Raw genomic sequence first — 89,959 nt, forward strand, 5'->3', positions numbered from 1 at the left:
GGGGCGTGCGACGTGAGGTCGTATGGGGGCGTGCGACGTGAGGTCGTATGAAGCGCTGTTCACCGCTTAATGTGTGAACCATCTGTATCACCAGATGAACCTAGGACTCTGAATAAAGTAGCGAGTCTGACAATGTAACGAAGACTGGTAGTCATGCACCAGTCGGGATCTAAATCGCGAGAGAACGATCCTCCTGATAACCACAATCGGGTGAGTGCTAGGTAGTCAGCATGATGAACATAAGTGAATCCGCATAAGGTGCGTTATATGATGAATCAGCGGAAGTGGTTAATACGCTGTGGCCAAAAGGCATGAGAGTCGGAAAGAGATTGCCCCATGCTCTTTCGTGATCGTTGAACTCTCCGCACTATAGCGGGCATCTACACTGACATTGCGCAACATACGGAACACGGTAAGCCTGTACCACTCCCTCTGGGAAAGCCTTTGTGGCCGATAGTGATGCAGGTAGAGGATGTTGGAAAAAGCGAAGGCTGCATTGTAACGATGCAGATACAGACTTGTGTCTGGTCACGAAAGTGAGCCCACTTCCGACTGGTCTCTCGTTGCGAGAGAATTTGAAGAACTTTATTCAAGGAGAAATGCAAATGATGATTTTAAAAGAGATTAGTGCCTCTCCTAACAGCGTTCAATGGCAGTCAATCGACTGGAAATCCGCAGAGTCGCATGTGTTAAAGCTTCAAATGCGTATCGCAAAGGCAACTAGAGAAGGTAGACACGGAAAGGCGAAAGCCTTGCAGTGGATACTCACTCATTCTCGCTCAGCAAAACTTCTTGCTGTTAAGCGAGTATCTCAAAATAAAGGCAGTAAAACGTCTGGAATAGATAGTGTTATCTGGAATACAGATACACGCCGTATGAAAGCAGTTGATCAATTGAGTCGAAAGGCATACAAAGCCCAGCCGCTCAAGCGTATCTACATCCCCAAAAAGAACGGCAAACTTAGGCCACTGGGCATTCCATGCATGATAGACAGAGCGCAACAAGCACTTCACCTATTAGCATTAGAGCCTGTGTCAGAAAGTATTGCTGACCCTAACAGCTACGGTTTTAGACCAAGGCGAAGCACCGCTGACGCAATCGGCCAGTGTTTTATCTGCTTGAGTCAGAAACGGTCATCACAATGGATTCTTGAAGGGGACATCAAAGCCTGTTTYGACAAAATCGGGCATCAATGGCTGATGGACAATGTTGCTGTTGATAAACGTATGTTGGAGCAATGGTTAAAGTCTGGTTTTGTAGACAAAGGGCTATTTTACGACACCGATGAAGGCACGCCTCAAGGTGGGATAATATCCCCAACCTTGATGTTAATGACGCTCTCAGGTCTCGAACAGCAAATTAAGTCTACCGCTCTCAAAAAGGGAGCAAGAGCCAACTTTATTGGATATGCTGACGATTTCGTCGTCACTTGCGCTTCAAAGGAAGTGCTTGAGAACGATATCAAACCGTTGATTGCTGACTTCTTAGCGGAAAGAGGCTTGACACTATCCGAAGAGAAAACGCATATCACCCACATCAACGATGGCTTTGACTTTCTTGGGTTCAACCATAGGAAGTACAAAGGGAAACTGCTCATTAAGCCGAGTAAATCCAATACGTTGATGTTTTTAAGTAATCTGCGTGACCTCATCAAAAAGCACGTAACCCTTCCTGTGAATGACCTTATCAAACTGATAAATCCAAAACTTAGGGGATGGTCGAACTATTATCGACACTGCGTGGCTAAACAGGTATTCGGATATGTCGGTCACAAACTATTCCATACGTTATGGCATTGGGCTAAAAGGCGTCACCCAACAAAGTCTAAAACTTGGATCGCCCTAAAATACTTCATCAACCGAAAAGGCCAGTGGCAGTTTCACGGTTGGCAGAAGATCATGGATATGGATTGCCAGTTCAATCTGTTCCAAATAGCCAAAGTGCCGATAGAAAGGCATGTGAAAATCCGAAGTGCAGCGACACCATTTGACCCTCAATACCAAGAATACTTGGCAAAGAGAAAGTCTAAAAGGCTAGCTCGTAACTCTTGGAACGAACCTGCTCCGACTGCTTTATAAGTTGCTGGGTATCATTTGATGCCTTTGTGGAGGCTTGAGCCTAGTGCAGTGAAAGTTGCACGCTGGGTTCTTAGGGAGGCGGCACTTGGTAACAAGTGAAGGCATGTGAAAATCCGAAGTGCAGCGGCATGTGAAAATCCGAAGTGCAGCGACACCATTTGACCCTCAATACCAAGAATACTTGGCAAAGAGAAAGTCTAAAAGGCTAGCTCGTAACTCTTGGAACGAACCTGCTCCGACTGCTTTATAAGTTGCTGGGTATCATTTGATGCCTTTGTGGAGGCTTGAGCCTAGTGCAGTGAAAGTTGCACGCTGGGTTCTTAGGGAGGCGGCACTTGGTAACAAGTGTCGTCCACCCGACAGAAGCGTGTTACGCCCCTTTGCCCCATTACACTTTGAGCGTGAGAGCGTGTTACTTGATTGGCGTCACAACTGAATTTTCATCTAATAATTCTTGCTGTAGGTCAAACACCCTAAAGCGGAGCCTGGCATTCTCAGCCTCTAACAGCTTTCTAGCTTTAACTGCATTGTCTCGTTGAGTTCTGTACTTATCTTTCAACTCATTGGCTTTTCTTAACTGGTGTTTTAGCCCATCAAGCTCAGACAAAGGGACATCTAGCTCAATATCTAAGCCTGTTGTCATCGCCCTATCGCGGTTGAGGTTGTAATCATCAATAACAGGTTTGGAGTAGGCCACGAACTCCTTAAATTTATGGACATAGCTATTGCCAAGTTGGGCTTCATTATTGATTCGGTTCAATGTCAGCTTGCCCGTCGCCTTAACATGAAGTGGCTTGCCATCTAATAAGCGCTGAAATGCATTGACCAGTAACCCTTCTGCCTTGCAGGTTGCCTTATACTCTACTTTCATGACCATACCGCCATTATATCATCATTGAAGCTATCAAATGGGATGCTGTGTTTAACCAATGTTGGCTCAATGGACTGAATCTTCTTTTTTCTGGCATCCAGAATCAACTCATTGCCATAATCACCCATATCATTGATTGCCCTGAAAGAAGCAATGAGGTTGTCCCGCTCCCTCGACAGCCTTTTTGCCGCTTTATCAGTGATAACCTTATGCTCACAGGGGGCTTCAACAATATCCATCAGGGAGCAGAGGCGCTCACAATTACGGTTGGTGCAATAACCACCCGTAGGAAGCAATACTATGGATTTGTCACCAGACCTTACCAAAGCGAGCAATTCACTTCGGGACATAACTATTTCTTCACCCTGCGCTAGCCGCTCTGCTTTATTCTGGGCTATGCGTTCACCTTCTGCACCACTTAAGGTATCGGATACATTGTAAATCTCATCCCACGCTTCCACCGCTGAACTTTCAATGGCTTCATCAAATTCACTCATTAACTTTGTATCCATCAACAGCTGGTTGGTACGCGCCAACTCGGAATAATTCGCATACCAGTTGGACATATTGATATTGCGGTGTTTAAGCTGGTATTTTACTGTGAGTGCGTTGCCCAGTCGGTTCTTCACCATAAAGACCACAAAACTCCGCCTTAAATCATGTGACGTAAGCCTTGGTAAACCGCCTCCAACTTTTAAGCTTCCTGCACGTTCTGGATTTAAATAGTCGAACTCCTCAACATCTTCCGCGGTCGCAGTGATGTTGAACTCTTTCATATTCAATGCGTCGCACTTTCCGGCACCATCAATCTTGTATTTTAGCGATGTTTTATTTAGTAGCACTTCACTGTCATAAGACATATCAGAAGAAATAAAGGCACTCTCAAGCTCTTGGCACTTAGCATTATATCGATCTTTTGTTAGCTGCCCGTTTTGATAACCGTCATTTAGTCGTTTTTGATAATACTTCCTCGCGGCTTGCGTGGCATCAAAAGCTAATTCCAATGCTAGTTTAGCGATAGGCGCAGTGTTCCACGTTGTATAAATCTTTTCTCCCTTATTCCCTTTTGTAGAAAATCCAGAGACTTTGGGGACAGTTGCAAGTATATCGTCATAGCTATCCTTATTCATGGAAAGCAACTCTTCCTTTCGGGCTGCGGAAAATAAACCCACACAGATAAAGCACATCCTAAGTAATTTACCTAACCAAATTCCCCTTCTATCAAATGAAAAATTAGGAATAGCTTTTCGTTCTGGCCATTCCCTTGTTCTGTTAGACATCCTTTTGAAGAATGTTTTCATTTGCCGATCATTTAGGGTGCTCACACCTAATGCTTTGAGTTCAGCATTGAACATTTCATCATGATACGTATAAAACTTCTCCATTGCCCCTGCTATTTGGTGGCGATATGGATGATAGATTTCCACAAACTGAACAACCGTTTTTAGAATACTGACATGAATAGCCTCTGGAAATGCGATTGCTTGACCGTTACCAGCATCAGGTTGAATCCACTGGTTCCACTCTCGTTTGTGTACGTAACGCTTTACAAGACCCGCTTTATTCAATGCATTAATCGTAGAGGCAAGGTGTATACACATACTTTTACCGCCATACCCTTCTAATTTTTTTGTGCACCTTTTCCATTCTCGTTCGCTTGAAAGTAAGCCAAAATCACTATCTCCCCAGCGTATTGCGAGAGCGTTTAACTTGTTCCTATTATTTTTCAAAGAACTAACAACTGCATGAGAACCAGAACTTGAGTTTTTCTTTTGCCATTGCATCAGCGAGTAAAGATAAGACTGAATATCTTGGCGATACTTTTCATCAATATGCCCAAAAGAGATTGTTTTTTGGTTATGGTTCAGAGCGTGAAAGTCCCATTCGTCATCATAAATACGGGATAGCCCTTCACCGTCAGAGTCAAACGTCACATAGGGATTTTCAGCAAGTTCTTGGCGAAGCTGTATAATCTTTTCAGACATAAAATTACCCCTTACCCTTAAAGAATTGGCTTGCGCTGGCTCTATCTTGGTAAAGCGGATGGTAATCTCCGTCATCCACTTTTTGTTTTGCTTGAGTGTAGTTTTTTGGTGCTTTTTGTTTCAGCCTGAGAAGGACTTTTTTCAATATGCCTTCCACCACGAAATACTCATTCTTTGGTGCGGAATTACTCGCGACCATCTCTTTGAGGTCTTCAATTTGCTCTAAAAATGACAGCATTAACCAGATATCATTTTCTGACGCCACCAATTTATGGCTGTCACAATCAAAGCAACCAACAAAATCCGTGCAACGCCCTGTATCTTTTGAAAAATCAATACCCAACTGCGTCATACGCCTCGCCTCAGCAACAAGCTTCTCTGATGTTGCTCCTGCGCACTTAATGCCACTGGGCGTTGTCATTAGTGGCTGCTCTTTGCTTTCACGGTTACGCAAATTTTTATAATCATAATCTGATAAAATATCGCTACGCATCGCCTTTGCATCCCCGATGGCTTTACCAATCTCCTCGCCCTTGCTAATTGCGCTCATCGCGCCAAACGTGGCGTTTAGGTTGTTATCATGGTCTGCCTGAACACCACTAGAGTACCGCTTGGCGACAACATTTACGGTATTATTCAGCCCCTGTGACACAAGGAATATATCTTCAGTTACTCGCATCAGTACATCAGATTTTGTTGCTCTGAATCGACTTGCAGTAACCTTTAACCCAGTTATTTTCTCAAGCTGTAAATTGATATAGCTAATATTTGTACCATGAGTATTGAAAGTCCAAACCTCACCTTTGGTACTAAAGAAAGGGCAAAGCACCAGCTCGTTTGAAAGCGAGATACCCAATGATTGGTACATCAATTTAGATGTTTTAAGCCATCGAGTAATCAGTTCTTTAGTTCGCTGACTAAAACCGCAGCTATTATCCAAGTCCTTATAGCCCGCCCTGAACTTTTCACCGTCGAAAACAAAACGACCACTACCAATACTTTTAAACAATACGTCTTTATGTCGTACATTCGCGAGCACCGATTTATTCATGCCTGTCAGCATTGAGAATACAAAAAACCAATTACGTGAGGCATGATTATAAAAAACCTGCCTATGAAGTCGCTCAAGTTTTAGCTGGCTAGTGTTTATTGTTGGAACCATAGGCTTCATGCAGCGCTTAAAGCCGTTTCGATTTACGCCAACTTTGTGGGCTGTCCATCCATTCCTTTTGGCTCTTGCACTAAACAAACTATCATCAAAGAAAGGGTGAATATCTAACATCTGATTATTTTCAATCGCTTCCTGAAAAGTCAGTGCGCCTTTAACCAACACCTTTGATAATGGTTTCAGCTCTGTTTCCACATGAAACGCTTTACTCGCTGAAGAAGGTTTCGCTGCAACTTCTGGCAGCGCCTTAAGGTCAGACTCTCGATTCCACTGCCTCAATAAAAAAGATAAGCTAGTTTTAATTTGTTCGACTTTCGCTACCTGCTCACCTTTGTCACGTAAATTATTGAAGTGCTTAATGCAACCTCCCATAATTTCATTACTAAAAAGATCACCTTGATAATTAATGCCATCAAGGTATCGGAAGTAACTAACGAGCCCACTAAAATATCCTTGGTTTGATTTTTTTTCAGGTAAGGTGGTTAGCCTTTGATGTATATCCCGAACGATATCATCTCGCTTAGCCAATACTCCATTTCCTGCTTTAATTTGTTTCACTGTCGGGATGTTACGGTAGCGCAAGCGGTAAGTGTAAGACTTAACCCCACAACCACAGTCTAAAAACATGTCTTCAAAGCGAAGTGGAGTAATAGATGCACTCGGTTTATTAATCACAATTTTGGTGCGTTTCCGTCCTTGAATCATAATGCAACCTCCAAATCATCAAAAGCGCCTATATAATCAAGTACGTCTTCGTAGATTTCATCGGCAGAGGGCATATCCTGTGCAATTTTCAGGTATTCTATCGTCGTCGCCCTATCTTCATGACCTAGCAACGCCGATACCCTATCCAATGCCTCATCAGGTGTCATTGACGGGTTGCCATAGTCATCCTTTTTATTTAAAAGGTGGCGGAAGATATTCACGGCAAACGTTGAGCGTAAATTATGTAGGGAGCCGACAATAGGCTGGTCAAGACCTTGGGTTAGGTTTGCAGTGTTACGTATTTCCACCCAACGCCCAGTAAAGTCTTGTAGCCGCGTAAACATGGGTTTACCGGATTGGGTAATAAACAGGTATTTAAGTTCGGGGTTAATGGCATCGTCACCCTCAAAGAAATGCGTATTACCTTCTTCCTTCTGCTCCTTGCACCATGCTTTGAATTTCTCAAGGCGCTTTTGATACCTGTCGGACTGCGAGTAATCGTAAAGTATCTTCATCAATGGGGCGGGGATAATGGTAACGCGGCTTTTATTCTTCTCTGCGAAGCCCTCAGCGGTCTTTGTGAGTGATTGGTACTTATCACCGACACCTAAATCCATCACAGGCTTTTTAAACACCTCTCTGCCGTCCTGAATCATGGTTTCGGGGTTCACTATCTGTCCCAAATGAAGGCTCGCTGCTTCCTCACGGCGCAACCCCGTATTACGGCAAATCATTGGATGCAGGCAAAACTCAATCGGCAGTGAGTGCAGTTTATTATTGTCACCATGACGAACCACCCTGCGGGATTTCATTAATATGGTTTGTAGGATGTTCCATTCATTATTGGTGAATGGTTTTAGGTCACGGCGTAGATTGCTGAGGTTTGTGCCACCACTGCGAGACGACTTAGCAAACTTAATCCGCATATCCGTCGTGTGCACCTGCTTACGTTGGTAAGCTTTCATACTGGATGCTGACGCCTCGAAGTGGATATTCACTGTCTCAAACTGGAAGGGAGGGTTATTGAAGCGAATGCCCTGGCGAAGACAATGCTTATAGAAACTAACAACACTGCTCATGTATTGCCTGGCCGTTGTTTTAGCCAATACACCCTCAATAGCGAGGTGCTTGATTCCGTCTCGATATTGGTAGGTTAAGCGCTCTTGTTTATTACGAGGAAAGACATTCCATTCTGGGCGGGGATCATTATAGAGAGGGTCAAAGTCCTCTACATCGCATTCAGCATCCCACTCAGCCTGTTTGTCCAAGACAAAACTGAAGTAATGGGCAAGCCCCTGCGCATCTGTACCAAGCTCAAGCACACCATCATCGATTGCTTTCGACAATAAGAACTCATTGACCATGTCTAATGGCTGGTAGCAAATTAGGTTGTCTTTGTTGTCATACCCGGCGATATTGAGTAAAGGAAGTTTCTTAATGGGGATCTTGTTGCCATTAGCACGGTAGGTAACCTGAGGTTCGCCATTCTCATCAATAGATACCAATGGTTTCTCGTAAACGAAATTAGAGATAGTCGAAATTTCTACTTCTTTTCGTATGATCTTTTTCTGATTTTCATCGCTATCTGACATACTAAACCTCATGCTGTGTATACAACCAGCATACACAGCATTCTCAACTTTGAAAGTTAATTATGAGGTTTTAGCCTATCAGGTAAGTTTTGGATGTGGTCTTCCCAATCCACGACATCAATTTCGTACACGACTTTGTTGCGAACGCTTTCACCCGCAGCATGCATCTCAGACTTAGAGCCTGTAATTAATGGGTGCCACTCTGGAAGCGGCTTAGATTCAGATAGAAGACGATAAGCACACGTATCTGGCAGCCAATGAAACTCGTCGATCTTGTCACGAGTTAGCTTCAAACACTCTTCACCTGAAGTGAAACGGTTTGGGTAGTCCTTACAAGAACATGTTTTGTCATTCAGCCAGCTACACGCGACATTGGTGTAGTAAACTTCATCGCTATCTTCATCCATAAGCTTATGTAGGCAACACTTACCACAACCATCGCACAGAGATTCCCACTCTTGCTCGGACATCTGCTCTAGTGTTTTTTCTTGCCAAAATGGATTCGTCATAGGATTACTTCTTACTCTTTTACTGGGGTGCGTGTTATACCGCTAGCCCATAAAAAGTTCAAGGATAATAATTGTTCATTCTTTGATCCAATCAATAGCTGTCACTGCGATTGTTTTTTGCTACTATCGCGCCCCCTGTTATTTAGTGAGTTTAATTTGATGGAATGTCGCCTAGGTTGTGGAGCATGCTGTATCGCTCCGAGTATTACATCTGCTATTCCTGGAATGCCAAATGGCAAACCTGCGGGTGTGCGCTGCATTCAGTTAAACGAACAGAATCTCTGTAAGCTGTTTGGTCAAGACTCACGTCCTAAAGTGTGTCACCAGTTTAAGGCTTGCCCTGTCGTTTGTGGTAAAACCGATCAAGAAGCACTCGATAACCTTATTGAGCTCGAAGCAATAACCTAGCAAAATTTTTCTTTTTATATATGCCCAAGATTTCACAACTTTGATAAATCTAAACTATCTTGTTGATACTGGTACAGATTAATAAGGATCGTTATGAATAGGTATATAGCAGAAATGTTTGGTACGTTTTGGTTGGTGTTAGGTGGTTGTGGTAGTGCCGTCTTAGCCGCCGTTTTTCCCGATGTAGGTATTGGCCTGCTTGGGGTCTCTCTTGCCTTTGGTTTAACCGTACTCACCATGGCTTTCGCTATTGGGCATATATCCGGTTGCCACCTCAACCCAGCTGTCACTATCGGCCTTTGGACTGGTGGCCGTTTTGATGCCAAAGATGTTGTCCCTTACATCATTGCTCAAGTACTCGGCGGTATTATTGCCGGCGGCGTATTATTTGTGATTGCCTCCGGCCAAGCTGGCTTTGATGCTGTTTCGTCTGGCTTCGCGTCAAATGGCTTTGGAGAGCACTCTCCCGGTGGTTACTCACTAACCGCAGCACTGGTTTGTGAGGTTGTGATGACCATGGTGTTCCTATTCGTGATCATGGGCGCGACCGACTCTAAAGCACCCGCGGGATTTGCACCCATCGCGATTGGTCTCTGTTTAACCCTAATTCACCTTATCAGTATTCCTGTAACCAATACCTCTGTGAACCCAGCTCGAAGTACGGGTGTAGCGGTATTTGTTGGTGACTGGGCCGTTTCTCAACTATGGCTATTCTGGGTTGCTCCAATTATTGGTGCGGTGATCGGTGCGGTGATATACAAAGCCGTTCGAGGATCGGATTAAGCTCAGAGAAGACTTGGATAAAAGAAGCTTTAAGTGATAAAAGAAAAAGCCGCTTAGTGATGATTCACCAAGCGGCTTTTTTAGATCTTATGACGACCGAGTAAGGAGTGCGAAAGCGTGGTGCCATCCACAAGCTCTAGCTCACCACCAACGGGAACACCATGAGCGATTCGGCTAGCGTTCACTTCATGGGCATTACAAAGCTCGGCAATGTAATGTGCTGTCGCTTCCCCTTCAACAGTCGGGTTAGTCGCTAGGATAACTTCAGAGATATCACCACGACGTAGGCGGTAGTCCAAAACATCGAGGCCGATGTCACTTGGACCAATACCATCGAGTGGTGAAAGGTGCCCCATAAGCACAAAGTAACGACCAGAGAATTGGCCAGTTGCTTCGATAGCTGCAATATCAGCTGGGCTTTCTACTACACAGATTTGACCATTTTCCTGACGTTTAGGATTGGTACAAATGTGGCAGGTATCTTCTTCAGTAAAAGTACGGCACTCATTGCAGTGACCGATTTCAGTCATTGCTTGGCTAAGAGCATCAGCCAACTGAAGGCCGCCTTTTCTATCGCGCTGTAACAAATGAAAGGCCATACGCTGCGCCGACTTGGGGCCAACCCCAGGTAGACAACGTAAGGCCTCCATCAAATGCTCCAGCATATGACTGGTACGCATATTTAACCGTTCTAATTTTCAAATAACGGTCCGCTCAAGTAAGGCAAGAACGAACCCTTAGAAATAAGTCGCTTAGAAAGGCATCTTCATGCCTGGTGGAAGTTGCATTCCGCCAGTGATGCTAGCCATTTTTTCTTTTTGAGTTTCTTCAACACGACGAGCCGCATCGTTGAAAGCAGCAGCGATAAGATCTTCAAGCATCTCTTTATCGTCTTCCATTAGGCTTTCATCGATATCAACACGGCGAACGCTGTGGCTACCAGTGATTGTTACTTTTACAAGGCCAGCACCAGATTCACCTGTTACTTCCATATTTGCGATTTCTTCTTGAAGCTTTTGCATGCGCTCTTGCATTTGCTGGGCTTGCTTCATCATGTTGCCCATACCGCCTTTACCAAACATGTTAATACTCTCTGGTTTAATTGGTTTATTAAAATTTATTAAGCTATAAGCGCTTAAATGGGGGTTAAAGCAGTGTGATTCAACCCCTCGGTGTTCAGTTCTTCGATCGGCGTATCTAAGATGATACGCCCATCACTAAATCAAAATTAACGTTAGATAGGACGAACACTATCTCTGTCGAGCTCTGCGGCGAAGCGTCTTTCGATAAACTGTACGTTGGCATCGTTTTCCAAACTGGTAAACGCGTCTTTCAACTTACCTTGGTACAGCCTTTCTCGTAATTCTAGTGGTGTTTCACCACCATCGCCGATTTCAACACTTAGATGACACTCTTCCCCGAGTACCGTATTCAGAGACTGTAACAGTTCACTCTGCGCTCGGTCCGTATTCAAGTGAGCCTGGCTCGATCTCAAGGTTAACGTTATCGATGTATCGTTTTTAGTAAATACAGAGTTCAACGCTAACTGTTCAACAAGCTTAGCTGTCTCTAACTTTTGAATCGTGGCAGACCACTCATCTTGAGCAATCGACTCATTCAGCAGTTTTTCAACCATTTCTGGCGTTTTGACGTGCTCTAACGCTCGCTTGATCTGAGTAGGTGTAAGCTCTTTGCTCGCCTCTTTTACAACAGGTTTAGACGGTTTCCAGCGATAAGGTTCATTATCATTGGTAACATTTTCTGTCGGAGAGGTCGGTAAAGAAGCTGGCGACACCCGCTCAGAACCACCGTGTTGCTGAGCAACTCGGTCAAGAACTGAAGTTTTAGCAGGTGTCGCTTTAGCCTTTTTTGGCGCTGAACCTTTGCCATCCTGTGCTGCACTACCTCTACGCTGAGAGCGCAATTGGTGGCGCAAACCACTGACAGGTGATGCCGGACGAGCAGGCTGCCCTTCTGGAGCAGACGGTGCAACGTTTTGTGGCTGAGCCGGAGCTTGATTCTGATAGCTCACTTGCTGCTGAGGCTGTGCTTGTTGAGCCATAGGACTCATCGACTGCTCTGAACCGTAGCTAGGACGTTCGTCATAAGCTGGCGGCGCATCATACTGGCTTTGCGGGTAATCCTGTTCTGGATAACCTTGATGACCAGAATGCTCAAGGTAGCCTTGTGAATTCGGATACTGAGCCGGGCTTTGCTGCGGAGCTTGTTGTGCAGATTGCTGCTGCATAGCTTGAGGAGCCTGCTGCATCTGCGGCTGTCTCGGAACGGCCGTTGGCGTTGGTTGACTAACCGGCTGAGCAACGCTCTGAGCTTGACTCTGAACCGGCGCAGCAACAGGGCTCGTTGACTGAGTAGAGATCGCCGTTGCGACATTTTGCTCTGCAGGCCTAAATGCCAACATGCGTAAAACCACCATCTCAATACCAACGCGTGCGGTTGGCGATAACGGTAAGTCTTCACGACCTTTTAGCACTATCTGGTAATAAAGCTGAATATCTTGTGGGCTTAACGCTTTGCTAAGCAGTTCAAGCTTCTCTGCGTCAGGCTGCGCTTTGTCTAAGGTAGACGGCAACGCTTGATACATGGCGAGACGATGAAGTTGCGCAGCAAGTTGATTCAGCAAACCATCCCACTCTACGCCATTCTCAGCAAGGTTTTGGATACAAGCCATCGCTTCTTGTGGCTGCTTACTGCTAACAGCCTCAAGTAGATGGATCGCTTGATCGGTATCTAATGTGCCAAGCATGTGCGCAACCGTGTCAGTCACGACATTGCCGTTGCCTAATGCGATAGCTTGGTCCGTTAAGCTCAAGGCATCACGCATACTACCGTCGGCGGCATGAGCAATCATTCCAAGGGCACGAGACTCAGACGTTACCTTCTCTTGTTCAAGAATATGGTCAAGCTGCTCGTGAATATTATCAACGCTGATCGGCTTAAGATGGAACTGCAAACAACGCGATAAGATGGTCACTGGCAGTTTTTGTGGATCGGTCGTTGCGAGCAAGAATTTCACATACTCAGGTGGCTCTTCTAACGTCTTTAGAAGCGCGTTGAAACTGTGCCTAGAAAGCATGTGTACTTCATCGATAAGGTAAACCTTAAAGCGACCACGCGCAGGCTTGTACTGAACATTGTCCAGAAGCTCACGGGTATCTTCTACCTTAGTACGTGATGCCGCATCGATCTCTAGCAGGTCAACAAAGCGACCTTCATCGATCTCTTTACAAGTTGCACATTCACCACAAGGGGTAGAAGTAATGCCGGTTTCACAGTTAAGTCCCTTAGCAAACAAGCGGCCGATGGTCGTTTTACCGACACCGCGAGTTCCGCTAAATAGGTACGCATGGTGCAACCTATTTTGGCTAAGGGCATTCTCTAATGCTGTTAAAACATGGGCTTGACCAACCACTTCTTTGAATTTGGTTGGTCGCCATTTTCGCGCTAACGCAAGATAGCTCATGAATAATTCCGAAAAGGATTAGTGGCCGTCGAATTCGCAGATGCTAAACACTTCTAGACCTAAGCCTTCTAAGCGCTTGTCACCACCGATTTCTGGAAGATTAATTACAAATGCAGCGTGCTCTACCACACCACCAAGCTGACGAATCAACTTTGTTGTCGCTTCAATCGTACCGCCAGTTGCTAGTAAGTCATCAACCATCAACACTTTATCGCCTTCAACGATAGCATCAGTATGAATTTCTAACGTGTCTGTGCCGTACTCAAGCTCATAAGATTGTGCCACAGTTTCACGAGGCAGTTTGCCCGGCTTACGCACAGGAATGAAGCCAACACCTAGCTCTAATGCTAAAGGCGCACCGAATAGGAAACCACGAGCTTCAGTACCAACGATCTTAGTAAAGCCCATGTCCTTGTATGTTTCCGCTAACAACTCGATAGTCGCTTTGTAAGCTGCTGGGTCTTCCATCAAGCTTGTTACGTCACGGAACAAAATACCCGCTTTAGGGTAATCAGGAATGCTTTTGATGCTTGCTTTGATCAGAGAGATTTTTTCTGTGTTCATAATCTTATGCACTTCATTAGGCCGCTTTCCAAACTCTGGTTAACGAATCAAACATCAACGCTTGAAATTAAGGAAAGGTACGATTGGTATTCATTGCAACGAGAGTCATAACTCTAATTGCTGAAATAATAAACGCCCGCTATACAAGCAGGCACACTGGCTTAATGGTAGTGATTTTCTTTGCTGTCAGCAACCAACTCATGGGTTGGAAGTCGTATAAACCATGTGAGAAGAATAACAAGTACACAAATTAGGAAAGCCTTGACCCAAATGAGTGGAGCAAAGTAGATAGATAACGCAAAACTCAACAAGATAAAGAATACGCCACGCGTTTTAACTTGCTTGGTGACAGCGCCGTGTTGGTACCAGTTTTCTAACAGAGGACCGAGCGTTTTATGCTCATGCATCCATTTGTGAACTTTAGGATTGCTTCGCATGAAACATGCGCTAGCAAGAAGAAGAAATGGAGTGGTTGGCAGAACGGGTAATACAATCCCTAGAACTGCAAGGAAGATACAAAGGCCACCAGCAATATTCAGGCTTAAAACTCGAACGCTAATTGTGGCCTCCTTGAGTTAGCTATCACCATTTGGCGACGACAGCTTAACTAAAATGTTGCGTAGCCATTAAATACACGGATCAACGTTAGTGTTGCTGGTAGTAATGGAATCATTAAAAATGCGGCTAGAAAGCCTAAAAAGTAGAATACATTAAACGGGTCTTTAAAGTCTTGATTATCTGCCATGATTGCTTCTTGTTTTTGTTAGTAAAGGTAAGTCCAGTGGCGAACCAAACCCGCTTTGCTAAATAGACATTTAACAAAAAAGGCATAGCCACACCATTTGCGCAACTATACCTTAATCAATTATTCACAAAAACCGAGGAAATATAGGGTTAATCGGTGGTCCCTTGATGGATATCCAAGCTGAAACTTGCCGCTCCAAGCAGGCTCAACGACAACTGACAGCCCTGCTCTATTGGTAAGTCTCTGGTGATAAAGTTCTTTTTACAGTTATCGCCTAAGCGTTCACCTGCTGCAATATGTTGATTCATTTCACCATTCGACCAACGCCCATCCAAACCCGCAGGCAAAATTGAGATGGTGCCCTCCGCGAGGTTAGCAACACCAAACAACGCGTTGACAGGTGTTGAACACGCCGAACAGCGAATCCCTTTCTCCAAAATTTCAGCGATATCTTTGAGGTCAGCACTAAAATCTTTTCTGTTTCTTAAGTAATCATGGAACAAAGCTCTCACTAACAAGGTAGTCGCAGAGCCGCCGTTTTCAGAAGACGCTGAATCGACAAGGTAGAAAGCAAACTGCCCATTCATCGTCCACGCATAATCGAATACAAGTGGCATCATCTCCGTTGATTGCAACAAACGGTAGCTACAACGCCATGAGCCTTGCCTTGTGTCTTTGTCGGGTAACAACGCGTGCAACAAATCTCTTGCTGCGCTTGGGTTGTCCTGCAAGTAATTCAGGTGCCAATGTAATTCTTGGTCTTCCGGGATCTCTCCTCCATCATCCACACAAAACCACTGGCTTGAGAAATCTCGTTGATCTGAAAGGTTGTCGAACGAATCTGTTAAAGTGTTGGCAATCGCACTGCTTAGATGACCGTGGTCTTCTAATGGCTTCGCTAAAAAGTCTTTAATACCAAATCGCAGTGCTTTTGCTACATCAGACATATCATCTGTCGCAGACACCACAATCATAGGCAGTGATGGGTACTCTAAACTGAGCTCTTCTACAAGCTCGATGCCGTCCAGGATCGGCATTGATAAGTCACACACAATTAAATCTGGCGCTGCATCTCTGAGCTTCTGCAAAGCGTCCAGTCCGTTTTCAGCCTCAACCACTTTATAACCAACCTTCTCAAGGTAAGCACCGGTTATACGGCGAAAAATAGGATCATCATCAACCAACATTACGCATTTCTGGTTAATCACTTCCTGTGCCGAGGTCATTACTGGCTGACTGTCAGTTTTGTACATAATTTCTAACCTCACAAAACTAAGTCGAATTATTATTGTTATCTGTTCTAAGAACTAATATAAAACTTAGTAATAAAATGCTAAATACACAAATGTTCACTCTTTACTGGTAATTCGTGACAAGGCTTGGAATACTTGTAAATAGTGCAACAAGTTGACATGACGCAAACATTGAGATCAATGTTACGTATAAATTAGAAGAGATTGTAAACAAATGTGTCTGGATTTATGAAATTAGATGATTTAAACCTCTTTCGACTCGTCGTTGAAAATGGGAGCTACACCGCAACATCGCGCAAGACTATGATTCCGGTTGCGACCATCACACGACGCATCCAAGCTCTAGAAGACTCGCTAAACCTGAGGCTTCTCAATAGACACGCGCGTAAACTCTCCTTAACCGAGGCTGGCGAACGTTTCTTCAATGAATGCTCTCCACTGCTGCAACGTCTCTCTTCGACAGCCGAAGAACTAACGGATGTTTGTAAAGGTGCTTCCGGTAAGATCCGTATTACGGCGCCTTCTAACCTGACTAAGCGCATGATGATGCCAATGTTCAGCGACTTCATGACTCAATACCCAGATATCAATATTGAGTTGATGATGAACAACCAAGCTGATCAACTCGACCCTACAGAGTGGGACGTGATTTTCAGAGTGGGTCCGCAACGTGACTCAAGCCTCATTGCTCGAAAAATCAGTGAAGTAAAAGATATTCTTATCGCGAGTCCTGAGTACTTAGCGAAGAACCCTGCACCGAGCCATGCCGAAGAACTAGCGAACCATTCATTGCTTAAAGGCTACCCACTGATTAAGTGGCAGCTAAGTAACTCGAATGATGAGACTGTAGTTAACAGTGAAAAAGGCCGCTTCAACGCAAACGCACTTAATGTTGTAAGACAAGCTTGCTCTGAAGGTCTAGGTATCACACTGATGCCAGACGTGATGATTCGCGAATACATTGAAGATGGCAGCTTAGTTCAAGTATTGGAAGACTGGAGCGCTAACCCGCGTGACATCTACATGCTTTATAACCACAAAGACCATCTACCTGAGAAAGTTAGATTGTTTATTGATTTTGTGATCGCGTACCACATTCACTAGGTTAATCCCCTACTTCAAAAACAAAAAAACCAGAGCCGATCGATGCTCTGGTTTTTAATATTCTAATCACTAAAGAAAACTAAGCGCCTTCGTTGTGTAACTCTAGGTTCGCTAAATCTTGTTGGATCTCACGCTGAATCTTAGAGTCATCATTACGTAGAGAGTCTAAGAAATCTAGATATGCTTGGTCGATATCACCCGTTACATACTCGCCATTAAACACAGAAGTATCGAAACGTGCGATGTCTTGGTTGCCCATACCTACCGCTGAAATCAAGTCTGGTAGCGTTTGGAAGATCAGAGCGTCTGCGCCAATCTGCTTACAAATCGTTTCATTGTCACGACCATGAGCAATTAGCTCTGTCGCGCTCGGCATATCAATACCGTAAACGTTAGGGAAGCGAACCTCAGGAGCCGCTGACACCATGAACACCTTGTTTGCGCCAGAGTCACGAGCCATCTCAATGATCTGCTCTGAAGTCGTACCGCGAACAATAGAGTCATCAACCAGTAGAACGTTCTTGCCTTTAAACTCAGAACGAATCGCATTAAGTTTACGGCGAACTGACTTCTTACGCTGTTGCTGCCCAGGCATGATAAACGTACGACCAACGTAACGGTTTTTCACGAAACCTTGGCGGTAAGGCTTGTCGATAGCTTGAGCGATGCGCAGTGCAATGTCGTTAGACGTTTCTGGAATTGGGATAACCACATCAATATCTAAGTCTGAGTACTCTTCTTTAATACGCTTACCTAGTAATTCACCCATCTCAACACGTGCGCTGTACACTGAGATTTTATCGATGAATGAATCAGGGCGTGCAAAGTATACAAACTCAAAGATACATGGGTTGAGCTGTGGGTTGTCTGCACATTGCTTAGTGAAAAGCTCATCGTCGAATGTTACGTAGATAGCTTCACCAGGTGCCACATCACGCATGAAATCAAAACCAACAGCATCCAGTGCTACCGATTCAGACGCCACCATGTATTCCGTTTTACCTTCAACTTCACGCTTACCTAGACACAGTGGACGAATACCGTGTGGGTCGCGGAATGCGATCATACCGTGGCCGATGATCATAGCAGTTACTGCGTATGCGCCACGAATTGTGCGATGTACGTTTGATACAGCACGGAAAACATCATCTGAAGTCACGTTACCTTTAACCGTATCGATCTCATGAGCCAATACGTTCAATAGCACTTCTGAATCCGAAGTAGTGTTCACATGACGACGGTCTTTTTCGAATAACTTTTCACGAACTTCATTTGCGTTCGTTAGGTTACCGTTGTGAGCCAACGTGATGCCAAAAGGCGAGTTTACGTAGAAAGGCTGAGCTTCCGACGCGCTTGAGCTACCTGCTGTCGGGTAACGAACATGGCCAATACCTACGTTACCTTGGAGGCGTTGCATGTGTTTTGCTTCAAAAACATCTTTTACTAAACCGTTCGCCTTACGCAGACGGAAACGATTGCTTTCTATAGTACAAATACCAGCGGCATCTTGGCCACGATGCTGCAATACCGTTAAAGCGTCATAAATAGACTGGTTTACAGGTGTTGAACCCACGATTCCAACAATACCACACATGTCCTAATCCTCGATTTTTCGACATTAACTGGCGCTATAGCGCGCCAGATAAGAAACTAGATGTTGCTTGTAAATGCTCGAAGAACGGCGCAATGATTCGACTAAATTCCGGAACCAACTGCGAATTCTTCCACCACTCAGAACTTGGGAATGCAGTAAACGCATCCATGAAAAACAACACTGCAGAAACAATCAAAACACCACGTAAGCCACCAAAGACGACACCGAGGATTCTGTCTGTACCTGACAGGCCTGTTTTCTGAACTAGCTGACCGATAACATAGTTAACTAACGCACCGACAACTAACGTTGCAACAAACAATGCTGCTATCGCCGTTCCGTTTCGAAACATCTCATCTTCGATATTGGTGAAGTACACCGCTAATTTTGCGTAGTACTGGCTAGCAATAAAAAATGCTCCAAACCAAATAACGAGTGACAACGCTTCTTTAGCGAAACCACGAACTAAACTGATCACGGCAGAGAAGCCGATCACGCCTAAAATGACAAAATCTAACCAATTCATGAATTCTTCATCTTAAGTTGGCGCGCATTTTAACAGAAAAAATGCTGACGCAAACGTTTTCTTATGGATTTAACGGTTTAAATTTGAGCAATTGGCCTTTTGAACCCGTAATTTTTTCTAATTCCTTAATTTGTCGCTCAAGTTTGGATTTAGATACATCTGGGCCAATAATTACTCGCGTAAAAGTTTTTTCTTGCTTGGTGTGAGCCTGGTAACCACGCTTTTGCAAATCCTTAACCACGCTTTTCGCGTTGTCAGCATTCTTCAAAGCCATCAATTGAATGATCCAAGCGCTGTCTTGATACTCATTTTTTTCAGGTACTGGCTTAACCACAACCGCCACTTTATCCGCTTCTTTTTCAGAAACCGATGCCGTTTGGGTTTCTGATGCCCCGCCGCTTTCAACCACTCGCTCTACCGGAGAGTCCGGCAGTGCAATCTGATCTTCGACTGGGTCAAGCACCTCAAACACTTCAACATTGCTATCAAGTTCCGGCTTAATAGGAATGCTTGCAAACTCTTCTTTATAGTGAAGCTTTTTACCATCGAGCACATCTGGCAATACAATCACGCCAATGGCCACTAAAATGATGGTGCCGACTAAGCGGCTCTGAAATTTACTTGCCATCTAGTTTCCTTTTTTCTGCCAATGCTCCAACACTTCCCCTACTGTATGGAAAGAACCGACCACCAACACAACGTCGTCTTCACCTTTCGCTGATGCTAACGCCGCCTCAAACGCCGCAACCGGGTTTGTATGCTGCTCAACACCTTGAGGAAGGCTTTGACAAAGTTCAGCTGCCGTTGCCGCGCGTGGCCCTTGCAAAGAAGCTGGGTACCAGTGTGTTGCGATTGGTGCTAACACTTCTAATGTCGCTGGAATGTCTTTGTCATGAAGCATAGCGACTACAACGTGCAAATTCTTGCCCGCATATTTTTTAGTAACTTGCTGTGCGAAGTATTCTGCTGAATGTGGATTATGAGCCACATCGAGAACAATCACAGGCTGGTCGCTAATTTGTTGCATGCGCCCAGGAAGTTGAGCGTTCTTCAAACCATTAACCACGTTCACATCACTAATATCTAACTCTGATGTGCCAAGTGCCATTAATGCCGTTGCCGCGTTCGGGAGCGGTAAGGTTGGAATAGGAAGTGATTCCAGTTGGAATGCACCGCTATGCCAGTTCCAAGTGTCGCCATCAACAGCGTAGGTATATTGAATACCAACCTGATAAAATTCAGCTTTGATATCATCTGCATGTGCAGCAACCGTCGCTGGCGGCTTAGGTTGACCACAGATAGCCGGCTTACCGCTACGATAGATTCCCGCTTTCTCGAAACCAATCACATTGATGTCATCGCCAAGCCAATCAACATGGTCGACCGCCAAGCTCGTGATGACAGACACATCGTGATCAACGATATTAGTAGCGTCTAAGCGGCCGCCGAGACCAACTTCTAACAACACAACATCGACTGCTTCCGTTTGAAAAGCACGCAACGCAGCCAAAGTACCGTATTCGAAGAAGCTAAGACTGATTTCACCACGTTCGTTCTCAATAAAATCAAAAGACTGAACCATCTTTTCATCAGATAGATCTTGGCCGTTGGTACGAACGCGCTCGTTGTAACGAATTAAGTGAGGAGAGCTGTAGACACCAACAGAGTATCCCGCATCTAATAGAATGGCTTCCATTAGCGCACACGTTGAACCTTTGCCATTGGTTCCGGCAACAGTAATGACGTGTTTAGCAGGTTTGGTAAGATTTGCCTTAGAGGCGACAGCCTGAACTCGGTCTAGCCCAAGATCAATAGCACTGGTGTGGATGTTTGATATATAATCAAGCCACATCTCCAAAGAGGATGTGGCTTGAGGAATAGGTTGTTGACTCATCTAACTCATAACCATAATAAAGTTGGTTTGTTAGAAGGTACTTTACCCTTTTTCTGGCGCTTCTGGTACTTCATAAGCAGCTTCATTCGGTGAATCGTTCACAGAAACTACTAATGGTGAAGGCTGATTGGTCATTTTTGCAACTAGGCTAGCTACGCGCTGACGCATTTCACGACGATCAACGATCATGTCGATAGCACCGTGGTCTAGTAAGAACTCACTACGTTGGAAACCTTCAGGTAGGTCTTCACGTACTGTTTGCTCGATTACACGACGACCAGCAAAACCGATAAGTGCTTTTGGCTCACCGATGTTGATATCACCTAGCATTGCCAAACTTGCAGAAACACCACCCATTGTTGGGTCAGTCATTACTGAAATGAACGGCAGCCCTTTCGCAGAAAGACGCTCAAGTGCAGCACTGGTTTTTGCCATTTGCATTAGAGACATTAGTGCCTCTTGCATACGCGCACCACCACTAGCAGAGAAACAAACTAAACCACAGTTGTTTTCAATAGCAGCATCTACAGCGCGAACAAAACGAGCACCTACTACAGAGCCCATTGAACCACCCATGAATGAGAATTCAAAAGCACACGCTACGATTGGTAGACCTAGTAGTTCACCTTTCATTGCTACAAGTGCGTCTGTTTCACCACTGTTCTTTTGAGCAGCAGAGATACGCTCTTTATAACGCTTAGAGTCTTTGAACTTCAGTTTGTCTTGCGGCTCAAGATCAGTACCAAGTTCAACACGCTCACCTTTGTCTAGGAATGTTTCTAGGCGGCGACGTGCTTTCATGCGCATGTGATGGTCACATTTTGGACATACTTCTAGGTTACGCTCTAGTTCAGCATGGTAAAGCACCTGCTCACAAGAAGTACATTTAGTCCAAACACCCTCAGGGATAGACGCTTTACGAGATGTTACGATGTTGCTTTTTTCTAAAATCTTTTCAAGCCAACTCATGGAAGACCTTTTGTTTCGATTCTTCCGCTTGATTGCGAAAGAAATAAATTTGGGAATTATGCGAGGAGATTAAAGCACATAAAACAGCAAGTGTAGATAAAAAACTGGTTGTACCTATTTTCTTGAGCTATTTTACGCACGATTTCGCAATATTTTTTGAACCTAAGTCCCACATTTAGTTCAAATTATCTGGAAGAAACAGAGGACCAATTGGCTCTCTTGGAAGACCAAATTCTTCTGGATAATCCACATCTACTAAATAGAGACCTTCGGCTTTGGCGGTCGCTCCAGCCAACTTACGGTCTTTCGCTTCAAGCAACCATTTAATCCACTCTGGCTTCTGTTCACCTTTACCGACAGCAATTAGGCTACCCGTAATGTTTCTCACCATGTGGTGTACAAATGCATTCGCTTTAATATCAATGACGATGTAATGACCATGTCGAGTCACGTTCAAGTGAATCATGTTTCGCCACGGGCTATGAGATTGACAATGTGTTGCTCTGAACGACGTGAAATCATTTTCACCCAGCAGGTACTGACCAGCCTCATGCATCTTTTTCTCATCAAGATGGCCATGATAGTGGCTCACGCCTGAATTCAAGATTCCAGGGCGCAGTGCATGATTGAAAATGATATAGCGGTAGCGACGTGCCGTTGCAGAGAAGCGAGCATGAAAATCTTCATTCACTTCAGTTGCCCAACGAACAGCGATATCTTTAGGCATGTTGGCATTTGCACCCATTGTCCATGCCACCATTTTGCGGTCGACATTGGTTTCAAAGTGAACGACTTGTCCCGTACCGTGAACACCGGCATCCGTTCGTCCTGCACATTGAACTTCTACTGGGTGATTTGCGACAACCGAAAGAGCCTTTTCCAATTCTTCTTGGACACTTTTCACGTCTCGTTGGCGCTGCCAACCAAAGTAGTGGGTACCGTTATATTCAATACCTAAAGCAATTTTCATGTTCTTGTTCTCTTTGAAAATGGGCGAGAAGTATATACGGAAATGAGTGCTATCCCAAATAGGAAGCGGCTAAATCTATAATACTAGAAGAACGACTCGCCAAAAAATAAAGGGTAGCCAATACTACCCTTTATATCTCGTCCAGTTTATCGTCCGTTTAACGTATCGATAAGATTCTTGGCTTCTCGGCGAATATCGTCGCTTCCGTCGACTATCGCCTCTTCTAACAGTTTGATCGCGCCTTGAGAATCACTCATCTCAATGTATATTTTAGCAAGATCAAGCTTCCCAGCCGCTTCAGCGTTACTATCAACATCATAGTTTCCAATATCGCCAATCACGTCAGGGAATTCGTTCAGACCAACATCCAGCTTCAGTTCTTCTTCGTCTGGGTTAATGGCATCTTCACCCTCTTGCTCAACTTGAGCCATCAATTCATCGATGGTCATGTACTGCTTGTCACGACTGTTCGATGATTCGGTCAGGTTATCTTGCTGCGCCCAGTTCTCTTCTTTGATCTTAGGTTCAGCTTGCTGCTCTGCAGACGCCCAAATCTCTTGCTGATCATCAGGGACATCATCTTGCATGCTCGATTGCTGTTCTGGCGCAAGATTAAAACCTTTCCAATCTTCACCGCCCACTTCAAGCATTGCGTCAATGTCTAACCCAGCACTATCAATAGATGTCGCATCTAATGGCTTCTCGAACATGTTGTCGACTGTGTCTTGAACATCTTCTGAAAGCAATTCAGCCAAATTAGTTTCATCAAAGTTATCGAAGCCCTCTAACGGCTCGTCTTCAACTTCACTGGCCTCAGCACTAGACACTGAAGTTGCACTTGTTGGTTCGTTCGCTTCTGGGAATCCGGCTAAATCCGCTTCATTGACATCCGAGAAGTCATCCGCACCAGCAAAACTTTGTGGGTTCGAGAACAGGTCATGCAGTGCATCTTGCTCTTCTCCCTGCGGGCTAAAGGCAGTTAATGGCGTAGGCTTTTCTGCAAATGCATCAGAGATCGCTTCATCTTCACCGTATTCAGGTAAATCGAACTCGTCAAACTGTACGCCTTGCTCCTCTGCAACAGGCTCTGCACTGCTCTGCTCAATATCATCTAAAACAGAGTCCGCTTTAGCACTTTCTTCATCGTATTCTGGAAGGTCAAGATCATCGAACTCAAACTTCTCACTGCCATCCGATAAATCTTGCTCTAGCTGAGCTTCATCAGGTTCACTCACAGCCTCAGCAAGTGCGTCTTCTTCACCAAACTCTGGTAGCTCAAAGTCGTCAAACGAGAACTCATCGTCACTCTGCTGCTCTGTAGCTTCTGCTTGTGGTGTCATTTCAGGTTGAGGCTCAACTAGCGGTTGAGTGCTAACTTCTGTTTCTGTTTCAGTTTCCGCTAACGCATCTTCTTCATTAAACTCCGGGAGTTCGAAGTCATCAAACGAGAATTCGTCTTCGCTCTGTTGCTCTGCCGCTTCTGGCTGTGATGCTGTTTCAGATTGACGCTCAGCTTGCGGTTCAATGGCAGTTTCAGCCTCAGCTTCCGCCAATGCATCTTCTTCATTAAACTCTGGAAGCTCGAAGTCATCAAACGAGAACTCACCTTCGCTCTGTTGTTCTTCAGCTTCTGGCTGTAGTGCTGTTTCAGGTTGAGACTCAGCTTGCGGTTCAATGGCAGTTTCAGCCTCGGCTTCCGCCAATGCATCTTCTTCATTAAATTCTGGAAGCTCGAAATCATCAAACGAGAATTCATCTTCGCTCTGTTGCTCTGCCGCTTCTGGCTGTAGTGCCGTTTCAGGTAGAGACTCTGGCGTTGGTTCTTCAGCAGTTTCAGCAACTACTTCAGTGGTGTCTTCGTCAATCAGCCAATCGTCATCTTGTGGCACACCGAATTCATTTGGAATGATCTCTGGCATGTTCGCAGCACGAACTGGCTCTGGCTCTGGCTCTGGCTCTGGCTCTGGCTCTGGCTCTGGCTCTGGCTCTGGCTCTGGCTCTGGCAAGGATTCAACAGCACTATCGAACTCTTCGCTACCTTGAATCTTAGGTTCAAAGTCAAAATCAGAGTCAACGTTCGATGGAGATTCTACATCGTTGATCGCTTCAGCTAGCCAGTCTTCAACTGTATCTTCATCATCGTCAGAAATGTCACCTAATGAAGCTGGAGACGCAGCCTCGTTATCAAATCTTGGCGCGCTTTCTTCTGAACTGCCTAGTTCCGGTGAAGGTTCAAGTTCAGGTTGCTCCTGCTCGAACTCCTCAACATTATTATTTTCAGAGAGTAACGAATCGATATCTAACTCATCGCTTTCTATCTCTGGTTTTGTATCTTCGACCACTGGTTCAATCACGTCAGATTGAGCGGGGTGCTCAGAAACTTCTTCAACGTGTGCGCCCAATTCTGGCGTCATCAACTCATCGATAAGCGCTTCATCAGTGGTGTCCAACGGGTCATTGAGTAGCGCATCTGTAGCAGGTGCAACACCAAACATATCATCGATAAAGTCATCACGATTAAATGCAGCTTCATCATTCTTGAGCTCTGGCTCTGTAGTATTTTCTGGCGCTTCTGTGCTTACTAGCTCGTCGTTAACTTCGATGTCGTCGACTTGTGGTTCTGGCTCTGCAACTACCGGCTCATCAAGTTCAGCTTCAGTAGGTTCAGGTACAGCAGAAGGCTCAGAAAGTAACGACTCGATATCAGCCTCTGCAAGGCTACTTACATCATCATTTGGTGTGTCGAAGTCGAATGCAGCTTCAAGCTCTTTATCAAAGGCTTGCTCTTCAGACTCAACCTCGTCTTCAATACCACTCGTCAGTAGCTCATCGAATGGATCCAGAGATTCAGTCGCTGACTGATCGTCTTCATCCGCCGACAGCTCGCTTCCTAGCAGCTCATCTAACGTTTCATCACTGTCTAGAGTAAGCTCAGTATCATTGATTTCATCGTCAAGGAATTCATCTAATAGGTTGGTGCTCTCAGCATCAATCTCAAAGTCATCGCCCGAGTCGCTAAGCAGCTCATCTAGCGTCTCTGTGCTGTCTTCAGAAATATTCAGTTCATCATCGGTTGATAAGCCTGACAGTTCTTCCAATTCAGACAGAGCGTCAAAACCTAGAGGTTCACCTTCAGAATCCTCATCAGAGTCGTTTTCCAACATCTCATCAAGTAGGTCTGTCGAGCTACTTAAATCGACATCATCACCGGCTAATTGCTCGTCAAGAAGGTCAACACTCTGCTGCTCTTCTTCGCTTTCCAGAGGTTGGTCAAACTGAGCCAAAATGTTTTCGATATCGTCATCAGAAGCCAAACTACTATTTAGGTCTTTGGCACTCTCATCGTCGCTATCTAGATTGAAAGGATCGTTCTGTTCATTCTGAGCAGCTACTTGCGCGAAGATGTCATCAATATCATCTTCAACACTTGTTGGCTCTGGCTGAGAATTTTGCTGTTCAGAAATAAGTACATCGATATCAAAATCATCGCTTGCAGTCGCGTCTGCGCTCGGCTTCGAATCACTTTGCTCTTCTGAGATCAGTGCATCAATATCGAAACTGTCATCGTCTTCATCATCCAGTGCAAACAGATCATCAAGCATAGACTGATCCAGTTCGTTGGAACCTAGGCCTTCTGTCTGCGACTCTTGAGATAACAACGCTTCAATGTCATCAGCAGACATTGAGTTGTCGTCCGACAGGTCAAAGTCACCATCATCAGAATCAAGCGCGCTTTCTGCCGTCTTATCAAGCGCACGCTCCATCTCTTCTAGACCAAGCGCTTTCTCTTCGCCATTAACACTGATGCCGTTGCTGCTGTCTAAATCTAGATCATCGAAGTTAGTGTCTAAATCGCCGTTCTCACCGATGCTGGCAAACGGATCATCCTCTTCACCATCAAGGTTGAAATCAAGGTCTGATTCATCTAAGCCAGCAAACACATCGTCTTCGTCAGCCAATGCTTGGTCATCAAATAGCTTATTCGCATCATCTTCTGTACCAAACAGCTCATCATCGAGAGACAATTCATTGTCGAGGTCATCGATCTCATCAGCCAGCATCATTGGCGCAGCGCTGCTTGGATCAGGCTGAATAGGCTGGTCTTGCGTTGGTTGCTGTTGCTCTTCATTTTTAGAGCGGCGACCCAACAAGATCACAATAATAAGACCAAGTAGAAGACCTGGAATGATCGCAAGTGCAGCGACTAGCCAACCATTTGACAACAGCTGGTCCATTGCACTTGGTGCCATTTTTTCAATTTCAGCGTTCTTTCTGCGCTCTTCAGCAAGTAACTTTTCAACTTCACTGCGAATACGGTCTTCGTCACTCAGCTCTGTCTTAAGCACATCCACTTCAGACTGAACATCCGATAACATCAAGCGAAGTTGATGGTTTTTTTCCTCGAGAGATAGAAGCTCGCTTTCAGATAGCTCTAGCTGCTTCTCAAGTTTGTTCATCTCTTTAACAGAAGAAGATGGCGCACCTGAAACCAATTTTTTCGCGGTTTCTACGGTCGGAGCTGGCTTGGCAGGCACCGATTTTGCCGGTCCTACATTCGATGGGTTTGAAGCTTGAACGGCTTTTGGCTTAGCTGCTGGTTCATCAAGCTTCGCCAAATGCGAGCTCATGATGTTAATAGCTTGCTGCGTAGAGCTCGCACGAGCTTGCTCTAAAGAAGGGACACGTAAATGGCTAGCAGGCAATAAGCTATGGATATTCTGGTTTTCAAACGCTTGTGGGTTCAGTCTGTAAATTGCCAACAAGGTTTGTTGGACGGAAACAGAGTTATCTGGGCGCAGTTTGGAGGCAATAGACCACAACGTTTCATTGCCACGCGTTGGACCGTAGAAACGAGAAGGCTCTGCGCTATTCGATTGAGCTCTTTTAAGAGGTTCTGAAAAAGTAGGCGCTGATTGTATCTGACCATTAGGCCCTACAACTCGAATGGAATCTGCACGAACAACGGAAATCTGAGTCGCAATGATAACGGCAAAAGGTATTAACCACTGCTTGAAAATTTGAAACATAAAAGGCTCAGCTAGGTGCTTAAATTCGGATAATGTGATGATCTATTAAATATATCGGATAAATGACGTAAAACTATAGAGATGAAAACAAAAAATGTGTTGCAGCGACAATATTCGCAGCAATTTCACACAATTTGACTAACAATATTTTTAATCGATTAAAAAAGCCCCACTAAAGAGTGAGGCTTGTTTATCAAAGCGGTGAGGCTTAGAAGTAATCGCGAATCAGAACTTCAGCGATTTGAACTGCGTTTGTCGCTGCGCCCTTACGAACGTTATCTGCAACTACCCACATGTTGATGCCGCTGTGGTGGCTGATGTCGTTACGAATACGACCTACCATTACGTGGTCTTTACCACCAGCGTCACGTACTTGTGTTGGGAATTCCATACCGTGGAAAACTTCAACACCTTCTGTGTTCTCTAGTAGTTGAACTACTTGCTCAGCACCAATTGGTGAGCGAGTTTCCACGTGTAGAGATTCTGCGTGGCCGTAGAACACCGGTACACGAACACATGTTGGGTTCACGGTGATTGAAAAATCGTTAAAGATTTTTTGTGTTTCCCAAACCATCTTCATCTCTTCGCGCGTGTAACCGTTTTCCGTAAACTCATCAATTTGAGGGATACAGTTGAACGCGATCTGCTGTGGGAATGCTGAGTTTTCAGCTGGCATGCCGTTAAGAAGCTTAGCGGTTTGACCAGCAAGCTCATCGATACCTGTTTTGCCTGCACCAGACACAGATTGGTAAGTCGACACGTTGATACGCTCTAGACCAACTTCATCGTGAATTGGCTTAAGCGCAACCAGCATTTGAATCGTTGAACAATTCGGGTTCGCAATGATGTTGCGGTTGCGGAACTCAGCAATTGCTTCAGGGTTCACTTCAGGCACAACCAGTGGAACATCGTATTCGTAGCGGAACTTAGATGTGTTATCGATAACAACAACACCTTCATCCGCAGCAACTGGTGCCCATTGTTCAGAAAGGTCGCCACCAGCAGAGAAAAATGCGATATGAACTTGAGACCAATCGAAGTCTGCTACGCTCTGCACTTGTATCGTCTTACCATTAAAGCGGTAAGTTTTACCTTCACTACGTTCACTTGCTAGTAAGTGCAGTTCACCGATAGGGAATTTACGCTCTTTAAGTACTTCAAGAATGGTTTCACCAACCGCACCAGTCGCACCTAAAATAGCAATATTAAATTCTTGGCTCATTGTTTCTCTCTTTTATAAAGTTGGCTTTACCATAAAACCGAGTTTAGCTAACGGCGCTAGATTACAAGAATCATCACCTGTTAACTCGACTGCACTGTACTCTCTGCGGTCCCAATATTCTTTACGCATCTTGTCAAAAGAACCTGGCGTAGCGATATTGCGACGGAATAAGGCATCGTCTTTGCGCACATCATAGATCAACTGAGTCAAATTGTGCAGTGTTGCTTCGTCCCAAGCTCTATCTAATTTCATTTGAGGTACAGGAGCTGTCGGCAATAGATCGCTCGCATAAGCGCGTTGTTCACTATCCAAGAACTCACAATAGCTGTTAAAGATCATCGTAGTACCGCGTGCTTTGCCCTCTAGACCGTAGCCCGCTACGTGAGGTGTTGCAAAAGCAAGTAAAGGGAGCAGTTCCATATCCACTTCAGGTTCAAACTCAAATACATCAAGGACAGCCGTGAAGCCATCAGCTTTTTGCAGGCGAGCTTTGAGTGCTTGGTTATCAACCACAGGGCCACGAGCCGCATTAATTAGGATTTGGTCAGCACGTAAGTTATTCAGCACTTGCTCGTTGATCAAATGATGGGTTGGGAACTCGCCCGTTCTCGTGATCGGGGTATGCAGGGTGATCACATCTGATTGCTCAAGCAGAGTTTCTAATTCAGTGAATTCACGAGTGTCACCTTCTTGCTGCTTTAGGGGGTCGTTCAGTAGAACCTTAATACCAATACCTTCAAGGCATTTTGCTAAGTAGCTACCCACTTGACCACAGCCAATAATGCCGACTGTTTTATCAAACACAGAGAAGCCTTGTTGCTGCGCAAGAACCATCATCGCACTGAACGCATATTCAGCCACACCCACTTTGTTACAGCCCGGCGCCGCAGTAAAGAAAATGCCACGCTCTTTCATCAATTCTTGGTCGACGTGATCCATACCCGCCGTTGCAGTGCCGACAAACTTCAGTTTATTGGCTTTGCTGATTAATTCTTCGTTCACCTTAGTGACAGAGCGAATCATCAGTGCGTCTACGTCAACCAGATCGTCCGCAGTTAATGTGCGACCAGACTTCATTGTCACTTCACCTAGCTGGCTAAAAAGCGCTTCAGCATAAGGCATGTTTTCGTCAATTAAGATTTTCATTTGGCGAGTACTTTTGTTGGGGTCTATCGACCTAAATGTGAATTGAAATGATTGTGCAAAATTCCACACACGGTGTCGAGTAACAAATGGAATACATTATGAATAAAGGCTTGTTGAGATAAGGATTGATTGCCCTACTCAGCTTTTACTACTCAAGCCTAAAACGAAAAATGCCCGATTGAATTAACAATCGGGCAAACATCCAGAACAAAAGGATCCTATCTCGCTCTCCAGGAGACAGAGTCTGCGTCTGTTCGACCAGTACTGACTAAAACCACTACTGATCAAGCTCTGGAAACCTTTCCATTTCTAAACCTATTGTTTAGAAAGCTTTGTTCTGTGGGTCATGGTTAATGAGTTACCTGTGCGTGTTGAAACTGCACTTGCGTCACCCGTTAACGATTAACCTTTATCTATCTAACTCAAGCCTAATTAAGCTTGGTATTTTTTGATTACTAGCGTTGCGTTCGTACCGCCGAAACCAAAGCTGTTAGACATAACTGTTGTTAGCTCTTGTTCGCGAGCTTCAGTTACGATGTCTAGGCCAGCAGCTGCTTCGTCTAGGTTAGAAACGTTAATGCTTGGAGCAATGAAGCCGTTGTCTAGCATTAGCGTTGAGTAAATCGCTTCATGTACGCCAGCTGCTCCTAGAGCGTGACCTGTCATCGCTTTAGTTGCTGAGATTGCTGGGCTGTTGCCACCAAATACTTCTTGGATAGCACCTAGCTCTTTCACGTCACCAACTGGAGTTGAAGTACCGTGAGTGTTCACGTAGTCAACGCCATCAACGTTTTGCATTGCCATCTTCATACAACGAACCGCGCCTTCACCAGAAGGAGCAACCATGTCGTAGCCGTCTGAAGTTGCGCCGTAGCCTACGATCTCACCGTAGATTTTCGCGCCACGAGCTTTAGCGTGCTCTAGTTCTTCGATAACTAGCATGCCGCCGCCACCAGAGATAACAAAACCGTCACGGTCTGCATCGTAAGTACGAGAAGCTAGCTCTGGTGTATCATTGTACTTAGTAGAAAGTGCACCCATTGCGTCGAACATCATAGTCAGAGACCAATCTAGCTCTTCACCGCCACCAGCGAATACTACGTCTTGCTTACCGAGTTGGATAAGCTCCATTGCGTGACCAATACAGTGTGCAGATGTTGCACATGCAGAACTCATAGAGTAGTTCACACCACGGATTTTGAAAGGAGTTGCTAGACAAGCAGAAACCGTTGAAGCCATTGTACGTGGAACCATGTATGGACCAACACGCTTAACGCCTTTCTCGCGGATGATGTCTACTGCGTTTACTTGGTTAAGAGAAGAAGCACCACCTGAACCCGCAACGATACCCGTGCGGTCATTAGATACTTGCTCTTCTGTTAGGCCAGCGTCTGCAATTGCTTGCTCCATTGAAAGATAAGCGAATGCCGCTGCATCACCCATAAAGCGCATCTTTTTGCGGTCAATATGGTCAGCAGGGTTCATTTTAAGGTTACCCCAAACTTGAGAGCGTAAGCCGTTTTCCTTGAACTGCTCTGAAGCGGTAATACCAGATTTACCCTCTTTCAGTGATGCTAAAACTTCTTCGACGTTGTTACCGATACTTGAAACAATACCCATACCGGTGATTACGACTCGTTTCATGTGACATTCCTATAATTCTAAATTCAGCTAGATGATAACTAAGAAGCCTAACAAAAGTGGTCAGCTTTCCTAGAAATTCGTACAATCCCTACCAACATATCGCTTCAAATCACAAAATGATAGATTTTATGACTTCAATTACTAATGCTGAGCTGGAATGGAATGAGTCTGGCACGCCAGTTTCAGACCAATTTGACGATGTTTACTTCTCCAACGTGAATGGTTTGGAAGAGACTCGTTACGTTTTTTTAAAGCAAAACCACCTTCCAGAGCGTTGGCTTGAACATGATCAGCGCCGTTTTGTGATCGCTGAAACTGGCTTTGGTACAGGCCTCAACTTTCTTGCGGTTTGGCAATGGTTCGATGCTTTTCTTAAAGATAACCCTCAAGCTATTACCAAAGAGTTACATTTCATCAGTTTTGAGAAATATCCTTTAAACAAAGAGGATCTCATCAAAGCGCACCAAGCGTGGCCAGAATTAGCCGAGTATGCGACGCAACTCCAAGAACACTACCCTATCGCCCTGCCTGAATGTCACCGCATCGTATTAGGCGATGGTGCGATCGCATTGGATTTATGGTTCGGCGACATCAAAGACTGTATGCCAAGCGTGCCTACACCAAAGCAAGGTTTGGTAGATGCATGGTTCCTAGATGGATTCGCCCCAAGCAAAAACCCAGAGATGTGGAACCAAAACCTATTCAATGGCATGGCAAAGCTGGCCAAGCAAGATTGTAGCTGTGCGACTTTTACCGCGGCTGGTTTCGTGCGTCGTGGTTTGATTGAAGCTGGCTTTGAGATGAAGAAGGTCAAAGGCTTTGGTACGAAGCGTGAAATGATTGCAGGCCAACTTGGCGAAAAACGTGCTCATACCAATATCAAGCCTTGGTATGGCTTATCAGAGCACAGTAACTCACAAGATGTAGCGATCATTGGTGGTGGTGTTGCCAGTGCTGCGTTGGCTAAAACACTGAGCCGCCGTGGTAAGAACATCACGCTCTACTGTGAACATCAGCAAGCTGCTGGTAACGCCTCTGGTAATAACCAAGGTGCAATTTACCCGCTATTGAGTGAGGCGACCTCAAACGTTTCGCGTATATTCGGCCCTGGATTGTTGTTTGCGCGTCAGTTCATCAATCAAGCCGCAACATCGATTGAATTCGACCATAACTGGTGTGGTGTGAACATTTTGATGTGGGATGAAGGTTCCACTAAGAAGCTCAATCGCATGTTAGAAGGTAATTTCCACACCGATTTGATTCAGCGTTTATCGCCAGAGCAAGCAAACGAAAAGATCGGTTTACCCGTTGATAAAGAGAGCGTCTACTTTCCTCTAGGTGGATGGTTAAGCCCACTTCAGCTTACTCAAGGCCTTATTGGTCAATTGAAACAAACCAATAAAGTAAGTACACACTATCAACACCAAGTGACTCAGCTAGAGTGGCTAGAGACAGACCAGCAATGGCTACTGACGATTGATACACCACAAGGTGAAGTTCAAGCAAAACATGACCAAGTAGTTGTTGCGAACGGCCACAAATTCACTCAGTTTGAGCAGACTCAACCTGTACCTCTGACCCCAGTTAAAGGTCAAGTGAGCCACATTCCAACCACGGAAAACCTCAGCAAACTTAAAACCGTGTTGTGCTTTGATGGTTACTTAACACCACAAAACCCAAACAATGGACACCATTGCATTGGCGCGAACTACGACAAAACCAACATCGACCAAGAGTTTGATGCTGAAGTTCAACAGCACAATGGCGAGCGCCTTCATGGCTCACTGCCAGATCAAGCGTGGACAAAAGAAGTTGATACCAGTGGCAACCTAGCGCGCCAAGGTATCCGTAGTGTAAGCCGCGATCATCTTCCGTTTGTCGGTAACGTTGGTAACTTTGAAGCCATTAAAGAGCAGTACCAAAATCTGCATAACTTTAACCCACAGCGTGACTCGGTTGACGATGTTGAAACCGTCACTAGCTTCCCTAACCTATTCTGCTTTATCGGTTTAGGCTCTCGCGGGTTAAGCTCTGCTCCCCTACTCGCAGAGGTTTTAGCATCACAAATTTGTGGCGATCCACTTCCTCTTCCTGCTGATGTACTGGAAGCCATTCACCCAAGCAGAATGTGGGTACGCAGACTACGTAAGGGTAAGGCATTAACAGCGGGATGGGTCGCAGATAAACAGGCAAAAGCCAATCAATAACTGACGGATTACTCGATCGTTAATTCAGAGTATTTGTAATGAAAAAGCCCGAGTGACACTACGTCTCTCGGGCTTTTTGTATCTGATAACTTAAACTTTCAAACGACTTTACTGGGTTTAAGCACTAATAAGAGTTAAAGCTTAGCGACGGCTTCTTTAATCTGCTGTGCGATCTCTTCGTTGCTGATAGCGCCAGATTCAAAGTCGAAGTTATCGTAGAAGCTTGGTACTGAAACCGATGCTTTTACGTTACCGCCAAAGTACGGTGCAGAACCTGTTGCCGCGCCAAGTACTGTTTGTGCACCACCAGGACCAGGAGACGTCGCTAGGTATACCGCAGGCTTCTCACCAAATACTGAACGCTCAATACGTGTCGCCCAGTCAAACAGGTTTTTGTACGCTGCTGGATAGTGGCCATTGTGCTCTGCGAAAGAGATAACAAATGCGTCCGCTTCTGCTAAGTCACGCAAAAATGCTTGAGCACCTTCAGCTTGGCCAATCTCTTTTTCAGTATCTTCACTGAACATAGGAACGTTGTAATCATTGATGTCGAGAACTTTTACGTCAGCATCTTCAATCAAGTTAGCTGCGTAAGTTGCTAGTGTTTTGTTGATAGAGGTAGAGCTTGTGCTTGCGCCGAATGCGATAACTTTCATGATGTAACCCTTTCTGTAATCTCGTTAAGTAGGATTAGAATAACGTAGTCAGAAAATGGAACCATCACAAGGATTGAACAGACTCATTCAAAAATTTCGAATGAGTCTCAAACTTCACTGCTCAGCAAAATGGAAAGGAAGGGACTGAGCAGACAATGATAAATAACCCGCGATTAAGCTTGGTTTTGCAGCTCAACCCAAAGGTCATTAACAATAGTGCGATCGGCTGGTGTAAGTTCAGAGCGAGCATCATCTAGGCTCTTCTCAATACGCGCTTTCACTTCTGCCAAATCCTCAATGCCTTCTTCTTCACATGAAGCCACTGAAAGAGAGATATGACCACGTAAGTAACCACCCGCAAACAGTTCGTCGTCTGATGCGTTTTCAATACGAGCATCAATTACTTCAAGTAGTTTTTCTTCAAATTCGATAATCATAATATTCTCTTATTTCACAATAAACTGGCTAGCACACAGAGGTTCTACATCGTAGAAGTCGCGCAACGCTTCGGAAAGCATTTTGACTCTTGGTGGAAGACCAACTTCAAGGATACCCACCACTTCTTTGTGTACTTTATGCATAAAGGCCAAACGATCTGGCTCAAAATCGCCGTGTAGATTGTCACAGCTAACATTAAAAGGAAAGCCTGCACTGGTTGCAATGATCCATTCATACGCTTGCGGGCGGATTTCTACCTTTTCAAACTCAGCTTGAACCGCTTCTGTTCGGCCATCTGGCTCATACCAATAACCAAAATCTTCCAATAGACGGCGCTCAGGGCCCGCTACACACCAGTGCGCGATCTCGTGCAATGCAGAGGCATAGAACCCGCGAGCAAACACGATACGATGGTGAGGAACCTGTTCATCAGCTGGCAGATAAATAGGCTCATCTTCACCCAATTCCAGTTTAGTATTGAAGCTCTCGAAAAAGGTTTGGTTGAAGATATTGATGATGTCTGGGTATTGGTGCGTCATAGAATCAAATTAAAGTAAAAAGAACAGGCGCATTTTGCGTTTTTTTACGCGCTCGGTAAAGCCCTATTAGGGGTAATGACATTAGCAATATCGTTATCCTACAGGTGGACAATCGATTGCAGCATCCAGATTACACCACTTTTAGGTGAATGATTAGTTTAGCTAATCTGAAATGCTTATTCACGGTACAAATATTCATTCGTCAATCGCCAGTTTTACTACTACACTCGCGCTTCATTTTTATATCTCCAAGGCCTATAAGACTCCAATTTATAGACCTAAATAATAGAGCTACAGCAATGCTACTAAGTGTTTTGTATATCATTGGCATCACGGCAGAAGCCATGACCGGCGCTCTCAGTGCTGGTAAACAAAAAATGGATTGGTTTGGTGTAATGTTGGTTGCCAGCGCAACGGCTATTGGCGGTGGTACAGTGCGAGACATCTTGCTTGGTCACTACCCGTTAGGTTGGGTTGAGAACCCTGAGTTTCTCGCGATTACTTGTGTGGCTGGCGTTGTCACAACAGGCCTAGCTAAGTGGGTTATTAAACTTAAAGGCTTGTTCATTCGTCTAGATGCACTGGGTCTGATTGTATTCAGTATCATTGGTACTAAAGTGGCGATGAACATGGGCCTTCATCCAATGATCTGCATGGTATCAGCACTGGTTACTGGCGTATTTGGTGGTTTGCTGCGTGATCTTATCTGTCGCCAAACACCTCTGGTGCTGCATGAAGAGCTTTACGCTTCTATCGCACTGATTGCTTCAGGCTTATACCTAGGCTTACTTGAGTTTGGCATTAACGATGTAACCGCAACGATTGTTACGCTTGTAGTTGGCTACTTGCTGCGCATGGCAGCGGTAAGATTCAAGTGGCGCTTGCCTTCATTCCAGCTTGATCCTGAAAGCTCTGTGCATTAATAGCAAATACCACTAGAAAACAAAAAGGGTTGCTCCAACAGGAAGCAACCCTTTTTTTCATTCACTCAATCGTTAGATTTGAGGAGTATTCGTCGTTACGCCATGGTTCTGACCACGATGACGCAATAGGTGATCGAGTAGAACAATCGCTAGCATCGCTTCTGCAATTGGCACCGCACGAATACCAACACATGGATCGTGACGACCTTTAGTGATTAGCTGCGTCGCTTCACCATCTTTAGTGATAGTGTCACCCGGTACCGTAATGCTTGATGTTGGCTTAAGCGCAATGCTTGCCACAATATCTTGGCCAGTAGAGATACCACCTAAAATACCGCCAGCATGGTTGCTAGTGAAGCCTTCTGGCGTTAATGGATCACGGTGTTCGCTACCGCGTTGATTAACCACATCAAAGCCATCACCAATCTCAACACCTTTAACAGCGTTAATGCTCATCAGCGCGTGCGCGATATCGGCATCAAGACGATCAAAGATCGGCTCACCAAGGCCTACCGGCACTTTAGTCGCGACCACTTGAATCTTCGCACCGATCGAGTTGCCTTCTTTTAGTAGGTCGCGAATCAGTTGGTCAAATTCAGGCACTTTATCTGCATCAGGGCAGAAGAAAGCGTTGTTTTCAATCTCGTTCCAATCCACTTTATCAATTGAGATGTCACCCATTTGAGAAAGATAAGCTTGGATTTCAACACCAAATTCTTGTTTTAGGTATTTCTTCGCAATCGCACCAGCTGCAACACGCATTGCTGTTTCACGAGCTGAAGAGCGACCACCACCACGGTAATCACGCACACCGTACTTTTGATGGTACGTGTAATCAGCATGGCCTGGGCGGAATTTGTCTTTAATTTCGGAATAGTCTTTAGAGCGTTGGTCTGTATTTTCAATCAATAGACCAATAGAAGTACCCGTAGTTTGGCCTTCAAATACACCTGATAAAATCTTTACTTCATCCGCTTCACGGCGAGCCGTTGTATAACGAGAAGTACCAGGGCGACGACGATCCAAATCTTTTTGAAGGTCTGCTTCGGTAATTTCTAATCCTGGTGGGCACCCATCTACGATACATCCTAGTGCGATACCGTGACTTTCTCCGAACGTGGTCACGCGGAAATGTTGTCCGATACTGTTTCCTGCCATTACTTCCTCTAAATCAGCCATCAGCAGAAGGTTTGATTCTAAAACCCGCTGGTGAACAGCTTTACTTGTCTATTCTTCGTAAATTCATAGTGGCTTTATTACTAAATGATGTAAACCCCAAAAAAGGAACAATTTTAACTTTCTATTACATGAGCCGAACGAAATGAATAAGAGAAGGAAATAACTGGAGCTTTAAAAGAAGTGTTTTATGATGGATGAAATGCAAAAAACCCGACAACTCAGAGAGCTATCGGGTTTCTTTAAATAATGGCACGCCCTGAAGGATTCGAACCTTCGACCACATCCTTAGAAGGGACGTGCTCTATCCAGCTGAGCTAAGGGCGCGCTACAGGAAAGAATTATACGAATTCGAACCATGAAAGCAACGGCTTTATGTAACATTCTGATCTAAGTGAGTAAAAAAAGGGCAACAAACATATAAGTGTTGGAAAATAGAGCAAAGCAATCGTTTGCTTGATGGTAATCAAAAAGATTTTCTGGAATAATGCGCCAAAAACATCAGCCACTAACTTGAATATCAATACTAAGGAAATTCATGACTGCTCAAAATATTGATGGAAAGCTAATTTCTCAAACGGTTCGCTCCGAAGTTGCTGCGCGTGTAAAAGCTCGTACTGAAGCTGGATTACGCGCTCCGGGCCTAGCGGTTGTTTTAGTGGGTGAAGACCCTGCTTCTCAGGTTTACGTTGGTAGTAAGCGTAAAGCGTGTGAAGAAGTTGGCTTCGTATCTAAATCTTACGATTTGCCAGCCACTGCAACAGAAGATGAACTGTTAAACCTAGTAGACCAACTGAACCTAGATCCAGAGATCGACGGTATTCTGGTTCAACTGCCTCTACCTGCTGGCATCGATAGCACTCACGTTCTTGAGCGCATCACACCAGAAAAAGACGTTGATGGCTTCCACCCATACAATGTCGGCCGTTTGGCTCAGCGTATGCCTAAGCTTCGCTCTTGTACGCCAAAAGGTATCATCACCCTGCTTGACCGTTACAACATCGATTTACGTGGCAAACACGCAGTTGTTGTTGGTGCTTCAAACATCGTAGGTCGCCCAATGACCCTAGAACTGCTTCTAGCAGGTTGTACAACGACGACATGTCACCGTTTTACTAAAGACCTTGAAGGCCACGTACGTCAAGCAGACGTTGTTGTGGTTGCGGTAGGTAAGCCGAACTTCATTCCTGGTGCATGGATTAAGAAAGGTGCAGTTGTGGTCGATGTTGGTATCAACCGTTTAGATTCTGGCAAGCTAGTCGGTGACGTTGAATACGATGTCGCGAAAGAGAGCGCAAGCTTCATCACACCTGTACCGGGTGGTGTAGGTCCAATGACAGTAGCGAGCCTAATCGAGAACACAATGATCGCTTGTGAGCAATTTCACTCGAAGTAATCTGCGAACGACAAACCTGTCAACGACAGTATAAATAGAATTAGAAAGCCGCAGCGTGATATACGCTGCGGCTTTTTTAATAAAGAGCACTTACTACTTGTATGGAGTCTCGACTTTCTCGACCTGTTCTGAAGGTGGCAACAAACTGATGATCTCACACTCTGTCGATATCAGCTTTTCTAAATCAGCCCCTTGAGTAATTAAACGGAAGTCCCCGTCATTGATGACTCCAAGCAAAATCGCTTTAGGATAAAGCGCGTTAAACTCATTCAGATCAAATGCCTCTGTCAGCCCTGTACTCTTAATTTGGCTACCTTGTGCCATTAATGAGTTGAGCTTGGAGTAGGTCACGCCTTCCTCAAATAGACTTCGGTTGCCATCTCGACTCACTTGGTGTCTCTCGTGCTTGCTTTCTGGTGACTCAAGCTCAAAAACCTTATTGGCACCAAACTCGTCTTGATAATGCATGCTGACTAACGGGTTAGTTTGGCGATAAGGTGAGACAATCATCGCTCGACCTATCCCATCGAGCTCCAAATTGTTTTCCGCATGACTAGAAGCTGGGTTACCAAAGTAGACATTCAAGCTATCCATGCGCGCCAACCGAATGCTCTCCCAGTTGGTATCTGCAAGCACACTATTGATGTTATGAGTTGCGAGCACCTTGGCAAACTGTCTTGCGAAGTGGGTGGCACCGAAGAAGATAACCCCTTGCGCTTTCTCTTGAGTGACACCGAGCCTTCTCGCCCACCAGCTTGCAGTTAAACTCTGAATAACAACCGTGCCGATAATGACCAAGAACACCATAGGCACCAACAGGCCTGCGCCCTCGATCAATTGCTTCTCTTGAAGTTTGATCGCAAACAGAGAAGAAACCGCTGCCGCCACGATCCCGCGTGGTGCCATCCAACTTAAAAACCATTTATCTGCAGAACTAAGATCCGTGCCGATCCCGCTGATCCACACACTTAACGGGCGAGCAACCAGCATAACCACCGCTAATAACCCTATACCGCCCCAACCTATCGACAAAAACGCGCCTGAATCGAGCCGACTGGCTAACAAAATAAACAACGCCGAAATGAGCAGCACAGTCAGAGTTTCTTTGAATTCGATGATGTCTTCGATATCCAAGCCTTTCACATTGGCAAGCCAAATCCCCATGATGGTCACGGTTAACAAGCCCGACTCTTCACTCAGGTCATTAGAGAAGGAGAAGGCCGCCAACATTAATGTCAGCACTGCTACATTACGCAGATAGTGTGGCACCCAATGCCCTTGCAGCATCTTGGCAATCAAATGGCCACCGATGATCCCTAAGCCTAAACCAATAGCCAGAGTCAGCCCAAGCGCTGACAACACATGACCGGTAGGGTCAGCAGAAGAGACAATATATTCATAAACCAGAACGGCAAACAGAGCGCCAATGGGATCAATCACAATCCCTTCCCATCGTAAAATGCTGCCAAGAGAAGCTTTGGGCTGAATACTACGCAGCATGGGCACAATTACTGTCGGCCCCGTCACCACCACCAAGGCACCGAATAGCGCCGCTAATGGCCAACTAAAGTTAACAAAGTAGTAAGCACCGACCACAATACACGCCCATGTAATCAGCATGCCGACACTTACTAGATGAGTCACCATACGACCATGGCCTCTGATCTCCTTGAAGTTAAGAGTCAATGCGCCTTCAAACAGAATGATAGCAACACCTAGTGAAATTAGTGGGAATAGAACATCACCGAAAATAACATCTGGGTTAAGGACATTTAAGCCGGGACCCAATAACAGGCCGACGATAAGAAGAGGGAGAATAGCGGGAAGGCGCAAACGCCAGCCAAGCAACTGACAAGCTAAAGACAAGAGTCCAATTAACGCCAAAGAAGAAGTAATCGACAAATCCATTTATGCCCCTAAATAATTGGTGCCACACCCTGTGGTCCAAATCTGTTTACTGAAACAAGAAAGCCTACGTCATTAAACTATAGGCTCTCTTTTTCATACTAACCGAATATTATTGTGATTAATCAGTCACTTTACTATAGGGGAAATAAAGTGACTGACTCGTTCACTCGGTACTTATCATCTAGCTAGAGTGAAAGTACCACGCCAGCGATCGCTGCACTCATTAGGTTAGCAAACACACCTGCACAAATCGCTTTAAAGCCGTATTGTGAGATGAAAGAGCGACGCTCTGGTACCAAGCTACCTAGACCACCAATCAAAATCGCCATTGTTGAAATGTTAGCAAAGCCACACAGTGCGAAGGTAACGATCGCTTGTGAGTGCTCGCTTAGTACCTCTTTAGCATCCATTAACTGGATGAAAGCGACAAATTCGTTCACAACAATCTTGTTACCGATCAGTGAACCTGCCACAACAGCTTCAGACCACGGCACACCGATCAGCCATGCAACGGGTGCGAACACATAACCTAGGAGAAGTTCGAAGCTTAGGTTTACGCCAAACCAACCACCAACAATACCTAGCAAGCCATTCAGCATTGCAATCACACTGATAAAGGCAAGAAGTGTCGCACCCACCGCAACGGCAATACGAAGTCCAGACATAGCCCCATCTGCCATTGCCTCAACTACGTTTGTTGCTCGTGGAATTTCAACATCAGACTCAATGTTTTCTTGAACATCGTCAGCACTGCCAGGCACTAGGATTTTAGCCATTAACAGACCTGCCGGTGCAGACATAAATGCCGCGGCAATCAGGTAGTTTAGGTCTACACCTAGCGATGCATAACCAACAAGCGTGCCACCCGCTACAGACGCCAAACCACACACCATCACTGCGAACAGTTGCGAGTCCGTCATATGTTTCAAGTAAGGCTTAACCACCAATGGTGCTTCAATCATGCCAACGAAGATATTTGCAGTTGCAGACAGTGATTCAGCACGGCCTGTGCCCAAGAACTTCTGCAGCGCACCACCGATAAGGTTGATCACTTTTGGCATAAAGCCGATGTGGTACAAACCAGAGATAAGCGCCGAGAAAAAGATAATGATGCCCAGAACATTAATCGCGAAAACGAAACCGTTGTTCGTAAGGCCACCAAATAGGAAGTTAATCCCTTCTTGACCGTAGTTGATCAAGCTAGATACCGCACCTGTGGCTGCATTCAACGCTTCTTTACCCATTGGTACATACAGAACCAATAGCGCGAATGAGATTTGTAGTAAGAAAGCCAAAGAGACTGTTCTTAGTGGAATATTTTTTCTGTCCGTAGATAGTAACCAAGCGGCAACTAAAATAGTAATAATTCCAAGTAGCGAAGCCATGTGCGTCAACCTAAAAGTTGTAGTTAGGAAAGGCGACGCATTCTATAGAGGAAATCGTTTGCGGCAAGCGGCGGTTGTTAATGTGATGTTGGGGTAATCACCTTTGAGTAATGGTTTTAATTAAGTCATTGAATTTTAATAATTAACTTTGATTAAAAAGCACACTTTTTCCATATGGAAATTATATTTATAGATTTGGAAACAGTTAACGATGCAGTTCAACGCACGTTTTTAGGTTTTCATCCCAGTACGTCGGCGATCCAATATGATCTTTGATGAACTCAATCACCGCAGAAAGCTTCTTCGGCATGTTCTTTCGACTCGGATATACAGCATAGAACGGCATCAGCTGACTCGCTCTCCATTCCGGCAAAACTTGGATTAACTTGCCCGTTCTGAACTCTTCCTTCACTAAGTAAGTGGCTAAGTAAGCCACGCCCCACCCTGATACCGCAGCGTCTCGAACGGCCTCAGCTAAATCCACCGAGTAATCCCCAGCTACTTTTACACTGAGGTTCTCTTGCCCATTATCGAACGCCCACGACGTGTAGTCTCGCTCTCGGCTACGATAGATAAGGCAGTTGTGGTCAATCAGATCCGACGGTACGTGCGGTGTCCCGGCTTTAATCAGGTAATCAGGCGATGCGGCTACCACAAACTGACTATCTGCTAATCGCTGCGCAATGTACCCTTCAGGTAAGTCTTCGTTATTGGTGATCCAAAGATCCAGACGCTCTTCAATCATGTCCACTTTGTAATCGAACAGGTGGACTTCGATTCTCAACTGAGGATACAACTGCCTGAGCTCATCTATCGCAGGAATAATATGTAAGGTGCCAAATGACTGCGACAGCCCAACACGCAGTATTCCAGAGATATCGTCACGCTGGCTATCCATATCCATTTGAGCCGCTTTTACCGTGTTAAACAGTTGCTCACAGTGCTGATAGAAGACTTCCCCTGCTTCCGTTAGCGTGAGGCTACGTGTGGTGCGTTGTACCAATTTGATACCAATAGAGTCTTCAAGCAAAGCAACTTGTTTACTGATATGAGACACCGAGACGTTCAAGCTTTTCGCAGCACTAGTAAAGCCATCGTGCTTAATTAATGCATGGAATATCACCATCTGTGCAGCTCTATCTGTTAGCACAAGACCACCTTCTTAAAACTCTAAAATATAAAATCAAAAAGGACTCCGAAGAGTCCTTTAGTTCGTTCTGCCTATGGTAGGCCAAATGCCATCAAAGCAAGCTCTACCAATGAATATAATTAGGTCTACTAATCAAACTTGATTCTGTCTGCTAGATGACTAACAGCCAAAGCAAAGTAGTAAGAACGATTCCACTTCATTAACACATTGTAGTTATTGTAAACGAGGTAAGAACGGCCCGCTTCGTCATCTGGCATGATTAACCAAGCTTTAATGTCTTCATCAAGGTTTGGCAGTGGACGGTCGTCATAACGCTTAATACCCAGTTCAGACCACTCTTTTAGGTATTTCGCTTTGTCTTCAGAGCGTCCTTGTAAATCAATAGACACCGTTGACGGTACGTGAACCTGGCGGCCCCAAGTGTACTTATCATCCCAACCGGATTGGCTCAGATAATTCGCCGCCGAGGCAAATACATCTTCTTCCGTACCCCAGATATCTTTCTTACCATCGCCATTGCCATCAGCGGCATACGCTAAGAATGAGCTAGGCATAAACTGAGGTTGGCCCATAGCACCAGCCCAAGAGCCTTTCATCTCTTTCGGGGTGATATGTCCTTGGTCAAGAATAGTCAACGCCGCCATCGCTTCACTGCGGAAAAACGCTTCTCTGCGCCCTTCGTAAGCCATCGTAGTTAAAGCATCGATAACGCTGTAATTACCGGTGAATTTACCGAAATTACTCTCAACGCCCCATAAAGCGACAATGAATCGAGGCTGAACGCCATATTCATCACCAATGCGCTTTAAGGCTTTGTAATGCTTCTTATACAGTGATCTTGCTTGCTTCACTTTCCAATCTGGCACTGCTCGTGGAATGTACTCATCCAGAGTCAGTTTCTTTTCAGGTTGGTTTTTATCCGCTTTGACCGCTCTTGGCTTAAACGTCACACCATCAAAGGCTTCATCAATGATCGCTTCAGAAATGCCTTCTTCACGGCCTTGTTGCTTTAGTTTTTCTACATATTGCTCGAAACTCAGTTCTTGAGCCTGTACTGAACCAATGGTCAGGCTATTACCTAAAAGTAATGCCGACACCGCCAATATGCTTTTCGAAAATTTACTCAACGATCACTCCTCCCTGAATTGAGATAGTTATCACTCTTCGTCTTGATTGTTTTGCTGAGCTTTGCGCTCTTTGTACAGCTCAAGTTCGTTTACTGGTGGAGGCGGAACCTGCAAAAAGAAACCATCGGTGTTCAGTGATTCTCTCACTTTATCGATGTTCACTTGAGCCAGTTTGCGACCATCCATTTTAATTACCATTACAAAACTAGGTTTACCAAACATTTGCATCAATGCGTCAGGAACTTGTGAAAAATCATCCTTCTTAGGGATATAAAGGTATGTTCCTTCTTTCTTTGAGCTTTTATATATAGAACACAGCATGACAAACCTTTTTAATTGATTATGACTACAAAACTCTCACTTGCGAGATCAATAGTTTATGTTAGGGAAATATTGGGAACAAAACGTTCATTTGACAACAAGATTACTTGCTGTGCTTGGTCTGGGAATATAACATGATAAACCTAGTTTCAGGCAATGCCCTTTATTTTATTAATAAAGAAATTGTACCAATTCGCTATTGAGGTCCTGTAGTTTTTCGATGTCTAGTAATCCAGATCTAAAAGGTAGCAGCTTTACGCTATCTGTTTTGCACTTATCCGATGAGCAAGTCGAAAATGCAGTCTCTTTTCTTCAAGAGAAGGTAGACCAAGCACCCACTTTTTTTGCTGCCGCACCTGTGGTTATCAACATCAGCAAAGTGGCTGGCGATATCGACTTCGTAAAGCTAAAAGATGGTATCTCTCAAGCGGGGATGATTCCGGTTGGCGTCGCTGGCTGTTCTGACAAACGCATGCAGAACCTTGCTAGAGAGGCAGGCTTTGCGGTCATGACGGCAAGTAAATCACCATCGCAAGCACCTGCAAAAATAGCACCGATTAAAGTAATTAGAACCCCGATTCGTTCTGGGCAACAGGTATACGCAAAAGATGGCGACCTATTAATCCTAAGCCACGTAAGTGCAGGTGCGGAAGTAATTGCCGACGGCAGCATCCATATTCATGGTACATTGCGCGGCCGTGCGATTGCCGGTGCAAGTGGTCAAACTGAAGCAAAAATAATTTGTAATGATTTACAAGCCGAGCTGGTTTCTATTGCAGGAAATTACTGGCTCAGCGATCAAATTGAAAGCGAGTACTGGCAGAAGAAAACCATGTTCAGTATGGCAAACGATGTATTACACGTTGACGTCCTCGCAATATAAGAGAAATAAAAGGAAAAAATAATGGCACGCATTATCGTTGTAACGTCAGGTAAAGGCGGGGTAGGCAAAACGACCTCTAGTGCAGCTATTGCCTCAGGTCTGGCTTTAAAAGGGAAGAAAACCGCAGTTATCGACTTTGATATCGGTCTGCGTAACCTTGATTTAATTATGGGTTGTGAGCGTCGTGTTGTTTACGATTTCGTTAACGTTATCAATGGTGAAGCAACGCTTAACCAAGCGATGATCAAAGACAAGCGCACAGACAACCTATTTATTCTTCCAGCTTCTCAAACACGTGATAAAGATGCACTGACTAAAGATGGTGTTCGTCGCGTATTTGATGAACTGGATGAGATGGGCTTTGACTTCATCATCTGTGATTCACCTGCGGGTATCGAACAAGGCGCTCTAATGGCGTTGTACTTTGCTGATGAAGCGATTGTAACAACTAACCCAGAAGTCTCTTCTGTACGCGACTCAGACCGTATTCTAGGCATTCTTGACTCTAAATCTCGTCGTTCAGAAGAGGGCTTAGAGCCAGTGAAAACTCACCTTCTACTGACTCGCTACAACCCTGCTCGTGTAAATCAAGGCGAGATGCTAAGCGTACAAGATGTAGAAGAGATTCTGCACATTTCGCTGCTGGGTGTAATCCCAGAAAGCCAAGCGGTACTGAACGCATCGAACAAGGGTGTTCCAGTGATCTTTGACGAAGCAACCGATGCAGGTATGGCTTACAATGATACTGTAGAGCGACTGCTAGGTAGCCAAGTTGACTTCCGCTTCTTAACGGAACAGAAGAAAGGCATCTTCAAACGACTGTTCGGGGGCTAATACACAATGTCATTACTAGAGTTTTTCAGACCACAGAAGAAGACCACTGCAAACCTAGCCAAAGAGCGTTTGCAAATCATTGTTGCAGAACGACGCAGCCATGACGACCCAGCGCCGTCTTACCTGCCGCAACTAAAAGAAGACATCTTGAAGTGTATTGCTAAGTACGTAGAAGTAGACCCATCAATGGTTGACCTTACGTTCGAACACAAAGATGACGATATCTCAGTATTAGAGCTGAACGTTAAGCTGCCTGAAGACGATAAGTAATCATTACTATCTCGTCAGCAGATTAAATAAAAAAGAGAGCCTAGGCTCTCTTTTTTGTGTCTGCGTTTTGTTCTTAAACAATCTGGCTACTTGATTTCTTTATTCAGCCTCTCGCCAACCAGATCTAAACGCCAACCTTGCATCACATCCGGAAGTTTTTCTGGATTACGATCGTGTTTCCAAACCCAGCTCAACATTTGGTTTAGCTGTTTCTTCGATGCCAAAAATTCAGTTGTTAGGCCACTGTGTTGCGAAGCGGTTTTCACTTCATCTTTCAACACTTTAAATACTTGTTTATAGCCCGGGTAGTCCATTAGACGTTCAACTGGTGCTGGGTACTCTTCTTCTGGCGTGTGTTCCGCCAACTTAACGATTGAGCTGATCTTAGCGCCATGACGACGTACAGAGCGGAAATCAAAACCTTCTTCTTCCATACGCTTCGGATTCTTAATCGCAAAACGCGCGACAGCCCAAAGATCTTGTTCTTTAAAGATAAAGTTCAGTGCCAGATCGCGCTTAATCGCTTCTTTCAAACGCCATGTTGCAAGTGGTCTCAAGATAGCAAGTTGCTGTGGCTTAAGTTGCCATGCACCTTTGATATCAAGGTAAGCCGTATCTGGGTTTACTTTACGGATACGCTTCGCCACCTGTAGCTCAGACTCTTGTTGCGCCGCTTCCCACCAGCCCGCTTCCATCACTTTCTCAAGAAGCTTATTGTACATAGGCATTAAGTAATGAACGTCTGCTGCCGCGTAGTCGAGCTGCTTTTGAGAAAGCGGACGCGCCAGCCAATCAGTGCGAGATTCACTCTTATCCAAATCCACACCAACAAACTCTGAAACCAAAGCAGCAAAGCCCGTTGATAAGCCATGCCCTAAGAACGCCGCCATGATTTGAGTATCGACCATTGGGGTTGGTGTACAATCAAATGCGTTCTGGAATACTTCTAAATCTTCACCGCATGCGTGTAGCACTTTCAGTACTGAAGCGTCTTTCAATAGCCCAACGAACGGTGTCATTTCATCAAGAGCAATAGGGTCAATCAGAGACAGCGTTTCGCCGTCAAATAACTGAATCAAGCCTAATTGAGGGTAATAGGTTCTTGTACGAACAAACTCCGTATCAAGCATAACGACATCGGCTTCACGTGCTTGTTGGCAAACTCGCTCAAGGTCTTTCAATTGGGTAATGATTTGATAATCCACAAAAACTCTCACTGGTTTCTATTTGATCGCCGGATACAAAAATGCCGACATTAACTGTCGGCATTCTAACACCATTTTACCATGCCCGCTTAGATTAAGCGTTTCAATGATTTCAGGCGAAACTGTGCTTGTTACTCACTTGCGCGTTTAGCAAGCTCAGCATCGTTCTCTTCACGTAGTACGCGACGTAAGATCTTACCTACGTTGGTCTTTGGAAGATCTTCTCTAAACTCAACCAGTTTAGGCACTTTGTAACCTGTTAGGTGTTCACGACAGTGCGCGATAATGTCTTCTTTGGTTAGGCTAGGATCACGCTTAACCACGTAGATCTTAACCAGTTCACCAGACACTTCGTGAGGTTGGCCAATCGCTGCTACTTCTAGCACTTGGCCATGCAGTGCAACGACATCTTCAATCTCATTCGGATAAACGTTAAAGCCAGACACTAGAATCATGTCTTTCTTACGGTCAACGATGTGCAGTAAGCCTTCGTCATCAAACTTAACGATGTCACCCGTCGATAACCAACCGTCTTGGTCAATCACTTCTTTGGTCGCTTCTGGACGTTGCCAGTAACCTTGCATCACTTGAGGACCACGAACTTGCAGCTCACCTACTTGGTCATTCGCAACCACGTTACCTTCATCGTCAATGATACGAACATCGGTTGACGGTACCGGTAAACCGATAGCACCCGTGTAATCTTTTAGGTCATATGGGTTACCTGTTACCAGCGGTGAACACTCGGTTAAACCATAACCTTCTAACAGGTGGATACCTGTCACTTTCTTCCATTGTTCAGCAACAGCGCGTTGAACCGCCATACCACCACCAACAGATAGGCGTAGGTTACTGAAGTCTAATTCATGGAAGTCTTCGTTATTTACTAACGCATTAAACAGTGTGTTTACACCGGTAATTGCGGTAAACGGAACCTTTTGCAGCTCTTTGATGAAGCCAGGAATATCACGAGGGTTAGTGATAAGAAGGTTACGACCACCCATTTCTACGAACAGCAAGCAGTTTACTGTCAGTGCAAATACGTGATATAGCGGCAATGCTGTTACCACTAACTCTCGGCCTTCATGCAGAACCGGACCATACGCCCCTTTCGCTTGAAGTACGTTCGCGATCATATTGCGATGCGTTAGGATTGCACCCTTCGCAACACCCGTAGTACCACCAGTGTACTGAAGGAATGCAATATCATCCCCAGTCATAAATGGTTTTACATACTGAAGGCGACGACCTTTATGCAGCGCTTTTCTGAACGAGATAGCACCCGGTAGATCATACTTAGGCACCATACCTTTCACGTATTTCACGACGAAATCGACAATAGTACCTTTTGCACGAGGTAGCATTTGACCAAGACTAGTCAGTACTACGTGCTTCACAGGAGTGTTGTCGACCACTTTCTCAAGCGTACTCGCGAAATTCGAAACGATAACAATCGCCTTTGCACCTGAATCGTTCAGTTGGTGCTCTAGCTCACGAGGTGTGTACAGTGGGTTGACGTTCACTGCAATCATACCAGCGCGCAATACACCAAAGAGTGCAATTGGGTATTGCAGCAAGTTTGGCATCATCAGTGCAACGCGATCGCCCTTCTTGAGCTTCAAATCATTCTGCAGGTAAGCAGCAAAAGCACGGCTGCGCTCTTCAAGCTTACGGAATGTCATGACTGAGCCCATGTTCTCAAAAGCAGGTTGGTCTGCGTATTTCTGTACAGACTGCTCGAACATTTCGATAAGAGATGGGTATTGATCTGGGTTGATCGTTTCTGGTACGTCACTTGGATAACGTGAAAGCCAAGGTTTATCCACTATGTTACTCCTCGTTTATCAGCTGACGACTGCTTCGCCGCTTTTATCATTACGGTATTACAGCACAGCTTTAGTGCATGAGCACTAAAAGGCTCAAACACTTGTTTAAATTTTGTTAACTAAACCAAGAATTAGCTCTGAAACTAGCTCTGGGCTCTCTAAATGACAGTGATGTCCGCCGGGAACAGTCTCGATTTTTAGAGGACTATGGGCTGATTTGTAGCGATTATGCTGCAAATGTCTAAATCCATCATTGCCTAATATTATGAGTTGAGGGCATTCAATAGCCGCCATAATCGCTTCTGCGTGCGCCTGTGACATTCGGTATAACGAGTCACATTTTAGATTAGGGTCGCATCGCCATTGCCAGGAGTCGTCTAACTCGGCAATCCCTCGCTCTACAATAGGAGCAATGAGTTCTGCATTGATTTGATTGGCGTGTGCTCTCAGCTTAATAGCATCCTCTAGGCTTGCTAGAGGGCGTGAAGGCTTTCTCCGCTGTCGAAGACGACTGAGTACCCCATCTCTTAGACGAGAGACCGTTTCTTGGGGAGCTTCAGAAAGAGGTCCGTGACCTTCAATTTGAATTAATCCTGACACCTTTTCAGGAAAGGCGGCACTATAGCAACTTGCTATCAATGCACCAAGTGAATGTCCTACTAGTACCAGTCTGTTTGACGATAATTTAGTCACAAGTTGATGTAAATCATCTATATAGTCATGAAATGGGTAATAACTTCCCGGCTTGTGCGAGGACAAACCGTGACCAAAGAGGTCAATCGCAATCAGATGACAGTCAGGGAGTCTGGTTTGTAGGTTGGTAATCACAGAAGAAAAACTCGCAGAGTTATCTAACCACCCATGAATAAAAACGACCGTCGTGACGGTCGTTTCTGGGTTACCTATCTGTTGTGTGGCAAGCGTCCCGCTCGCAAGGGAATATGATTTATCAATCATCAAGCTTTAGTAACCTCTAATCCTTGCTTGGTGTAGCAATCAACATCTAATAACTAGCGTTAATTACTCGACATCCTGTATAACTCTGCCTTGTCTTGGCATTGTTTGAAAACTGCGGCAATGTAAGCTTCTGCACGAATAGTAGGTTGGTCCGAAATCGTTAACAACGACACGCTCCGTAATGTTCCACAGACGTTGGTTATCTACCTTCATCACCGGGAAGGTGTAAGGGTACTCACCGATTTTGCCATCTTCACTACCGTCTGATTGACCAACTAGCGTAATCAAACGACCTTCAGCAAAGCTTAACGGCTCAACGTATCCTTCAATATAACCAACAAAGCGCCCACTCGGCTCTGCATCGAGATCTGGCTTACCATTGCTTGAAATTGGCATGTTAGCAACTTCAATTCGAGTTCTGTCTTTTTGGTTGGTCACTTTAGAAATCACGCCACCTAACCGAACACTTTTAGCGTCTGGTAATTGGTCAACCCATTGTTGGTAGTCGCTGATAACAGGCTCTGATTTTGCTTCGAGTTCACTAGGTAATGATGAACACCCTGCTAGCACCAAGATACCAAGAGAAAAGGCAATTAAGCGTATTTTAGATAAGTAATTAGACATGGTTCTGGTCCTTAAACAGGCATTAATAAATCGCTTCAGATGTAAATATCGACACCGATAAGCTTTGCAAGTTCTTCTTTTTTCGCCTGGTTCATTACATCCATGTATTCTTCCATAGCCTTACGTCCTCGGCCTTCTGGAAGATCATACTGGATTTGAGCCTTGTGTAGCTCAGACTCTTTGACTTGACGAATAGAATGAGAGACAGCATTGGCTACTTTGGTTGGTTGCCCAACCGCAGTGCTAGCATCAGATTTTTTTGCCTGCTCCTTCTTTTTAACTCGATTCGGCTTAGACGTATTGCCTATCGATGAAGGAGGTAAGTTATTAATTGATACCATGACTAAATATCTGCCCTCTCAAATCTAAATAATACGCATTTAGATCTAATTTGCATCAGAACCTTGTAAAAAATTACTCGCGACCTGGTAGCTTCTTCCACGTCACTTTATCACGCAGATATACTGGCTCAGATTCTTCAGCTGGCACGGCTTTGCCTTCTGCATAAGCAAATTGAGCCAGGAACGCCATATCTTGAGCTTCTGGGAATAGCACTTCACACGCTTTGGTGTTGATCGCTAGTGTATCCATATGCTCTGCGTAAGCTTCCCAACCGGTACCCACTTTTGCCCATGTTTCTGAGTCTGCTTCAAGCTGCGCAGCCAATTCACTTGGCGGTGTTACACATTCAGCATCAACCGCAGTCCAACGACCGTCTTGTTCACGGCTGTAGCGAGCCCAGTACACTTCACTCATACGCGCATCAATCGCTGTCGCAACATGAGTTTCACCAAATTTACGGTAGCTGCCTTGCGCCATTGCAGCCAGTGTAGAGACACCGATCATTGGTAAATCCGCACCAAAAGCCAAGCCTTGAGCAATACCAATACCAATACGTACACCCGTGAAACTGCCTGGACCTTGACCAAACGCGATAGCATCAATATCGGTTAAAGCGACATTCGCTTCTTTCAGTACTTCATCAACCATAGGTAGAATTTTTTTCGTATGGTCTCGAGGTGCCTCTTCGCTGCGAGCGAACACCTGGTCACCAATTACTAATGCAACTGAACAGTTTTCAGTTGCGGTATCTACTGCAAGAATTTTCGCGCTCATTTGTGTCTCAAATATTCGTTATCTAATCTAAAAATAATGGCTAAACTCAACAATGCCAGTTACTCGGCAGCGGTTGAATGGTCTTTAGCTAAGAATTCTTTAATGACCCCTAAGTCACGAGTACGAGGGATAGGCGGTAAACTCGCCAAAAAGATGCCACCGTAATCGCGAGTCACCAATCGGTTATCGCAAATAATCAAAGCACCATTGTCACGCTTATCACGTATCAATCGGCCCACACCTTGTTTCAAGGTAATCACGGCATCTGGCAATTGTACCTGTGCAAAAGGGTCGCCCCCTTTTAACTTACAGTCCTCAATGCGAGCCTTAAGTAAAGGGTCATCAGGGGCTGTAAAGGGCAATTTATCGATGATAACACAGCTTAATGCATCGCCCCTAACATCTATACCCTCCCAGAAAGCGCCTGTTGCCACCAGCAAGGCATTGCCCAACTCCATAAACTCGGCCAAGGTTTTTTGCTTGCTTGTCTCACCTTGCAATAGCACCGGCACAGTCAAGGTTTCACGGAATCGCTCCCCTAACTCTTTCATCATGCTGTGTGAAGTGCACAAGAAGAAACAACGACCTTGGTTTTGCTCAATCACAGGAGTCAGCATACGAACCAGCTTATCGGCTAAGCCCGGGCTGTTCGGTTCTGGAAGATAACGAGGCACACACAAACGCGCTTGATTCGGATAATCGAATGGGCTCGGCAGTGAAAACTGAGCCGAGGGCTTTAAACCTAGTCGTGAAGTGAAGTGGTCGAAGTCGTCCGATACCGCCAAGGTTGCTGAGGTAAACACCCAAGCGCCCGGCTTCAGCTCAATCTGCTCGTGAAATTTGTCAGCCACTGAAAGCGGCGTAATGTGCAAAGCAAAGTGGCGCGGTGTTGTGTCATACCAATAGGAGTAACCCGTAATCGACACATCGCATACACGCTCAATACGTGACTTAATCATGTTGGCACGATCGAAAGCGGTATCCAATAGTTGGCTTCGCCCGAGTGCTAATTTCAATACATCTACAGCCAGTTGCAATGCGTCTTGCAAGCGAACTAACTCTCTAGCGATCGACTCTGATTTTAGCGCCTCGCGCCAGTTGCCACGAAAACCGGTATCGCCCAGCACGATTCTTAAATCAGATGAGGACTGAACGAGCCTGTCACCGACCTTTTGCAGTTGGCGCATATCTTTCGCTTCGGTGCGATAGCCAATTTCAATGTCTTTGGCAAGTTCGTGCATTTGTCGACTTGATACAGACTGGCCAAAATATTGGCTAGCAATGTCGGGAAGTTGATGCGCCTCATCGAAGATAAATACATCTGCCTCTGGGATGAGCTCACCGAATCCGGTCTCTTTAATCGCGAGATCGGCTAGGAAAAGGTGATGGTTCACTACGACCACATCGGAATCCATCGCTTTTTTACGCGCTTTCAATACAAAGCAATCGGTATAACTTGGACACTCTTTGCCCAAGCAATTGTCGTTGGTCGAGGTAATCGTTGGGATTACAGGGCTATCTTCCGCAATATCATCGCAATCACCCAAATCACCGGTTTGCGTGGATGACGACCAGCTACGAACTTTGACTAACTGAGCAAGCAGCGTTGGATCCGTATGAGTGCCATGACTTTCGATCATTTGGCGGCTCAACCTATCCAAACACAAATAGTTTGAACGCCCCTTGAGCAGCGCAACTTGACCATGAAAACCAAGGGCATCAGTCATTAAAGGCAGATCACGGTGGAACAGCTGTTCTTGAAGGTTTTTAGACCCCGTACTAATGATGGTTTTCTTACCACTAAGCAGTGCCGGCACCAGATAAGCAAATGTCTTACCGGTACCCGTCCCTCCTTCAACTACCAATTGGCTCTGTTGCTGAATGGCCTGTGAAACTGCTTCAGCCATGTCTAACTGAGCTTGTCTTGGTTGAAAGCCCGGGATTGCTTTACCCAATGCGCCATCAGCAGAAAACGTTTTAGATATCATAGAGTACGAAGTTTAGAAAAAGTGAAGGCGAATTATGGCAGGTTTAGTGAGCCGGCGCGAATCAAGAATGACTTCGCACCGGAGGTGTCTGGGTTATTTCAAACTACCAAGAGAACAGAAATGAAAATCGAGATTGCTGTTTTAGCTTAAAGGTTAATTGCTTATTTTCGATTGAGATAACGAGATAGCCAAGGAGCGCCTTCAAATTCATTATCATTTGGCTGTATAGCTTTTACTACATCGCTTAGCGAGGTTTTGCTTTCCCACATTTCATCGAGAACATTTCCATCTAGCTCTGCGCTGCCAGCCAATGAACTCACGCGTTTGCAGTACAGTTTTTTTGCTAGTAACTCTTTATCCATAAGTATCACCTCTATTTTTGGCCAAGGCGAAAATGCCTCGGTTGAAGTTCAAATGCGTACTACGGTCAAAACTTTAAAAATGAAGCTTCTGCCTGTTTTTCTATCTGAAAACTGATATTTCGATATCAAACAATTTATCAAAGCGATAAATGAGCAGCAGAATTTGTTGAAACCAACTTGATAATAGATTAATTATAACGGTGATATTGCGGCTCAGTTCACCGTTCGACGGCCTGTATTTAATTTGAAGAATAAAAAATATTTCATGGAAGTAAGATGCAAATGGAAAGAAAAACATTACTAACACATTGTACTGATGCCCCAGGCCTCATCTCAAAAATCACCAACATTTGTTACAAACACCAACTCAATATTGTTCACAACAACGAGTTTGTGGATAACACTAGTGGTCACTTCTTTATGCGCACTGAGCTTGAAGGGTATTTCAATGATGAAACCTTTCTAGCAGACCTAGATCAAGCCCTGCCAGAAAACGCGAAACGCAAGCTAGTCGACTCTTCTCGCAAGCGTATTGTTATTCTCGTTACAAAAGAAGCACACTGTCTTGGCGATATTCTGATGAAGAACTTCGATGGCAGTTTAGACGTGGAAATCGCGGCGGTTGTCGGTAACTACGACATTCTACAGAGCCTAACCGAGCGTTTTGATATCCCTTATCATCATGTTTCACACGAAGGTCTGAACCGTGAAGAGCATGAGCAAAAAATGCTAGAAGTGATTGACCAATACGAGGCTGATTACCTTGTTTTGGCTAAATACATGCGAGTGCTTACTCCGGGATTTGTTGAAAAGTACAACCACAAGATCATCAATATTCACCACAGCTTCTTGCCAGCATTCATCGGAGCGAAACCCTATCAACAAGCGTACGAGCGCGGTGTAAAGATCATTGGTGCAACGGCGCACTTCGTGACGAACGATTTGGATGAAGGGCCAATCATTAAGCAAGACGTCATCCCTGTCGATCACAACTTCAATGCGAAAGACATGGCGCAAGCGGGTCGTGACGTAGAGAAGAATGTTCTAAGTAAAGCGCTAAACAAAGTCATCAACGACCATGTTTTTGTTTACGGCAACAAGACTGTGATTCTGTAGGTTCGACACCTTTTAGAACCCAATAAAAAACGCGTAAGAGGATTTCCCCATTACGCGTTTTTTGTATCTGGTTATCGAGTCCGTTGTTAGAGGTTCCCGACTACGCTCCTTCGTCGCTATCGGGAATGACGGTGTTCTCTTGCTAGTAAAAACGATGACTCAGAAGAGATACAGTCAAACCGAATGATAGTAAGGCACAACCACTGCACACATCCGCGCTCTATCTGAAAATTTTAATATCAAATCAAGCGTTCACTACAATTGGTAGACCAACACATTCACTAACCGACAGCCTCGTCATTCCGGCGAGCCAATTCGAGCTCTGGCACTCTTTCTTGTTAACTCAGACTAAACCTGCTCTGACTCAACAATCTTCTTCAACGAATGTGGGTGCAGCTTGATACAGATCCCTTGATGCTTGAATGCAACGGTTGGGTTGTTTAAACGCTCACCCTCACCTTTCGGGCTAGACAGTTTGATCTTAACACCTTGCTCAGTCAGCGTTTCAAAGTTAGCAGCGAATTGCGGGTAAGTATCTTTCAGATCCGCTAAGTACTCATCAGCCGTTTGAGCGTGAGACGGAATTACGAACTCAACGTGTTCCCAATCTTGGCTCGGATAAATCTTACCTTCTGCGGGGTATGGCAACTCTAAACACTCAATGCTCCAGCCACGGCTTTGTAGAGGTTCATCAAAAGCGAACACAACAATTGGACGACCATTGATCATCGCTTGTGAAATGGTTGAGCCGTATTCAGACCATGCTTGATGCGCAGCTTTCGCCAATTCCGTTTCATTGATTCTTAGCGCGATATGATCCGCCTGAGCAAAACTCAAATCTAAACCCAGTACGTTACCTAGGTTCTCAATCTTCGCCATAAACGTATCAAGGCGGGCGATCATCTGTTGTGGTTCTAATTCGGCTTGCTTGAGGCTCATCGTCATTGTCTGTGTTCTCCAAATATTGGCTGCATGGTATCAGTTTTGCCTTGTTCAACAAGCGCTGCGTATACAAAAAGACAGCCGATAAGCACGTTGGCTCACATTCCTAAATACACAAACGCTGCATGGCGAAAATTGATTGTCAAAAACCCCTCAGGAAATGTTAATTTTCTATCAATTCGACCTATAAGAAACCGCACAAAATTGGTATGATTGCTGCCATTTTTGTGAACTTAAACAGTGTCTGTTGTTCATTTCGGCATTAAATCGTTAACTAGACGCATAATTAACCAAATTTGATGACCTCGAGATAACGGCCACTCTTATCATCCTTGAATTGAAGGAAACGCGTGTGAATATCCAAGCACTTATTAATGACAAAGTATCTCAGGCTCTAGAAGCCGCTGGCGCACCTGCAGGCTCTCCTGCTGCTGTTCGCCAATCTGCAAAACCACAATTTGGTGACTACCAAGCAAACGGCGTAATGGGCGTTGCTAAGCGACTAGGCACTAACCCGCGAGAATTTGCTCAGAAAGTATTGGACGTTCTAAACCTAGACGGTATCGCTTCTAAAGTTGAGATCGCAGGTCCAGGTTTCCTTAACATCTTCCTAGATGAAGCTTTCCTAGCAAAACAAGCGGACGCAGCACTTGCTGACTCTCGCCTTGGTGTTGCGGCAGCTGAAGCACAAACCATTGTTGCTGACTACTCAGCGCCAAACGTTGCAAAAGAAATGCACGTTGGTCACCTGCGTTCAACCATCATCGGTGATGCCGTTGTTCGTACACTGGAATTCCTAGGCCACAAAGTTATCCGTGCTAACCACATCGGTGACTGGGGTACTCAATTCGGTATGCTTATCGCAAACCTTGAGCGCGTTCAGGCTGAATCAGGTGAAGTTTCAATGGAACTTGCTGACCTTGAAGGCTTCTACCGTGAATCTAAAAAGCTATACGACGAAGACGAAGAGTTCGCAGTTAAGGCACGTGGCTACGTAGTGAAACTGCAAAGCGGCGACGAGTTCTGTGCAGAGATGTGGAAGAAGCTTGTTGACGTAACAATGATTCAAAACCAACGCAACTACGATCGTCTAAACGTATCACTAACGCGTGATGACGTAATGGGCGAAAGCATGTACAACCACATGCTTCCAGGCATCGTTGCTGATCTTAAAGAGCAAGGCCTTGCTAAAGAAGACGACGGCGCACAAGTTGTGTTCCTAGACGAATACAAAAACAAAGATGGCGACCCAATGGGTGTTATCATCCAGAAGCGCGATGGCGGTTTCCTTTACACTACAACTGATATTGCTTGTGCAAAATACCGTTTTGAAGAGCTAGGCGCAGACCGCGTTCTTTACTTCATCGACTCTCGTCAGCACCAACACCTAATGCAAGCTTGGACTATCGTTCGCAAAGCAGGTTACATCCCAGAATCTGTTTCTCTTGAGCACCACGCGTTCGGCATGATGCTAGGTAAAGACGGTAAGCCATTCAAGACTCGTGCAGGCGGTACGGTTCGTCTAGCTGACCTTCTTGATGAAGCAGAAGTTCGTGCAGCACAACTGATCGAATCTAAGAACCCAGAACTAGCAGAAGACGAGAAGAAAGCGATCGCTAACACAGTTGCAATGGCAGCGGTTAAGTACGCAGACCTTTCTAAGCACCGTACGACTGACTACGTGTTCGATTGGGATAACATGCTTGCGTTCGAAGGTAATACAGCACCTTACATGCAATACGCATACACTCGTGTAGCTTCTGTATTTGCGAAAGCTGGCGTTTCTATGGACTCTCTTGAAGGTGAAATCAAAATCACTGAAGAGAAAGAGAAAGCACTTATCGCGAAACTTCTACAGTTTGAAGAAGCGGTTCAATCTGTTGCTCGTGAAGGTCAACCACACATCATGTGTAGCTACCTATTCGAACTAGCAGGTCAGTTCTCTAGCTTCTACGAAGCATGCCCTATCCTAGTAGCAGAAGACGAAGCTGTTAAACAGAGCCGTCTGAAGCTTGCTGCACTAACAGCGAAGACAATCAAACAAGGTCTGTCGCTTCTAGGCATCGAGACTCTAGAACGCATGTAAGCGATTCGAGATTCGAGATTCGAGATTCGAGATTCGAGATAATTAGAAAGGTTGACGTGAAAGCGTCAACCTTTTGTTTTATTGGGAGGTTATATTTACCTAGCTATCGAGCTGCCCGCTACCCTTCTCCTCCACCGTCATTCCCTACAGCGAGGTACGAACGTGATAGGGAATCTGCTTATTGAGGTCGTAAGCGCTAGCCACATTCTCTTTCCAACCTTATACTCAACTAAAACAATTAATTGGAAAGATCATGAGCTTCGAACTTCATCCTCAATTGGCAAAAGACACCACAGTTATTGGCGAATTCCCGCTTAGCCTTGCACTGCTGCACAAAGACAACGCTGTGCCTTGGGTTATCCTGGTCCCAAAACGTGCCAACCTAAAAGAGCTGCATCACTTACCAATGAAAGAGCAACAGCAGTTCTTACATGAATCTCAAGCAGTAAGCCAAGCACTAGAAGCTACGTTCCAACCGGATAAGCTCAACCTAGGCGCACTAGGTAACATGGTGCCACAACTACACATCCACCATATCGCACGTTTCAAAGATGATGTGGCGTGGCCTGGCCCAGTGTGGGGCAACACCACAGGTGAACAGCGTAGTGAAGAAGAGCAAGCCGCTATCCTAACTCGTATTCAAAATGTGCTGTCACTAAGCTCTATCTTTAAGAAAGCTTAACGTTCTGACATAGGTGATACCTAACCTCTTGGTATCACCATTATTACCAATGTGTAATAATAATTCACAAAAACACCCCATTGTCACAACACAGACTCCCACGTATACTCTCTTGCACACAACATAGAGAGAGCATCATGAAACAAACCTTCAACTTATTTCGTCATATCAGCTGGATCGCCATCATCTGTTCTATGCTTGCTTCCCTACTCTTATTCTTCATGGGAGCAACCAAGACTTACTCTGCTTTTGCGATCTTCATGCTCAATCAGGTACCACCAGAATCGCTCGCACACTTAGACACAACAGATATCGCGATCTCGTACTTGATTAAGTCTCTGGATACATTCTTGATTGCTTTTGTACTCTTCATCTTTTCTCACGGTGTATTCACTTTATTCATCTCGGATAAAAGTAATGCCGCGAAAAGTGACCAACAAATCAATAAAAGCAAAGTACTGAGTTGGATAAAAACACCCAACATTGGCCACCTGAAAAACATTTTGGCTGAAGTAATTATCATCATTCTCTTCGTGAAGTTTTTGGAACTTGTACTTGTCAATTTTGACAGCATTGGATGGGATATATTGGTTCTTCCAGTATCCATACTGTTGCTGAGTATCGGCCTTAAAGTTCTTGGGTTAGGTGAAACCAAAGAGTCTTAAGTCGACAAACACAAACAAAAAACCGCAGCTCATAAGCTGCGGTTTTTTATTAGATATTGACCAAACTACATCATCACATTCAGCGACAGACCATCTTGTTTGCTGATGGTGTAGCGAACACGTGTTGTATGACCATGTTTGTTGGTGTCGACCAAGCGAGATACTTTGCCTTTCTTGACCCACACGCTCAACATCGCATCCACGCCGTCTTCACTCATACCAAATTTCGCTGCAATCTCTTTACGCGCTGCGACACGTTGGCTGTCAATGTACTGATGAAGTTCAGTTAAAATCATACGACTTGCACCTCTAATGCTTTTTGCTTGCTGCCAACTTTCTTAAATACACGGTAGGTAATCACAAAGCCACCAGCAATCGCGACCATCCACACAGCACTAGTCACAGGGTGTGCTGCAAAGTTTGCCGCTTGGTAGTAGAAAGTTGCACCAAAGTAGCCAAGCGCCATTGTCCAAACTGCAATAAAGCGTGCAAACATTTGACCAAATTCACGAACGTAAGCACCCATTGCAGCCACACAAGGTGTGTACAGCAAGATAAGGATTAAGTAAGCAAACGCAGCGTGACCAGAAACAAATTTGTCTTTCAGGTTACCAAAGATAGACGAGTCAACCTCTTGCTCTTCGGCAACTGCACCGGAATCGCTTAAGTCACCCACTTCAATACCTAGAGGATCCGAGTAGCTCAGACCAGCTAGATTCTCAGGGATCGTCATCACCGCTTCTTCTAAGCTCGCCGCTAAGTCAAACTGAGCCGCTTCTTCATCAGAAGGCGTTGTATAAAGGCTGTTCAACGTACCAACTACCGCTTCTTTTGCGAAAATACCAGTAATGATACCTACCGTTGCTGGCCAATTTTCTTCTGTAATACCAATTGGTTGGAACACAGGAGTCACAACTTGCGCTGCCTTAGAAAGTACTGAATTTTCGCTGTCTTCGTTGCCGAAACTGCCGTCCATACCCAGAGAGTTCAAGAAGCTTAAGATTGCTACCACAACCACAATCGTTTTACCTGCACCAAGCACGAAACGCTTCAGTTTCTGCCACGTTTTCAGCATCACGTTTTGTACAGTTGGCAGCTCGTAGTCTGGCATTTCCATTACTAAACTGTCGCTGCTACCTGGGTAGATAGTGTTTTTAAGGAACAGGCCAGTAAATACAGAAGCTAGAATACCCATGATGTACAGAGCAAATACTACGTTTTGGCCCGCACCAGGGAAGAACGCCGCAGCAAATAGTGCGTATACCGGTAGACGAGCACCACATGACATAAATGGCGCCATGGATGCAGCCAGTTTACGCTCACGCTCTTGGTCAAGTGTACGAGTTGCCATGATTGACGGTACGTTACAGCCAAAACCAAGAACTAACGGTACAAACGCCTTACCAGGTAGACCAATCTTTTGCATCACTTTATCAAGTACAAACGCAGCACGAGCCATGTAGCCTGAACTTTCAAGTACGGCTAAGAACAAGTAAAGCGCCGCGATAACAGGAATAAAGGTTGCAACAGTTTGAATACCACCACCGATACCATCTGCAAGAATAGTAACCAGCCAAACTGGTAGGTGTCCGTCTAATAAATGGTGTCCACCATCGACCAATATTGCACCAACACCAATATCAAAGAAGTCGATGAACGCACTACCGATATTGATAGAGAACATGAACATTAGGTACATAATGACGAAGAAGAAAGGGATACCGACCCATTTATTCAGAATGAATTGGTCAGCTTTCTCTGTGAAGTTACGACTTAGTTTGCCTTCACTGCGGCGAACACGCTTACACAGGTCATGTAAGAAGGTGTACTTCGCGTCTGCTACCGCAAGGTCGATATCAAACTCGGCGCCAAGACGCACACTGTCAATTTGAGTACGTGTTTGAGGAGATAAACCGTTTAGCACCAAGTAATCATTTTCTAGAGCACGAATCGCAAGCGCTCGGTGAGAAACATCAGCATCATCAAAATGTGATTCAACAGAAGGAATAAGTGCTTCTAATGCTTCGTCATAGTTAATAGAGATAGGATCAAGGCTAACACCTTGAACAAGAAGCTTATGTAGGCGCTCTTTGAAACGAGCCACTTGACCTTTATCGTTCGCAGACAAGCTAAGAACCGGGCAACCTAGCTCTTTCTCTAGCGCTTTCAGGTTAATCACCTGACGCTCACGCTTTAATACATCCATTTTGTTCAATACAACGATCATTGGGCGACCCAACTCTCGCAATTGCAATGTCATGTATAAGCTTCTTTCTAAGCAACTTGCATCAACAACATTAATGATCACGTCAGCAGGGTGAGTCAGAACAGCTCGCGACGCGATAGACTCATCAATACTATTTGCATCATTACCACTATCTAGTGCGTAGATACCAGGTAAGTCAGTTAGCTGAAATTGGTCACCCGCATGTGAATAGACACCCGTTTTCTTTTCTACGGTTACGCCTACCCAGTTACCAACATGCTGCTTCGCACCGGTTAGTGCATTGAATAACGTTGTTTTACCACTATTCGGGTTACCAACGGTAAGAACTTGATAATCCATTTAGATAACCTCGATTTGTTCTGCGATGCTTTCACGAATGGCGATAGAGACTCCTCTCACCTCCACTTGAAGCGGATCCCCCATCGGCGCGCGACGGATTAGTGTAACTTCAGTGTTTGGCAACATACCCATGACCATTAGCTTTTTTCTAACTTCTGGTGTTAAGCCGGTTAAGGCAACTATAGAAGCCGCTTTTCCTTGCTCTAGTTGTGAGAGTTTCATAAATACCCAATTCGTGATTGATAATGAGAAAGATTGTTATTAACAACATAATACACATACATGACCACAATTCTATTGTGTGAAATCAATGTTTTCGAAAATATATACTCGTAAGTTTCGTTAAAAACGTTTACGTCAAAACCGTCACTTTCAACAACTAGTGAGAACCACCTCACTAGTACACCACAAGCAAAAACATACAAAACCATTAAATATCAACAACTTATGAAAATGTCGCTTTTCTCATAGCCTTCTGTCGTTAATTTTATAAGTAAAATAAGTCACTAATCGTATAGTTACTCCATCGAAGAGAAACTCCTTCTCTTTAATTTAATTCCAGAGGTGATGTGGCTTGCCATATCACTCCGGCAGCAAGCGAAGGTGTCATTGGCACCCGTGGTATAGTCCCCCCGGCTATACCACGATATTTTTTTTCTTATCTTGTTTAATCCCTGCAAAACAATCTTCAAAAATCTACCCTAAATATCTCGTATCTCGTATCTCGTATCTCGTATCTCGTATCTCGTATCTCGTATCTCGTAGAAACATAAAAAAAGCCCCAACACGAACGTCGAGGCTTCAATAAAACTATCTGTCATTAGCGTAAGACTGGCTGGTTCAAATTGTTCGCTCTAGTCTTCACTATTTTCAGCGAACTTAGATGGAGACATACCAAAGTGATGTTTGAACCTTTGGCTGAAATAAGACGGGTCATTAAAGCCAGAGTCAAAAGCAACGTCTGATATCTTCTCTCCGGCAAGTAACCGCTCACACGCATGCTCCAAGCGAACTTCATTCAGGTGCTCTTTAAAGGTCTTGTCATAAGCCATCTTAAATCGCCTTTGTAAGCTTCTCTCTGACATGAATAGATACTTAGCAGCAGTCGCAGTACCAAACTCAGCATCAGCGTAGTGTTCACTAACAAGCTGAGACACTCGGTTCTTCCATTCTTGCTCTGCACTGAGCTTTAACTGTTCAGGTGAGGTATTAGCGAGCTTGATAGTCTCAATCTGCTCTATTGTATTGGTTTCGAGATTATCTAATACCTGATAGTCAATTGGCCAAGTAAGCTGCACCTTATTCTGAGATTCCGACACAAAAGCATTGAGCTCTCCTCCACTCTGATTCACTAGCAGTGGTAACTTTTCTATATTTAAGTCGGTCGACTTCCCACTATTGTCACTAATGCTAGAGGTTAATTTAGGGAAAGGCATACCATGGTCTAAAATCGTCACGACTAGGTGCTCTTTTAGCTCTTCGACCGTAACCATCATGCTCTGCGACTTAAAGTTGCGCTTGATGATGCTCGCGATCAGGCTATTGAAGATAATATCGAGATTAAAATACAGTAAAGATACATGTCTGTGTTTCGTCTCTACTTTTATTTCTAGCTCAATACCGGCTTTAGCTAAGTCTTCTTGCCACGCCTTAAGCACCGACTCCAAGATTAAGATCATATCGTAACCAACCGCACCACCATCCTGTCGGCTATTACTCAATTGTGCCAAACCATTCTTTAACGCAAGAATCGGTGATTTACCTTGTTCATCATTCCAATTAGGGAGCATGGCTGCAACTTGGTTAACCTCTGAGGACAGTTCATCGGCGGTATGAGACACGAGCGCATTCTTAACCGATAACTGCTTCTTAAGCTGCTGATTAGTCGCCAGTAATATCCGGCTTTGGTGTCTCAACTGATCGGTTTTTAAAGCAACTTGCGCCTTTAGGTGTCGGTTGGCAAAGGTGACATAACGCGAACGCCAAAAAACCAAGATAGTGACAACACAGATGAGCAAAATCAGAGAACTTGCTGCCGCCCAGTTACTGAGGTACCAAGGTTCGGCTATTGAGAAGCTTTGATTGGTGGACACAAAACGGTAGTGAGAATCCTTAACGGGCTTAACCTCAAGAGTGTAATCGCCGGGCAACAAGTGATCGAGGGTTAACAAGCCCCCTTCAAATTCGCTCCAAGATTCATCACCATTGAGCCTATATTCCATCGCAGGTGCAAACGTAGCAGGCAAAATACCGAGCTTGAACCCAATCGACGAGCCATAAGGTATCTCAGCTAAGTCAGCTGCCTTGCCACCAAGAGACACGGTCTTTTGATTTACACTTATTTTGCTCAGTAAGGCGCGGCTATGCGGCGTAGTCGACACCAATAACTCATTAGCTAACGCGCTCACAACCCCATACTTAGAACCCAATACTAGCCTTGAGGATTGGCTCTGCTCACTGTAGAAGAGCTCACATGCGCCCGCCGCGAGTTCATTGGTGATCAAACCAAAAGGTGAACCGATATGCTTATGAAGCTGTCCGTCTAACCCATAATAGCTAAGCCCTTTTGAAGAGCCTAACCAAACACCATTTTCATCGCTGATTAAACAGCTAGGGCTGATGTTCTCTTCAACAAGAGGAATCTCATCAATGACTAGACGATCGTAAGGGATCCGATAGACACCATAGCTGCTCGCAAACCATTGAGAACCATCGCTGGCTTTTTCTATATCAACGACCTTGCCAAATCGCTCACTGGAACGACTAAAGCTAATTCGCTTATCAACAAAGGAATAAAAACCATGGTCTGTACCGATATAGACACTACCTTGTAAGCCTATATTTAGGTCAGTGATTTTTGCGGGTAGAAATTTGTCTACGAGCCAATCCATTCCATAACTTGTCAGCGCCATGTTATCTATCGACATGGAATAGAGACTCTGCCCAGAGGTCATCCAAAGTGTGTTGTCACCTTGAAGTGCCATGTTCTCAATATGAACACCTTCAATAGCTCTTGGTAGATTCAGAGCTTCGCGCTCCAATGTCTTGGTGTTGAAGCTAACGATACCCTCTTCAGTCGCTAACCAAATAGATGAACCAAAAACTTGAAAGTCTCGGACCGGTTTAGGATATACACGATTAGGCCGCTCTTCAGCCTCAGAATCAACAAGATAGAGACCCATCGAAGAAGCTACCCAAGAAAGGTGGTCACTGATTGGCTTAACTTTATTGATCACAACACTGCTAGAGTGCATGCCCATACCGGTTAAAGGCGTTCTTGAGAATGTCTTACTAAACAAAGAGAAATACCGGATACCATTGTTGGTCGCGACCCACATACCACCAGCATGGTCGTTAATTAATGAGTAAATCTTCTCACCCGGTAATGAAAAGTCTTGGTTGGAGGCTTGTTCAAAACGAATGGTTTCTCCAGTAATAAAGTTATAGCTAATCAGGCCATGTTCAGTGCCAACCCAATATTGATCGGTTGTTTCAGCAAGAGAGAGAACATGCGAACCACTGATCTTGGTCTCTTTCTCTGAATTTGCCAAATCGACAATCACCACACCATTTAGTGTACCAATCAGTAATTCGCGTCTGGCCTTTGAAAAGTAGATCGTCTCTATATAGTGTTTATCTGATGCGGCCACATGGGTAAATTCTTGATTCTCAGAAAGGTAGGCACCCGAGCTGGTTGCCAGTACCCATTTGGATAGCACCCACTCCGCATCATTGATCGTAATGTCGCTGCTGTTGTTGTATCGATACAGCTTGAGGAGCGAGTAAGTATTAAACTCCAATGACTGGGTGTTGTAGGTGTAGAAGTTGTTGCCGTCCGTCACCCAGATATAGTCAGCCGATGCACCAATATTCGTGATCTCTGCACCAGGGCTCAAACTAAAGGCTAACTCGTTACCTATCCCTGGAGTATGTCGATACACCTCATTATCAAAGAACGTCCAAAACTCATCGTCCAAAAAGGCGACGCGCTCCGATGAAAACTGCAATAGGCTGCCTTTGCGTGGCAGTAGAGCTCGCCCATCATAAAAAAGAACTTTCCCATGCACATCATGAATCCAAAGCCCACCACCGGCGCCTAGATAGAGATTTTTAGCTGCAAGAAAGTTCCCTTGCGCTTGGACAGGCAAAGGATAAAAAACAGACGGTGATGTATTTACCGCGATAGCGCTAAATGAAATGCTCATTAATATGAACATTCGGAAGACAATTCGATACAACTTCTAATCCTGAACAGCAACAACGTATGAAGTTTCAGTCGTCACAATGTCTTGTCATTGCTCAACCAGAAACTGAGTTTTTTTGTGCTTATTATTATCTTTCCATTTTAGCGGAAATTAACCAAGGAGAAAGAAGGTTTGCTATTTGTTGAGAGGTTTTATCTTAGCGGTCACGAAAATGCCGCAAAAAGCGGCATTATTCATAAAATATCGAGAGCAAAGTGAAGTGAAAGATACTTTCTATGAATTACTTTGCGTTTAAGCAGCTTGTGTAACTATCGGTAAGTTGCTGAAGAAAATCGAAATAACTTCCGCTCTTCACTTCAACACTAGAACCAACAGGGTCTAGTTGACCTTGCTTAGCGTTACTTCCACGAGTCACAGATTCAATCACTGCAGGCGTAAACTGAGGCTCAGAAAATACACACTGAACATTCTCGCGCACGATCGTTTTCTTAATCGCGATCAGGCTTTTTGCACCCGGTTTACGATCCGGGCTTACGGTGAAATGACCTAAGTTATTCAAGCCAAACTCTTCTTCGTAATAGCCATATGCGTCATGGAAAACGTAGTAGCCTTTGTCTTTTACTGGCGCCAGTTGCTCACGAATCGACTGTTTTTTCTCTTCCAATGCAATCAAGAATGAATCTAGGTTCTCTTGATACGCCATTGCGTTGTCTGGGTCAGTTTCAATTAGCTTGTCTGAAATGTATTTCGCAGCAACTTCAACCTGATCAATCCCCAACCAAAAATGCGGGTCGTGGCTGCCGTGGTGATGGCCTTCGTGCGCGTCATGGTCATGCTCATCGTGTCCATAAGCGCGTAAGTTGATGCCAGGGATTTTAGCGATTTCGATAACGTTATCGTTCGACTCAATCACCTTGGTCAGAAACGCTTCTAAGTCAGGACCAAACCAAACAACCATATCTGCACTATGAACTTTTTTGACATCTGATGGTTTGAGCGCATAATCGTGCGGCGAAGCATTGCTGTTCATCAACACATCCGGTTCACTAACACCTTGCGTTAGTTCTGTCACAATCATTTGAATTGGTTTGAAGCTTGTTAGAATAGTATTGGCACTTGCAACACTTGGCGCTAAAAGCAAAGTAGCAAGTATAAAAGATGAACGTGACATAATTCCTCGATAATAGAAAAGTAGCTTAGGCTTGAGGTAAATGTTACATTATAACATTGGCGAATTGCAAATGAGTTCTATTCATGGATAACTTAATCCAACTCGATTCCGTGAGCGTCGAGTTTGACGGTCGAAAAGTACTAGACAATATCTCCCTAAATCTAGAACGCGGCAGAATCACGACCCTAATTGGGCCTAATGGTGCAGGTAAATCGACCTTAGTTAAGGTTCTACTTGGCCTTCAGCACAAATATTCAGGGAAGATCACCAAATCAAAAAAATTAAAAATTGGTTATGTTCCCCAGAAACTAAAGCTGAACGACTCTCTACCACTTAATGTAGAACGTTTTCTTAAGCTCACCGGTAAATTCAGCAAACAAGAGATCTTAGAAGCATTAAAACTCGTTGGTGCTGAGCATCTAATTAAGAGCAACATGCATCAATTGTCTGGTGGTGAAAACCAACGCGTACTGATTGCTCGCTCTTTGTTGAAGAGACCCGATCTACTTGTTCTTGACGAACCTGCACAAGGCGTTGATGTACAAGGTCAAATTGATCTATACGAACTGATTGACTCTATTCGCCATCGCTTTGGTTGCGCTGTATTTATGGTGTCACATGACTTACATTTGGTGATGGCAAAAACAGATGACGTGATCTGTCTACACCACCACATCTGTTGTTCAGGTGCGCCTGCAGATATCAAACATCATCCTTCTTACATCGCCCTATTCGGTACCGCGGTGCAAGAGAGCTTGGCGTTCTACCATCACCAACATGACCACCATCACCATGACTTAGCAGGTCAGCCTGTATCTGGAGATGTACATGACTGCTCTAACCATAAACACGGACATCACCACTAATGCTTGAGTTTCTTTTACCTTCTATTCTCGCTGGCCTAGGCATTGCGCTTATTGCAGGTCCACTCGGGTCGTTCGTGGTGTGGCGTAAGATGGCGTACTTTGGTGACACATTGGCTCACGCATCGTTAATGGGTTTAGCGCTTGGTTTCCTATTCAATATTAATCTTTATTTCGCGCTGCTGATCTGCTGCTTGATGTTGGCAGTACTCCTAGTAACACTCCAAAAACAAAAGCTTGTGGCCACCGACACCCTACTCGGCATTCTTGCACACAGTGCGCTATCACTAGGCTTAGTCGCAGTTAGCTTTCTCGATAATGTTCGTGTCGACCTGATGAGCTACCTATTTGGTGATCTGCTTGCCGTTTCACCGACAGATTTAATGTTCATTTATGCAGGTGCGGCTGTCATTGGACTGGTGTTAACTATCTTTTGGCGACCGCTGTTATCGACAACGGTGAACGAAGATCTTGCAGCAGTTGATGGTATCAACATTGATTTAATGCGTCTGATTCTAATGCTACTGGTCGGCATCGTGATTGCAGTTGGTATGAAGTTTGTTGGTGCGTTAATCATGACATCATTATTGATTATCCCTGCAGCAACAGCAAGAAAGTACTCAAGTACACCTGAGCAGATGGCATTATTTGCTTCAATTATTGGCTCAATCGCAGTATGTGGCGGGCTGAGCCTATCTTGGTTCTACGACACACCAGCAGGCCCATCTGTTGTGATTAGTGCTGCTGCGATGTTTATGTTGTCTCAGATGGTTAAGAGCCGAGCTTAACGTTACGATCTCGCATCTACAAAACAATACAAAAAAGGCTTGGTCATCGACCAAGCCTTTCTATTATTTATCGCTTAAAGCGCTGATTACCAACCAGTAATCTCGCGTAGGCCTTTACCGATGTCAGCAAGAGACTTAACTGTCTTAACGCCTGCTGCTTCTAGTGCTGCAAATTTGTCTTCAGCAGTACCTTTACCGCCAGAGATGATTGCACCAGCGTGGCCCATACGTTTACCTGGAGGAGCAGTAACACCTGCGATGTAAGAAACAACCGGCTTAGTTACGTTCTCTTTGATGAACGCTGCCGCTTCTTCTTCCGCAGTACCACCGATCTCACCAATCATTACGATTGCTTCTGTCTGAGGGTCTTCTTGGAACAGTTTTAGGATATCGATGAAGTTTGAACCAGGGATTGGGTCACCACCGATACCAACACATGTAGACTGACCGAAGCCTTCGTCTGTTGTTTGTTTAACTGCTTCGTAAGTAAGAGTACCTGAACGAGATACGATACCTACTTTACCTTTCTTGTGGATATGACCAGGCATGATACCAATCTTACACTCGTCTGGAGTGATAAGACCTGGACAGTTAGGACCGATCATGCGAACGCCAGTTTCTTCTAGCTTCACTTTAACGTCGATCATATCTGTCGTTGGGATACCTTCAGTGATCGTTACGATCAGTTCGATACCTGCGTCGATCGCTTCAAGAATTGCATCTTTACAGAAAGGTGCTGGTACGTAGATAACCGTTGCTGTTGCGCCAGTTACTTCTACTGCTTCACGTACTGTGTTGAATACTGGAAGACCAAGGTGAGTTTGACCACCTTTACCAGGAGATACACCACCAACCATTTGCGTACCGTATGCGATAGCTTGCTCTGAGTGGAATGTACCTTGACCGCCAGTGAAACCCTGACAGATTACTTTAGTGTCTTTGTTAATTAATACAGACATTATTTCGCCTCCGCAGCAGCAACAACTTTCTGAGCAGCATCTGTTAGAGATTCAGCTGCAATGATATCAACATCAGAATTAGCAAGTACTTCGCGACCTAGGTCTGCGTTTGTACCTTCTAGACGAACAACAACAGGTACTGTTACGCCTACTTCTTTAACCGCACCGATAATACCTTCAGCGATCATGTCACAACGAACGATGCCACCGAAGATGTTTACTAGTACTGCGCTAACATTGTCATCAGAAAGGATAATCTTGAATGCTTCAGCTACACGCTCTTTAGTTGCGCCGCCACCTACATCAAGGAAGTTTGCTGGTTTGCCGCCGTGTAGGTTAACGATATCCATCGTACCCATTGCTAGACCCGCACCGTTAACCATACAGCCAACGTTACCATCTAGTGCTACGTAGTTTAGTTCCCACTGTGCTGCGTGTGCTTCGCGCTCATCTTCTTGAGATGGATCGTGCATTTCACGTAGCTTAGGCTGACGGTACATCGCGTTTGAGTCGATGTTGATCTTGCCATCTAGACAAAGAAGGTTGCCTTCGCCAGTAATTACTAGTGGGTTGATTTCCAGTAGAGCTAGGTCGTACTGAGCGAACATTTCACCAAGACCCATGAAGATCTTAACGAACTGTTTGATTTGATCGCCAACTAGACCAAGTTTGAACGCCAGTTCACGGCCTTGGTAAGCTTGAGGACCTACTAGAGGATCGATCGCAGATTGGTGAATCAACTCTGGAGTTTCTTCAGCGATTTTCTCGATGTCCACACCGCCTTCAGTTGACGCCATGAATACAATTTTACGAGTTGCGCGGTCAACAACAGCGCCTAGGTAAAGTTCGTTAGCGATGTTAGACGCTTCTTCAACTAGGATCTTCGTTACAGGCTGACCATTTGCGTCTGTTTGGTAAGTCACTAGGTTTTTACCTAGCCACTTTTGTGCAAACTCTTTAACGCCTTCTTTTGTGTCGTGTAGCTCTACGCCGCCCGCTTTACCACGGCCACCAGCGTGTACTTGACACTTAACAACTTTTTTCTCAGTTGAGATACGACCAGCAGCCTCGAAAGCTTCTTGTGCTGTATCACATGCGAAGCCTTCTGGTACAGGCAAACCGAATTCTGCAAACAGCTGTTTGGCTTGGTATTCATGCAAATTCATTTTGATATTCCGTTTATTTTCCCTTAAGGGATTATTATTTCCATAACGACACAGTTACCTGTGTTACGTCTGTAGGGTCTTCTCAAATCAACTGCCGTCCATTTTGTAATGGCTTAACAGCTCAAGTGAAGGCCAGGTGTTGAGCAGCCTAGCCTTTGAAACTTTTAACGTCTAGCTAACTGGAGTAACTAGACGTTTTAGCGATACTAAACGTCTAATAGCAGACGCGCAGGATCTTCTAGAAGCTCTTTGATGGTCACTAGGAAGCCAACTGATTCACGGCCATCGATTAGACGGTGGTCGTAAGAAAGCGCTAGGTACATCATTGGTAGAATTTCTACTTTGCCGTCAACAGCCATTGGACGCTCTTGGATTTTGTGCATACCCAGGATTGCCGCTTGAGGCGGGTTGATGATTGGCGTAGACATTAGAGAGCCAAATACACCACCGTTTGTGATAGTGAAGTTACCACCCATTAGCTCATCAACAGTTAGCTTGCCGTCACGGCCTTTGATCGCTAGCTCTTTGATGCCTTTTTCGATGTCAGCAAAACCTAGTGTGTCACAGTCTTTTAGTACTGGAGTCACTAGACCACGTGGCGTAGATACCGCCATGCTGATGTCGAAGTAGTTGTGGTAAACGATATCATCACCGTCGATAGATGCGTTTACTTCTGGGTAACGCTTAAGCGCTTCAGTTACCGCTTTCACGTAGAAAGACATGAAACCAAGACGCGTGTCGTGACGCTTCTCGAATTGGTCTTTGTACTGCTTACGAAGGTCCATGATTGGCTTCATGTTTACTTCGTTGAAAGTCGTCAGCATTGCTGTGCTGTTCTTCGCTTCTAGAAGACGGTTTGCAACTGTCTTACGTAGGCGAGTCATAGGCACGCGCTTCTGGCTACGAGCCGCCGCTGGCGCTTCAACCGCTGGTGCAGCTGCTGCCGGTGCCGCTTTCGCTGCCGCTAGGTGTGCGTCGATGTCTTCACGAGTAATACGACCACCAACACCAGTGCCTTTAACGTCAGCTGGTTGTAGGTTGTGCTCAGCTAGTAGGCGGCGTACAGCTGGGCTTAGTGCGTCGTTGCTCTCTTCTGTTAGCGCCGCTTTGTGACGCTTATCAGGAGATGCTTCTGTTTCTTCTGTTGTATCAGTCGTTGGCTCACCTGCAACCGCGCCAGGCTTCAACTTAGCAATAAGCTGCTTAGAAAGTACCGTAGCACCTTCGTCTTCAATAATCGCTTCCAGAACACCCGCTTCAGGAGCTGGTACTTCTAGAACTACTTTGTCTGTTTCGATATCTACAATGACTTCATCACGTGCAACCGCTTCGCCTGGTTTTTTGTGCCAAGTAGCAACTGTTGCATCAGCCACAGATTCAGGTAAATCTGGAACCAGAATTTCAATTGTCATGTCTGTATTTTCCTTTTACTTCTAGTTCTTTGGTAGGGTCAGAGCGTCATCTACTAACGCTTTTTGTTGTTTCAAGTGTACCGACATATAGCCTACAGCTGGTGATGCTGATGCAGGACGACCTGCGTATTGAATATCAGCGCCTACTGGGATAGCAGCTCGGAAGTTATGTTGGCTGCTGTACCAAGCACCTTGGTTCTGAGGCTCTTCTTGACACCAAACGTAATCAACGACATTTGTGTATTGTGCAATTGCAGCGCGAACATCCTCGTAAGGGAATGGGTATAGCTGCTCAATACGAACAATAGCAACGTCGTCTTGCTCGTTCTTACGTCTTTGGTCAAGTAGGTCGAAGTAAACCTTACCTGAGCAGAATACGACGCGTTTTACGTTCTCAGGAGCGATATCGTCAATCTCTGCGATAGCTGGTTGGAACGTACCGTCTGCTAGGTCTTCTAGAGAAGACGTACACAGCGGGTGACGAAGCAATGACTTAGGTGACATTACAATCAGTGGACGACGCATTGGTCGAACAACCTGACGGCGAATCATGTGGTAAACCTGTGCTGGTGTTGAAGGAACAACAACCTGCATATTTTGTTCAGCACATAATTGAAGGTAACGCTCAAGACGTGCAGAAGAGTGCTCTGGACCTTGCCCTTCATAACCGTGAGGAAGCAGCATAGTTAGGCCACATAGACGTGCCCACTTTTGCTCACCTGACGAAATAAATTGGTCAATAACAACTTGTGCACCGTTTGCGAAGTCACCAAATTGTGCTTCCCAAAGGGTTAGACCGCTTGGCTCTGCTGTTGCATAGCCATACTCGAACGCTAGCACTGCTTCTTCAGACAATACCGAGTCAAATACTTGGAATGGGCCCTGCTTATCATGAATATTCGCAAGAGGAACATACGTGCTTGCGTCTGATTGGTTGTGTAGTACTGAGTGACGGTGGAAGAAAGTACCACGGCCTGAATCTTGGCCAGAGATACGAATACGCTTGCCATCGTCAACAAGTGTTGCGTAAGCCAGAGTTTCAGCCATACCCCAATCGACTTGTTTCTCACCATTCACCATGGCAGTACGATCGTTGTACAGTTTATTGACTCGGCTTTGTAGCTTGTGGCTTTCTGGATATTGACAGATCTTAGTACCAAGCTCTTTTAGACGCTCGATATCAACTTTGTTATCCCAGTCGATATTCCAGTCGTGACCTAGGTAAGGAGACCAGTCTACTGAGTGAAGTGCCATTGGGCGCCACTCTTTAACCACAACTTCACCGTGATCAAGTGCATCACGATATTCGTTAACCAGTTGAGTTGCTGTATCAATACCAAACTCACCGCGCTCCATTAGCACATCAGCATACAGCTTACGTGGTGTTGGGTGCTTCTTGATTTTTTGGTACATCAAAGGCTGTGTTGCATTCGGCTCATCGGCTTCGTTGTGACCGTGGCGACGGTAACAAACTAGGTCGATAACGACATCACGTTTGAAGGTATTACGGTAATCCAGCGCTAAGCGAGCAACAAAAGCAACCGCTTCAGGATCATCAGCATTAACGTGGAAAATCGGAGCCTGTACCATCTTAGCGATATCAGTACAGTACATCGTAGAACGCGTGTCGCGAGGGTTAGATGTTGTAAAACCAACTTGGTTGTTTACAACGATGCGAACCGTACCACCTACACAGAAACCACGAGCTTGAGACATGTTAAACGTCTCTTGCACAACACCTTGACCAGCAATTGCTGAGTCACCGTGAATCGTGATTGGCAGTACACGGCTACCATCAGTATCGCCTAGGCGATCTTGACGTGCACGTACTGAACCGATAACCACTGGGTTTACGATTTCTAAGTGTGATGGGTTAAATGCTAGTGCTAAGTGAACGTTACCGCCCGGTGTCGCGAAATCCGCAGAGAAACCTTGGTGGTATTTCACATCACCAGTACCCCACGTTTCATCGTGTTTACCCGCGAATTCGTCAAACAGGTCTTGCGGCTTTTTACCAAGCACGTTAACCAGCATGTTTAGACGACCACGGTGAGCCATACCAACAACGACTTCACGCATACCTTGTCCACCAGCATGACGAATGATCTCTTTCGTCATTGGGATAAGCGCATCACCACCTTCCAACGAGAAGCGTTTCGCGCCTGGGAATTTCGCACCAAGGTAGCGCTCAAGACCTTCAGCAGCCGTTAGCTCTTCTAGGAAAGCTTGCTTTTCTTCTTTGTTGAAAGAGGGTTGACCAGACACAGACTCTAAACGTTGTTGAATCCAACGTTTTTGCTCTGTATTAGTCATGTGCATGTATTCAGCACCAATCGAACCACAGTACGTTTGCTTTAGAGATTTGTGTAAATCTTTAAGCACCATCGTCTCTTGGCCAATCGCGTAAGAGCCGACGTTAAACGTCTCATTGAGGTCTTCTTCGGTAAGAGTGTGGAAAGAAGGGTCCAGTTCATCAACTGTCGCTCTCTTCCATAAACCTAGGGGGTCTAGATTTGCTGCTTGATGCCCTCGGAATCGATAAGCATTAATCAGTTGCAGAACTTTTACTTGTTTCGCATCGACATCTGGATCACTAACTTGGACACTGTAATGCTTTGTTTCTTGAGCGAGTCGACGGAAGTATTCACGAACACGAGAGTGTGGTTGTTCCACCGCTTCTGAAGCTTGCACAGGCAATTCTTCAAAAACACTTCTCCATTCGTCACTTACCGAATCGGGGTCACTTAGATACAGTTCATAGAGTTCTTCTACGTACGTTGCATTGGCGCCAGCCAAGTGTGAAGACTCGAGCCATGCCTTCATCACGCCGTTGTGCATATTTTCCCTTAACCAGTAGTTTTCACGTTTGCTGCGGTCTATGCCGAGCTATTAAAAGGCCGCCCCAAAACTTCTAGGGCGGCAATTTTTTTTATAACTTAAACCGAACGATTCACTAACATGGTCTTGATGTGACCAATCGCTTTCGTCGGATTTAATCCCTTAGGACAAACACTTACACAATTCATGATGCCATGGCAACGAAAAACGCTAAATGCATCATCAAGATCAGACAAACGTTCATCTGTCGCAGTATCTCGGCTATCAATTAGCCAACGGTACGCGGCAAGTAGGCCTGCTGGTCCGATGAACTTGTCAGGGTTCCACCAGAACGATGGGCATGACGTTGTACAACATGCACACATGATACATTCGTACAGTCCATCTAAATGAGCACGCTCATCAGGGCTTTGTAAGTTTTCACGTGCCGGTGGTGGTGTATTGCCATCAGACACTAAGAATGGTTTTACTTTTTCGTAGTTATCGTAGAACTGAGTCATGTCGACAATCAGGTCACGAACAACTGGTAAGCCAGGCAGCGGGCGAATCACGATCTTATCGCCTTTCAAAGCAGATAGAGGCGTGATACACGCTAGACCGTTTTTACCATTCATGTTCAGACCATCCGAACCACATACACCTTCACGGCATGAGCGGCGGAAAGCGATCGTTGGATCTTGTTCTTTCAATAGAATAAGCGCATCCAGAAGCATCATGTCTGAACCTTCATCCACCTCTAGGGTGTATTCCTTCATGTAAGGCTTTTGGTCGACATCTGGATTGTAACGGTATAAAGAGAAATTCAGTTTCATGGTCATGTCTCCTTAGTACGTACGTGCTTTTGGCGGGAACGCTTCACGATGGATAGGTTCCATGTTTACGTTACGCTTAGTCATGCTTTCTGACTCAGGATTGTAAAGCGTGTGGCATAGCCATTGCTCATCATCACGATCAGGGAAGTCAAAACGAGCATGTGCACCACGGCTTTCTGTGCGGTAGTTTGCCGCCACAGCTGTCGCGTAAGCTGTTTCCATTAGGTTTTCAAGCTCTAGACACTCAATACGCTGCGTGTTGAACTCAGTAGACTTATCTGAAAGGTGTGCATTCTTCAGACGCTCACGAATCGCTTTAAGCTCTTCTAGGCCGTCAGCCATTGCTTGACCTTCACGGAATACAGAGAAGTTGTTCTGCATACATTGCTGTAGATCTTTACGGATTTGCGCTGGATCTTCGCCGTCTGTGCTGTTTTCCCAACGGTTGTAGCGCTCTAGAGAACGAGCGATATCTTCTTCCGTTGCCGGTTTCGCATCAGCTTGCTTCTTCAGAGTCTCACCTAGGTGCAGACCTGTCGCACGACCGAATACAACCAAATCAAGCAGTGAGTTACCACCTAGACGGTTAGCACCGTGTACTGATACTGAAGCAATCTCACCACAAGCAAATAGACCTTGTACTTCTACATCGCTACCATCTGCACCCTGCTTAATCGCTTGGCCAGAAACTTGTGTTGGTACACCACCCATCATGTAGTGACATGTTGGGATTACTGGGATTGGCTCTTTTACTGGATCAACGTGTGCGAATGTACGAGACAGTTCACATACACCAGGTAGACGAGACTCAAGTGTTTCTTTACCTAGGTGGTCCAGTTTCAGTTTGATATGTGGACCCCAAGGGCCGTCACAACCACGACCTTCACGGATTTCAACCATCATTGAACGAGCAACAACGTCACGACCCGCTAAGTCTTTCGCGTTTGGAGCGTAACGTTCCATGAAACGTTCGCCGTCTTTATTTAGAAGGTAACCACCTTCACCACGACAGCCTTCTGTTACAAGAACACCTGCGCCAGCAATACCCGTTGGGTGGAACTGCCACATTTCGATATCTTGCATTGGAACGCCAGCACGAATCGCCATGCCAACACCATCACCAGTATTGATGTGTGCGTTAGTTGTCGATGCGTAGATACGACCAGCACCGCCAGTCGCTAAGATCGTTGCTTTCGCTTTGAAGTAGCATACTTCACCTGTTTCCATGCAAAGTGCTGTTGTACCAAGAATGGCACCATCTTCGTTCTTCACAAGATCAAGCGCGTACCACTCAGAGAACACGGTTGTTTTGTGTTTGATGTTTTGTTGGTAAAGCGTGTGTAGCAATGCGTGACCAGTACGGTCAGCTGCTGCAGCGGTACGAGCCGCTTGCTCACCACCAAAGTTTTTCGATTGGCCACCAAAAGGACGTTGGTAAATGGTGCCGTTGTCGAAACGAGAAAATGGAAGACCCATCTTTTCTAGTTCGATAACTGATTCTGGGCCATTTTTACACATGTATTCGATAGCATCTTGGTCACCGATGTAATCAGAACCTTTTACTGTGTCGTACATGTGTTGTTCCCAGTGATCTTCGTGCGCATTACCTAGCGCAACCGTAATACCACCTTGAGCAGATACGGTATGAGAACGAGTTGGGAAAACTTTAGAAAGCAATGCACATGATAGGCCTTGCTCTGAAATTTGCAGTGCGGCACGCATACCAGCACCACCAGCGCCGATAACTACGGCATCAAACTCACGAACAGGAATAGTCACTTACGCACCCCACAAAATAAACAGACCAGAGAATAAATATCCAAGAAGAACCGCAACTACACCTACTTGAAGACCAACACGCAGTTTAGCGCACTTGATGTAGTCGGTTAGCACTTGCCATAGGCCGATCCAAGCGTGAACAAGAACCGAAGTAAGCGCTAACATGGTAAATACTTTAGTGAAGGTTCCACCAAAGAACTGAGTCCATGATACGTAAGAGATATCGGTGAAGGCACAAAAGCTCACCAAATAAATTGTATATAGCGTCATAATGATTGCAGTTGCACGAATCAATAAGAAATCGTGAACGCCATTACGGCCAAATGTCGAAACGTTGTTTACCATACTAAGATCCCCGCTAGTAGAGACAATACCGCTGTCGCTGCGAATGCAACCTTAGCGCTCTTCGCGCCAGATTCCAGCTCTTCAAAGTGACCTAAGTCCATAAGAAGGTGACGAATACCACCAGCAATGTGGTAAGCCAAAGCGGTTAAAATGCCCCACAGAATAAACTTCACTAAGAAACCATCGACAATGTCGCTAGCTTCCATAAAGCCTACTGGGGATGAGAGGGAAATGGATAGTAACCAAAGCAAAATTCCAATCGCAACAAAAGTAATCACCCCAGACACACGGTGTAGGATGGAAGCTATTGCAGTGATCGGAAAGTGGATGGTCTGTAAATCTAAATTAACAGGTCTTGTCTTTCTTTCTTTCACGGGCTTGCTCACTCAGCTCCATTGAGCATTATGGTCATTAAATAACCTTATGATATTGTTATGGACAAAATTTGATCGCAAACCTTCAAAATTTAACATTAACTTAACAAATAACTGAAGTTGAGCCTTAGATAATTGTAAAATAATTGTTAACAACAAGATTAAGATAGACACCTCACATTTCTTCTTAGCCTTGCATTTATAAGGTTTTAACCAAATTTTTCATCGCCACTATACGGTCGGCAACATTCTAATACAATTGATGTAACAAATAATGCTACACAGACCAGATTTTTAACGAATTTAATGTAAAAAACACTAACAAGTGCACACAAAGCTGCAGAAAAATTGACTTTCCCACGTAAGACCAGTAAAAAAATGGCACATAAACATCCTGGACGGATTAAATAATAAACAAAGGAGATTGTTATGGCGGATAAGAAAGCTACCCTTCACATTGAAGGTCAAGCGCCAATCGAGCTGCCGATTACAGAAGGTGTACTAGGTACTCCAGTGATCGATGTTCGTACACTAGGTTCTAATGGTTTTTTCACTTTTGACCCTGGTTTTCTTGCCACTGCATCTTGTGAGTCTCAAATCACTTTTATTGACGGTGGTAAAGGTATCCTTTTACACCGTGGTTATCCAATTGACCAACTTGCCAATAACGCTGATTACTTAGAAGTATGTTACATACTTCTTTACGGTGAAGCCCCATCTCGAGCTGAATACGAAAAGTTCAAGACTACCGTGACACGTCACACTATGGTACACGAGCAAATTGCTAGTTTCTTCCACGGCTTCCGTCGTGATGCTCACCCTATGGCTGTAATGTGTGGTGTAGTAGGCGCTCTAGCAGCGTTCTACCACGACTCACTTGATATCAACAACGATACACACCGTGAAATTGCGGCTTACCGTCTAATTTCAAAAATGCCAACACTGGCAGCAATGTGTTACAAATATTCTATTGGTCAGCCGTTTATCTACCCACGCAACGACCTAAGCTATGCAGAAAACTTCCTACACATGATGTTCGCAAACCCATGTGAAGAGTACGAAGTAAACCCTATCGTAGCTCGTGCAATGGATAAGATTTTCACCCTACACGCAGACCACGAACAAAACGCTTCGACATCTACAGTACGTCTATCCGGTTCATCTGGTGCTAACCCGTTTGCATGTATCGCAGCAGGTATCGCATCACTTTGGGGCCCAGCTCACGGTGGTGCAAACGAAGCATGTCTACGTATGCTTGAAGAGATCGGTAGCGTAGATAACATCGAAGAGTATGTTGCAAAAGCGAAAGACAAAGATGACCCATTCCGTTTGATGGGCTTCGGTCACCGCGTTTACAAGAACTACGATCCACGTGCAACAGTAATGCGCGAAGCGTGTCACGAAGTACTTAAAGAGCTAAACATCCAAGATCCATTACTTGACGTAGCAATGGAACTTGAGCGTATCGCTCTTTCTGATGAATACTTTGTGTCTAAGAAGCTATACCCGAACGTAGACTTCTACTCAGGTATCATTCTGAAAGCTATCGGTATTCCAGTATCTATGTTTACAGTAATCTTCGCGATGTCTCGTACTATCGGTTGGATTGCACACTGGAACGAAATGCACAGCGACCCAACAAACCGTATCGGTCGTCCTCGTCAGCTATACACTGGTGAAGAGCAACGTGACTTTAAAGCACTTCACGAACGTGAATAATTGCGATTAAAGTATGATTGTTAAAAAGGGTTGATGCGAAAGCATCAACCCTTTTCTTTTATATGCTCGTAACTCTGTCATCCTCAAGAACGAGGAACGAGTGAGTTGGGGATCTCATTCAAAGAGTAGATAGCCCAAAGAGATTCCCTACTCCCTCCTTCGTCAGTCTAGGGAATGACTGATTCGGATATCCCCCTTTAGCGTTCTGACTAGCGCGTCACATAGGCGGATACAAATTTATAGTTGCTCGTCATCCCCAAGAGCGAGGGACGAGTGAGTTGGGAATCTCACGAAGCGTATATAGAAACTTACGAAGCTCCTCAAAGGTTTAAGGGACACTCTCTACTCGCATCCCTAATCCCACACCTATTCTTAAACAGGGTTGTCGATATCGATAAACTCAACATCCAAGCCGTGCTCTTTTGCTAACCACTCACCTAGTGCCTTCACGCCGTAGCGTTCTGTCGCATGGTGACCCGCAGCAAAATAATGGATATCTTGCTCACGAGCCGAGTAAGTTGTTCGTTCGGAAATTTCGCCAGAGATAAATGCATCAATACCTTGAGAAGCAGCAAGCTCAATGTAGTCTTGACCACCGCCAGTACACCAACCTACTGTTTCAATCATTTTATCGGCGTTCTCTGGAGCAATATGTAACGGCTTACGATTCAGCACTTGATCAATTTTTGCTGCAAACTCAGCACCTGTCATTGGTGTCTTCAATCTACCAAACATTGCGACTGACTGAGGGTGCCCTTCCAAACCACCTTCAACATCAATCTCAAGTAACTCTGCCAATTTTGCGTTATTACCAAGCTCGGGGTGAATATCAAGAGGAAGATGGTAGCCTATTAGGTTGATATCGTTTTTAATCAAGGTACGAATACGCTTACCTTTCATGCCGCGAATCGCTTCCGGCTCACCTTTCCAAAAGAAACCATGGTGAACTAACAAAGCGTCAACCTTTAGCTCAACCGCTTTATTGATCAAAGCTTGTGAAGCCGTGACACCAGTAACGATACGTTTTACCTCAGCAGTACCTTCTACTTGAAGACCGTTTGGGCAGTAATCTTTAATCTGCTGTGGCTGCAGTTTTTCGTTAAGTAGCTTTTCTAATTGTAAGTTATTCATTTTTATTTCCAGCTTACCTTTATAATAACGTCGTTATATCAATTTACGGGTAGAATGTCGAAAGCCCTTCCACTCTGTTTCTAGAGAACAGATGACTGAAGTTTACGAGGAACCGATGACCGAACTGCAACGCTTTTATCAATGGGTGATTAGCTCACCACCGCTACTAGAAATCAAGCCGCACATTTCTGGTCTCACTGTGTTCTCAAACCACCAAAAGCTCGACGATACACATACTTATGATGGAAACCCTAGATTAGGCTTCCTCTACCAACACCTATGTGAACAAGTCATCATCACTTCGGATAATTATTCAATCAAGCACGATGAAATTCAGATTAATGTTGAGGGAAGAACACTCGGCGCAATCGACTTTATCCTGGAAGACACAAGTAGCCAAAAATTAGAACACTGGGAAGTGGCAATTAAGTTTTACCTACTTCACGAGCAAACATGGTTCGGCCCAAACTCTCATGACCAATTAGATAAGAAGCTCGATAGAATGCTCAGCCACCAGCTTGGTATGTCATCTTCAGCCGCCTTTATTGAGCAGTACCCAGAGATCGATGTCGACTCAAAACATCTTTTGATGCAAGGTCGCCTCTATACCAATCCATTTCTAGAACAAAACGTACCTACAGAGTGTTTGGGCTACGACATTAACCCAAGCCAAGTAAACGGATTTTGGTGCTATCAAAATCAGGCACACCAGATTACCGAAACACTCTACCCTCTAACCAAAGAGCAATGGGCCGCAGGAACGGATGATTTCAGTGGTGAACCTATCACAGAATTTGGTGACCGCTTCGTTCATGGGCAAACTAAGTCTGGTCAATTCTGGTTTGTGATGCCACAAAGTTGGCCACATGGTTAGACGCTCTCGTTTACCCTTCCTTTGTTATTCACAATCCGACCAACTAAAAAGGGCTGATGCTTACACATCAACCCTTCCATTATTTGCTTTATAACGCTATGAATCGTATTCGATTATAGACCTGCAGCAGCAAAGACTTGGTTAACAATCTCTTGAGCTTCTGCTTCGATCGCTTTTAGGTGTTCTTCACCTTTAAAGCTCTCACAGTAGATTTTGTAGATGTCTTCCGTGCCCGATGGACGAGCAGCAAACCAACCATTTTCAGTTGTCACTTTAAGACCACCGATTGCTGCACCATTACCAGGAGCATGCGTCAAGCGAGCAGTAATCGCATCACCAGCAAGTGTTTCAGCAGATACCATCTCTGGAGATAGCTTCTTAAGCACGTCTTTTTGCGCACCATTTGCTACCGCTTGAATACGGTTGTACTTAGATTCGCCGTGTTTAGCAGCTAGCTCTTCATAGTACTCTTGTGGATTCTTACCAGTCACCGCAGTGATCTCAGCCGCCAATAGGCAAAGAATTAGGCCGTCTTTATCTGTTGACCAAGGTGTACCGTCTTTACGTAAGAAAGAAGCACCCGCACTCTCTTCACCGCCGAAGCCAAACTGACCGTTGTATAGGCCATCAACGAACCATTTGAAACCAACTGGTACTTCGCAAAGTTCGCGACCTAAATCAGCTACTACGCGGTCGATCAATGCACTTGATACCAAAGTTTTACCAACAGCCACTTCTTTGCCCCAACCTTCACGGTTACGGTATAGGTAGTCGATACAAACCGCTAGGAAGTGGTTAGGGTTCATTAGGCCTTTAGGCGTAACAATACCGTGACGATCGTAATCTGGGTCGTTACCAAACGCTAGTGCGTACTCATCTTTAAGCGCAAGTAAGCCTGCCATTGCATATGGTGAAGAACAATCCATACGAACCACGCCATCTTTATCTAGAGACATGAATTGGAAAGAAGGGTCAACCGCTTCACTTACCAAAGTAAGATCTAAGTTGTACGCTTTACCAATTTGACGCCAGTAATCGATGCCGCTTCCGCCCAGTGGATCAACACCAATTTTGATGTTCGCTTTCTGGATAGCTTCCATATCAACCACGTTAACTAAATCAGCAACGTATGGAGCAACTAGGTCGACTTCTTTCACTAACTCAGACTGTTTAGCCTGTGAGATAGGCGTGCGTTTAACACCTTGCATTTGCTCAGAAATAATAACGTTCGCACGATCTTCAATAGCTTGCGTTAGTTCCGCTTCAGCAGGACCACCATGTGTCGGGTTGTATTTGATACCGCCGTCTTGAGGTGGGTTGTGTGAAGGTGTAATAACAATGCCATCGGCTTTTTTGTCATTCACTAGGTTGTGCGTAAGAATCGCGTGCGAGATACCAGGTGTTGGAGTAAAGCCATTGTTTTCTTGAATAATAACTTCAACATCGTTCGCTACAAGTACTTCGATTACCGTAGAAAACGCAGGTTCAGATAGCGCGTGCGTATCTTTACCTAAGAAAAGTGGACCTGTTGTACCTTGCTCAGCACGCACTTCAGCCACTGCTTGTGCAATCGCTAGAATGTGGTTTTCGTTAAATGTTGATTTGTCTGCAGTACCACGGTGACCTGAAGTACCAAACAGTACTTTGTGATCTGGGTTAGTCGCATCCGGTTGCTGTAAGAAATAGTTAGCCACTAAAGCCGGAATATTATGAAGATCTTCCTGCTGAGCTTTTTGCCCAGCACGAGGGTGCATAGCCATTTTTCGACATCCTTATATATAAAATTTAAAAACAAAAAAACCTCATAATATCTTCTTATCCATGGATATTATGAGGTTTAAATCAGATTTCGTTAAATTGAACCTGTTACTTTTTCGATCAATTCTGCTTGGAAATTCATGCGGCTCATAAGCTGTTCAACCATCTGTCTCTTACGGCTAGTATTATTATTTGTAATAACCCAAAAAGGACTTTGTGGGATGGCTTTAGGCTTAGTCGTGTTGCCGTTTGCTAACAACGTCGCTTCGTTATCGGCAAAGTAAACACGCTTACGGCCTTTTACTTGAGTTGCTTCTGAAAAGCTTTCAGGGTCGATTTTATGCAGTGTTGATAACACCAACATGAAACGATCAATGGCTTTCTTTAGTGACGCAAACTCATCTGATATTAGTAGTGAGCGCATTTCTTTAACGCCATCGAACTTCTCTGGAGTAAAGCCTACCTCTTTGCTAACAACGATACCTTTCGGCTCTACGATCTCTTCGATCGGAGCCATGCCTTGGCTATCAACCTGTAACAAGCGGCGCAGAATATCTGAAGCGCTTTCGCCAATACGTTCTGTCTGACCCGCAATAAAACGGTATAGGTCCTCATCAACCTCAATTGTTTTCATTCGCTTTTCACAATCTCAATGTTTAAACTCAGGGGGATTATAGCGAGATCCGCGCGGATACTCTACGTCAAACCCACCATGAATAAGATAAAAATGTCAGTACAGCTCAACTATAAAATCGAAGGTGAGGGTCACACCATAGTTTTGATCCATGGATTATTCGGTAATCTGGACAACCTAGGCTTGCTGGCCAGGGATCTAAAAGTCGATCATCAGGTACTAAGTATCGATCTTCGTAACCACGGACAATCCTTCCACAGCGATACTCATAATTACCAAGCGATGGCACAAGATGTCGCTCAACTGTTGAAAGATCTCGAGCTGAATGATGTTACTGTCATTGGTCATTCGATGGGCGGCAAAGTTGCTATGGCGCTTACCCAACATCTAGAACTGCGCAAACTGATTGTATTGGACATGGCACCGGTCGCTTACACCCAAAGCCGTCACGACAACGTATTCGCTGGCCTACAGGCAGTAATGGAAGAAAAGCCAGTATCTCGTGCCGAAGCTCTTAAAGTGCTAGCCAAACATATCGAAATAGACGGTGTTCGCCAATTCTTAACGAAGTCACTGTTTAAGTCAGAACAAGGCATTATGGAGTGGCGCTTTAACGTCGCATCTCTGCTCGCCAACTATGCACACATCATTGGTTGGGAACCGATCGACAAAACCTCAGTCAAAACCTTACTAATAAAAGGTGGGGATTCTGACTACCTCACGGCTGAGCACCAAACTGCGGTACAACAGCAATTTTCTAACGCAAAGGCGCACGTTATTGCGAATACAGGCCACTGGCTACACGCAGAAAAGCCAGCTGAAGTGCTGAGAGCAATTCGAAAATTCATCGCTTAAGCGCGCTTTTTCATGCAGATAAATGAGAGCTGAGTAATCACTGCACATTAACTTTATCTCGCAACAGTGATATAGTGCGCCCAAGCAAAATTGGTATATAAGGTTCCCATGCTTTACGACTACATGAACATCATTGAATCTGTTGGTTTAGATCTCCTATTTGCCGCGATTTTCTTTTTGATCGGTATGGCAATTAAGGACGTTCTCAAGCAAGGAAATGTTCCTCCATTTGGTCGTCGCATTGTGTGGTTAGTACTTTTCCTTGGCTGTGCAGGTTTTATCGCCAAAGGGATAATCCAACTAAGCTGGGAAGGAACCGGGATCTAACGATTCCCCTCCGAACTTTATTACACCGACAACAGACAAAATGAAAGGTAATGATTCTATGGCAAGTGTAGGTCTCTTCTTTGGTAGCGATACAGGTAACACTGAAGCTGTTGCTAAGATGATTCAAAAGCAATTGAGCAAACAGCTCGTTCACGTTCAAGACATTGCAAAAAGCAGCAAAGAAGATATCGATAACTTCGATCTACTGCTGCTTGGTATCCCTACGTGGTACTACGGTGAAGCACAATGTGATTGGGATGATTTCTTCCCAGAGCTAGAAGCTATTGATTTCTCAACTAAGCTTGTTGCTATCTTTGGTTGTGGTGACCAAGAAGATTACGCAGAATACTTCTGTGATGCTATGGGTACTATCCGTGACATCGTTGAAGCGAAAGGCGGTACTATCCTAGGTTACACTTCTACTGAAGGCTACGAGTTCGAAGCATCGAAAGGTCTAGTTGAAGGCGATGACAGCCAATTCGTTGGTCTATGTATCGATGAAGACCGTCAACCAGAGCTAACTGATGAGCGTGTATCTAACTGGGTTAAACAAATCCACGAAGAGATGTGCCTAGCAGAGCTTGAAGACTAATTCTCTGGCAGTTGTCCATTGTTACAATTAGTGACAACTCTCTAGATATGAAAAAACCTCCTAATTGGAGGTTTTTTTCTATTTATCTATATAGGATCTGTTTGTCTAAATTAGCACTCTGCTTCTAATGCTTCGTCATCATCTCTGAATTGTGGCTTCTTTCTGACATAAAGCGTACGCTGAATTTCTGAGACCACATTGCCCTGTTTATCTTTGACATAAATAATAAACTCAGGAAAACACTTCTCACCAAGTTGAGTCTGACGGTAGATCTCATCAAGCTGACCTTGGCTTATTTCAAAGTCTGCATACAGATCTGACTGACCAGGCTTAATGAAGTTAATGCTCGCCTCTTTATCCCACACATAATACCTTTCACCTAAAATTCCCATTAACATCAATGAGTAAACAGGATCCGTGAGAGAAAATATGCTACCGCCATACTGAGTACGATTGGCATTTTTGTTCCACCAGCGCAACTTAAGCACTGTTTTTACTACCCTAAAATCCGAACTAATATGGGCTATCTTTATCCCTGCTCCCCAAAATGGAGGCCAGATATTAAGAGCGAATTTTACGATGTTTGGTTTGTATATTTTTGCAAGTTGCTTATTCATAACAACATTCCGTGTTCATATTAGAATGACCGCCACCTTGACTGGTCGTACCTCCACTATAAGTGAGATACTTCCAATTTACAAAACAGATTGTGATGTTGATTAGTAACCCTTTGAAGTTCGTGGTTTATTGTTATGCCTGACTAAACTATAATGGTATTAATATTGAATTCTGTTAATTGCTGCAGATCATCAACAGGAAAGTATATGTCAGACAATAATCAAGCGCTAAAAGATGCTGGTCTTAAAGTGACCCTCCCAAGGCTCAAAATTTTAGAAGTATTACAACAACCAGACTGCCAACATATTAGTGCTGAAGATTTATATAAAAAGCTGATCGACTTAGGTGAAGAGATCGGGCTCGCGACCGTTTATCGAGTATTAAACCAATTCGATGACGCTGGCATTGTAACTCGCCACCATTTTGAAGGCGGTAAGTCTGTATTCGAACTTTCAACACAGCACCACCACGATCACCTAGTATGTTTAGATTGTGGCGAAGTTATCGAGTTCTCTGATGACATCATCGAAGAGAGACAAAAAGAGATAGCGAAGCGTTACAACGTTCAGCTAACGAACCACAGTTTATACCTTTACGGTAAAAGCATGACGGGTGATTGCAAAGGTAACCCAGACGCGCACAAACCGAAAAATTAAAAAAAACGCTGACTTCGGTCAGCGTTTTTTATTTTCAGCCCTAAACCACCTACTTCAGTAGGTGGTTATCATTCAGTTTGGCTTTGCCTGTAGTTCTACCCATGTTAAATGCTCCCTTGATTTTTAGCGAAGTCAAAGAGGACAAATAACATGAGCAGATATAATCAAGCTTCCCACATATTTTGGAGATGTCAATATCACATAGTGTGGACACCAAAGTATCGATTTAGGATTTTGAAAAACAATGTAGGTAAAGAAGTTTATCGATGTATGATCCGCCCCAGCAGTTTTGGACACTGAGTTAAGTGAGTACAATCACTAACGAGGTGAACAATGACAACTAAGAAAACTAGAATTAAACATTCCCCTGAATTTAAAGCAGAAGCCCTGAAGTTAGCAGATAAAGTGGGAGTAGCTGCGACAGCAAGACAGCTTTCTTTACATGAATCTCAAATCTACGGGTGGCGAAAGAACTCGAAGAAAGACACCAGTAC

80 protein-coding genes, 1 tRNA gene and 1 pseudogene are annotated in these 89,959 nt (G+C 44.8%); 24 read left to right on the forward strand and 58 right to left on the reverse strand.

Translation table 11 applies throughout. The annotated features are described in order from the left end of the window. Positions 1-605 precede the first annotated feature (605 nt). Positions 606-2,078: a group II intron reverse transcriptase/maturase gene (gene ltrA, locus L1D55_RS11925; protein WP_239917562.1), complete on the forward strand. Its 1,473-nt coding sequence runs from the start codon at positions 606-608 to the stop codon at positions 2,076-2,078. A 412-nt stretch (positions 2,079-2,490) separates the two neighbouring features. Here the strand turns inward: ltrA and L1D55_RS11930 are convergent, their stop codons facing one another. Genes L1D55_RS11930 through L1D55_RS11950 form a run of 5 tightly spaced genes read right to left on the reverse strand, consistent with a single transcriptional unit; the run spans position 2,491 to position 8,908 of the window. Continuing rightward, entirely contained in the window at positions 2,491-2,949 is a 459-nt protein-coding gene (locus L1D55_RS11930; protein WP_171372240.1) for a hypothetical protein, read from the reverse strand. Further along, entirely contained in the window at positions 2,946-4,934 is a 1,989-nt protein-coding gene (locus L1D55_RS11935) for a hypothetical protein (RefSeq protein ID WP_239917563.1), read from the reverse strand. The genes L1D55_RS11930 and L1D55_RS11935 overlap by 4 nt, the downstream gene beginning before the upstream one ends. A gap of 4 nt (positions 4,935-4,938) precedes the next feature. Beyond that, positions 4,939-6,807 (reverse strand): hypothetical protein, encoded by a 1,869-nt coding sequence (locus L1D55_RS11940; RefSeq protein WP_239917564.1) that lies wholly within the window; start codon positions 6,805-6,807, stop codon positions 4,939-4,941. Continuing rightward, the gene (locus L1D55_RS11945) at positions 6,804-8,399 is read right to left on the reverse strand and encodes a site-specific integrase (protein ID WP_239917565.1); all 1,596 of its coding nucleotides are present in this window, start codon (positions 8,397-8,399) and stop codon (positions 6,804-6,806) included. The genes L1D55_RS11940 and L1D55_RS11945 overlap by 4 nt, the downstream gene beginning before the upstream one ends. A gap of 56 nt (positions 8,400-8,455) precedes the next feature. Then, positions 8,456-8,908, reverse strand: coding sequence for a YcgN family cysteine cluster protein (locus tag L1D55_RS11950; protein WP_239917566.1), 453 nt, complete (start codon positions 8,906-8,908; stop codon positions 8,456-8,458). A 159-nt stretch (positions 8,909-9,067) separates the two neighbouring features. On the opposite strand from L1D55_RS11950, the gene L1D55_RS11955 reads away from it, so the two are divergent. Together L1D55_RS11955 and aqpZ are read left to right on the forward strand one after the other, a co-directional pair. Beyond that, positions 9,068-9,316, forward strand: a complete 249-nt coding sequence (locus L1D55_RS11955) for a YkgJ family cysteine cluster protein (protein WP_105057441.1) — start codon at positions 9,068-9,070, stop codon at positions 9,314-9,316. Between the two features lie 93 nt (positions 9,317-9,409). Then, the gene (gene aqpZ, locus L1D55_RS11960; protein ID WP_239917567.1) at positions 9,410-10,099 is read left to right on the forward strand and encodes an aquaporin Z; all 690 of its coding nucleotides are present in this window, start codon (positions 9,410-9,412) and stop codon (positions 10,097-10,099) included. 80 nt (positions 10,100-10,179) lie between these two features. On the opposite strand, the gene recR is transcribed toward aqpZ, so the two are convergent. From recR to L1D55_RS11995, 7 genes are all read right to left on the reverse strand, one after another. Beyond that, positions 10,180-10,779 carry a recombination mediator RecR gene (gene recR / locus L1D55_RS11965; RefSeq protein WP_239917568.1) on the reverse strand — a complete coding sequence of 200 codons (600 nt, stop codon included), beginning with the start codon at positions 10,777-10,779 and terminating at the stop codon, positions 10,180-10,182. A gap of 72 nt (positions 10,780-10,851) precedes the next feature. Continuing rightward, positions 10,852-11,181 (reverse strand): YbaB/EbfC family nucleoid-associated protein, encoded by a 330-nt coding sequence (locus L1D55_RS11970; protein ID WP_004740648.1) that lies wholly within the window; start codon positions 11,179-11,181, stop codon positions 10,852-10,854. Positions 11,182-11,333: 152 nt separating this feature from the next. Next, positions 11,334-13,583, reverse strand: coding sequence for a DNA polymerase III subunit gamma/tau (gene dnaX / locus L1D55_RS11975; protein WP_239917569.1), 2,250 nt, complete (start codon positions 13,581-13,583; stop codon positions 11,334-11,336). An 18-nt stretch (positions 13,584-13,601) separates the two neighbouring features. After that, on the reverse strand, positions 13,602-14,147 hold the full coding sequence (gene apt / locus L1D55_RS11980) for an adenine phosphoribosyltransferase (RefSeq protein WP_004740646.1): 546 nt from the start codon (positions 14,145-14,147) through the stop codon (positions 13,602-13,604). A 161-nt stretch (positions 14,148-14,308) separates the two neighbouring features. Beyond that, complete coding sequence (locus L1D55_RS11985) at positions 14,309-14,680, reverse strand: YbaN family protein (RefSeq protein WP_239917600.1); 372 nt, start codon at positions 14,678-14,680, stop codon at positions 14,309-14,311. A gap of 74 nt (positions 14,681-14,754) precedes the next feature. Then, positions 14,755-14,892 carry a hypothetical protein gene (locus tag L1D55_RS11990; RefSeq protein ID WP_004740644.1) on the reverse strand — a complete coding sequence of 46 codons (138 nt, stop codon included), beginning with the start codon at positions 14,890-14,892 and terminating at the stop codon, positions 14,755-14,757. A 149-nt stretch (positions 14,893-15,041) separates the two neighbouring features. Continuing rightward, a complete protein-coding gene (locus L1D55_RS11995; protein WP_239917570.1) occupies positions 15,042-16,145 on the reverse strand; it encodes a response regulator in 1,104 nt (367 codons plus the stop codon). A gap of 228 nt (positions 16,146-16,373) precedes the next feature. On the opposite strand from L1D55_RS11995, the gene L1D55_RS12000 reads away from it, so the two are divergent. Continuing rightward, positions 16,374-17,249: a LysR family transcriptional regulator gene (locus L1D55_RS12000; RefSeq protein ID WP_004740642.1), complete on the forward strand. Its 876-nt coding sequence runs from the start codon at positions 16,374-16,376 to the stop codon at positions 17,247-17,249. 79 nt (positions 17,250-17,328) lie between these two features. Here the strand turns inward: L1D55_RS12000 and purF are convergent, their stop codons facing one another. From purF to fabB, 10 genes are all read right to left on the reverse strand, one after another. Beyond that, positions 17,329-18,843 (reverse strand): amidophosphoribosyltransferase, encoded by a 1,515-nt coding sequence (gene purF / locus L1D55_RS12005; protein WP_239917571.1) that lies wholly within the window; start codon positions 18,841-18,843, stop codon positions 17,329-17,331. A gap of 34 nt (positions 18,844-18,877) precedes the next feature. Next, positions 18,878-19,369, reverse strand: coding sequence for a CvpA family protein (locus L1D55_RS12010; protein WP_004740640.1), 492 nt, complete (start codon positions 19,367-19,369; stop codon positions 18,878-18,880). A 61-nt stretch (positions 19,370-19,430) separates the two neighbouring features. Further along, positions 19,431-19,997: an SPOR domain-containing protein gene (locus L1D55_RS12015; RefSeq protein ID WP_239917572.1), complete on the reverse strand. Its 567-nt coding sequence runs from the start codon at positions 19,995-19,997 to the stop codon at positions 19,431-19,433. Next, positions 19,998-21,263 carry a bifunctional tetrahydrofolate synthase/dihydrofolate synthase gene (gene folC, locus L1D55_RS12020; RefSeq protein WP_239917573.1) on the reverse strand — a complete coding sequence of 422 codons (1,266 nt, stop codon included), beginning with the start codon at positions 21,261-21,263 and terminating at the stop codon, positions 19,998-20,000. Between the two features lie 42 nt (positions 21,264-21,305). Further along, positions 21,306-22,232: an acetyl-CoA carboxylase, carboxyltransferase subunit beta gene (gene accD, locus L1D55_RS12025; protein ID WP_004740637.1), complete on the reverse strand. Its 927-nt coding sequence runs from the start codon at positions 22,230-22,232 to the stop codon at positions 21,306-21,308. A gap of 175 nt (positions 22,233-22,407) precedes the next feature. After that, positions 22,408-23,202 carry a tRNA pseudouridine(38-40) synthase TruA gene (gene truA / locus L1D55_RS12030; RefSeq protein ID WP_008220283.1) on the reverse strand — a complete coding sequence of 265 codons (795 nt, stop codon included), beginning with the start codon at positions 23,200-23,202 and terminating at the stop codon, positions 22,408-22,410. 146 nt (positions 23,203-23,348) lie between these two features. Next, positions 23,349-28,229 (reverse strand): FimV/HubP family polar landmark protein, encoded by a 4,881-nt coding sequence (locus L1D55_RS12035; RefSeq protein ID WP_239917574.1) that lies wholly within the window; start codon positions 28,227-28,229, stop codon positions 23,349-23,351. 208 nt (positions 28,230-28,437) lie between these two features. Continuing rightward, a complete protein-coding gene (locus tag L1D55_RS12040; protein WP_239917575.1) occupies positions 28,438-29,451 on the reverse strand; it encodes an aspartate-semialdehyde dehydrogenase in 1,014 nt (337 codons plus the stop codon). A 12-nt stretch (positions 29,452-29,463) separates the two neighbouring features. Continuing rightward, entirely contained in the window at positions 29,464-30,597 is a 1,134-nt protein-coding gene (locus L1D55_RS12045) for a 4-phosphoerythronate dehydrogenase (protein ID WP_239917576.1), read from the reverse strand. Between the two features lie 432 nt (positions 30,598-31,029). After that, positions 31,030-32,241 carry a beta-ketoacyl-ACP synthase I gene (fabB, locus tag L1D55_RS12050; RefSeq protein ID WP_063523967.1) on the reverse strand — a complete coding sequence of 404 codons (1,212 nt, stop codon included), beginning with the start codon at positions 32,239-32,241 and terminating at the stop codon, positions 31,030-31,032. A 56-nt stretch (positions 32,242-32,297) separates the two neighbouring features. Here fabB and mnmC point away from each other — a divergent pair, with 56 nt between their 5' ends. Further along, complete coding sequence (gene mnmC / locus L1D55_RS12055; RefSeq protein WP_239917577.1) at positions 32,298-34,448, forward strand: bifunctional tRNA (5-methylaminomethyl-2-thiouridine)(34)-methyltransferase MnmD/FAD-dependent 5-carboxymethylaminomethyl-2-thiouridine(34) oxidoreductase MnmC; 2,151 nt, start codon at positions 32,298-32,300, stop codon at positions 34,446-34,448. Positions 34,449-34,582: 134 nt separating this feature from the next. On the opposite strand, the gene L1D55_RS12060 is transcribed toward mnmC, so the two are convergent. The 3 genes from L1D55_RS12060 to L1D55_RS12070 all read right to left on the reverse strand — a co-directional run bounded on the left by L1D55_RS12060 (position 34,583) and on the right by L1D55_RS12070 (position 36,081). After that, on the reverse strand, positions 34,583-35,104 hold the full coding sequence (locus L1D55_RS12060) for an NADPH-dependent FMN reductase (protein WP_004737969.1): 522 nt from the start codon (positions 35,102-35,104) through the stop codon (positions 34,583-34,585). A gap of 173 nt (positions 35,105-35,277) precedes the next feature. Next, positions 35,278-35,541, reverse strand: coding sequence for a YfcL family protein (locus tag L1D55_RS12065; protein WP_004737967.1), 264 nt, complete (start codon positions 35,539-35,541; stop codon positions 35,278-35,280). A gap of 9 nt (positions 35,542-35,550) precedes the next feature. Continuing rightward, a complete protein-coding gene (locus L1D55_RS12070) occupies positions 35,551-36,081 on the reverse strand; it encodes an elongation factor P hydroxylase (RefSeq protein WP_239917578.1) in 531 nt (176 codons plus the stop codon). 299 nt (positions 36,082-36,380) lie between these two features. Here L1D55_RS12070 and L1D55_RS12075 point away from each other — a divergent pair, with 299 nt between their 5' ends. Continuing rightward, complete coding sequence (locus L1D55_RS12075; RefSeq protein WP_061033724.1) at positions 36,381-37,004, forward strand: trimeric intracellular cation channel family protein; 624 nt, start codon at positions 36,381-36,383, stop codon at positions 37,002-37,004. A 72-nt stretch (positions 37,005-37,076) separates the two neighbouring features. Here L1D55_RS12075 and aroC read toward each other — a convergent pair whose 3' ends face one another. Both aroC and L1D55_RS12085 read right to left on the reverse strand, forming a co-directional pair. Beyond that, the gene (gene aroC / locus L1D55_RS12080) at positions 37,077-38,162 is read right to left on the reverse strand and encodes a chorismate synthase (RefSeq protein WP_004737962.1); all 1,086 of its coding nucleotides are present in this window, start codon (positions 38,160-38,162) and stop codon (positions 37,077-37,079) included. A gap of 268 nt (positions 38,163-38,430) precedes the next feature. Next, a tRNA-Arg gene (locus L1D55_RS12085) sits at positions 38,431-38,507 on the reverse strand. A 211-nt stretch (positions 38,508-38,718) separates the two neighbouring features. Between L1D55_RS12085 and folD the strand changes: the two genes are divergently transcribed. Next, on the forward strand, positions 38,719-39,576 hold the full coding sequence (folD, locus tag L1D55_RS12090; protein ID WP_128159809.1) for a bifunctional methylenetetrahydrofolate dehydrogenase/methenyltetrahydrofolate cyclohydrolase FolD: 858 nt from the start codon (positions 38,719-38,721) through the stop codon (positions 39,574-39,576). Positions 39,577-39,669: 93 nt separating this feature from the next. Here the strand turns inward: folD and L1D55_RS12095 are convergent, their stop codons facing one another. The 5 genes from L1D55_RS12095 to L1D55_RS12115 all read right to left on the reverse strand — a co-directional run bounded on the left by L1D55_RS12095 (position 39,670) and on the right by L1D55_RS12115 (position 45,467). Continuing rightward, entirely contained in the window at positions 39,670-41,484 is a 1,815-nt protein-coding gene (locus tag L1D55_RS12095; protein WP_239917579.1) for a sodium:proton antiporter, read from the reverse strand. 185 nt (positions 41,485-41,669) lie between these two features. Then, complete coding sequence (locus L1D55_RS12100; protein WP_102423742.1) at positions 41,670-42,869, reverse strand: NupC/NupG family nucleoside CNT transporter; 1,200 nt, start codon at positions 42,867-42,869, stop codon at positions 41,670-41,672. A gap of 205 nt (positions 42,870-43,074) precedes the next feature. Then, positions 43,075-43,995, reverse strand: coding sequence for a LysR family transcriptional regulator (locus L1D55_RS12105; protein WP_080566522.1), 921 nt, complete (start codon positions 43,993-43,995; stop codon positions 43,075-43,077). 152 nt (positions 43,996-44,147) lie between these two features. Further along, positions 44,148-45,146 (reverse strand): lytic murein transglycosylase, encoded by a 999-nt coding sequence (locus L1D55_RS12110; RefSeq protein ID WP_061033721.1) that lies wholly within the window; start codon positions 45,144-45,146, stop codon positions 44,148-44,150. Between the two features lie 30 nt (positions 45,147-45,176). Then, positions 45,177-45,467 carry a YcgL domain-containing protein gene (locus L1D55_RS12115; protein ID WP_004737952.1) on the reverse strand — a complete coding sequence of 97 codons (291 nt, stop codon included), beginning with the start codon at positions 45,465-45,467 and terminating at the stop codon, positions 45,177-45,179. A 220-nt stretch (positions 45,468-45,687) separates the two neighbouring features. Between L1D55_RS12115 and minC the strand changes: the two genes are divergently transcribed. Genes minC through minE form a run of 3 tightly spaced genes read left to right on the forward strand, consistent with a single transcriptional unit; the run spans position 45,688 to position 47,454 of the window. Further along, complete coding sequence (gene minC / locus L1D55_RS12120) at positions 45,688-46,350, forward strand: septum site-determining protein MinC (protein WP_239917580.1); 663 nt, start codon at positions 45,688-45,690, stop codon at positions 46,348-46,350. A 21-nt stretch (positions 46,351-46,371) separates the two neighbouring features. Then, positions 46,372-47,184, forward strand: coding sequence for a septum site-determining protein MinD (gene minD, locus L1D55_RS12125; RefSeq protein ID WP_004737950.1), 813 nt, complete (start codon positions 46,372-46,374; stop codon positions 47,182-47,184). A gap of 6 nt (positions 47,185-47,190) precedes the next feature. Continuing rightward, positions 47,191-47,454 carry a cell division topological specificity factor MinE gene (minE, locus tag L1D55_RS12130; RefSeq protein WP_004737949.1) on the forward strand — a complete coding sequence of 88 codons (264 nt, stop codon included), beginning with the start codon at positions 47,191-47,193 and terminating at the stop codon, positions 47,452-47,454. Positions 47,455-47,540: 86 nt separating this feature from the next. Here minE and rnd read toward each other — a convergent pair whose 3' ends face one another. The 8 genes from rnd to L1D55_RS12170 all read right to left on the reverse strand — a co-directional run bounded on the left by rnd (position 47,541) and on the right by L1D55_RS12170 (position 55,532). Next, the gene (gene rnd, locus L1D55_RS12135; protein WP_239917581.1) at positions 47,541-48,659 is read right to left on the reverse strand and encodes a ribonuclease D; all 1,119 of its coding nucleotides are present in this window, start codon (positions 48,657-48,659) and stop codon (positions 47,541-47,543) included. A 131-nt stretch (positions 48,660-48,790) separates the two neighbouring features. Further along, a complete protein-coding gene (fadD, locus tag L1D55_RS12140; RefSeq protein ID WP_102422976.1) occupies positions 48,791-50,485 on the reverse strand; it encodes a long-chain-fatty-acid--CoA ligase FadD in 1,695 nt (564 codons plus the stop codon). Positions 50,486-50,590: 105 nt separating this feature from the next. Beyond that, the gene (locus L1D55_RS12145; protein ID WP_239917582.1) at positions 50,591-51,442 is read right to left on the reverse strand and encodes an alpha/beta hydrolase; all 852 of its coding nucleotides are present in this window, start codon (positions 51,440-51,442) and stop codon (positions 50,591-50,593) included. 63 nt (positions 51,443-51,505) lie between these two features. Further along, entirely contained in the window at positions 51,506-52,066 is a 561-nt protein-coding gene (locus L1D55_RS12150; RefSeq protein WP_239917583.1) for a Slp family lipoprotein, read from the reverse strand. Between the two features lie 35 nt (positions 52,067-52,101). Then, positions 52,102-52,407 (reverse strand): hypothetical protein, encoded by a 306-nt coding sequence (locus tag L1D55_RS12155; protein WP_004737940.1) that lies wholly within the window; start codon positions 52,405-52,407, stop codon positions 52,102-52,104. A gap of 73 nt (positions 52,408-52,480) precedes the next feature. Next, the gene (gene tsaB / locus L1D55_RS12160) at positions 52,481-53,182 is read right to left on the reverse strand and encodes a tRNA (adenosine(37)-N6)-threonylcarbamoyltransferase complex dimerization subunit type 1 TsaB (RefSeq protein WP_004737938.1); all 702 of its coding nucleotides are present in this window, start codon (positions 53,180-53,182) and stop codon (positions 52,481-52,483) included. Positions 53,183-53,241: 59 nt separating this feature from the next. Next, positions 53,242-55,170 carry an ATP-dependent DNA helicase gene (locus tag L1D55_RS12165; RefSeq protein WP_239917584.1) on the reverse strand — a complete coding sequence of 643 codons (1,929 nt, stop codon included), beginning with the start codon at positions 55,168-55,170 and terminating at the stop codon, positions 53,242-53,244. A 161-nt stretch (positions 55,171-55,331) separates the two neighbouring features. Beyond that, positions 55,332-55,532: a hypothetical protein gene (locus L1D55_RS12170; protein ID WP_239917585.1), complete on the reverse strand. Its 201-nt coding sequence runs from the start codon at positions 55,530-55,532 to the stop codon at positions 55,332-55,334. Positions 55,533-55,814: 282 nt separating this feature from the next. Between L1D55_RS12170 and purU the strand changes: the two genes are divergently transcribed. Beyond that, entirely contained in the window at positions 55,815-56,648 is an 834-nt protein-coding gene (purU, locus tag L1D55_RS12175) for a formyltetrahydrofolate deformylase (protein ID WP_239917601.1), read from the forward strand. Between the two features lie 348 nt (positions 56,649-56,996). Here the strand turns inward: purU and L1D55_RS12180 are convergent, their stop codons facing one another. After that, positions 56,997-57,593: a VOC family protein gene (locus L1D55_RS12180; protein ID WP_239917586.1), complete on the reverse strand. Its 597-nt coding sequence runs from the start codon at positions 57,591-57,593 to the stop codon at positions 56,997-56,999. A gap of 349 nt (positions 57,594-57,942) precedes the next feature. Here L1D55_RS12180 and argS point away from each other — a divergent pair, with 349 nt between their 5' ends. The 3 genes from argS (at position 57,943) to L1D55_RS12195 (ending at position 61,023) form a co-directional block, all read left to right on the forward strand. After that, on the forward strand, positions 57,943-59,676 hold the full coding sequence (gene argS, locus L1D55_RS12185) for an arginine--tRNA ligase (RefSeq protein WP_116871769.1): 1,734 nt from the start codon (positions 57,943-57,945) through the stop codon (positions 59,674-59,676). A 253-nt stretch (positions 59,677-59,929) separates the two neighbouring features. Beyond that, positions 59,930-60,358, forward strand: coding sequence for an HIT domain-containing protein (locus L1D55_RS12190; protein WP_061033709.1), 429 nt, complete (start codon positions 59,930-59,932; stop codon positions 60,356-60,358). Positions 60,359-60,495: 137 nt separating this feature from the next. Further along, positions 60,496-61,023, forward strand: coding sequence for a YqhA family protein (locus L1D55_RS12195; RefSeq protein WP_004737930.1), 528 nt, complete (start codon positions 60,496-60,498; stop codon positions 61,021-61,023). A 65-nt stretch (positions 61,024-61,088) separates the two neighbouring features. Here the strand turns inward: L1D55_RS12195 and L1D55_RS12200 are convergent, their stop codons facing one another. The 5 genes from L1D55_RS12200 to znuA all read right to left on the reverse strand — a co-directional run bounded on the left by L1D55_RS12200 (position 61,089) and on the right by znuA (position 68,965). Next, on the reverse strand, positions 61,089-61,319 hold the full coding sequence (locus tag L1D55_RS12200; RefSeq protein WP_239917587.1) for a FeoC-like transcriptional regulator: 231 nt from the start codon (positions 61,317-61,319) through the stop codon (positions 61,089-61,091). Continuing rightward, positions 61,316-63,589: a Fe(2+) transporter permease subunit FeoB gene (feoB, locus tag L1D55_RS12205; protein WP_239917588.1), complete on the reverse strand. Its 2,274-nt coding sequence runs from the start codon at positions 63,587-63,589 to the stop codon at positions 61,316-61,318. The genes L1D55_RS12200 and feoB overlap by 4 nt, the downstream gene beginning before the upstream one ends. After that, positions 63,590-63,811 carry a FeoA family protein gene (locus tag L1D55_RS12210; RefSeq protein WP_150897811.1) on the reverse strand — a complete coding sequence of 74 codons (222 nt, stop codon included), beginning with the start codon at positions 63,809-63,811 and terminating at the stop codon, positions 63,590-63,592. 632 nt (positions 63,812-64,443) lie between these two features. Next, entirely contained in the window at positions 64,444-67,806 is a 3,363-nt protein-coding gene (locus L1D55_RS12215; RefSeq protein WP_239917589.1) for an AraC family transcriptional regulator, read from the reverse strand. A 268-nt stretch (positions 67,807-68,074) separates the two neighbouring features. Continuing rightward, the gene (znuA, locus tag L1D55_RS12220; protein WP_239917590.1) at positions 68,075-68,965 is read right to left on the reverse strand and encodes a zinc ABC transporter substrate-binding protein ZnuA; all 891 of its coding nucleotides are present in this window, start codon (positions 68,963-68,965) and stop codon (positions 68,075-68,077) included. A gap of 83 nt (positions 68,966-69,048) precedes the next feature. Here znuA and znuC point away from each other — a divergent pair, with 83 nt between their 5' ends. Then, entirely contained in the window at positions 69,049-69,831 is a 783-nt protein-coding gene (gene znuC, locus L1D55_RS12225) for a zinc ABC transporter ATP-binding protein ZnuC (protein ID WP_102423414.1), read from the forward strand. Further along, entirely contained in the window at positions 69,831-70,616 is a 786-nt protein-coding gene (gene znuB, locus L1D55_RS12230) for a zinc ABC transporter permease subunit ZnuB (RefSeq protein ID WP_239917591.1), read from the forward strand. The genes znuC and znuB overlap by 1 nt, the downstream gene beginning before the upstream one ends. 86 nt (positions 70,617-70,702) lie before the next feature. Here the strand turns inward: znuB and sucD are convergent, their stop codons facing one another. From sucD to sdhC, 8 genes are all read right to left on the reverse strand, one after another. Beyond that, entirely contained in the window at positions 70,703-71,575 is an 873-nt protein-coding gene (gene sucD / locus L1D55_RS12235; RefSeq protein WP_239917592.1) for a succinate--CoA ligase subunit alpha, read from the reverse strand. Next, on the reverse strand, positions 71,575-72,741 hold the full coding sequence (gene sucC / locus L1D55_RS12240; protein WP_004737918.1) for an ADP-forming succinate--CoA ligase subunit beta: 1,167 nt from the start codon (positions 72,739-72,741) through the stop codon (positions 71,575-71,577). Before sucC ends, sucD begins: the two co-directional genes overlap by 1 nt. Positions 72,742-72,947: 206 nt before the next feature. Then, positions 72,948-74,153 carry a 2-oxoglutarate dehydrogenase complex dihydrolipoyllysine-residue succinyltransferase gene (gene odhB / locus L1D55_RS12245; RefSeq protein ID WP_004737917.1) on the reverse strand — a complete coding sequence of 402 codons (1,206 nt, stop codon included), beginning with the start codon at positions 74,151-74,153 and terminating at the stop codon, positions 72,948-72,950. Positions 74,154-74,174: 21 nt separating this feature from the next. Next, positions 74,175-76,991, reverse strand: coding sequence for a 2-oxoglutarate dehydrogenase E1 component (gene sucA, locus L1D55_RS12250; protein WP_128159791.1), 2,817 nt, complete (start codon positions 76,989-76,991; stop codon positions 74,175-74,177). A gap of 98 nt (positions 76,992-77,089) precedes the next feature. Continuing rightward, positions 77,090-77,803, reverse strand: coding sequence for a succinate dehydrogenase iron-sulfur subunit (locus L1D55_RS12255; protein ID WP_239917593.1), 714 nt, complete (start codon positions 77,801-77,803; stop codon positions 77,090-77,092). A 12-nt stretch (positions 77,804-77,815) separates the two neighbouring features. After that, a complete protein-coding gene (gene sdhA / locus L1D55_RS12260; RefSeq protein ID WP_239917594.1) occupies positions 77,816-79,582 on the reverse strand; it encodes a succinate dehydrogenase flavoprotein subunit in 1,767 nt (588 codons plus the stop codon). Then, positions 79,583-79,927, reverse strand: a complete 345-nt coding sequence (sdhD, locus tag L1D55_RS12265) for a succinate dehydrogenase, hydrophobic membrane anchor protein (RefSeq protein WP_239917595.1) — start codon at positions 79,925-79,927, stop codon at positions 79,583-79,585. Next, complete coding sequence (gene sdhC, locus L1D55_RS12270) at positions 79,921-80,313, reverse strand: succinate dehydrogenase cytochrome b556 subunit (RefSeq protein ID WP_239917596.1); 393 nt, start codon at positions 80,311-80,313, stop codon at positions 79,921-79,923. The genes sdhD and sdhC overlap by 7 nt, the downstream gene beginning before the upstream one ends. Before the next feature lie 417 nt (positions 80,314-80,730). Here sdhC and L1D55_RS12275 point away from each other — a divergent pair, with 417 nt between their 5' ends. Next, on the forward strand, positions 80,731-82,020 hold the full coding sequence (locus L1D55_RS12275) for a citrate synthase (protein WP_004737907.1): 1,290 nt from the start codon (positions 80,731-80,733) through the stop codon (positions 82,018-82,020). A gap of 372 nt (positions 82,021-82,392) precedes the next feature. Here the strand turns inward: L1D55_RS12275 and L1D55_RS12280 are convergent, their stop codons facing one another. Further along, positions 82,393-83,151: a Nif3-like dinuclear metal center hexameric protein gene (locus tag L1D55_RS12280; protein WP_239917597.1), complete on the reverse strand. Its 759-nt coding sequence runs from the start codon at positions 83,149-83,151 to the stop codon at positions 82,393-82,395. A gap of 115 nt (positions 83,152-83,266) precedes the next feature. Between L1D55_RS12280 and L1D55_RS12285 the strand changes: the two genes are divergently transcribed. Further along, the gene (locus tag L1D55_RS12285) at positions 83,267-84,025 is read left to right on the forward strand and encodes a DUF1853 family protein (protein ID WP_239917602.1); all 759 of its coding nucleotides are present in this window, start codon (positions 83,267-83,269) and stop codon (positions 84,023-84,025) included. Between the two features lie 113 nt (positions 84,026-84,138). Here L1D55_RS12285 and pgm read toward each other — a convergent pair whose 3' ends face one another. Both pgm and seqA read right to left on the reverse strand, forming a co-directional pair. Further along, a complete protein-coding gene (gene pgm, locus L1D55_RS12290; protein WP_239917598.1) occupies positions 84,139-85,785 on the reverse strand; it encodes a phosphoglucomutase (alpha-D-glucose-1,6-bisphosphate-dependent) in 1,647 nt (548 codons plus the stop codon). A gap of 92 nt (positions 85,786-85,877) precedes the next feature. Then, positions 85,878-86,417 (reverse strand): replication initiation negative regulator SeqA, encoded by a 540-nt coding sequence (seqA, locus tag L1D55_RS12295; RefSeq protein WP_004737903.1) that lies wholly within the window; start codon positions 86,415-86,417, stop codon positions 85,878-85,880. 93 nt (positions 86,418-86,510) lie between these two features. Between seqA and L1D55_RS12300 the strand changes: the two genes are divergently transcribed. The 3 genes from L1D55_RS12300 (at position 86,511) to fldA (ending at position 88,191) form a co-directional block, all read left to right on the forward strand. Beyond that, positions 86,511-87,272 carry an alpha/beta fold hydrolase gene (locus tag L1D55_RS12300; RefSeq protein WP_239917599.1) on the forward strand — a complete coding sequence of 254 codons (762 nt, stop codon included), beginning with the start codon at positions 86,511-86,513 and terminating at the stop codon, positions 87,270-87,272. A gap of 108 nt (positions 87,273-87,380) precedes the next feature. Then, positions 87,381-87,599, forward strand: a complete 219-nt coding sequence (locus L1D55_RS12305; RefSeq protein ID WP_004737900.1) for a DUF2788 domain-containing protein — start codon at positions 87,381-87,383, stop codon at positions 87,597-87,599. Between the two features lie 58 nt (positions 87,600-87,657). After that, the gene (fldA, locus tag L1D55_RS12310; protein WP_004737899.1) at positions 87,658-88,191 is read left to right on the forward strand and encodes a flavodoxin FldA; all 534 of its coding nucleotides are present in this window, start codon (positions 87,658-87,660) and stop codon (positions 88,189-88,191) included. Between the two features lie 110 nt (positions 88,192-88,301). On the opposite strand, the gene L1D55_RS12315 is transcribed toward fldA, so the two are convergent. Continuing rightward, positions 88,302-88,808 (reverse strand): DUF4442 domain-containing protein, encoded by a 507-nt coding sequence (locus L1D55_RS12315; protein ID WP_004737898.1) that lies wholly within the window; start codon positions 88,806-88,808, stop codon positions 88,302-88,304. A gap of 207 nt (positions 88,809-89,015) precedes the next feature. Here L1D55_RS12315 and fcrX point away from each other — a divergent pair, with 207 nt between their 5' ends. From fcrX to L1D55_RS12330, 3 genes and pseudogenes are all read left to right on the forward strand, one after another. Beyond that, positions 89,016-89,465, forward strand: coding sequence for a ferric iron uptake transcriptional regulator FcrX (gene fcrX / locus L1D55_RS12320; protein ID WP_004737897.1), 450 nt, complete (start codon positions 89,016-89,018; stop codon positions 89,463-89,465). Positions 89,466-89,615: 150 nt separating this feature from the next. Further along, positions 89,616-89,738: pseudogene (locus tag L1D55_RS12325) on the forward strand (transposase); the annotation flags it as partial. A gap of 60 nt (positions 89,739-89,798) precedes the next feature. After that, positions 89,799-89,959, forward strand: a 161-nt coding sequence (locus L1D55_RS12330; protein ID WP_239917603.1) for a transposase, incomplete at its 3' end; no start/stop codon positions are given.

This window comes from Vibrio sp. Isolate22, from assembly GCF_022398115.1.
In the GTDB taxonomy this organism is placed as follows: domain Bacteria; phylum Pseudomonadota; class Gammaproteobacteria; order Enterobacterales; family Vibrionaceae; genus Vibrio.

Excerpts from the sequence above, each read along its gene's own strand:
- L1D55_RS11930 (WP_171372240.1), bottom strand. The coding sequence starts at position 2,949 with ATGAAAGTAGAGTATAAGGCAACCTGCAAGGCAGAAGGGTTACTGGTC.
- L1D55_RS11935 (WP_239917563.1), bottom strand. The coding sequence starts at position 4,934 with ATGTCTGAAAAGATTATACAGCTTCGCCAAGAACTTGCTGAAAATCCC.
- L1D55_RS11940 (WP_239917564.1), bottom strand. The coding sequence starts at position 6,807 with ATGATTCAAGGACGGAAACGCACCAAAATTGTGATTAATAAACCGAGT.
- L1D55_RS11945 (WP_239917565.1), bottom strand. The coding sequence starts at position 8,399 with ATGTCAGATAGCGATGAAAATCAGAAAAAGATCATACGAAAAGAAGTA.
- L1D55_RS11950 (WP_239917566.1), bottom strand. The coding sequence starts at position 8,908 with ATGACGAATCCATTTTGGCAAGAAAAAACACTAGAGCAGATGTCCGAG.
- L1D55_RS11955 (WP_105057441.1), top strand. The coding sequence starts at position 9,068 with ATGGAATGTCGCCTAGGTTGTGGAGCATGCTGTATCGCTCCGAGTATT.
- aqpZ (WP_239917567.1), top strand. The coding sequence starts at position 9,410 with ATGAATAGGTATATAGCAGAAATGTTTGGTACGTTTTGGTTGGTGTTA.
- recR (WP_239917568.1), bottom strand. The coding sequence starts at position 10,779 with ATGCGTACCAGTCATATGCTGGAGCATTTGATGGAGGCCTTACGTTGT.
- L1D55_RS11970 (WP_004740648.1), bottom strand. The coding sequence starts at position 11,181 with ATGTTTGGTAAAGGCGGTATGGGCAACATGATGAAGCAAGCCCAGCAA.
- dnaX (WP_239917569.1), bottom strand. The coding sequence starts at position 13,583 with ATGAGCTATCTTGCGTTAGCGCGAAAATGGCGACCAACCAAATTCAAA.
- apt (WP_004740646.1), bottom strand. The coding sequence starts at position 14,147 with ATGAACACAGAAAAAATCTCTCTGATCAAAGCAAGCATCAAAAGCATT.
- L1D55_RS11990 (WP_004740644.1), bottom strand. The coding sequence starts at position 14,892 with ATGGCAGATAATCAAGACTTTAAAGACCCGTTTAATGTATTCTACTTT.
- L1D55_RS11995 (WP_239917570.1), bottom strand. The coding sequence starts at position 16,145 with ATGTACAAAACTGACAGTCAGCCAGTAATGACCTCGGCACAGGAAGTG.
- L1D55_RS12000 (WP_004740642.1), top strand. The coding sequence starts at position 16,374 with ATGAAATTAGATGATTTAAACCTCTTTCGACTCGTCGTTGAAAATGGG.
- purF (WP_239917571.1), bottom strand. The coding sequence starts at position 18,843 with ATGTGTGGTATTGTTGGAATCGTGGGTTCAACACCTGTAAACCAGTCT.
- L1D55_RS12010 (WP_004740640.1), bottom strand. The coding sequence starts at position 19,369 with ATGAATTGGTTAGATTTTGTCATTTTAGGCGTGATCGGCTTCTCTGCC.
- L1D55_RS12015 (WP_239917572.1), bottom strand. The coding sequence starts at position 19,997 with ATGGCAAGTAAATTTCAGAGCCGCTTAGTCGGCACCATCATTTTAGTG.
- folC (WP_239917573.1), bottom strand. The coding sequence starts at position 21,263 with ATGAGTCAACAACCTATTCCTCAAGCCACATCCTCTTTGGAGATGTGG.
- accD (WP_004740637.1), bottom strand. The coding sequence starts at position 22,232 with ATGAGTTGGCTTGAAAAGATTTTAGAAAAAAGCAACATCGTAACATCT.
- truA (WP_008220283.1), bottom strand. The coding sequence starts at position 23,202 with ATGAAAATTGCTTTAGGTATTGAATATAACGGTACCCACTACTTTGGT.
- L1D55_RS12035 (WP_239917574.1), bottom strand. The coding sequence starts at position 28,229 with ATGTTTCAAATTTTCAAGCAGTGGTTAATACCTTTTGCCGTTATCATT.
- L1D55_RS12040 (WP_239917575.1), bottom strand. The coding sequence starts at position 29,451 with ATGAGCCAAGAATTTAATATTGCTATTTTAGGTGCGACTGGTGCGGTT.
- L1D55_RS12045 (WP_239917576.1), bottom strand. The coding sequence starts at position 30,597 with ATGAAAATCTTAATTGACGAAAACATGCCTTATGCTGAAGCGCTTTTT.
- fabB (WP_063523967.1), bottom strand. The coding sequence starts at position 32,241 with ATGAAACGAGTCGTAATCACCGGTATGGGTATTGTTTCAAGTATCGGT.
- L1D55_RS12060 (WP_004737969.1), bottom strand. The coding sequence starts at position 35,104 with ATGAAAGTTATCGCATTCGGCGCAAGCACAAGCTCTACCTCTATCAAC.
- L1D55_RS12065 (WP_004737967.1), bottom strand. The coding sequence starts at position 35,541 with ATGATTATCGAATTTGAAGAAAAACTACTTGAAGTAATTGATGCTCGT.
- L1D55_RS12070 (WP_239917578.1), bottom strand. The coding sequence starts at position 36,081 with ATGACGCACCAATACCCAGACATCATCAATATCTTCAACCAAACCTTT.
- L1D55_RS12075 (WP_061033724.1), top strand. The coding sequence starts at position 36,381 with ATGCTACTAAGTGTTTTGTATATCATTGGCATCACGGCAGAAGCCATG.
- aroC (WP_004737962.1), bottom strand. The coding sequence starts at position 38,162 with ATGGCAGGAAACAGTATCGGACAACATTTCCGCGTGACCACGTTCGGA.
- folD (WP_128159809.1), top strand. The coding sequence starts at position 38,719 with ATGACTGCTCAAAATATTGATGGAAAGCTAATTTCTCAAACGGTTCGC.
- L1D55_RS12095 (WP_239917579.1), bottom strand. The coding sequence starts at position 41,484 with ATGGATTTGTCGATTACTTCTTCTTTGGCGTTAATTGGACTCTTGTCT.
- L1D55_RS12100 (WP_102423742.1), bottom strand. The coding sequence starts at position 42,869 with ATGGCTTCGCTACTTGGAATTATTACTATTTTAGTTGCCGCTTGGTTA.
- L1D55_RS12105 (WP_080566522.1), bottom strand. The coding sequence starts at position 43,995 with ATGGTGATATTCCATGCATTAATTAAGCACGATGGCTTTACTAGTGCT.
- L1D55_RS12115 (WP_004737952.1), bottom strand. The coding sequence starts at position 45,467 with ATGCTGTGTTCTATATATAAAAGCTCAAAGAAAGAAGGAACATACCTT.
- minC (WP_239917580.1), top strand. The coding sequence starts at position 45,688 with ATGTCTAGTAATCCAGATCTAAAAGGTAGCAGCTTTACGCTATCTGTT.
- minD (WP_004737950.1), top strand. The coding sequence starts at position 46,372 with ATGGCACGCATTATCGTTGTAACGTCAGGTAAAGGCGGGGTAGGCAAA.
- minE (WP_004737949.1), top strand. The coding sequence starts at position 47,191 with ATGTCATTACTAGAGTTTTTCAGACCACAGAAGAAGACCACTGCAAAC.
- L1D55_RS12145 (WP_239917582.1), bottom strand. The coding sequence starts at position 51,442 with ATGATTGATAAATCATATTCCCTTGCGAGCGGGACGCTTGCCACACAA.
- L1D55_RS12150 (WP_239917583.1), bottom strand. The coding sequence starts at position 52,066 with ATGTCTAATTACTTATCTAAAATACGCTTAATTGCCTTTTCTCTTGGT.
- L1D55_RS12155 (WP_004737940.1), bottom strand. The coding sequence starts at position 52,407 with ATGGTATCAATTAATAACTTACCTCCTTCATCGATAGGCAATACGTCT.
- tsaB (WP_004737938.1), bottom strand. The coding sequence starts at position 53,182 with ATGAGCGCGAAAATTCTTGCAGTAGATACCGCAACTGAAAACTGTTCA.
- L1D55_RS12165 (WP_239917584.1), bottom strand. The coding sequence starts at position 55,170 with ATGATATCTAAAACGTTTTCTGCTGATGGCGCATTGGGTAAAGCAATC.
- L1D55_RS12170 (WP_239917585.1), bottom strand. The coding sequence starts at position 55,532 with ATGGATAAAGAGTTACTAGCAAAAAAACTGTACTGCAAACGCGTGAGT.
- purU (WP_239917601.1), top strand. The coding sequence starts at position 55,815 with ATGGAAAGAAAAACATTACTAACACATTGTACTGATGCCCCAGGCCTC.
- L1D55_RS12180 (WP_239917586.1), bottom strand. The coding sequence starts at position 57,593 with ATGACGATGAGCCTCAAGCAAGCCGAATTAGAACCACAACAGATGATC.
- L1D55_RS12190 (WP_061033709.1), top strand. The coding sequence starts at position 59,930 with ATGAGCTTCGAACTTCATCCTCAATTGGCAAAAGACACCACAGTTATT.
- L1D55_RS12195 (WP_004737930.1), top strand. The coding sequence starts at position 60,496 with ATGAAACAAACCTTCAACTTATTTCGTCATATCAGCTGGATCGCCATC.
- L1D55_RS12200 (WP_239917587.1), bottom strand. The coding sequence starts at position 61,319 with ATGATTTTAACTGAACTTCATCAGTACATTGACAGCCAACGTGTCGCA.
- feoB (WP_239917588.1), bottom strand. The coding sequence starts at position 63,589 with ATGGATTATCAAGTTCTTACCGTTGGTAACCCGAATAGTGGTAAAACA.
- L1D55_RS12210 (WP_150897811.1), bottom strand. The coding sequence starts at position 63,811 with ATGAAACTCTCACAACTAGAGCAAGGAAAAGCGGCTTCTATAGTTGCC.
- L1D55_RS12215 (WP_239917589.1), bottom strand. The coding sequence starts at position 67,806 with ATGTTCATATTAATGAGCATTTCATTTAGCGCTATCGCGGTAAATACA.
- znuA (WP_239917590.1), bottom strand. The coding sequence starts at position 68,965 with ATGTCACGTTCATCTTTTATACTTGCTACTTTGCTTTTAGCGCCAAGT.
- znuC (WP_102423414.1), top strand. The coding sequence starts at position 69,049 with ATGGATAACTTAATCCAACTCGATTCCGTGAGCGTCGAGTTTGACGGT.
- znuB (WP_239917591.1), top strand. The coding sequence starts at position 69,831 with ATGCTTGAGTTTCTTTTACCTTCTATTCTCGCTGGCCTAGGCATTGCG.
- sucD (WP_239917592.1), bottom strand. The coding sequence starts at position 71,575 with ATGTCTGTATTAATTAACAAAGACACTAAAGTAATCTGTCAGGGTTTC.
- sucC (WP_004737918.1), bottom strand. The coding sequence starts at position 72,741 with ATGAATTTGCATGAATACCAAGCCAAACAGCTGTTTGCAGAATTCGGT.
- odhB (WP_004737917.1), bottom strand. The coding sequence starts at position 74,153 with ATGACAATTGAAATTCTGGTTCCAGATTTACCTGAATCTGTGGCTGAT.
- sucA (WP_128159791.1), bottom strand. The coding sequence starts at position 76,991 with ATGCACAACGGCGTGATGAAGGCATGGCTCGAGTCTTCACACTTGGCT.
- L1D55_RS12255 (WP_239917593.1), bottom strand. The coding sequence starts at position 77,803 with ATGAAACTGAATTTCTCTTTATACCGTTACAATCCAGATGTCGACCAA.
- sdhD (WP_239917595.1), bottom strand. The coding sequence starts at position 79,927 with ATGGTAAACAACGTTTCGACATTTGGCCGTAATGGCGTTCACGATTTC.
- L1D55_RS12275 (WP_004737907.1), top strand. The coding sequence starts at position 80,731 with ATGGCGGATAAGAAAGCTACCCTTCACATTGAAGGTCAAGCGCCAATC.
- L1D55_RS12280 (WP_239917597.1), bottom strand. The coding sequence starts at position 83,151 with ATGAATAACTTACAATTAGAAAAGCTACTTAACGAAAAACTGCAGCCA.
- L1D55_RS12285 (WP_239917602.1), top strand. The coding sequence starts at position 83,267 with ATGACCGAACTGCAACGCTTTTATCAATGGGTGATTAGCTCACCACCG.
- pgm (WP_239917598.1), bottom strand. The coding sequence starts at position 85,785 with ATGGCTATGCACCCTCGTGCTGGGCAAAAAGCTCAGCAGGAAGATCTT.
- seqA (WP_004737903.1), bottom strand. The coding sequence starts at position 86,417 with ATGAAAACAATTGAGGTTGATGAGGACCTATACCGTTTTATTGCGGGT.
- L1D55_RS12300 (WP_239917599.1), top strand. The coding sequence starts at position 86,511 with ATGTCAGTACAGCTCAACTATAAAATCGAAGGTGAGGGTCACACCATA.
- L1D55_RS12305 (WP_004737900.1), top strand. The coding sequence starts at position 87,381 with ATGCTTTACGACTACATGAACATCATTGAATCTGTTGGTTTAGATCTC.
- fldA (WP_004737899.1), top strand. The coding sequence starts at position 87,658 with ATGGCAAGTGTAGGTCTCTTCTTTGGTAGCGATACAGGTAACACTGAA.
- L1D55_RS12315 (WP_004737898.1), bottom strand. The coding sequence starts at position 88,808 with ATGAATAAGCAACTTGCAAAAATATACAAACCAAACATCGTAAAATTC.
- fcrX (WP_004737897.1), top strand. The coding sequence starts at position 89,016 with ATGTCAGACAATAATCAAGCGCTAAAAGATGCTGGTCTTAAAGTGACC.